General features: G+C 40.8%; 86 protein-coding genes, 1 tRNA gene, 1 pseudogene and 2 riboswitches. Of the genes and pseudogenes, 30 read left to right on the forward strand and 58 right to left on the reverse strand.

Features of this window, described 5'->3' with window-relative positions:
- Window positions 1-164 precede the first annotated feature (164 nt).
- Together DOT_RS25155 and DOT_RS25160 are read left to right on the forward strand one after the other, a co-directional pair.
- Window positions 165-1,094, forward strand: coding sequence for an FAD:protein FMN transferase (locus DOT_RS25155; RefSeq protein WP_009624416.1), 930 nt, complete (start codon window positions 165-167; stop codon window positions 1,092-1,094).
- Window positions 1,091-1,951: an RnfABCDGE type electron transport complex subunit D gene (locus tag DOT_RS25160; RefSeq protein WP_009624417.1), complete on the forward strand. Its 861-nt coding sequence runs from the start codon at window positions 1,091-1,093 to the stop codon at window positions 1,949-1,951. Before DOT_RS25155 ends, DOT_RS25160 begins: the two co-directional genes overlap by 4 nt.
- On the opposite strand, the gene DOT_RS25165 is transcribed toward DOT_RS25160, so the two are convergent.
- The 5 genes from DOT_RS25165 to DOT_RS25180 form a co-directional block, all read right to left on the reverse strand.
- Window positions 1,908-3,173: a HAMP domain-containing sensor histidine kinase gene (locus tag DOT_RS25165; RefSeq protein WP_040413492.1), complete on the reverse strand. Its 1,266-nt coding sequence runs from the start codon at window positions 3,171-3,173 to the stop codon at window positions 1,908-1,910. The genes DOT_RS25160 and DOT_RS25165 overlap by 44 nt on opposite strands.
- An 11-nt stretch (window positions 3,174-3,184) precedes the next feature.
- Window positions 3,185-3,850 (reverse strand): response regulator transcription factor, encoded by a 666-nt coding sequence (locus tag DOT_RS25170; protein ID WP_009624419.1) that lies wholly within the window; start codon window positions 3,848-3,850, stop codon window positions 3,185-3,187.
- A gap of 403 nt (window positions 3,851-4,253) precedes the next feature.
- Window positions 4,254-4,379, reverse strand: coding sequence for a hypothetical protein (locus DOT_RS32580; RefSeq protein WP_009624421.1), 126 nt, complete (start codon window positions 4,377-4,379; stop codon window positions 4,254-4,256).
- Window positions 4,380-4,424: 45 nt separating this feature from the next.
- Complete coding sequence (locus DOT_RS25175) at window positions 4,425-4,616, reverse strand: hypothetical protein (protein ID WP_083824296.1); 192 nt, start codon at window positions 4,614-4,616, stop codon at window positions 4,425-4,427.
- Between the two features lie 764 nt (window positions 4,617-5,380).
- Window positions 5,381-5,938, reverse strand: coding sequence for a hypothetical protein (locus tag DOT_RS25180; protein WP_009624423.1), 558 nt, complete (start codon window positions 5,936-5,938; stop codon window positions 5,381-5,383).
- A 1,262-nt stretch (window positions 5,939-7,200) separates the two neighbouring features.
- Here DOT_RS25180 and DOT_RS25190 point away from each other — a divergent pair.
- The 3 genes from DOT_RS25190 to DOT_RS25200 are packed head-to-tail and all read left to right on the forward strand — an operon-like array spanning window position 7,201 to window position 9,906.
- Window positions 7,201-7,746 carry a UBA/TS-N domain protein gene (locus tag DOT_RS25190; protein WP_009624426.1) on the forward strand — a complete coding sequence of 182 codons (546 nt, stop codon included), beginning with the start codon at window positions 7,201-7,203 and terminating at the stop codon, window positions 7,744-7,746.
- A gap of 29 nt (window positions 7,747-7,775) precedes the next feature.
- Entirely contained in the window at window positions 7,776-8,453 is a 678-nt protein-coding gene (locus tag DOT_RS25195; protein ID WP_009624427.1) for a response regulator transcription factor, read from the forward strand.
- Window positions 8,443-9,906, forward strand: coding sequence for a HAMP domain-containing sensor histidine kinase (locus DOT_RS25200; RefSeq protein WP_040413484.1), 1,464 nt, complete (start codon window positions 8,443-8,445; stop codon window positions 9,904-9,906). The genes DOT_RS25195 and DOT_RS25200 overlap by 11 nt, the downstream gene beginning before the upstream one ends.
- A 280-nt stretch (window positions 9,907-10,186) precedes the next feature.
- On the opposite strand, the gene DOT_RS25205 is transcribed toward DOT_RS25200, so the two are convergent.
- The 10 genes from DOT_RS25205 to DOT_RS25245 all read right to left on the reverse strand — a co-directional run bounded on the left by DOT_RS25205 (window position 10,187) and on the right by DOT_RS25245 (window position 21,299).
- Window positions 10,187-12,103 (reverse strand): cell wall-binding repeat-containing protein, encoded by a 1,917-nt coding sequence (locus tag DOT_RS25205; RefSeq protein WP_009624429.1) that lies wholly within the window; start codon window positions 12,101-12,103, stop codon window positions 10,187-10,189.
- A 265-nt stretch (window positions 12,104-12,368) separates the two neighbouring features.
- A complete protein-coding gene (gene truA, locus DOT_RS25210) occupies window positions 12,369-13,106 on the reverse strand; it encodes a tRNA pseudouridine(38-40) synthase TruA (RefSeq protein ID WP_009624430.1) in 738 nt (245 codons plus the stop codon).
- A 146-nt stretch (window positions 13,107-13,252) separates the two neighbouring features.
- Window positions 13,253-14,650: a peptidase S24 gene (locus DOT_RS25215; RefSeq protein WP_040413485.1), complete on the reverse strand. Its 1,398-nt coding sequence runs from the start codon at window positions 14,648-14,650 to the stop codon at window positions 13,253-13,255.
- Entirely contained in the window at window positions 14,640-15,605 is a 966-nt protein-coding gene (locus DOT_RS25220) for a hypothetical protein (RefSeq protein ID WP_139024306.1), read from the reverse strand. Before DOT_RS25220 ends, DOT_RS25215 begins: the two co-directional genes overlap by 11 nt.
- A gap of 25 nt (window positions 15,606-15,630) precedes the next feature.
- A complete protein-coding gene (locus DOT_RS25225; protein WP_009624433.1) occupies window positions 15,631-16,170 on the reverse strand; it encodes a signal peptidase I in 540 nt (179 codons plus the stop codon).
- 172 nt (window positions 16,171-16,342) lie between these two features.
- Entirely contained in the window at window positions 16,343-16,873 is a 531-nt protein-coding gene (locus DOT_RS25230) for a hypothetical protein (RefSeq protein WP_040413495.1), read from the reverse strand.
- Window positions 16,874-16,943: 70 nt separating this feature from the next.
- Window positions 16,944-17,087: a hypothetical protein gene (locus DOT_RS31175; RefSeq protein WP_009624435.1), complete on the reverse strand. Its 144-nt coding sequence runs from the start codon at window positions 17,085-17,087 to the stop codon at window positions 16,944-16,946.
- A 58-nt stretch (window positions 17,088-17,145) separates the two neighbouring features.
- On the reverse strand, window positions 17,146-18,108 hold the full coding sequence (locus DOT_RS25235; RefSeq protein WP_009624436.1) for a cellulose binding domain-containing protein: 963 nt from the start codon (window positions 18,106-18,108) through the stop codon (window positions 17,146-17,148).
- A gap of 540 nt (window positions 18,109-18,648) precedes the next feature.
- Window positions 18,649-19,833: an MFS transporter gene (locus tag DOT_RS25240; RefSeq protein ID WP_040413486.1), complete on the reverse strand. Its 1,185-nt coding sequence runs from the start codon at window positions 19,831-19,833 to the stop codon at window positions 18,649-18,651.
- Between the two features lie 89 nt (window positions 19,834-19,922).
- Window positions 19,923-21,299 (reverse strand): NAD(P)-dependent oxidoreductase, encoded by a 1,377-nt coding sequence (locus DOT_RS25245; RefSeq protein WP_009624439.1) that lies wholly within the window; start codon window positions 21,297-21,299, stop codon window positions 19,923-19,925.
- A gap of 349 nt (window positions 21,300-21,648) precedes the next feature.
- On the opposite strand from DOT_RS25245, the gene DOT_RS25250 reads away from it, so the two are divergent.
- On the forward strand, window positions 21,649-21,840 hold the full coding sequence (locus tag DOT_RS25250) for a hypothetical protein (RefSeq protein ID WP_009624440.1): 192 nt from the start codon (window positions 21,649-21,651) through the stop codon (window positions 21,838-21,840).
- A gap of 182 nt (window positions 21,841-22,022) precedes the next feature.
- On the opposite strand, the gene DOT_RS25255 is transcribed toward DOT_RS25250, so the two are convergent.
- From DOT_RS25255 to DOT_RS25280, 6 genes are all read right to left on the reverse strand, one after another.
- Window positions 22,023-22,493: a spore coat protein gene (locus DOT_RS25255; RefSeq protein WP_009624441.1), complete on the reverse strand. Its 471-nt coding sequence runs from the start codon at window positions 22,491-22,493 to the stop codon at window positions 22,023-22,025.
- A 230-nt stretch (window positions 22,494-22,723) separates the two neighbouring features.
- Window positions 22,724-24,955, reverse strand: coding sequence for an ATP-dependent helicase (locus tag DOT_RS25260; protein ID WP_242833912.1), 2,232 nt, complete (start codon window positions 24,953-24,955; stop codon window positions 22,724-22,726).
- Between the two features lie 10 nt (window positions 24,956-24,965).
- Window positions 24,966-25,715: an ABC transporter ATP-binding protein gene (locus DOT_RS25265; RefSeq protein ID WP_009624443.1), complete on the reverse strand. Its 750-nt coding sequence runs from the start codon at window positions 25,713-25,715 to the stop codon at window positions 24,966-24,968.
- A 3-nt stretch (window positions 25,716-25,718) separates the two neighbouring features.
- Window positions 25,719-26,747, reverse strand: coding sequence for an ABC transporter substrate-binding protein (locus DOT_RS25270; RefSeq protein WP_040413497.1), 1,029 nt, complete (start codon window positions 26,745-26,747; stop codon window positions 25,719-25,721).
- 76 nt (window positions 26,748-26,823) lie between these two features.
- Window positions 26,824-27,606 carry an ABC transporter permease gene (locus tag DOT_RS25275; protein ID WP_009624445.1) on the reverse strand — a complete coding sequence of 261 codons (783 nt, stop codon included), beginning with the start codon at window positions 27,604-27,606 and terminating at the stop codon, window positions 26,824-26,826.
- Window positions 27,607-27,610: 4 nt separating this feature from the next.
- Window positions 27,611-27,904, reverse strand: coding sequence for a thiamine-binding protein (locus DOT_RS25280; protein ID WP_009624446.1), 294 nt, complete (start codon window positions 27,902-27,904; stop codon window positions 27,611-27,613).
- Between the two features lie 138 nt (window positions 27,905-28,042).
- A riboswitch (TPP riboswitch) is annotated at window positions 28,043-28,149 on the reverse strand.
- A gap of 158 nt (window positions 28,150-28,307) precedes the next feature.
- Here DOT_RS25280 and DOT_RS25285 point away from each other — a divergent pair.
- The gene (locus DOT_RS25285; protein WP_009624447.1) at window positions 28,308-28,634 is read left to right on the forward strand and encodes a DUF1992 domain-containing protein; all 327 of its coding nucleotides are present in this window, start codon (window positions 28,308-28,310) and stop codon (window positions 28,632-28,634) included.
- 186 nt (window positions 28,635-28,820) lie between these two features.
- Complete coding sequence (locus DOT_RS25290; protein ID WP_009624448.1) at window positions 28,821-29,240, forward strand: hypothetical protein; 420 nt, start codon at window positions 28,821-28,823, stop codon at window positions 29,238-29,240.
- Window positions 29,241-29,308: 68 nt separating this feature from the next.
- Here DOT_RS25290 and DOT_RS25295 read toward each other — a convergent pair.
- Window positions 29,309-29,382: transfer RNA gene (locus DOT_RS25295), tRNA-Gly, on the reverse strand.
- Window positions 29,383-29,623: 241 nt separating this feature from the next.
- Here DOT_RS25295 and DOT_RS25300 point away from each other — a divergent pair.
- Complete coding sequence (locus DOT_RS25300) at window positions 29,624-30,442, forward strand: ParA family protein (RefSeq protein ID WP_009624449.1); 819 nt, start codon at window positions 29,624-29,626, stop codon at window positions 30,440-30,442.
- A gap of 169 nt (window positions 30,443-30,611) precedes the next feature.
- Here the strand turns inward: DOT_RS25300 and DOT_RS25305 are convergent, their stop codons facing one another.
- From DOT_RS25305 to DOT_RS25330, 6 genes are all read right to left on the reverse strand, one after another.
- Entirely contained in the window at window positions 30,612-31,079 is a 468-nt protein-coding gene (locus DOT_RS25305; RefSeq protein WP_009624450.1) for a hypothetical protein, read from the reverse strand.
- Between the two features lie 280 nt (window positions 31,080-31,359).
- A complete protein-coding gene (locus DOT_RS25310) occupies window positions 31,360-31,965 on the reverse strand; it encodes a DUF1003 domain-containing protein (RefSeq protein WP_009624451.1) in 606 nt (201 codons plus the stop codon).
- 46 nt (window positions 31,966-32,011) lie between these two features.
- A complete protein-coding gene (gene trmB, locus DOT_RS25315; RefSeq protein WP_009624452.1) occupies window positions 32,012-32,728 on the reverse strand; it encodes a tRNA (guanosine(46)-N7)-methyltransferase TrmB in 717 nt (238 codons plus the stop codon).
- A 99-nt stretch (window positions 32,729-32,827) separates the two neighbouring features.
- Window positions 32,828-34,417, reverse strand: coding sequence for a substrate-binding domain-containing protein (locus DOT_RS25320; RefSeq protein ID WP_009624453.1), 1,590 nt, complete (start codon window positions 34,415-34,417; stop codon window positions 32,828-32,830).
- 117 nt (window positions 34,418-34,534) lie between these two features.
- The gene (locus DOT_RS25325) at window positions 34,535-35,104 is read right to left on the reverse strand and encodes a hypothetical protein (RefSeq protein ID WP_139024307.1); all 570 of its coding nucleotides are present in this window, start codon (window positions 35,102-35,104) and stop codon (window positions 34,535-34,537) included.
- A 321-nt stretch (window positions 35,105-35,425) separates the two neighbouring features.
- On the reverse strand, window positions 35,426-36,313 hold the full coding sequence (locus tag DOT_RS25330; RefSeq protein ID WP_040413487.1) for a LysR family transcriptional regulator: 888 nt from the start codon (window positions 36,311-36,313) through the stop codon (window positions 35,426-35,428).
- A gap of 147 nt (window positions 36,314-36,460) precedes the next feature.
- Here DOT_RS25330 and DOT_RS25335 point away from each other — a divergent pair, with 147 nt between their 5' ends.
- Window positions 36,461-37,690 (forward strand): MFS transporter, encoded by a 1,230-nt coding sequence (locus tag DOT_RS25335; RefSeq protein WP_009624456.1) that lies wholly within the window; start codon window positions 36,461-36,463, stop codon window positions 37,688-37,690.
- Window positions 37,691-37,884: 194 nt separating this feature from the next.
- Here the strand turns inward: DOT_RS25335 and DOT_RS25340 are convergent, their stop codons facing one another.
- Window positions 37,885-38,379: a ferritin family protein gene (locus DOT_RS25340; protein ID WP_009624457.1), complete on the reverse strand. Its 495-nt coding sequence runs from the start codon at window positions 38,377-38,379 to the stop codon at window positions 37,885-37,887.
- 573 nt (window positions 38,380-38,952) lie between these two features.
- On the opposite strand from DOT_RS25340, the gene DOT_RS29185 reads away from it, so the two are divergent.
- A complete protein-coding gene (locus DOT_RS29185; RefSeq protein WP_009624458.1) occupies window positions 38,953-41,514 on the forward strand; it encodes an HD domain-containing phosphohydrolase in 2,562 nt (853 codons plus the stop codon).
- 134 nt (window positions 41,515-41,648) lie between these two features.
- Here the strand turns inward: DOT_RS29185 and hgcB are convergent, their stop codons facing one another.
- From hgcB to DOT_RS25370, 5 genes are all read right to left on the reverse strand, one after another.
- Window positions 41,649-41,951 carry a mercury methylation ferredoxin HgcB gene (gene hgcB / locus DOT_RS25350; protein ID WP_009624459.1) on the reverse strand — a complete coding sequence of 101 codons (303 nt, stop codon included), beginning with the start codon at window positions 41,949-41,951 and terminating at the stop codon, window positions 41,649-41,651.
- 19 nt (window positions 41,952-41,970) lie between these two features.
- Complete coding sequence (gene hgcA / locus DOT_RS25355) at window positions 41,971-42,978, reverse strand: mercury methylation corrinoid protein HgcA (RefSeq protein WP_009624460.1); 1,008 nt, start codon at window positions 42,976-42,978, stop codon at window positions 41,971-41,973.
- A 22-nt stretch (window positions 42,979-43,000) separates the two neighbouring features.
- Window positions 43,001-43,414: an arsenate reductase ArsC gene (locus DOT_RS25360; RefSeq protein WP_009624461.1), complete on the reverse strand. Its 414-nt coding sequence runs from the start codon at window positions 43,412-43,414 to the stop codon at window positions 43,001-43,003.
- Between the two features lie 15 nt (window positions 43,415-43,429).
- Window positions 43,430-43,750: a metalloregulator ArsR/SmtB family transcription factor gene (locus DOT_RS25365; protein WP_009624462.1), complete on the reverse strand. Its 321-nt coding sequence runs from the start codon at window positions 43,748-43,750 to the stop codon at window positions 43,430-43,432.
- Window positions 43,751-43,990: 240 nt separating this feature from the next.
- Window positions 43,991-44,926: a trypsin-like peptidase domain-containing protein gene (locus DOT_RS25370; protein ID WP_009624463.1), complete on the reverse strand. Its 936-nt coding sequence runs from the start codon at window positions 44,924-44,926 to the stop codon at window positions 43,991-43,993.
- Between the two features lie 264 nt (window positions 44,927-45,190).
- Here DOT_RS25370 and DOT_RS25375 point away from each other — a divergent pair, with 264 nt between their 5' ends.
- From DOT_RS25375 to DOT_RS25385, 3 genes are all read left to right on the forward strand, one after another.
- Complete coding sequence (locus DOT_RS25375) at window positions 45,191-45,817, forward strand: nitroreductase family protein (RefSeq protein ID WP_009624464.1); 627 nt, start codon at window positions 45,191-45,193, stop codon at window positions 45,815-45,817.
- Between the two features lie 291 nt (window positions 45,818-46,108).
- Window positions 46,109-46,420 carry a pyridoxamine 5'-phosphate oxidase family protein gene (locus tag DOT_RS25380; protein WP_009624465.1) on the forward strand — a complete coding sequence of 104 codons (312 nt, stop codon included), beginning with the start codon at window positions 46,109-46,111 and terminating at the stop codon, window positions 46,418-46,420.
- A 178-nt stretch (window positions 46,421-46,598) separates the two neighbouring features.
- Window positions 46,599-47,285, forward strand: a complete 687-nt coding sequence (locus tag DOT_RS25385; protein WP_009624466.1) for a Crp/Fnr family transcriptional regulator — start codon at window positions 46,599-46,601, stop codon at window positions 47,283-47,285.
- A gap of 51 nt (window positions 47,286-47,336) precedes the next feature.
- Here DOT_RS25385 and DOT_RS25390 read toward each other — a convergent pair whose 3' ends face one another.
- From DOT_RS25390 to DOT_RS25410, 5 genes are all read right to left on the reverse strand, one after another.
- Window positions 47,337-48,038, reverse strand: coding sequence for a response regulator transcription factor (locus DOT_RS25390; RefSeq protein WP_009624467.1), 702 nt, complete (start codon window positions 48,036-48,038; stop codon window positions 47,337-47,339).
- Window positions 48,039-48,053: 15 nt separating this feature from the next.
- Complete coding sequence (locus tag DOT_RS25395; protein ID WP_009624468.1) at window positions 48,054-49,484, reverse strand: HAMP domain-containing sensor histidine kinase; 1,431 nt, start codon at window positions 49,482-49,484, stop codon at window positions 48,054-48,056.
- Between the two features lie 9 nt (window positions 49,485-49,493).
- Window positions 49,494-50,246, reverse strand: a complete 753-nt coding sequence (locus DOT_RS25400) for an ABC transporter permease (protein ID WP_009624469.1) — start codon at window positions 50,244-50,246, stop codon at window positions 49,494-49,496.
- Window positions 50,218-50,958 (reverse strand): ATP-binding cassette domain-containing protein, encoded by a 741-nt coding sequence (locus tag DOT_RS25405; RefSeq protein ID WP_009624470.1) that lies wholly within the window; start codon window positions 50,956-50,958, stop codon window positions 50,218-50,220. The genes DOT_RS25400 and DOT_RS25405 overlap by 29 nt, the downstream gene beginning before the upstream one ends.
- A gap of 87 nt (window positions 50,959-51,045) precedes the next feature.
- The gene (locus DOT_RS25410) at window positions 51,046-52,278 is read right to left on the reverse strand and encodes a hypothetical protein (RefSeq protein WP_009624471.1); all 1,233 of its coding nucleotides are present in this window, start codon (window positions 52,276-52,278) and stop codon (window positions 51,046-51,048) included.
- A gap of 353 nt (window positions 52,279-52,631) precedes the next feature.
- Here DOT_RS25410 and DOT_RS25415 point away from each other — a divergent pair, with 353 nt between their 5' ends.
- From DOT_RS25415 to DOT_RS25425, 3 genes are all read left to right on the forward strand, one after another.
- A complete protein-coding gene (locus DOT_RS25415; protein ID WP_009624473.1) occupies window positions 52,632-52,982 on the forward strand; it encodes a DUF1806 family protein in 351 nt (116 codons plus the stop codon).
- Window positions 52,983-53,054: 72 nt separating this feature from the next.
- The gene (gene bshB2 / locus DOT_RS25420) at window positions 53,055-53,723 is read left to right on the forward strand and encodes a bacillithiol biosynthesis deacetylase BshB2 (RefSeq protein ID WP_009624474.1); all 669 of its coding nucleotides are present in this window, start codon (window positions 53,055-53,057) and stop codon (window positions 53,721-53,723) included.
- Window positions 53,724-53,986: 263 nt separating this feature from the next.
- Window positions 53,987-55,147, forward strand: coding sequence for a C4-dicarboxylate ABC transporter (locus tag DOT_RS25425; RefSeq protein WP_202798726.1), 1,161 nt, complete (start codon window positions 53,987-53,989; stop codon window positions 55,145-55,147).
- 118 nt (window positions 55,148-55,265) lie between these two features.
- Here the strand turns inward: DOT_RS25425 and DOT_RS25430 are convergent, their stop codons facing one another.
- Window positions 55,266-56,156, reverse strand: a complete 891-nt coding sequence (locus tag DOT_RS25430; protein ID WP_009624476.1) for a LysR family transcriptional regulator — start codon at window positions 56,154-56,156, stop codon at window positions 55,266-55,268.
- Between the two features lie 541 nt (window positions 56,157-56,697).
- Here DOT_RS25430 and DOT_RS25435 point away from each other — a divergent pair.
- A complete protein-coding gene (locus DOT_RS25435; RefSeq protein WP_009624477.1) occupies window positions 56,698-58,938 on the forward strand; it encodes a bifunctional alpha,alpha-trehalose-phosphate synthase (UDP-forming)/trehalose-phosphatase in 2,241 nt (746 codons plus the stop codon).
- A 96-nt stretch (window positions 58,939-59,034) separates the two neighbouring features.
- Here the strand turns inward: DOT_RS25435 and DOT_RS25440 are convergent, their stop codons facing one another.
- Together DOT_RS25440 and DOT_RS25445 are read right to left on the reverse strand one after the other, a co-directional pair.
- On the reverse strand, window positions 59,035-59,364 hold the full coding sequence (locus DOT_RS25440) for a DUF2680 domain-containing protein (protein WP_009624478.1): 330 nt from the start codon (window positions 59,362-59,364) through the stop codon (window positions 59,035-59,037).
- Between the two features lie 75 nt (window positions 59,365-59,439).
- Complete coding sequence (locus DOT_RS25445) at window positions 59,440-59,817, reverse strand: helix-turn-helix domain-containing protein (RefSeq protein ID WP_009624479.1); 378 nt, start codon at window positions 59,815-59,817, stop codon at window positions 59,440-59,442.
- Window positions 59,818-59,990: 173 nt separating this feature from the next.
- Here DOT_RS25445 and DOT_RS25450 point away from each other — a divergent pair, with 173 nt between their 5' ends.
- Both DOT_RS25450 and DOT_RS25455 read left to right on the forward strand, forming a co-directional pair.
- A complete protein-coding gene (locus DOT_RS25450; protein ID WP_009624480.1) occupies window positions 59,991-60,569 on the forward strand; it encodes a flavodoxin family protein in 579 nt (192 codons plus the stop codon).
- 211 nt (window positions 60,570-60,780) lie between these two features.
- The gene (locus DOT_RS25455) at window positions 60,781-62,517 is read left to right on the forward strand and encodes an ABC transporter ATP-binding protein (RefSeq protein ID WP_009624481.1); all 1,737 of its coding nucleotides are present in this window, start codon (window positions 60,781-60,783) and stop codon (window positions 62,515-62,517) included.
- A gap of 29 nt (window positions 62,518-62,546) precedes the next feature.
- On the opposite strand, the gene DOT_RS25460 is transcribed toward DOT_RS25455, so the two are convergent.
- From DOT_RS25460 to DOT_RS25475, 4 genes are all read right to left on the reverse strand, one after another.
- On the reverse strand, window positions 62,547-63,749 hold the full coding sequence (locus DOT_RS25460) for an FAD-dependent oxidoreductase (RefSeq protein WP_009624482.1): 1,203 nt from the start codon (window positions 63,747-63,749) through the stop codon (window positions 62,547-62,549).
- A 55-nt stretch (window positions 63,750-63,804) separates the two neighbouring features.
- Window positions 63,805-64,260, reverse strand: a complete 456-nt coding sequence (locus tag DOT_RS25465; protein WP_009624483.1) for a hypothetical protein — start codon at window positions 64,258-64,260, stop codon at window positions 63,805-63,807.
- Between the two features lie 680 nt (window positions 64,261-64,940).
- Window positions 64,941-65,117, reverse strand: a complete 177-nt coding sequence (locus tag DOT_RS31180; protein ID WP_009624486.1) for a hypothetical protein — start codon at window positions 65,115-65,117, stop codon at window positions 64,941-64,943.
- Between the two features lie 276 nt (window positions 65,118-65,393).
- Entirely contained in the window at window positions 65,394-66,167 is a 774-nt protein-coding gene (locus DOT_RS25475; RefSeq protein WP_009624487.1) for an HD domain-containing protein, read from the reverse strand.
- A 320-nt stretch (window positions 66,168-66,487) separates the two neighbouring features.
- Between DOT_RS25475 and DOT_RS25480 the strand changes: the two genes are divergently transcribed.
- Both DOT_RS25480 and DOT_RS30870 read left to right on the forward strand, forming a co-directional pair.
- Window positions 66,488-66,961 (forward strand): ribonuclease H-like YkuK family protein, encoded by a 474-nt coding sequence (locus tag DOT_RS25480; RefSeq protein WP_009624488.1) that lies wholly within the window; start codon window positions 66,488-66,490, stop codon window positions 66,959-66,961.
- Window positions 66,962-67,102: 141 nt separating this feature from the next.
- Window positions 67,103-67,267 carry a hypothetical protein gene (locus tag DOT_RS30870; RefSeq protein ID WP_009624489.1) on the forward strand — a complete coding sequence of 55 codons (165 nt, stop codon included), beginning with the start codon at window positions 67,103-67,105 and terminating at the stop codon, window positions 67,265-67,267.
- 139 nt (window positions 67,268-67,406) lie between these two features.
- On the opposite strand, the gene DOT_RS25485 is transcribed toward DOT_RS30870, so the two are convergent.
- Window positions 67,407-67,814 carry a molybdenum cofactor biosynthesis protein MoaE gene (locus DOT_RS25485; protein WP_009624490.1) on the reverse strand — a complete coding sequence of 136 codons (408 nt, stop codon included), beginning with the start codon at window positions 67,812-67,814 and terminating at the stop codon, window positions 67,407-67,409.
- Between the two features lie 588 nt (window positions 67,815-68,402).
- Between DOT_RS25485 and DOT_RS25490 the strand changes: the two genes are divergently transcribed.
- The 3 genes from DOT_RS25490 to DOT_RS25500 all read left to right on the forward strand — a co-directional run bounded on the left by DOT_RS25490 (window position 68,403) and on the right by DOT_RS25500 (window position 70,458).
- Window positions 68,403-69,311: a M23 family metallopeptidase gene (locus DOT_RS25490; protein WP_009624492.1), complete on the forward strand. Its 909-nt coding sequence runs from the start codon at window positions 68,403-68,405 to the stop codon at window positions 69,309-69,311.
- Window positions 69,312-69,316: 5 nt separating this feature from the next.
- On the forward strand, window positions 69,317-69,748 hold the full coding sequence (locus tag DOT_RS25495; protein ID WP_009624493.1) for a polymer-forming cytoskeletal protein: 432 nt from the start codon (window positions 69,317-69,319) through the stop codon (window positions 69,746-69,748).
- Window positions 69,749-69,999: 251 nt separating this feature from the next.
- A complete protein-coding gene (locus tag DOT_RS25500; protein ID WP_009624494.1) occupies window positions 70,000-70,458 on the forward strand; it encodes a MarR family winged helix-turn-helix transcriptional regulator in 459 nt (152 codons plus the stop codon).
- Window positions 70,459-70,492: 34 nt separating this feature from the next.
- Here DOT_RS25500 and DOT_RS25505 read toward each other — a convergent pair whose 3' ends face one another.
- A complete protein-coding gene (locus DOT_RS25505; RefSeq protein WP_009624495.1) occupies window positions 70,493-71,335 on the reverse strand; it encodes an MBL fold metallo-hydrolase in 843 nt (280 codons plus the stop codon).
- Between the two features lie 122 nt (window positions 71,336-71,457).
- Here DOT_RS25505 and DOT_RS25510 point away from each other — a divergent pair, with 122 nt between their 5' ends.
- Window positions 71,458-72,234 carry a hypothetical protein gene (locus tag DOT_RS25510; RefSeq protein ID WP_009624496.1) on the forward strand — a complete coding sequence of 259 codons (777 nt, stop codon included), beginning with the start codon at window positions 71,458-71,460 and terminating at the stop codon, window positions 72,232-72,234.
- Here DOT_RS25510 and DOT_RS25515 read toward each other — a convergent pair.
- The 3 genes from DOT_RS25515 to DOT_RS25525 form a co-directional block, all read right to left on the reverse strand.
- Window positions 72,231-74,675 (reverse strand): hypothetical protein, encoded by a 2,445-nt coding sequence (locus DOT_RS25515; RefSeq protein WP_009624497.1) that lies wholly within the window; start codon window positions 74,673-74,675, stop codon window positions 72,231-72,233. The genes DOT_RS25510 and DOT_RS25515 overlap by 4 nt on opposite strands.
- On the reverse strand, window positions 74,665-75,822 hold the full coding sequence (locus DOT_RS25520; RefSeq protein WP_009624498.1) for a hypothetical protein: 1,158 nt from the start codon (window positions 75,820-75,822) through the stop codon (window positions 74,665-74,667). Before DOT_RS25520 ends, DOT_RS25515 begins: the two co-directional genes overlap by 11 nt.
- 71 nt (window positions 75,823-75,893) lie before the next feature.
- A complete protein-coding gene (locus DOT_RS25525) occupies window positions 75,894-77,912 on the reverse strand; it encodes a molybdopterin-dependent oxidoreductase (RefSeq protein WP_009624499.1) in 2,019 nt (672 codons plus the stop codon).
- A gap of 265 nt (window positions 77,913-78,177) precedes the next feature.
- Here DOT_RS25525 and DOT_RS31185 point away from each other — a divergent pair, with 265 nt between their 5' ends.
- A complete protein-coding gene (locus DOT_RS31185; protein WP_009624500.1) occupies window positions 78,178-78,351 on the forward strand; it encodes a hypothetical protein in 174 nt (57 codons plus the stop codon).
- A 763-nt stretch (window positions 78,352-79,114) separates the two neighbouring features.
- Here DOT_RS31185 and DOT_RS25530 read toward each other — a convergent pair.
- The 3 genes from DOT_RS25530 to DOT_RS25540 all read right to left on the reverse strand — a co-directional run bounded on the left by DOT_RS25530 (window position 79,115) and on the right by DOT_RS25540 (window position 82,674).
- Complete coding sequence (locus tag DOT_RS25530) at window positions 79,115-80,515, reverse strand: FAD-binding oxidoreductase (RefSeq protein WP_009624501.1); 1,401 nt, start codon at window positions 80,513-80,515, stop codon at window positions 79,115-79,117.
- A gap of 143 nt (window positions 80,516-80,658) precedes the next feature.
- Window positions 80,659-81,867, reverse strand: a complete 1,209-nt coding sequence (locus tag DOT_RS25535) for an electron transfer flavoprotein subunit alpha/FixB family protein (protein WP_009624502.1) — start codon at window positions 81,865-81,867, stop codon at window positions 80,659-80,661.
- An 18-nt stretch (window positions 81,868-81,885) separates the two neighbouring features.
- Window positions 81,886-82,674: an electron transfer flavoprotein subunit beta/FixA family protein gene (locus DOT_RS25540; RefSeq protein ID WP_009624503.1), complete on the reverse strand. Its 789-nt coding sequence runs from the start codon at window positions 82,672-82,674 to the stop codon at window positions 81,886-81,888.
- 386 nt (window positions 82,675-83,060) lie between these two features.
- Between DOT_RS25540 and DOT_RS25545 the strand changes: the two genes are divergently transcribed.
- Window positions 83,061-83,573, forward strand: coding sequence for a GNAT family N-acetyltransferase (locus tag DOT_RS25545; protein ID WP_009624504.1), 513 nt, complete (start codon window positions 83,061-83,063; stop codon window positions 83,571-83,573).
- A gap of 87 nt (window positions 83,574-83,660) precedes the next feature.
- Here DOT_RS25545 and DOT_RS25550 read toward each other — a convergent pair whose 3' ends face one another.
- The 4 genes from DOT_RS25550 to DOT_RS25560 all read right to left on the reverse strand — a co-directional run bounded on the left by DOT_RS25550 (window position 83,661) and on the right by DOT_RS25560 (window position 86,763).
- Complete coding sequence (locus DOT_RS25550) at window positions 83,661-85,442, reverse strand: ATP-binding protein (RefSeq protein WP_009624505.1); 1,782 nt, start codon at window positions 85,440-85,442, stop codon at window positions 83,661-83,663.
- 141 nt (window positions 85,443-85,583) lie between these two features.
- Window positions 85,584-85,706: a cyclic lactone autoinducer peptide gene (locus DOT_RS29190; protein WP_083824295.1), complete on the reverse strand. Its 123-nt coding sequence runs from the start codon at window positions 85,704-85,706 to the stop codon at window positions 85,584-85,586.
- 15 nt (window positions 85,707-85,721) lie between these two features.
- On the reverse strand, window positions 85,722-86,300 hold the full coding sequence (locus tag DOT_RS25555; protein ID WP_009624506.1) for an accessory gene regulator B family protein: 579 nt from the start codon (window positions 86,298-86,300) through the stop codon (window positions 85,722-85,724).
- Window positions 86,281-86,763, reverse strand: coding sequence for a hypothetical protein (locus DOT_RS25560; protein ID WP_009624507.1), 483 nt, complete (start codon window positions 86,761-86,763; stop codon window positions 86,281-86,283). The genes DOT_RS25555 and DOT_RS25560 overlap by 20 nt, the downstream gene beginning before the upstream one ends.
- 993 nt (window positions 86,764-87,756) lie before the next feature.
- Window positions 87,757-87,857: riboswitch (TPP riboswitch) on the forward strand.
- A gap of 132 nt (window positions 87,858-87,989) precedes the next feature.
- Between DOT_RS25560 and thiS the strand changes: the two genes are divergently transcribed.
- Window positions 87,990-88,190, forward strand: coding sequence for a sulfur carrier protein ThiS (gene thiS / locus DOT_RS25570; protein WP_009624509.1), 201 nt, complete (start codon window positions 87,990-87,992; stop codon window positions 88,188-88,190).
- A 13-nt stretch (window positions 88,191-88,203) separates the two neighbouring features.
- A pseudogene (locus tag DOT_RS29195) lies at window positions 88,204-88,371 on the forward strand (thiazole synthase); the annotation flags it as partial.

Raw genomic sequence — 88,371 nt, forward strand, 5'->3', positions numbered from 1 at the left:
CGGCCGTCCAAGAAGCTTTGGACCAAGCGCGAATATAATTACTCACGAAACGTCAAATGAAGCACTAATTAAGCTTCATTTGACGTTTGATTAGATTAATAATCCAGTACAATCGGTATTTGCCACCGACTTCTGACATCTAAGTAAAGGGAGTATTATTGCTCATGAGAACGTGTAACGCTAAAGAAAGCTTTGTAAAATCCCAACTATTTATGGATACAATGGTTAGCATTAAAATCGTAACTTCCCGAGGAAAATCGAAAATCGAAGAAAGTATGGAACGGGCCTTCGCAGCCTTTCACCACGTAGAATGTGTGTGTAGTCGGTTCAATAGCCAAAGTGAAATCAGCCACCTTTCTACACAAGTCGGTATTGCGGTCCCAGTCAGCCCTCTCCTTTTTGAAGCAGTTCGCTTTGCATGGGAAGTCGCCGATTTTACCGAGGGAGCCTTTGATCCAACAATAGGTAATACCTTAGCGATGTACGGTTTTAATTGTAATTACCTGACAGGATACAAAACAATTCCAACAACCAACGCAGATACCTCTATCAGCTATCTTGATATTGAATTGAATAATGAAGAGCAAAAGATCCTTCTGAAAAAACCATTGATCCTTGATTTAGGAGCTGTAGCTAAAGGTTTGGCTGTCGATTTGGCAGTCAAAGATTTAGCTCAATTTGAGGGATTTTTAATCGACGCGGGCGGCGATATTTTTACCGGTGGGATGAATGACTATGATGAACCTTGGCGGATTGGCATTCGTCATCCGAGCAAAAACGATGAAATCATCCGCTCCCTTCAACTCACCAATATGGCAGTTTGTACTTCTGGCAGCTACGAACGCGTTAGTCCTATCAGGAAAGATACCCACCATCTTATTAATCCCCACTCCAAGATTCCCATGTCCGATATATTAAGTTGTACTGTGATTGCTCCTTTCACCATGCTTGCCGATGCCTTTTCAACAGCGGCTTTTATTTTAGGAAGAGAGAAAGGGTTGCAACAACTTGAACTCGCCGGACTTGGCGGCCTTTTAATAACCCCTACCTTAGAAATGTTTTTGACGAAAGAAATGAGGCGGTACCTGTTATGACTTTCAATACCACCGTAATCAACAATAAAGTTAATCCTGTCGATACTTCTTCCGGCCGTATTTTTCTTACCCCAAAGACCTACGTTCTGATCGTCCTGCTCATTATCTCTGCGATTGCTGGGACGAACTCAGCCGACCTCAAGGGAATTTTAAATGTTGGAGTAGCCGCGATAACGGCAATCCTTTTCGATGGGATAATCTTTAGGTTCCAAAGCAGAAAAAAGTTATTCTCTGATGGAGGTGTTATTACCGGGCTGATCATTGCGCTTGTTTTAGATTCAACGACTCCCTGGCACATTGTCGCAGTAACCACAGTCATCGCACTTAGTTCCAAACATTTGTTTAATGTCAATAAGAAGCCTATCTTTAACCCCGCGGCATTCGGACTATTAGTTGCCATTTTCTTATTCTCAAGTGAACAAAGCTGGTGGGGAGCCTTTCCTGAACTCTCGGTTTGGACAGTTGCTTTCTTGCTCATTGGAGGCTTCCTCGTAACAGAGCGGGTTAACAAGTTCCCTCAAGTCTTAGTCTTTTTAGGTGGCTATTTTGCCTTGTTACTGATCATGGGTTTTTTCGGCATTAGTCAAGCAGGCGATGCTCTTCGCATTCCTTTTATAAATTGTGCTTTATTTCTAGCCTTTTTCATGGTAACGGACCCTCCAACTTCTCCTGGAAAGTACAAAGACCAAATTTGGTTTGGTATCATTACAGCCCTTGCGTCCATCATTATTTACATTATTTTTGGTGGACTGTCCTATCTACTGATCGGGCTACTACTTGCTAATGTATGGAATGTCCTGCGAGTATACATGGCTAAAGTGTTTTTTGCTTCAAGGGGACTTGAAAATAAAGTTTAGTTCCTTGCCCTGGTTTGCTTTCAGCCCGTATAATACCCGAGTGTCCTTCAATAATCCACTTTGCAATGGACAAGCCCAAACCACTTCCACTCTCGGAACGAGTTCGTGACTTATCCGCCCTGAAAAAGCGGTCAAATATATACGGTAAATCTTCTTCAGTGATTCCTATCCCCGTATCTTCTATAATGATTTCCACGCGTTGCCTTTGCTGTCGACATAAAACGTTAATCTTGCCGTCAACTGGAGTATATTTCACGGCATTATCTAATAAGATAACGAGCAGCTGGCGCAGTCGATCCGGATCACCCATAACGTTGATTTTCTCATCCGCACTAACGCTTAACTCAATATTTTTCGATTGCGCTAACCAGCGAAATTGCTCGACCACCTCATTGAGCATTATGTCAAAAGTAAAGTATTTAAAGGAAAATTCGGGTTCAACGGAACCGGAACGAGCTAAGGTTAAAAGCTCCGCCACTAATTTAGTCATTCTTTTGGCTTCGTTAAGTGCGAAACTGATCTTTTCACTTTCTTCCTCAATGGTCTTTTCAGGATGACGGTACAACAATTCAAGATTAGCTTGTACAACCGTCAAGGGTGTTCGCAATTCATGAGAGGCGTTCGCTACAAATGTCTGTTGTTTATGCCAAGAATTCTTGATGGGAACAAGCGCTTTCTGCGCCAAGAAACAACCCATTAGCAAGGAAACCCCCACTCCAACCAGACCACCCATAAGAAGAACAAGGAATAAGCTATTCAGCATATTCCTTTCTGGTTCTATGTTTTGGATGACCTGCAAAACGCTCGCCGATTTTAGAGATTCAGGAAGCCCAGCTTTTTTCACAGAGACGGTTAGAACACGATAAAAGTGATCCTGTATTGCTAGAGTTTTAACACCCTCACTACTTAAAGAGGCCTTAAACTGTTCTATTCCCATCATGTTGAAAGCTTCTTCAGGTGCTTTTGCCAACAACTGTTGGTTGGGGTCCCATAAAAGTAGAATATTGCGACGCACTTCTTCTCTTTCGCCCGTTGATTTATTCGAAAAATCCTCAAATTGATCGCTCTGTTGATTCTCTGCTGTTTGGATCAAAGTGTTATCAAGTTCTACATACAACCGATATTCAGTATAAAAATAGATCGTCAACCCTAAGCTAATAAGCACGAATAACATGATTATAGAATTCAAGGTAACCAGACGAATCCGAGTTTTTTGAAACATGCCCACAGGATCTACTCCCTTCTGAAGACGTAGCCTACTCCCCGAATCGTGCGGACATATTCTGCACATTGCGACAACTTCTTGCGCAAGAAGTGCACGTAAACATCGACCATTGATATTGCAGCTTCGGAATCCAATCCCCAAACTCGGTCAAAAATTTGTTCACGAGTCAATATTTGTTCACGATTATATAAAAGGTATTCTAACAGTTCATATTCCTTGATCGTAAGTTTTAGCGGTTTTCCATCAACAAATCCCTCATGCTCACTGGAGCGAAGCGAGATGGGTCCATATCTAAGTTCGTCTTCATCTACTGGTCTATTACGCCGTAAAAGTGCCCTAACTCTGGCCAACAATTCTTCGACTGCAAACGGCTTCACTAGATAGTCGTCTGCTCCCACATCTAACCCATTAACTCGGTCCTGCACACTATCTTTGGCCGTTAAAAGAAGAATCGGGGTATGAATTTCTTTGCTTCGCAATTCTTTTACGATCAACAGCCCACTTTTATGCGGTAGCATTATATCAAAAATAAGTAAATCATAAATATTTCGTTCAGCGAGGAATAATCCATTATCGCCATCGATGGCAAACTCCACCTCATAAAATTCTTCTTTCAGGATCGAGATGAGTGTTTTCAATAAAGGCTGATCGTCTTCAACCACTAATATTTTCATAACTTGTTCCTTTCAAGCTGCTGGTACTTCTATTTTTCTTAGACGAAGACAAATATTTAATCTATCTGCATTCAAAAAGGACATCGCACTATCCATTATTCTACATCAATTACTAATAACCTGTCCGTTAGTTAGTAGTTTCACGGAATCCATAAGCAAATATTCGACCTCACACCCTTTTACATACAATTCCTTACCTGAAGACTGTTCAACTCGACAAACATGCAGTATTCTATTTGTATTGCCCAAATTCCAGCCATGGTATCTGAGGGGGTAAGGTTAAGTGGTATGGACAAACCAAAACCCTGTAGTGCCATTTTTAAACACTGCAGGGTTTCCTTTCAATGTGAGAGTATTCTCTTCTTATCTCGGAAGTAAGTAACAACACATAAAATATGTTTTGCTAAGGTAAGAAAGTGCGAACGTGAAAATCACACTGAGAGTCTTCGGTTTCAGTCGTGAATACTTGAATACCCGTTACCTTTGCCTCACGGCTAAGTTCAGCAATCGCAGCAAGATCAGGACGCAAATGCCATATTGCCTCCAATGTATTTAACGAAATAAATCGAGCGATTTAATTTCTGGAGTTTATTTCATTCTCTAGTTCTAAAATCATATTATGGACGGATTTGTTAACCTCATCGTTAAATTGGCTGCTCACACCATCATGTTTAAAAATGCCATTCCTCATGCTTTCTGCTACACGTTTAAATTTGTTGCGATGCACCTTGAGTGTTTTAGAGTTCATGTTAGTATAGATACTCATTGCTTTTTTCTCCTTACTTGTGTTAAATAAATTTTGCTCCATTATTATACAGCTAATTATAATCATTATCAACTTCTTAATATAATGTTTAAATATTTAGAATAACCAACCTCCTTATCGCTTATGTCAATAGTATTATCTATCTACCCCCTTGATCGCTTCTTACTCGTAACCTTAAGTACTCCTAACAAAAAGATAATCATCCAGAGCCACCAAGGAGTATATGAGACAATCAACCTTGCCCCAAGCAACACCCCTTTAATTATAGAATTCACTATTACATTGGTGTCGAGCACTTTTCTCATCCTCCTTTCCCTCTCGCTTACCCATAATTCATTTTAGATCCGGAGCCTTTCTTAAAAGAAAAAAAGGGCCTTATTAAGCTGAGCCCATTGTTATACTTATGCTACATCTTCCCAAAAAACCACTGCGGGTACTTACTCGGTCTTAAATGTCAAATGGCCTCACTTCCTAGCTTATCTAATAGAAGTGTCTAGCGTACAAAAGCTTTTGGGGTAAGAATTACAATCGGATGTGGCGACCGTTTCATACAAACTTAACAATTGACTTAGTAATAAACTTCCAGTTACCCTGCAAACTTTGTCCAAGATTTGGGATACCCAACTAACTAACCATATTAATTCACAACATAAAGGCTAAATGAAATTACCTTTATTTTACTCCTTGTGTCTCATAGTGAATGCGGAAAGAAGGCTGCTCCACAGGAGCAACCTTCTTCTAGCTAGGATAATCAAATCTATAAATTACAGATTGCCATTCTCATATGCCTGTCGGGTCAAATTTCCTGGTTTTGCACTGAAATTTTTCGGAAGATATTCTTTATCAATTATGTCTTCATAGTTAATGTCACTGAAATAGTTACAAAAAGTAATTTCAACATATATCAATCTTCTGTTCTCCTTGTCAGCTAAAGCATAAACATAACCACTATCTCTGTTAGCCAAAACTGAACATACTGGATAATCAAATCCTGTTGCATCATATATTAGATAATCCACTGAGGAATTCAAATTTTCCAATCTCTCGGTTTCCTTTTTATAATCTTCCGCATTACATGAATATATAAGATATACAACATAGTTTGGGTCCCATGGATTATAGTAATAATAACAAAAGTCTTCTATATTCGCCGAACTCGGGATGCTTTGAGGGAATATTTCATTGCGATGCTTCCCTTCATTTCCAAGATATTCACTGTAATCCGAAATATCCATAGTCTTATCCTTTTCGGTGAACAAACCACAACTGCCGCAAATTAACATTGCTATTATTATGGAGAAAATTAGTAGTATCTTTCTCAAATCTCTACTCCCTCAAACGGCCACTATACCCTTTCTTGGCCTAATTATTACATACACCTTAAGTAAAACTTGTCATAAACAGTCGATATGAACAAAAATGCTCCCGCCGGACGTGAGCACAATTAATCTAAGGATTCACGCTACGTTATCTCTGACAGCCATCTTGATTTCTCCAGCTATCCAAAAGTCCTCTTTTATCGATTCAAAAGGTCTCCGCTTCCCCTTGGTAGAATAACCATATAAACAAACACCTTTGAGAGAGGAGAGAATTATATGGAGAAAACGGTTGTGATCGTTTACTTAGGTATTGCCATTATTATGGTTATTTCCGCTATTATCTTAGGACGTAGACCCAGCTAATACGTAAACGAAGATACTCAATGCTTCAGACTTTGTTATATTCAGTTTTCTGATAATACCCTTCAAGACTTGGAGCGACATTTTTCATAACCCATCTTGATCTTGCTTCCTCCCTTTTCAGTAACACTTGTCCTCTTCCACTCATAGACTGCCCTAAGGTGGTGAAGCGACAGTGTTATTGCGTTGCCCCAATTGCAAGTGCATGGACCACTTAAGTAAGTGGATCAAATGTACAGCGGATACCTTAAAAATGGACCTTATTTCAGCAGCTAAATGTCCTGCTTATGTCTGTCCAAAATGCAAAAGTCCATCACCCACCGCAAGTATTCCACGTATTAACCACTAGCGGCTTCATAGCCTACCTGTTGAGATTCAGATCAAAATGTCATCATCCAGATTTACTTTATGCCCCAGTGGATGTTTTCTGTTACCCACTGGGGTATCGTTACCTTTAGTACTTAAAAAATGAACATCACTGCTTCTTACAAGGAAGCAAAATCACTTCATACAATGATATCTGTAGACTTAAAAAGGACCACTCGCAAGTGGTCCTTGACAATTGTGAAAACGGGATGGAGTCATTAAGTAATATCCAGCTTTTATTTAGGCAACTCTATAGATATGCCTGCGAGAATGATATAGTAGAAAAAGGTTATTTTGTGGAAATTGATAGAGAGAAACCTGAAAGTTTAGAAGTATTTTTACCGAAAAAGAAAGAAATCGGCTATAGGATAATGCAATTTCTAATTTTAATTTTTTAATCGAATTTTAATTTTAGTCAAATCGTCCTTGAAGTTTTTCAGGATACAATTTACTCATACTCAATTGCGGACAAAAAAACACAAAAACTGTGATTAGTTTTTTACGCAAGCGAAATCCTAAAAAACAAGGGGGACATTATTATGACAATCGTAGAACAAGTGGAAAAACTCTGTGCAATGGCCAATATAAGTTTCGAAGAAGCCAAGGCTGCCCTTGATGCGGCAAATGGTGATTTGCTTGAAGCCATTATTTATCTGGAGAAGCAAGGTAAGATACACGCACCGACCGGAAGCGGCTATTATAGCAGCGAAAAAATTATTGACACCAGTGCCGTGGCCTACAAAGAAAATGGTAGGGAGCAGCATCATAACTGTCACAAAGGAAAAACTATTATTACTATTATAAAAGACATCGGTAAATTTTGTTTAAAAATGCTCCGCAAGGGTAATATTAATACCTTTGAAGTGCTCAAAGGCGAGGAAATCAAGGCCTCTTTTCCAGTCACTGTCCTTGGCTTGCTGCTTATATTCGCGTTTTGGGTTACGATTCCACTGATCATTATCGGACTGTTCTTTGGCTTCCGTTATCGCTTTAATGGACCCGATTTCAGCAACAATACGGTCAATGATGCTATGAATAGCGCAGCCGATGCCGCTGAAAACCTTAAGAAATCCATAAATATCTAAGAGAAATATTGGGAATGGTGGGACTTGCCATGAGTTCGAAAATATTGATTATTGAAGACGAAGAAAAAATTGCCCGATTTGTTGAGCTTGAGCTGGGCTATGAAGGTTATACCACAACAAAGGCCTTTGATGGCCGGACAGGACTTGAACTCGCCGAAACCGGCGAGTTCGACCTCGTTTTGCTGGATATTATGCTGCCTCAGTTAAGCGGCATGGAAGTACTTCGCAGAATCCGCCGCACGTCCTCAGTTCCCATCATCATGTTAACCGCGCGAGACAGCGTGATCGATAAGGTCTCCGGACTTGACAGCGGGGCAAGCGATTATATCACCAAGCCTTTTGCCATTGAGGAGCTTCTCGCCCGAATCCGCTCTGCCCTCAGAAAAACTATGCCGGAAGACTCGGGGGTGCTATCAGCCTCAGGTCTGATTCTGGACACGGGTCGGCGTATGGTTACTATGATGGGCAAACCCATTGATCTGACAAAACGCGAATTTGACCTTCTTCACTTTTTGCTAAGAAATAAAGGAATCGTCATTTCCAGGGAAGCACTGCTTGAGAATGTCTGGGGTTTTGATTTTACCGGAGAGACTAACGCAGTCGATGTCTATGTTCGTTTTCTGCGTGGAAAAATTGACGAAGTGTTTGATATTAAACTAATTCACACAGTAAGAGGAGTGGGATATGTGATTAAGGATGAACGATGAGCCGTTAAACAGCCCGCAGAGCCGAATCGGAGATAGAATACGCTTTTCTATTGTATGGAAGCTCAATCTAAAACTATTTTTTCGTATGCTAGGGCTTTTTTTAGTCCTTGACGTACTTCTAGGCCTAGGGGCCGCGACTGGACTTGTTGTACGCTTGGAGCAGAATGTAGCGGCAGCAGCCGAAATTCTACATAAAACAGGACTGCCTACCCCGGATACAGAAAGATGGCTTGCACTTTCTGATTGCAGCATTTCGTTGCCAACGGAAGACCCGATAGGATTTCAGATACCCACACCCTTCCAGAAAGACCTGTCCCCACTAACGGCGTCCGGTATCAGGAGCATCAACCTACCTGAGGCAGAAGGCTTGACCGCTTGGGAACAAATTAAGGATGTCACTTACAATGTAACGATCGAAGACAACAATCGATCTTATCGTATTTCCCTCCGCCCTGGGAAGACTCTTTTGGTATTCGTAGTGATGGTTGCCCTGGTATTGATTCTAGAGCTTTTAATGTTATTGCGCAGTATTTCCACAGGCGTACGAATGATCCGCAATACTCTCCGCCCTATTCAAGACTTAGCTGAAGCGGCGCAAAATTTGAATTCCAGCGGCGTCTTTACTCCGCAACAACTGGAAGTTCTGGCAGACAAGTTGGACGACATCAACGCCACAAGGCTGGATACAAGAATTTCCCTAGGTGATACGCAAAGCGAATTGAAAACCCTGGCTTCTGCGATAAACGGAATGCTGGACCGAATCAACGAATCCTACCGTTCTCAGGTGCGCTTTGTGTCGGACGCGTCTCATGAGCTAAGGACACCGATTTCGGTTATTCAAGGGTATGCAAATCTGTTGGATCGCTGGGGTAAGAACGATGAAAAGACACTGCAAGAGTCGATCGATGCCATCAAAGATGAAACAGAGAATATGAAGGGGCTGGTGGAACAGCTTTTGTTCCTGGCACGGGGGGATAATAACACCATGCCTCTGCAAATAGAGCGTTTTGAATTGTCCGCTCTTGCCCTAGAAGTGCTGCGAGAAACTCAGATGATTGACGGTGGACACGAATACGATTCGCAGGTTGCAACCGTTTTCATTAAAGCAGATAAAGGCCTCATCAAACAAGCGACACGGATCCTGATTGATAATGCCCTGAAATACACTCCCTTGGGTAAACAGATCACCATTTCTGTTTCTAGGGCAGACGGCAATGCCCGGCTGACCGTACAGGATGAAGGTATTGGAATCGCTCCCGAGGCAGTTCCTCAGATTTTTGACCGATTCTTCCGCGCCGACGAATCTCGCGCCAGAGCTACAGGTGGGACCGGGCTGGGCTTATCCATAGCAAAATGGATCACAGAGCGACATGGCGGGCACATAGAGGTCTTAAGCCGGCAGGACATCGGCACTAGAATTTCTCTTTTGCTCCCCACCGCACCTGAAGCATAGTGCTTGCATTCATACTCCCGCGACATCTGATGATAAGCTCAAATAATTGAGGGGCTTTTGGTTTGTGCATTTGCCGATGCAAATTTTATTTTGCAATAGCCGCTCAGTGTTAAGCAGATGAATACCTCATCATCCTGCGGGTCAGATTAAGATTATTACCGCTTGTCAGGAGTTCGAAAACGATCCTTCGTTTAATGTCAAAATGACACCCGAAAAGGGCTCCGAAGATAACCATCTTCAGAGCCCTTCCTTTTGTTTCAGAGAGTGATTTCCCTGATTTCTAAGATTGCTTAGCTAACGCACTCTGATAGCCCGTTCTAGCTTGATCCGTGATCGCGGGATCCAAGCTCGGCCCTTGTAGAACGGTCCAGTAGTATTTTGCGGCAGTAGCGTACGAAGTAGCATTATCCTCCAGGACTAAAGCATCTGCTTCATCTAAGAGTTTGCCATAGGAACTTAGGATTTTCTGCGAGACAATCGTCTTATCTTCAGCCGTGATCGCTGAACTTTTATAATCCGTAATATAAAATCCTAAGCCTTGCACATAATAATCGCCTCTAGGTTCTAGATCAATGTGAAAGCCGTACCAGTAATCTCCGTTAGTAATCAACGATTCGGGATCGAACGCCAGATCCCCTGTATGCACAGGGGTCGGAGTGCTCCAGCAACTGGAGAGGTTGGGAGGATTTTCAGCAGGCAGAAGAGACTTCAAAAGTTTTGTGGCCCCCGGGGCAAACGTAATTGCGCTGTTGTACTTCTGTCCCATCAGACCAAATACCTTATCTTGATAGGCATCTTCACCCGTAAAATAATTTGGGTTATTCTGCTCAGTCCAAGCATTATAGCCCCATACGGCAAAATACCAGTTTTCCAAGACATTGCGATTTCCGTCTCCAATCTTGGGGTAAGCTCGCCACTTATTGTTAAGGATTTGGCAACCCGCTTCAAGGTTATAATCCAGATCGCTTTTCAGTTTCTCCACATCATATTCCGGATAATTCACTGGAGAGATTTGCATAATTCCAATACCACCATCGCTTGATACAAACGGTTGATCTGGTAAAGGCAGCCCAGTCGCAGGATCCAGTTTGTATTGCTTCCAACCGCTCTCCATCCAGGCCAGAGCTTTGAGGAGCACAGGCGGAATATCATATTTATTGGCCATATCCTCTATTTTCTGACCAATCATTGCAGTTTGAACGCTTGTATCAACTTCGACACCAAGATTGCGCTGGCTCTCTGTAACTACCGCTTCACCACCTAGTGCTGTAACAACACTGGTGGCGGACATTTTGCTTTTCACGAAGGCACCTGCTTTAGGAGACGCAACACCATCGGTGAGAACAATTGCCGACTTAGTTTGAGCGGCAAGTGGTGCACCAGAGAGTGCATCAATGCCCGTTACACCATTAGCCAAGTATACCTGTTCAAATTCGAGGGAGGTGGTGAAGTCTTTAATAACTTGATCATTCGTATCATACGCTGTGACTCCGTAGTGGCGCGTTGGTGTTGGGAGTTGAGCTAATACAGAATCACGAATGACGCCTGTTCCCCCTATAACATCCGAGGCTGCTATACCTGAGTTGGCTTCCAAAAATGCTTGTGCACCAGCAGAAAGTCCAGTGGGGTTCGTTAAAAGAATTGGTTCACTCGCCTGGGAAGCAATAGACGCTATCGAGAGCGCATCTTGGATCAGCCAACCATAAGCAACAGCAACTTTAGTCACTGGGGTGCCGAGGGTAACCATTTGTTTAGCAATGTTCACGGATGTTTCAATACGATCAACTCCACCGAGGGGTAGAACCGTAATTTTCATAGCGTTTAATTCATCGAGGACACCTTGACTAATTACAGCAGTTCCGCTGGTCACATATACTTTCGTAACCGCAAGTTTAACAAGTTCTTCTTTGGTAGCAGGGTCAAGGGCTTTTCCAGGTCCGGTCAGAAGGATAGGCGCTTTAAGGTAGGCAGCAAGCGGGCCGGATGTCAGGGCATCAACCATACCATAGGAAGCTGAGGAAGCAAGAATCGCGGTTCCTGTCCAGCCTGTTTGATCGGCAATTTTTATAGCGGTTTGTTCCGCCGTTGTACCAGCTAAGCGAGTCGGAACTGTCTCTGCAGCAAATGCCTTTAAAGGAAGCACCGTCAGAGTCATACCTGCTATAGCTAAAGATGCTAAGATTTTTTTCGTTTTCATCTAGTGAATTTTTCTCCTCTCGTCTTGGCTCTCTTCTCGATCACTAATATTTCAAGTGATTTAGCATAGGTTAATCGCTAAACATACTGCGACTTTGTTTGCGCAAATGTCATTATCGTCCTATGTTGTCCTACATTAGGTTATTCGTTAGCGAAATACATTTTCCTTTTTACAAAATTTTAATTAAATTATAAGTGCCAGGATGAGTAAAATCTCCTCTTGTATAATTGAAACAAGAGGAGATTTCGATAATGAGGAGTATAATTTAATATTGAACATCTTTTAAGTATAGGCCTTTTGCTTGAGCTAACGGCCCCGCTTCCCAGCGTTTCTTTTTATCTAATATCTTTTCAACATCCACTGGCTTAAGATTACCTTTACCGACTTCAATAAGTGTCCCAACAATGATTCTTACCATATTCCACAAAAATCCATTTCCATTGACCTCTATTGCTAGATGTCCTTCCTTTTCAATAATATTGATATAATTGATCGTTCTAATCGTCGATTTGTCACTATTTCTTGAGTTCGTATAACTTTGAAAATCATGAGTGCCAATTAAAACCTCTGAAGCCTTTCTCATTTCGACGAGATTAAGTTTCTCCGCCAAGTGATATGCATATTTTCTGTTAAAAACATCTCTGAATTTATTGGTATTCATTCTGTAGACATAGGTTTTCGATATCACATTATATCGGGCATGGAATCTCTCAGCGACATCTTCAATCGATTTAACCCCTATATCCTCGGGCAAATACTCGTATAAATAATCCAACATCCTGTTAGTACTAAAAGTCGATTTCGTATGGAAATTGGCGATGTAATTTTCAGCATGTACCCCTGAGTCCGTACGTCCACAACCCACTATCTGAATATCTTCGCCTGTCATTTTGGATAATACGGCTTCTATTTTGCCTTGAATTGTTAAATCATTTTCTTTTTGTCTTTGCCATCCTTTATATTTAGAACCGTCAAATGCTATAGTCATTTTTAAATTTCTCATTACGTTCCACCTTATAATTCATTCTTTGCTTAGCATCCATCGAACATTAGCGTACAGCCTTGTAACACTATCGGATTCAAACAAGCATACGTTAGTATACTACATAATTATAAAGAGATGTATCTAAACATTGAAGTAAGACAGTTTTATTGATTGTCTTTTTTAAAGAACTTATAAATTTTCCCCTGATAAAACAGCAGCACTGCAGGAACTAGCAAAAAGAGCAGCCTACCCACAATCGTATTGGCAAAAAGAATCAGCGCTCCCAGCCAGCGGTTTCTCCCACGGTATATGCCGTGTACTTCCGGTCGCGTTACAGTTTTCTTCATAGCTCCGATCTGGGACATGGGGGGATAATTGTCAATATCTACGGTTAATTGGTTTCCGGTCTTGATAACTCGTTCTACATAGAGCACGTTATTCTGTTCAAAAAGTATGATTTGCCCTTTCTCGATCGGATACTGGACATCAACCTTCTGAAAATAGGCCAGATCATTGATCATAATCTCTGGCTCCATAGTACTGGTGCTAAACACGAAAGGGATTACTCCACGTATGGTGACCTCTTGTCCGGGTGTGGACGCATTGATCAAAATAACAAATAGATTGAAAGCCAAAGCGGCACAGATAAAAACAATCAGAAATAGGGTGGTCACAGTATCGACGATTCTGCTGCGCCATCCCTCCTTGATCTTACTGCCGAGCAATTTGTGCTTGCCCGTTTTTGAGTCAATTTCTACAAGTATCATATTGGCCGGCGTGATGGCTGCGTCGGAAGGAAGGTTATAGTACTTGGCGAGATTTTTGCTTTGAACTAAGCATATTAGGCAGCAGACTATCATAATCCCCACCCCAAATAACCAATACAACGAAAGCTTCAGATTAAACAGAGTAAAGAAGTTCTGCATTAACACACGGTTGGAAATAACTGCATACTCTCCCAACGTTATTTTTAGCACGAAAATTAGGACGGCGGAAAAAAAAGTCCAATACCGGCCGTTAATGACAGTTTTGGCGTAGAGAGAAAATGTCATGGAAATAATCGTGATCAGGAGCAGGTCTCCCAGCCCAACAAGGTAGAGAGTTGGCAGATAGGACACAATAAAGGTGTATTTCAGAAAGAAGGTGAGGATTATCGTAACCACGAAACCAACACTATAAATTAGCAACACAGAATACATAAGGGCAAAAAACTTAGAAAAGAACATGATCACCGGTTGATAACCCATTTGAATCAAGAGATACCAAGAGTTTTTTCTGATTTCCGAGAAAAAAAGATAGTCATAATAGACAATGAAATAGATAATGTTAAAAACAACCGCTATGTGAATATACAGGTAAACTGTGGAAAAGTAACTGGCCTGCATAATTTCGGGAACAACATCGGAAAGCACGCTTTTCTGTAGAGTCTGAAACACAAAATAAAGGGCAAACGAAACCAGACCCAGAAAAAGAGCCGAACCTATTTTCCGATTAGTACTGATTTTATTTCCCATATAGGCTTGGCGAAGTTCTTTTTTGAAATAGCTATTTTTATAAATCATCCTGCCGCATAAGCTCCTCATAGGCATTTTGCACTGTTTTAGGATTAATCTCCATCGAATCCGGCGTAAAACCAGACTCTACGATTTTTTTATATATTGCACCATGGTCGCTTGCTTCTGAATCTTTGCTACTAATCAACAGACTTTCGTCTTTGGAGTCTAACTTATAGTCGGGCAGTAGCAGGGCGAGTTTCTCCGTCATGGCGTGAGCGGCCTTATCCTGGATAATCACTTCCACCCTATCAAACTTCAAGCGGAAATTCTCCACAGTACCGCTGTAGATTAATCGCCCATCCTTCATGATTGCCGCATGGGAACAAGCCTTTTCAATTAATAGGCAGTTTTGAGTGGCTAGCATTAGGGTTTTTCCGCGCTCTCTGATAAAGCTGGTAATTTTAGCGATAGCATTAATGAGTACTTCATCCCATACGTATTCAGGAAAATTAAATACAATCATCAGACTGTCTGAGTAGGCGGCTGCAATTAAGGTAATCACAGCTTTTTCTTCTTTGGTCAACATCTGGTTGGGCATTAAGGAAAGGTGGCCTAATCCGATCGATATAATTAATTCAAAGATCTGTTCCTGCAGCACCACTCTATTGATCTTAAACCTGGCAGTAGCAAACATCAGAAATTCCAGGACATTCATATTGTTATAAAGCATATTTGGGCTTCCTATATAAAACACATGCTTAAGGATCACCCGTTTAAGCCTCATCATGCCCCGTTCGATCAAAACACATTTACCTCTGTCATAGGGTCTGATGTTGGCCATGATTTCCAGCAACAGCTTGATTTCAAATAGTGACGTTCCATTGATACCCCAGGCTTCCGCTCTTTTGATCAACAAAGTGATGTCGTCCAGCACTCGCCGAGGTCTCTCTTCGCCGACCAAAAAATGTTCGACTGATGAAAGGCCTTCCATCACTACAACTCGTTCAGGAACATGTTCCATATCTATTTCTCCCATTGAATCCGCTTTAGGTTAACGGTATTTTGGCAAAAAATACGCCAACCACCCTGTTTGGCGTGAGCAGATCCTGATCTGGCGAATTTATCGGGTTGTCCCCTTTTGTACGGTAAGCGCTACTGCCGTTATCATTAAGAACCTCGATAATCCGATGCGTGACAAGAGCATTGGATAAAGTCCTGAACGTAACAATGTCATTTACTTTAAGTTTTTCCGGGTCTTTAGGCTTCCGACTAACAATCACTGCACCGACTTGCAACGTAGGTTCCATACTCCCAGACTCTACGGCAAAAAGCTGAAAACCTAGGACGTTGGGAATTTCTCCCTTGCTCTTTGAAATCTGAATGGAAATAATCGACGACACCAGCAGTAAACATAGAGATGAAAATATTAGCCCACTGACTATTTTCTTAACCTGTCTTCTGAGCGGCAACTGTCCTCTAGATGAGCCTTTTCCTGAGGATATTCCCGCTATTTTTTCTTTTTCCCGCAGGATCTCTTGGCGCATTGCCTCAATTTGTTCCGGTGTCGTATATTTTGTTTGGGTCATGCTTCAACCTTCTTTTTAGGGAATCGGTTATACCACATACGATTGACTTCGTATTATTATGTCCTGTGGATATGTAAAAAATCAGAGTATTACGCATTAACACAATAAACAGGGCGTGAGTCCCTAACGGTACTCGCGCCCTGTTTAAAAACGTTATATATTTCATTTACCTTTATTTCTGAGTACCGGTAACAGACACCTTAACGTCTGTTCCATAATTTGCTCCTGCATAGTTGATATCCGAGTTATCATCACTAGGCCAGTTCACAGATACAGTATAGGTTTTTTCTTGTCCGACCGGGCTCAGCGCAAATTCATCGTTAAATTCTATTTTACCGCTTGAGGTTACTGTACCAACGACGTCGCCAGCGGAATTTTTGACGGTCACTTCCAGCGGCGCAATAACACTTTTGCCGTTCTCTGCTACAACATCAACCGCTAAATTTAAATCCATCGCCGTCTCACTTATGACGTCACCGTCAAAGTTTTTCACGCTGAACTGCCAATCCACATTTTCTGACGGGGCTAATTTTACACCGGTTCTGAAGGTATCTGTGCCGCCTTTTACAAGGGTAAATTCTTTGGCAACAACATTACCTTCAGCAACGTTGTCAATAGTCGTTGTATACATTGCCAAGGTTCCGGCGATCACGGACGTTGAAAAAATTAATACAAGAGCAATAATCGTAAGAACTCTTTTCATCATTTTATTTTTCCTCCAATTTTTAAATAAATTTTTAGTTAAATTCGATATATTGTTTAAGAAATCCGGTTTATCGGTTCTTTAGCTTGTGAACATCAGGGTAAATGCTTGTGCCAAAACTGGTGACACTCGTATAGTTAGAAAGAGTGCCCACGGTTAAAGTAGTAACTAGTACGGCGCTTAAGGCAAGAAGCAAGAGAATCTTTTTCCTCATTTTTCCCCCCTCCTCATCTTATCTAGTTATTATCTATTTAATCCAGCTCAGGACCCTTTTAGTTTAGGGATGCCTTGCCAAATTGACAGCTTAAATCTACGTTGCTGATATCACTGGTATTGCTTCCGCCAACAGTGATTGTTTGAATTGCCTCGGTACCCATACCCAATGCTGGACCACCAAATGATACGCTTTGTCCCGGCAATATATTATCTGTGGCTTGGTTGTTATACGCAGGATTGAGGAATTTGTAATAGCCTGAGGGCGAAGTTGAAACCAGCAGAGCATTACTCCAGACACCAGTCAGCTTGTCTGTGGGCAGGAAGAAGCCAATGTTCCAATTGTTGATAGGTTCTGAGGAATTATTGGTGATGGTGACTCTATAGTTATACTGATAAATACCGCTTTGTCCGTTTTGCCACGGAGTTGTTGTCTCGTAACGAACGCTGAGCTGTTTCCCCTGGGAAGGGTCTTCTGGATTGACAGCAAAAGGCGTCTGGGAAGCAACAGCATCTACATTGATCATTGTTCCGTAATTGCCGCCAGCATACTTAATGTCGGAGGTCCCGTCATCTGGCCAATTTATCTCGACAAAATAATCCTGTTCCTGGCCATTAACTGCCAGAGGAAATGATCCCAATAGATCAAAGGTTCCCACGCCGGTCACACTGTTGAGGGCATTACCGTTTGAGTCCTTGAGCGTGACTTTTAAAGGTTCTATTGCTTGTTTACCTGTCAAAGCTTGGACATGAAAGGTAAGTTTGTAGTACATATCGGTTTCAGACACGATATTGTTTTCATAGTTTTTGACCTTAAACTGCCACTGAGTCGTCTCAGACGGCGCTATTTTTAATCCCTGCTGAAACGTATCCGTGCCTTCTCCAACAAAGATGAACTCTTTAGCTACGACACTGCCTTCAGCCAAGTTGTCAATGGAGACAGTATACATAGCCAATGTTCCTGCCACAATCGAACTCAACATAATTAAAACTAATGCTGAGAGGAAAAGAATTTTTTTCATATTTCACCTCAATAATTTAATAATAATCAAGGCAATTTAAATGTTATTTATAATTTTATCGCTAATTCCTGTTGCTCTGCTATAATAACACGAGAAAAACACTGCAGTCAATTTGTATATTAAACCAATTGTAGCAATCTACATTTAATTATGGTTATTATTCAACGTAACATCATTAGGTAAAACAAGTATTAAATACTTTTAATAACAGGAAACATTATTTTATCTGTTTGACTTCTAAACGAAACAATCTTCTTTCGCTCTTATAGTAAATATTTATATTACTTAAGCTCATCTGTTTAATAGAACATGTTTTTTTGAAGGGTTTTATTAATACACGTTAGATCAATTAGCTATTCGCTAATACAGCGAAAAACACTCTATTTTATGTTTGTCAATAAATTACATTCCATTTCTCTTTCACTTCTATCTTAAAATCATAGATTTGAAGAAATTTATCTTTCGACAAAAAAGAAGCGTTTCCGCTTCTTTACGTATTCCAAGGCTTATCCAGTTAAGTCGAATTAAACACCACTTGTTTTAGACAAGCGCTTGTAACCTACGGTGTTGATGCCAAAAATATACCAATCCAAGAATAGGGATTATAGTTATACCCCAAAATACATAAACGAAACCAAAATAATGAGAGAGACCACCTAAAACAGATCCCGCGGTTACACCTAAATCAAAGGCCGTAGTATAAATTCCTAGAGCCGTACCCCGCTCTTCCTTATCTACACTTAGCACAACAATAGACGTCAAGGTTGGGTAATAAGCTCCATAACCTATCCCATAAACAATTCCGACCAAAGCTAATTGCCACATTTGCGTCACTCCAGCAATAAGCCATATAGAAACAATCATGAGCACTCCGGTCAAAACCGTCAACCTTGGCAATCCCTTTATAGTAATCTTAGCGGTGAACAATCGGGAAATGATCATAAAAGCTGTGTTTATAAAGAAGAACAAGCTAACATTGACAATACCTCGATTTGTGGCAAAGGTGGAAAGCCAATTAGATATGATACCAAATGTGACCATGCCACAAAAGAGAGTAATCATGGGCATTTGAACACGAAAGTCAAATAGCATTTTACTAAAATGAACATTTGGGTTTGAAGACCTAAACCTAGGTCCCTTGACTGGTATTAATAACAATAAGGATAGCAAACCCGCAAACCAAGAAAATAACAAAGCCCCGTGAAAGCCGTACTTGATGAACAGTAAATTACCAATGGCTGGCGCAAAGCCTTTAGCAGCAACAAAGGCTAATGAAAAAATCCCCACATATTGTGTAATTTTTTCGTCAGGAGTTAAATCCGTCGCCATGGTGGTACTAGCTACTGTAAATGCGCCAACGGAAAAGCCATAGAATATTTGGGTAAGACTAGCCAACAATAATGAAGGTGTCAGGATGTAAAAAAGAGGTGTACATAAAAAAACAATAATAGAAGCATATAGTAAAGTTTTTCGTCCCATACGATCCGTGAAACTGCCACTAATGGGGCGTAATATCAGAGAACTAATCGAAAATATTCCCATAACGAAGCCAATTTGCATATAATTACCACCCAGACTCTCTAAGTACAGTGGCAAAACAGGAAGTAAAATGTAATACGTACTGGTAAAAAAGATTGTAGCAACCAGCAAAAGTAAAAAGTTCGAGAAACTCTTTAACTCATGCGAACTCGATATTTCTTGTAACTCATATTGTTTATCAATCAATTCTCATCATCCTTACCATGCTGTACAGTTTGCCACTAACGAAAATATTCCGCAGGAATTATTATAATGTTTACTGTTAGAACTGTCACTTATGAATCTGCACATTCTTCCATAAGCTTCTTGGCCTCGATATATTGAGCAATCCCTTCCGCAACCTTTTTAGCTTCCTTCATAGCCAATACCACTGTGGCTGGTTCATGAACGACATCCCCACCCGCGAATATACCACGACGGGTCGTCATCCCATAAGGTCTTACTTTTGTGATAACGTACCCTTGTTCATTAACCTCGATTCCAGATGTTGTAGAGATTATACGGGCAGCGGGACGCTGGCCAATTGCAATGATCACTTTATTGGCAGGTAATTGTTCTATCTGGCCAGTCCCTCGCACAGAGCCTTCCTGAGTATTTTCCATGTATTCGCATTCCAGCCCCTCTAGTCGACAGGTGCCAATATAGCGTATCGGACTTCTATGCCATTTAAATTGAACCCCTTCTTGCTTTGCCTCCTCAAACTCAGATTTTAAAGCAGTCATGCGCTGTTCCGTTCCTCGATAAACTACCGTGACCTCAGCCGCTCCTACTCTTAGCGCTGTACGAGCTGCATCCATCGCCACATTACCCGCCCCAACAACGATGACCTTATCACCATCATGAATCGGCACTTCCAAGGGGTCTACTTCTCCACTATTGGCAAGCATGGCCATTCTAAGGAAATACATAGCCTGAATGACTCCGGACAAGCCATTTCCAGGAATTTCAAGCCGCTTGGGTAGTGCCGTCCCCGTTCCGATAAATACAGCATCATAACCCTCTTGAAACATCTCATCAACGGTTATATCCAGCCCTACGAGGAGATTAGTACGGAAAACAACACCGAGGCGTTCAATCCTTCGAATTTCGCGCCGCACCACCTCTTTATTCAAGCGAAACTCTGGAATACCATACATCAGAACTCCACCGGGCTCACTTTGGTCGTCAAAAACAGTTACCTCAAAGCTCAGCTTAGCCAGATCACCCGCTACCGTCAAACCTGCTGGCCCAGATCCGATGATTGCTACTCGGCCTTTGGTTCCACTTTCTTTTATCAGAGGGCTTATGTCCATTTCAGCGTCAAAATCGGCAATGAAACGTTCGAGCTTTCCAATCTTAATTCCCTGCCCTTTTTTATTCAATACACACGAAGCTTCACATTGCTTTTCACGAGGGCATACCCGACCGCAAATAGCAGGCAGGTTACTACGTCGGGCAATAACAGAACTTGCTCCACCAAAATTTCCTTTGGCCAGCTCTTGAATGAAGTTGGGTATTTCATTTTCAATGGGACAGCCTGTTCGGCAAAGGGGTTTAGGGCAATTAAGGCAGCGTTTTGCCTCTACAATAGCTTCCTTAATGGAAAATCCTTCATCAATTTCATCAAATGTTAAGACTTTGTCATCATAATTATTTTTCTCGTCAGTCGGCAAAATCCCTCACTCCTATTCCTGGATAAATGATAACTCTAGATTTAATGAATTAAGTCTAATTTCTTCACTCTTTAGTCTTTAGTCTTTCCATCAATTACGCTGATAATGTTTCACTGCTTAAACCAAAACTAACTTCATACTGCCTATTTATGAATGATCTTTTTCAAGAAAATCACCATCAGCCTAAAATCACCCGTATATTGTACAGCACAAATGAGAAAAATACGCTCAGAAATTCTTAATCCTTAAGCTAGGATGTATAGATGCCCTCTAAATACTACCGTTATACAAATTTAAACCGACCGATCGAGCTGGTAACTAAGATTACGGAGAAGGTGACTATAATTAGATGACTAATAATGAGAATGGAGTGCTTAGATTCAAGAACGCCGAAAAAATAGAAGCCTATAAATGTGCAAGATGCGACACTGAAATGTTAGCAAAGCATTCCAATGACTGGCTGGATCCCGATCATCCTGATGGAGAAAAGATTAAGATGTGTAACAGTTGCTATGGTCTAGTAGCTGTAATCGATGAATAGAAAAGATACATCATCCCTAGTGTTCTTGGAAAACCTCATTAAGTGCTGTTTTGGCCTTCTAGAGATATTGTTCTAATTTATGATCTGGTTATAAAGATAAAACAGCTAAGCCGTTTTTAATTCAACGGCTTAGCTGTTTTATGAGAGAGAATAAGCATAAGTAATCTTAGAATATAAGATGTTTACTGTATAGGATAAGCACCTCTACTATTAAGATAATTAAAAAGGTCCTCACCGTGCTGCTGTTCTTCTTTTTGAATATGGTTGAGAGCTTGCCGAATATTGTGGTCCTGACATTCAAAGATGACCGTATCATACGTACCGGAAATGTACTTTTCAGTCACAAGCATATCTTTTGCCAAAGCAACATCGTTCGGGTTTACGGTCAGTCCCGTTGTATTGGGTTGGTTTTGGGGTGTTTGATTCTGGGCCGTCGTTGCCTGTTGACCTTGTCCGCTCATGACCGGCGTTTGCCCATTCAAAATTTCGTTTAATGTATTGAAATGCTGTTTTTCATGAGCAGCGTGCGTGGTGAACAATTGTTTAAGCTCTGCATCCTGAGCTTCATTGGCATATTTTGTGTATTTCTGAACACACATGTCTTCATGTTCTTTCTGATCTTGAAATAACAAACGTTCTTTTTGACTGATCATGGAGAACCACCTTTCTCGATATAGTAGTAGGCTCATTTCATGATCGTATCATTCCCCATCCTAATTAAAGCTATGCATGATCTACATTAACTCGCCGCTACCACTGCTAATCTAAACGTAAAATATCCATAAATTATCATAATGTAACATATCATTCCGAAAGAACAAATCGCTATGCTATGGTGGTTGAAGCTTCCTGGATGCTTTGGCTGGTTCAGCGCTCGCTGGGGTTAAACCGCCCAGATCAGGTTTTGTTTTTCACAGATATCTTTTAGGAAGGTACGCTGAGACCCATCCTTAAAACGAACCATAATTACATTCCCATCCTCTTTAGCAATTACTCCCTCTCCAAAGGCTTTGTGTTGGATCACTAAACCTGCTACTAAATCGCTCTGCGGGGTCGATGCTTCTTTTCTGATAACCTCTCCCGGCTTTTTCCCTTCCATAACCAGGGTTACTTCGCGAACAAAACGGGAAGCTTTGACGCGTTTATTATGATAATAATCCACTGAACATAAGGTTAAACGCCGTTTGGCCCTCGTCATCCCTACATAGAAAAGGCGCCTTTCCTCTTCTAATGCTTCTTTCTGCCCGCTTTGGTCGGTCTTAATAGCCTCCCTCTCAGGAATAACCCCTTCGACCAGGTCAACTAAATAGACCTGGTCCCATTCTAAACCCTTAGCCGAATGGATCGTTGAAAGGGTCACTGCATTACTGTGCTTATTTTTATAAGAAGACATCATCTGTTCTTCAAGGTAAGTTAAACGATTAGCAAAGTCCACTATTGTCGATTCATTTTGAGCAATTGAAATTAGAAGGTCCAATAAACTTCCGATGTACTCTTCAGAAAAACCTAACGAGTCACAAATTTGCTCAACCGCTTTATCATACGCCAACTGGTTGCGAATAAAACCGATTGCCTTTGCGGGAGGCAGAGTATTGAGTTCCTTAAATTGTTTCTTAAGTTCCAAATACTCATTTTTGCGCTTTGAGGTAACCTCCGGTTGTTCAGCTAAGATTTCAAAGATTGAACAATCAATGGTTCTTTGCTTAAGATATTCAAGTTGTTGCTTTCGAATATGACAACTAAGCTTAGACCAAATTTTCTCCAAGGTAGGCAAGCTTTTATCGCTAAACGAAAAGCGCAGGAAGTTTAGAACATCATGAATGACCCAATGCGAAAAAAATCTCTGTTTACCAGCTTCTCTCATATAAAAAGGAATATTAGCCCTACTTAACTCTTCTGCCAAATAGATCGCCGATAGATTATTGCGGTAAAGCACTCCTACTCCAGATAAATCTTTTTCGCACCTCAGTTTCTGAATCAAAAATTGCTGTTGTTCTCTTAGTCCTTTAAAATGCCCTATTTGCAAGCTGTCTCCCTTGGCGTTCCTTGTGAACATTTCTTTATCAAAACGCAGCTTATTGGAACGGATAAACCGACAGGACACATCCACAATTTGCGGAGTAGACCGGAAGTTTTGTTCCATACGCAGAATCTGCGCTTTAGGGTAGGTTTGTTCGAACTTTAATAAATAGTCTGGCTCGGCCGCTCGAAACCCAAAGATACTCTGGTCATCATCTCCAACTACAAAAAGATTCCCTTTGGGTTGAACGATGAGTTCGATGATTTTGTGCTGGAGAAGAGAGGTGTCTTGACTCTCATCTGTTAGAATATAGTCAAAGCGCTGGCGATAACCCTCAAGGAGTTTAGGGTTTTCTTTTAACTCTTGAAACGCGATGGAAAGCATATCATCATAATCGATCAGCCTGGGCTGGTTATTTTTCTTATACGCTTCATAGTCGTTATAAATTAATGAGAAGTTTTTAATGTCCTGTTCATTAAACTCTTCGGGCTGTCTTAAAGTATTTTTTACATAACAAATGGTGTTCTGCAAGCCCTCTAGTTGTTCGTCCGTGATGATTGAAGCATTATGCTTATCATAGATTCGACGTAGAACTCCGTTCTTACTGTCAGGGCCTGTTTGTTCCTCCATAATCTCAAACCGAGTACCTTTTTGACGAAAGGCTGACCGAACTACTTCATAGGCAAAACTGTGAATCGTTGAAAATCGGATTTCTCCTCGGCCTTCGGTTTGACCGCCTACCATTGCCCCAAAGTTGTTAACAAACCGTTCGTTCATTTCCTTGGCAGCTGCCCGCCCGAAAGTGAGACAAAGAATCGTTCGAGGATCTACGTTTTCCACAAGAATCAAGTAGGCTAAGCGAACGGTCAGGACAGTCGTCTTCCCTGCACCAGGAACAGCTAATAGCAAAAGAGGGCCTCGGTTATGAATCACGGCCCGTTTTTGCTGTTCCGTTAAATTAATGCCTCTGGCTTTGATCTTTTCAAAGAAACCCTGCTCGTGAATCAACTTAAGTCCCCCACTATGTTTGTCCTTATACATTATAACAGGAACTCTGTTCATGGTCACCTGAACAAAATGATTGATCCCCTTCAACTTTTGACCTCTAACGCAGCAAGTCCAGCAAGCGCTTTTTTACCACAAGTACCTCGCTGGAAAACAGGATATCTGGCTTACGAGGCCTGGAGAAAGGAATCGTGATCCTCTCCAGAATGTGAGCGGGTCGCCGGCTTAAGACAACAATTTCGTCTGACAACAGGATAGCTTCTTCAATATCATGGGTAATGAAGACAACCGTTGGGCTGCTTTGGCTCCACACATTAAGAAGCCATTCCTGCATTTCTCGTCGAGTCAAAGCATCCAGTGCTCCAAACGGTTCATCTAGAATCAATGTGTTCTGTCCAAAGAGGAACGTGCGCAGAAGTGCTCCTCGTTGCCGCATACCACCAGAAAGCTGGTGGGGGTAATGCTCCGTAAACTTGCCCAAACCAAAACGATTGAGCCAGCGTCGTGCATTTTCCCTAGACTCGCGTTTGTCTTCTCGGCGGATATCGTTACCCAAAGCTACATTGTCCAGCAACGTGCGCCAAGGTAAAAGCAAATCCTTTTGCGGCATATAGCCCACTTGACCTGGCAGACCGAGAATTGATCGACCATCGAGCAAGATCTGCCCCTGAGCTGATTTTTCCACGCCTGCAATCAAGTTGCAGATTGAACTTTTGCCACACCCGGAAGGACCGATTAGGGAAACAAACGTTCCAGTTCCGATCTTTAAATTAATATCCACCAATACGTCCAGTGCAGAGTCCCCAGCCCCTGGATACGACAACGATAATTTTCTTAGTTCTAAGGCCATCGTCTAAGCCTTGGGCAAGAAGTCGTTAGTGAACGCCTTGTCGGTGTCGATCATTTTGTCTATCAACTTTTGGTCGAACATCCATTGGGTATAATCATGCCACACTGAGGCTTTCTGTACTCCCCATTGCAAGGCGTCCGCCTGATATTGAGGGCTAAGCCACGCCTGGCTTTTCTTAATCAATTGCGGGTCCGCTTCCGGAGCATTCTTGATCAGAATGTTGGCTGCATCATCCGGGTTGTTAATCGCATATTGGTATCCTTCACTGACTGCTTTCGTGAAGCGTCGGATTACATCTGGTTTTTCTTGAATCATTTTTTCGTTCGTGACGAAGACAGGGGTATAATCATCTAAAGCAGAGTTAATATCCTTAAGCCAGATCATATTGAGTGGTGTTCCGGACAGCTCAGCTTGAATCCCTTCCCAGCCGTAAAAAATCCAGGTCAAATCTATATCTCCCTTAGCCATACTTACGACCGGATCAGCGTCCCCAATATTTATCATTTTGACTTTACTGAAATCCGCCTTTTCCTTGTCCATTAAAGCTTTGATTGTCGCAGTCTCTGATGGGAGCCCCCACCCACCATACGTCTTGCCTGCAAAGTCCTTGGCCGTGTGAATACTCTTATCTGCCAACGAAGCGAATCCAGAGGTGTTATGTTGCAAAATCGTCGCAATAGAGACTAAAGGCAAACCTTGTCCACGGGCATCCGTGACCTGTTCTTGGGCGCTAATTCCAAAATCCGCTTTACCTGTAGCTACAAGTTGCTCCACTGTACCTTGGCTTGACGGCGGAACAATTTGAACATCCAAGCCGTTCTTGCTAAAGTATCCTTTATCTTTGGCCACATAAAGACCGGTATGATTTGTGTTAGGGGTCCAGTCCAACATGATCGTCACTTTATCTGGGGACGGAGTTGGTGTTTGGGATGATTCTGCCGACTCCTGAGAGTTTGTACCACAGCCGGTAACCAAGAGAAGAGCACACAGGCTGATCATTAACGTTAAGCTCAATATTTTTTTAGCTCTCATTATCTGCATAAATCAAACTTCCTTTCAATAATCCAATCTTTAATATTTTCTAAAATCATCTACTATAATTGGCAACTCACTCTTGCTTAGTATTTAACCAAGGCAACGCCAGACGCCTAATTCCCGTAATTAGTACAAAGTAAAAAAGGCTGAGCAAGGTGATTGCCACAATAGCAGCAAATACCTGATCGGTCCTAAATGAGTGGGACGATCGTGTTAAGTAAACCCCTAAACCTGAACTAGCGCCAAGCCACTCTCCAATCACAGCTCCCATGACACTGTAAGTCGCGGCTATCTTTAGTCCGGCAAAGAAGGATGGCAATGCGTTGGGCCAACGAATCATATATAGCATTTGCCAGCGCGATGCCCCCATACTCTTGAGGAGATTGAGCAAGTCATTATCGCTCACCTCCAAACCTTCAATCAGGCTAACCGTTATTGGGAAAAAGCACACTATGACAACCGTAAGAATCTTCGGCAGCAAGCCGTATCCCAGCCATAGGATCAGAAGAGGGGCCACAGCAATCAAGGGTACCGTCTGAGATACGATAAGCATCGGGTAAAATAAGCGCTTCGCCATGGGTGAAAGCACCATAGCCAACCCCGCCACTAAGCTTAGAGCTATCGAAAGAACAAACCCGGTGGTTGTTTCCCAAATGGTTGTCAAGGTATGCGACCAGAGTAGTTCTCGGGTGCGCCAAAAGGCCTTTATAACGGCTGCTGGCGATGGCATGAGCCAGAGAGGCAACTTAAAAAAGTCCACACTGATCTGCCAAACGGCAAGACATAGAAATAGAAATATGAGAGTTGGAATACCATCCCGCCATTTTTTCTGAAGCCGCCTCGATCGTACTGACATGCCCTTACTTCTCCCGGTATTTTTGGATCTTTTCATCTATTGTTGTTCGACCAGGGTTATAATCCATTTTGATATAAGTCATAACACGAGAAGCCCCAGCTTTAACACATGCCTCCTGTGCTTCACGGATGATGGCCCATAATTGATCGGGTTCACCTTCCATCGTTGTTTCCATCGGCCCTACTTCATACTTTACACCGCTGGCTGCTACGACAGCAATTGCTTCGTCCACCACTTCGAACAACCGAGCATCTTCAACTTTGGGCAGCACCTGAAAAGCCATGATAATTTTGGCCATTGTATTAACCACTCCTTCTAATTACTTATGTAGTCCTTCCAGCACTCTAACTGAATTAGCTTGATATCTACTGCACTAACGTCTGGTCAATTCAGACGAAGAAATATAAAAACCGCACATGGTATGCGCGGTTTTCCTTAATGTCTACACTTGCATCCCTCCGCTGGCATTATCCAGATCAGGTTCGGTCGGTGGTAACTCAACCACCCTCTCAGCCTATTTTATAAGCTCCCGTCATATTCAGTTTGTGCTGCTCTTAAACATAGCATATGAGAGTAAATTGTGCAAGCTCCCACTTCTCCCTCATTCTTAGCAGGAAATTGAAAAACCATGTGGAAGACTACCCTTGTCGTAATAATGAAATTACTTATTCAGGTATACCCAAATAAGGAGCTGAAGCTTGATGTTAAACATTTTCGATAAAATTGTTGAAGATAGAATTCAAGAAGCTATGAGAAACGGCGAGTTTGATAACCTTCCATCACAAGGCAAACCAATCAATCTTGATTACTGGGCAAGCCTTCCAGAAGGAATTCGAGCAGGATATATGTTGTTAAAGAATAATGGGTTCTTACCTAATGAGGTGCAACTGTTAAAGGACATCGAGAATCTACGTGAGCGATTAGCCGTTTGCACTAGTCAAGATGAGAAAGCAACTCTTCGTAAAGAGCTTGATGAGGCCAAAATTAATTACAACTTAATAATGGAACAACGGAAACTTAAAAAATAGCTGCCTTTTCGTCATTTCAATTAATTCTTACTGGGATAGACATGTTTCTAATTTTCAAATATCTGATCAATGAGTGAGTCGACTTCCATCTATAAGAAATTCTCAAGATAAACAAGCACTGGGTGTCCACAATCTTGAAACAAGCATATCCTATATAGTACGAAAGTTTGTTTAGGAGATGGTAAAGTGGTAGTTCAAGACGACCGATTAACTACCTTAAACTTATTAAATCTTGAGATTTTTGGGTCTTTCATTGGAGTTATCAGTTTATCGCTCTTCATCTTTATCTCGTATACTTCTAAGAATATCATATTGACTTCATATTTAAGTGGTAGAAATTTACGTCCAACTTTTTCTCTCGACGATGCCGCTTTAGTTGGACGCATTCTCTTAGTCTTGGCAGGTTTTATTGCTGCTAACACGACAACGATGCGTCTTATGCTACTAATACAAAAGGTCCTACGAAACGAACCTCTGGAGGGACCACTAATTCCGAATATTTGGCTTACAATTGGCATTTGGACCTCCTTTGTTGGCGGATTAATTGCATTAGTAGGCGACTATGAAAGAGCACAACTGGCATCACCTAGGTTGCCTGTCGAGTAAAGACGAACCCTCTAACTAAAGGAACAAATGTGAAAAACCGCACCCGAAAGTGCGGTTTGTAAACATAATGGAGCGGGTGATGAGAATCGAACTCACGTAGCTAGCTTGGAAGGCTAGTGCTCTACCATTGAGCTACACCCGCATGTTGTAAGTCGACAGCTGTTCTAACGTTTTGTGTTTTTTAACGCTTTGATAGTTTACCACTCTTCGGCTTGTACTGTCAAGAATTATTTTTACCAAGTCTAGCCTCATTTCCCAAAATCCCAACACAATACTCTTCCATCCGACTATCAAATACAATGCTTAATCAACTTGAGTATTTACCCATTTGGTATAATATGGTAAAATAAACCAATACATATTTAAGAAGGGGTTGTTGTCGTATGGCTAGACATTCTAAAACTACTAATAATGCTAATGATGCTAATAATTCCAAAACTGCACGAATTATTTCTGTTGCCTCGCAGAAGGGCGGGGTTGGCAAGACGGCAACTGTCACAAACATGGCAGTAGGGTTAGTTAGTCTCGGATACAAGACCGCTGTCATTGACATGGATGCTCAAGGCCACATTGCATTTTCGTTCGGAATCAAGAAGGCTGACTTAAGGAAAACAATTTATGATGTATTGATTGGCGAAGCAAAAATGAGAGATATCAAGCAGACTGCATTTGGAGTGGATCTGTACTTATCAAACAATTCTCTTTCTAATCTTAGCCCAAAAGTAATGACCAATCTTAATTCTAAGCTATTCCCCGCCCCTAAATACCTTTTGAAAAACGCATTAGGGCAAATAAAAACTCAGTACGATTACATTCTAATTGATACATCTCCGAGCAATGACATACCAACGATGAATTCCCTGTTAGCCTCTACAGATATCATCATCCCTGCCCTTCCTGAGGGACTATCCGTTGATGGCATCTTCGATACAATTTATCTGATTAAAAGTATTCAAGAACAAGGTGCTAAAATAAATATTTTAGGCATATTGCCTACAATGGTCCAAGATCATACTAACCTTCACAATGTGATGCTCCAAGATCTACGGAGACGTTTTGCTGAGACCCCAGACATAAAGGTATTTGACACGGTCATCAAACGGGCCATACGGCATGGATTAGCACAGACTCACGGTGAACCTGACATAAACAAAGCACCAGAGTATCTTTCTTTTGTTAAGGAGGTATTTGCCATAGCTTGAGTGAAGTTATGGTTTACTAAGGTTAAACAGAGGAAGAAGCTAACTTGACTAGCTTCTTCCTCATCATTTTCAGATGTGATTTAACTCATTTCTCATATTATCAATTCACTAAGTTTCTAATAGACCGAACGACAATGAATGGCTGCTTAAAATCTTATTCTACCAAGTATTATTCTAAAGCCTTTTCAAGCATTGCGATATGTTTAGCCTTATTATCAATAATATCCGATAAAATTCTATAGGTTTTAGTATAAATGTCGTTTGTATTCTTTACAAATCTACCTTGTATATCCATTAATAAGGAATAAACTGATTGCTCCAGACCTAGTGAAAAGTTGAGATACTCTCTGACATTAGTTATTTCTACCACAGCTATTCTCTTATTGAAATTATTAATTAGAAATGACATCTTATCATATATTGAGAAATCAATCTCTTCAAATTCTTTCTCATTGATCTCTTTTAACAGTGCCTCATAATATTCAATAGTTCTATCCATTTCTTTTATTAAAACATTGGACATTATTTTAATAGATAGGATATCACACTTTTCCTGCCCAATATTCTCATGTATTTTTCTTCTTCGAATCGAAATATCAATGGCTTTATCAATGATATCTGCAACATTGTATCCCATAACTCAACCCCTTAATTAATTGCTGCGCATTATTCCCTTAACTCTTCAAAACAGCCCCAGTGTTTTCTCTCATTTATTCACATCATATACTAGAACTACTAAAAAGATACCTCGCTTGATTTTATCATATCCTACCTTCGACGATCGAAGCTGACCACATTGAACTTAGCAATACCAACGCAAAATTGTCCGAAGCAACAATTGTATGAGTGTATATGCACATATTTTTTATGAAAATATTCTATTATCTTTTATGTGAATGGCAAGCACAACAATGAATCTATCTTTGATCCCTATTTGTTTGATTCTCTAGCCTGGATTCGATTGATTCAAGGAGTCGTGCAATCTGTAAAAACTCAGATTTAATTTGCTGTAAGTTTTTCTTTCCATTCTCTTCAATACGATGCAAGTGACTTTGAATATCATCGATTTCTAGTTCTGCTTTGTAATTAATGGCAAAATCGATAACGGACTCGTGTTTATCACGCACTGTTTGCCGGTTTTGGCTCATCATTATGACTGGCGCTTGGAAGGCAGCAAGAAATGACAAACATAAGTTCAAAAGAATAAACGGTGGCTCATCAAAGTGAAGAGACTTGGTCAATACCAGGACATTCCACACTATCCAAATAACTAAAAAACCGCTAAAACAAAGAATGAATTTCCAGCTGCCACCGAATTGCGCAATACGATCCGCCAGACGATCAGGAAATGTTGTTTTACTAGTATATTCCTCCTCTAAACGGTTTAAAATACTCTTCTCGTAATCATCAACTAAGCGATCAATTCGTTGAACATCTTTTTTATGGATTTGAATATCAAAGCCTTCAAATATCGAAATATCGTCATATTCACTTTGAGAGGTTACTGTTTCATTTTCGTTCACTTTCTTACTCCTAAAATATAATCCCGTATAATTATATCCTTTTGAGTTATATTAAATTCCGCTTTAGACCTTCCTCGCAGCCACCTCTCAGTAATACTATTTCTTCGGCATCGCCTAAAATGTTATAAGTATTAATTTTAAACCTACCGAACTTTATTTTGATGCCTTGCTTACAAAACCTCTCTTCGTATTCCGTCACAATATTCCCGTGAAAATCGCTTTGATATAAGTCATACGTCCTATATAGTTCATTAAAACCTGCACCTTCGAAATACCCCAGACTATCTGTAAAAAGTAGTTGATCGTCAGTCTTGAACCAGATTTCTGATCCTTGCTTTGCAAAAGTTTGATATAGTCTAAGGAAATTTGGATGAGTTAACCTTCTTTTATGATGTCTTTTGTTGGGCCATGGATTGCAAAAGTTAATATATATCTTCTCTATTTCATCTTGAGCAAAGATTCCTCCAATGTTCTCAATATTAATTGGAATAATTTTTATATTTGTCAAGTGGGCTTCGTTAGCTTTTCTTAAGACATGAACCAAAAGTTCATTGTGGGCATCAAGCGCAATGTAGTTGATATTTGTATTCATGGTCGCTAGTTGGTTGATAAAACGACCTCGACCACATCCCAATTCCAGATGGATTGGGTGATCATTGCCAAAGAATTCCTTCCATTTCCCTTTGTACTCTGTAGGAGTAAAAAGGACCTTGTGATCTTTTTCCAATTCAGGCTTAGCCCACCACTTTTTCCTGAGTCGCATTTGAACTTTCTCCTCTTCTAACCGTAGATGTCAACGATGCCATTCATCTCTGATTGACGCTAATCAAGTTGCTATTTTTCGATTATACCACTAAACATCCTAGACTCCATTATTTACGTAGCCTGTTTCTTCAATGAGACTCTGGCCTTCCTCAGATAAGACCCATTTAAGGAGGCGGCTGACATTATCCTTCTTATTCGATTTTAACGTAACAGCATAAACAGGAACTGTAAAGGGATAAGTTTTATTGCGCACGGTTTCAGGGGTTGGTTTAATACCATCAATCGCCAGATACTTAATCTGATTGTTTCGAATCATCTCGGTTGAGTAATACATAAAAGTATATCCCAGCGCGTTCTTAGCATTTTTATAACTTGCGACCTCACTAATGATCTCACCCATACCTCCTGCATACGTTTCTTCTGTTTGTTCTATCATCGAGATACCTTTCATCACTTTATTTTGCATTACCGTTTGACTCCCTGAGTTTTCAGGGCGTTGATAAGGCCGAATCTTATTCCATTGCCCACCAACTTCGTTCCAACGGGTGATTTTTCCGGAGTAGATAGCTTGGATCTGTTTTATGGTTAGATTCTCCACTGGATTTTTAGAGTTTGTAAAAAAGACAAAGGCTTCACTCCCGATTGGAGTTAAGACGAACTCATCCCCCCGGGCTTTAATCGCCTCAACTTGAGCTTTTGAAGGCTCAGCAACAAAAATAAGATCAGTCTCCCCCGCTATTAACCGCTCGTAGGCCACGTTGGTTCTAGAACACTTCACTAAATCGAGCGGGAAATGCTCACTTGCTACAAAAGCAGTCGATACATCTTTCACATTGTTCTTTTTGTTGGCTAGATAGTATTCGCCCAATCCCTTATAGACAGCTTCAACAAACGACGCATAAACCGGATAGGCAGCTGTCGCACCGTCAAGACGTGGCATAGAATCGAGCTCTGTAAATTGTAAACTAGCAGGTTTCCCCAGCTTAGCGAGGCCGTTGTTATCCTTAAACGGAGCTTTATCCATCAGATCAAATTCCGTTAACTCACTCCCGACCGTCGACTTTCCATAAAGTAGTTCCGTCATACCATTGTCAATCACAGTTCTCGTCGCTATACCAGAAAAGGTAATGACTGAAATACATAGTAGGACCAAGGCCGCTTTGAAGTTTCTCGCTAGAGAACTACCTGATGCTAGCTTTGTGCTCCCATCATATAAAATAATCCCCCCCAGAAACCCCAAATACCCCATGAGCTCAGCCACGGGGATGATGAAATGTAGTCCTGAAAAAGAAAGGCCTATGTCAAAAATAAAAAACATTGGGTTCTTAAATAGATACACTCCCCACCACCCGGAATTAAAATTTCCATCGGAGAGCACTAAAGCAAGAATTGCAAAGAACAGCGCATAAAGAATAGGTACCAAGGCCGGAAGATACCTATCCTTTGCCAAATCAGGCTTATTCTTAGATAGTCTCGCAAAACTATATCCGACTATACCACCCACAGTAAGTGAACCTAATAGGGCGATTAATAAAAGAATCAAATTTTCGGCATCCCTGCCGTGCTCATATAACCTTAGCCCATCAGTGATCGACGAAACAACGAAAAGCCCTATGGTCAGCAAGAAAGGAATCAGAATCATCTGGGCTGCTAGAGAGTTTCCCAGATACTTTTTATGTAGTAACATCTCTCAACCTCCTACTTTCTATCACCTATAGAATTCACACAATGCTCGATTTGTGTGGAGAATGCATGTCTCCTCGACTACTCAGCTTGTGAAAATTTCAATATATTCCTTGTGCCCTTAATCGTCTAAGTATGAATTAATCACTTTCCATGAGATACTTCCGTTATTTATATCGTACCTTAATAGCATGCATCCTGAAATATGTCCATCTTCAAAACATGCGAATACCCACCTATTCGTTAGAACATATATGTTGTTGTCATCATAAAACCCCATTGCACCACCCAAAATGCCCTTATAGGGGATCAACTCGCTATGCATCTTGAGGTCTGCAACGATGTCTTTTAGCTGACCAGTGAATCCTTTACGCTGCAATTCCAGCATTGTTACTTGGTCATTATTGGCTAGTTTTAATTTCTCAATCTCGCTCTTCAATTCCGCTGCCTGAATAGCATCATCTCTATGTTGTTGCAGTAGTTGAGTATTGTCGTTACATAAACTAGTTATCTTTTGCTCAGTGTTGCTTAACTTAGTTTGATATTGAAGAACAGTGAATAAGAAGAAGGATAAAATTATCACTAATGACCCGATCCATATGACTCGGTCTTTATTCTTCACAACGTCATCCCTTCCTGGTGTACGATGAAGCAGATTATGACGAAATCCTCCTGTACCATCGTATCGCAACACTAACCTGTATCAATTGAAATGGCACATATTCTTTTCTATATTCATGAATTCTGCATATTTTTGTTAAGTCCTTCCCATATCCCGCCAATAATTGTTCTATCTGCAATATTTATAATCGTTCTGTCATTTGACCCTTCGGAGCTCTAATCGATAAATAGATTAGAAAACAGCTCGTTATTTCATCATCCGCTCCCCTGCTCAAGGCAACTGAAAATTGGCTATAGCACAGCACAAAAGCAGCTAACTCGAAATGAGATAGCTACTTTTCTCGATGTTAATTATTCTTTTTCATCTTTTTTCTTAGAAGATAAACCAATTTTATCTATTGGCATTTTCAAAATGCTCCAACACAAATTCCTTAAAATGTTTCGCTGCTGGGGATACATAGCGCCCCTCCACCCAAGCCATTCCAATAATCCGTTGACATTGAGGTTCTGAAACATGGACTTGAGATATTCCCATCATCTCAAAGGTTCTGATTTTCGGAATGAGGGCTATTCCGAGCTTGGCAGCAACCAGTCCCGCCACGGTTCCGACCTCTTCTCCCTCAAAGGTTACTTTTGGCGAAAACCCTGCCTCCTTAAAAATTCGATAAATAGTCTCTCCTAGAGACAGTTCAGTTTTAAAAGTTATAAACGGTTCTTCCGACAGTTCTTGGAGATTAACAGTGCTTCGTTTGGCGTGTGGATGTTCCTTAGGTACAATAAGTATAATTTCTTCGGTCAACAATTGGATCCAATGGATATTTTCCCGAGAAAAAGGTTGAGAGCAAAAACAAAAATCGATTTCTCCTGCCTCAAGTTGATCCAAGATCTGATTCGTCACGTTTTGAGAGAGCATAAATCGTATGTCCGGGAAGTTTTTACGAAATAAACCAAGTAAATCCGGCACAAGATTAGAGCCTTGGGAATGGATAAACCCCAAAGAAACACTTCCCTTTAGAGGATCTACTAAATCTTGAATTTCTTGTTGCCCGATCGTAATTTCCTGTATTGCGCGATTGACACGATTGAGAAAAATTTGGCCGTAAGTGTTGAGTGAAACTGTGCGTCCTTGCCTTTCAAATAGAGGAACCCCTAATTCCTCTTCTAGCCTGGCAACCGAGCGACTAAGAGCCGGTTGGGAAATTGAAAGTGCTTCTGCCGCATTCGTAAAGTGCTGCATCTGGGCTACTGTCTGGAAATATTGAAGCTGAGTCCATTCCATGAAAAATAACCTCTCCAGTTTCAGATTAAATTTTATATCCGTCATTCATATTACCTACATGCATTAGATTGATGCAAATTATAAATTAGACGTTATAAGCTGTCAAGGTGTACGATATAAGAAAATCTAGTTTGGATGTGAAAGAGAATGGCCTATATCAAGAAAGGCACTAAAGCTTTTCGTAAAACGACCTTAGCTATGTTTTTTGGTGGCTTCAACACGTTTGCTATTATGTACAGTACACAACCTCTGTTGCCAGAGTTTTCGCGCGAGTTTCACATCTCCCCGGCTGTTGCGAGCTTATCCCTTTCCCTAACGACGATAGCACTTGCGATCAGTATGCTTTTCGTAGGTTCCTTGTCAGAAGTAAAGGGACGTAAGCCTCTGATGAACTTTTCTCTAATCTCAGCCTCTATACTAGCCATTCTCACCTCCTCTGTCCCTAATTATCATGTTCTTCTCCTATTCCGCATCCTTCAGGGAATCGTTTTAGCGGGTTTACCTGCAGTGGCCATGGCTTATCTCAGTGAAGAAATTGAACCAGCAGACTTAGGAGTCGCGATGGGTCTCTACGTCAGTGGGATCTCAGTTGGGGGTATGAGTGGTCGTATTATTATTGGGATGCTTACTGATTTCTTTAATTGGCGAGTAGCGCTCGGCACAGTTGGGGTTTTGAGTGTTTTGGCGAGCTTGCTCTTTTGGTACCTATTACCTCCATCAGAACATTTTCAACCCCGTCCGTTTGATATTGGAAAATTAACGAAATCAATGGTTAACCAACTGAAAGACCCTAGCTTGCTTTGCTTATATGGTATTGCTTTCTTTGTTTTGGGAAGTTTTGTTACCCTTTATAACTATATCGGCTATCAATTAATAGCTCCTCCTTATTCGCTTAGTCAAACGTTAGTTGGTTTTATTTTCGTAATATATATTGTAGGCACGTTTAGTTCCACTTGGATGGGCCGCAGAGCTGATATGCACGGTCGAAACAAAATGCTCAAAATTGGCTTACTAATTATGGCCTTTGGTGCCTGTCTTACTTTAACCACTCTTATAGTAATTAAAATCCTTGGTATTGCCCTTTTTACCTTTGGCTTTTTTGGCAGTCATTCCATAGCGAGCAGTTGGGTTGGACGCCAGGCTATTCGCGATAAGGCGCAGGCGTCATCTCTTTATCTTTTTTTCTACTATGCAGGTTCGAGCTCGGGAGGAACAATTGGCGGAACCTTCTGGGAAACCCTTGGTTGGGGTGGCGTCATCAGCATGATCTTAAGCTTCCTGCTCTGCGCTCTACTCTTATCCATCCGTCTGAACTTCATATCTCCCTTTAACCAGCATACTAAGACGACCCTCACCCTGCAGAAAGCAAACTGTTAAGGTCTGATTGCTATAAGGTCATAGGCAAAACTTGCCAATGACCTTATAGATAGGTCTCCTATTGTAAAGTTCTTTAATAAAGAAATCCCCACCTAGTCAAACAGGTGGGGATTTTGGGTTACATATTTCGTGGATTAACAACTCAAGGGGCTTTTCACGTTACTGAAGTTATCGAAGTTACTGAAGCAAAGATCTTAATACTTGATGAATTTCGTTCCCGAGGTACCGCAAATAAAACATTTTTCGGGTACTACTTTCTCAATGTTTCCACAAACAGGACAAAGATAGTAGAATACTTCTTCCTCTTGTTCTAGATTTTCTAGTGCTTCTTTGTAAAGTCTAGCATGCACCTCTTCAGCCTTTAAGGCATATGTAAAGGTTCTTATGGCAGCTTTATTTCCCGCTTCTTCAGCTACTTTCAAAAATTCCGGATACATACTTTGATATTCATGGTTTTCTCCATTGACTGCATCGTTTAAGTTTTCAACTGTTGACATAATCTTACCTGCAACCTCGAAATGCTTAAGGGCATGAATAGTTTCAGCATCTGAAGCCGCTTTGAAAAGCTTCGCAGCATTCTTTTTACCATCTGCCTCCGCTTTTTTTGAGTAAGCAATATATTTTCGATTAGCCTGTGATTCTCCAGCAAAAGCTTCCATTAGATTCTCTAATGTTTTTTGGTTTTCCATACAGTTCCCTCCCATAATAATTTCTTGATCTAATCATTGTGCGACTCTAGTCCTCATCTGGTCGCAATTAGACTAGTTTTTCATTACGCATAATGATTAATTGGCGTTGACAAATATAATATACCATAAAGAAACGTGATAGACTAATTAGTATTTAACTGTTGGTTGAATATACGATCAATATCGTCACTTCCTGTCAGAAACCGTTTTATACGGCCAGCGCATTATGCCAACAAGTGTTTTCAATAGAGAGTTCGAAGTTCATAGCACATTACACGTAAGATGACGGATTAATTCCGTCTCTTATTTTTGCCGGGACACTGGTTGCAACAATAACTATCGGTTCGAGAAGTATTTTAAAAAATGATTGCAGGATTTACCTAAATTGCAAAGAATAATAATGAAAAGAATGGTTCACGTCGTTTTTTGGAGTTTAGGCATAATAATTGGACTCAAGAGTCCAAGCAGAGCAACCGACCGACGGAGTCTTTTCAGCGATCAATATTTCGTTTGAATCGGCTCAAGCTGACGAAATGAAGTGGAGTTGCTGTGGTAGCTAGGGAGGCTATGTTCATGAAAAATGCAAGTTGGAAATATTTATTGTTCTGCATTCTAGGTTTGGCATTCTTGCTATCTACAACCCGAGTCTATGCAGCCCCTCCTGAAATAAAAACGATCAGCGTAGTTATGGATGACAACTATCCTCCTTACTCTTTTCGCGATAGTCAGGGCAATTTACAAGGAATCACGATTGATCAATGGAAACTTTTTGAGCAAAAGACTGGGATAATAGTGAATATCACCGGGATGACTTGGAATAAAGCCTATGAGAGTATGTTACATGGCGAGTTTGATGTCATTGATACGATCTCCTATAATTCAAACAGAGCCCAGATCTATGATTTTTCAAAGCCCTATGCAACGATTGATGTTCCCATATTCTTTCAGAAAAATATTTCTGGGATTACTGATGTCGATTCTTTAAAGGGGTTTACAATAGCGGCTAAAAAAGGGGATAACTGTATCAATGTTCTTAAGGAACATGGCATTACCAATATCGAAGAATATGATTCAAGCGAAGCTGTGGTCCAGGCAGCTAAGGACCACAAGGCCGTGATATTTACGATGGGAAAACCCCCGGCCTTATACTATCTGTATAAAATGGGAATTCAAGATAATTTCAAGTATTCAAGTTCACCACTATACACTGGCCAATTTTATAGGGCCGTCAAAAAAGGTTATTCGGGGTATCTACCCACAATTAACAACGGCTTTGCGAAGATTTCAGAGAATGAATATCAGGCCATAGATAAAAAGTGGTTTGGACTGACCAATATCCCCTTCTATGATGCTCCTCTATTCAGATTGATTATCATCTTTGGGGTCGCAGTTTTTCTGGTGGTATTGTTGCTGTTCCTCTGGAATAGAACACTTCAGCGAATGGTCAAACAAAAAACCAGCGAGCTTTTAAATGCTCTCAGCGCCAGGCAAAAAGTTGAAGCAGAAATTAGAGAGTTAAATGCTCAGCTGGAAAGCAGAGTCATCGAGAGAACAATGCAGCTGGAAGATCTCAATAGTGAGCTTGAAGAAAGCAATGCGATGCTTGAGGAAGAGATTGTCAAACGTGAGAAAGTTGAAGAAGACATTAGAAAATTGAATGAGGAGCTTGAAGATAAGATACAATTGCGTACGAGTGAGTTAGATACGCTCAATGCCGTATTAGAGCAACAAAATACTTTGTTAAGTGAATCACAAAAAGTAGCCCGTTTGGGTAGTTATGTAATGAATCTCTTAACGAAAGAATGGAAGTGTTCACCGGAACTGCATGAGATCTTTGGGATTGATGCAGCTTATCCTCACACGGTGGAAGGTTGGCTGGGAATTATTCATCCGGATTGGCGGGCCCAATTTTCTAGTTACCTTATGCAGGTGGAAGGTGCCCAGCAACGCTTCGATTATGAATATAAAATCGTCCGAATTCATGATGGAGAAGAACGCTGGGTACATGGGTTTGGAAAAATCGAGTTGGATCACTCAGTCAATGCGGTTCGTTTAATTGGTATGATCCAAGATGTGACCGATCGCAAGCTTACTGAAGAAAAAATTATTTATTTAAGCTTCCATGATCGACTGACCGGTCTCTACAACCGACGCTATTTTGAAGAAGAGTTAAAAAGACTTGATGTCGAGAGGAATTATCCTTTGACCCTTGTCATGGCCGATGTCAACGGGCTTAAGCTAATTAATGATTCCTTTGGCCATGCCGTCGGTGATGAACTCCTAAAAAACGTTGCCAAAGTGCTGCGTAATGGCTGCCGGCGAGATGACATCATCGCCCGTCTTGGAGGAGATGAATTCGTCATTCTGTTGCCCCATACGGATGCTGCAGAAACGGAGCAAATTCTCAAACGAATCAAGGCTTTAGCTACACAGGAAAAAGTGGGGTCAATTGAAATATCGATTTCCTTCGGCTATGAAATAAAGCGTTATGAAACAGAAAATATTCTTGATCTATTTAAAAAAGCTGAAGATTATATGTACAAGAGGAAACTTTTTGAAGGACCGAGTATGCGTGGCAAGACTATAAAAACGATTATCCGAACCCTTCACGAAAAGAACAAACGAGAAGAGCAGCACTCTCATCGAGTTTCCACGCTCTGTCAAAGTATGGGGGAGGCCCTTGGTTTACCTGAAGGAGAAATTCAGGAACTAAAAAGCGTCGGCTTACTTCATGATATAGGCAAAATAGCAATCGACGAAAAAATACTCAATAAACCCGGCAAACTGACAAATGAAGAGTGGGAAGAAATCAAACGTCATCCTGAAATCGGATATCGTATTCTGAGCACAGTCAATGGTATGGCAGAAATGGCCGAATACGTGTTAGCCCATCATGAACGATGGGATGGTTCAGGCTATCCAAAGGGGTTAAAGGGTGAGGAACTGCCTCTTCAACCCAGGATTATTGCCATTGCCGATGCCTACGATGCGATGACGAGTGTAAGAAGTTATCGGGGTGCTCTGCCTGATGAAGTAGCAATTGCAGAACTTCAGAAAAATGCCGGGATTCAGTTCGACCCAGAGTTGGTAAAACTATTCATTAACAAGGTTGTTCAAAAACATCATGTTCAGTGAACTAATAAATAAACTGTTGAACTAACTGTTTAATTCAGAAACTCTTCGAATTGTGGATACAAATAAACAGCACTTTTGTTTTCATAAGATTAATTCCCTCCTTTGAATTTCTGAGCTGGCCAGTTTCTTCATACTTAACAACAGCCGCCGCCTCCGCTGCCACCTGAACAATCGCAGCTTGGTTCTGTTCCTGTCAGCCAGCCCATAATAATCGCGAAGGCACAACCCACCCCCGGCTTAACTTCTAGAGCATTAAACGGACAGTTTTTGACGCAGGCACCGCATTCCATACAGCGATCTTTATCAGCAATGACGGATTTTCTATCTTCTATTAAGAATACATTATGCGGACAAACCTCGAGGCACCTGCCACAACCCGTACATTGATCTGACTTTAGTTTCAACGTAGCAACATCTTTCAAATATCGATTCGTCATCTTTAACAACTCCTTAGTGTTAAATAAAGCTATTTACCAATAGCAGAATGATCCCCAAGACGAGTGAGATAATTATCGCTGGAACTGCTTTTCTCATCTCTTTCAAGACCCCTGAAAATGAAGTGAACGTTGAAGCGCCTGTAAAGTTCATCGCTAAAAAGGCCGCTACAGAAGGAAGAATAAGTATATAGCCTAAAGCTTTCAAAATACTATACTGAGGAACAGCCGTCCATTCATTCCAACCATTAAGCACGTTAACAATGATCGCCCAAATAAATCCCAACATCCATCCTTTCCAAGCGAAAGCTCTGCCCGGAATCAAGGGCAGCAAAACCGGGGTTAAAACACAGCCTACCAGGACTGAGCCCATATAGCCGTAAAAATCAACGAGACCGAAAGGCCCTAAACCGAGAAGATTTAACAAAAAGAGTACGCCGAAAATCATTAAAGAAACTTTGAAAGTACCGACAAGTTCTACTGGAGTCAAAACAAGGCGATCATAGGTTGTGAACTTGACCGTCCGCATTTCTCGCGTAGCCTTCATTCCTAATTGGATAAATTCTTTGAGGTCTCTGGCTCTCACTGGCCCATAAACGACTTTAAAACCAGAAAACTTGGCAACCACGTGAGCACTTATACCCGGTGCACCCAATTGTGGAACAATAACCGTGCTGTGGGAGACAACCTTCTCCAGTTGTACTACAGCAATACGGTTTAAAAGCTCTTGGGTCCCAAAGGTTCCTTTTCCTGCAGCACACCATACATTGATGCCTTTAGTATCGAGCACTAGAATCCAAGCTTCTACCCCATCCAATTCTTTTCTTAAGCTATCAAAGCTCATTTTATAATTAGCTGAAACCAGGACAGGCGAATTGCGATTGGGTTTTCCCACACTATAAAGACCAGGTTCCACGGTATAGTTCATTCGGTTGATTCCCCAGCGGGCTTTCCAAGTACCTACAACGTCATTAAACGTCAATTTAGATGAAGTTGGCATAATTTTTAGTTCTCTCGTGGAAATTTCCATTCTTGACACCTCTTCTAACGAATTAGCTACCAAACTGGTTAGTCATTATCTTTTCCTTAAGCTCTAGAATTTTACGTTCTATTATTCTTGCCGTTTTTTTAAACTCATCATCACTTTTTCCTGTTGGATCTTCAAGACCCCAATCCTCTCTATGCTGGCACGGCAAATATGGACAATTTACATTACATCCCATAGTAATAACTATATCCGGCTGCGGTATGTCGGAAATAAGCTTTGAAAACTGTGTTTTTTCCATATCAATATCATAAAGTTGCTTCATAATTCGAACAGCATCCTTATTGATATTAGGTTTTGTTTCCGTACCTGCTGATGATGACTCAAAGATATTCTCAGCTAATTTTTTCCCTAAAGCTTCTGCCATCTGTGAGCGGCAAGAATTGTGTACACAGACGAAGGCGACCTTTAATTTGTTCATGACCATTCACCTCTCCTAACAATTACATTGATCGTTAATGTTACTGAACCATTTGTCTTTATTAGATTTAATCTCAGTTAAAAACTCAGAGATAGTTTCTATGACGTCGCCATTGATACTATAATACATCCATGCCCCTTCACGCCTTCCATTAACAAGCCCGCTCTCACACAGTATCCTCATATGATAGGACAGGGTTGGTTGTGTAATCTTAAAGTTATCTAAAAGTTGACAGCCACACATTTCACCACAAGAAAGCAAGTCGACTATGTTCAGACGTGTTGGATCAGCAATTGCCTTAAATAACAAAACATATTCTGCGTAACTATACTTCATAATAGTCCCCTTTCCTTTCGCTGTGCTCAAGGCACAAAATCACCCTCCTATTTTTAAACGAATAACATAGACAATCATCTATGTCCTCATTATACTTTCCTCATAGATAATTGTCTATATGAGGATGCCATCACGTTAGCGCAACCTAAACAAAAGAAAAGCAGCCGACTTAAGCCAGCTGCCCGTTAACTTCCACTTAAAAATTCCATTCTTCGCCCTCATCCCATTACTTCATTACATTCAATCCGACATATGGCTGGCGCAACCAGTCTGAATTAGTTGCTGGATTATTGGTAGAGCATCAGTTATTGGAATAGCAAATCCCATTCCTTCAATATCTGATTGTTGAAACTTAGCAGAATTGATACCGATTACCTGTCCACGATAGTTGATTAAAGGTCCGCCACTATTACCAGGATTAATTGCTGCATCTGTTTGAATTAAGTTGAAACAGGACTCGCATTGTAAAAGCCGGTTAGTAGCAGACACGACTCCTGCAGTTACGGAACCTGCAAACTCTTCTCCACCTGGATTACCAATAACTACTACTGGTTCTCCTACTTGTAGTTTGGAGGAATCCCCAACGATTACTTCGGTTAAGTTGCTAGTACTGTTCACTTGGATTACTGCTAAATCCGAACGTTCATCAGCACCTATGACTTTAGCATAAACATTTTTTCCATTGGCAAAGCTAATCAACAGTCTTTGGGCCCCTTTGATTACGTGATTATTAGTTACAATATAACCATTATTAGCATCAATGATAAATCCTGAACCACTGCCTATTTCTATCAAGTTATTGCTTATTTCATTACTGAATTCATTGTTTCCCATTGCAGACTCACGGCTATTGACCGACTGGAAATTAGAAACAGTCACTACTGCTGGTCTAACATTTTTAGCTATATCCACGACCGGATAACAAGAAGTATCATAGGTGACATCAATTGACTTAGGTAACTGTTGCCCCAAGACAACCCCAGTGGTCGGTTTGGTTTGAGCCTTGTTAGTGTACACCGAAATAACGACTCCAGCTGATAAAAACCCGCCTATAAGTGAGCCAGTTAAACCCGTGGTAAATAAGGTTATCATACGAGCATGACGCCGCCCTAGAATGGCTTTGGGATAACCTCTGGAAATTCTATATTTATATCTATTATTGTTATCATTACTCATCTTTCCACCCCCTTCCTTGCATTTCCTGTTGACATGTATTTCCACACCATTCTTCAAATTCCTTCTAAGATCGTGGAAATAATCCCAAAAATACAAAAAGCCGGGCAATCACCGTTTTCTCCTGCCTCTTGACAGAAACATAGTATATAATAGAGAAAAAGCATTAAATTAATGCTATCAGGCTAATCGTTAAGAACAATGAGTACTTCAAACTCAAGAAGGAAATCAATTGAGGTAACCTCCAAAGGCCTAAACAACTTTGCAATGAAAGAAGATGTTTTAATGGAATTACTCGAGGCTATGGAAGCCAGACGAAGCATTCGAAAATTTAAATCTGAACACATCCCAGAAGCCTTCATTACCCAACTTATTGAAGCTGCCCGACTAGCTCCATCTGGTAGTAATCTACAACCGACGCGCTTTGTAGTGATTACGAGTGATGCCGTTCGTGCCCAATTGAGCCAAGCTACTCCTTTACCGTTTGTCAGTCAGGCACCAGTTGTTATCGTCTGCTGCGTGGACACTGAATCGCTTGGAGGCCTGAGTACCCGGGCACGAGAACTCAAAGAAGCTGGGGCCTTCGCCGATACCCCCCTCGATAAGATGGACCCAGATAGTTACGCTAAGCGCAGACCGATGGATCAAGCTACCGCCGAAGCCTATCTTCGCTTAAACGCTGCCATTGCTATTGATCACCTTACATTACGAGCTGTTGACCTGGGCCTAGGTACTTGTTGGATTATGATGTTCGACCAGGAGAAAGTAAAACAAATCCTTGATTTAGGCGAGAATTATAATGTTGTGGCCTTAATCCCCATCGGTTATCCTGACCAAAACCCCAAAGCTCGCCCTAGAATTGAGCTAAGTCAGATCTTACTTAAAGAGGTTTAAGCTAGTCGAAGTGGACAACTCGGGGAAAGAAGAAAGAGCAAGGAGCTACGCTAACGCTTCTTGCTCTTTTTGTTTCCTAAGTGTCCTAAAGATTTTTGAAAACAAAGGCCTTTATGTTAATTATTTAACTTTTTTCTTTTAAGCCCCATGCTAAAATTAGGTAAGACGAGTTAAATTATTACGTCCAATTACTTGAGACATAACTTAGCTCAGAGAGGAGAATAGAAGTACTTACAACGCTTTAGTAAAAAAGAACATACTCTACGAATAATTTTAAGGAGTGATTTTGACATGATTATAACTCAAGAAATTAAGGATACGATAGCAAAGGCTCCGTTCGTTCCCCTCACTACGGTTTCCGCCCAAGGTGAACCACATATGATCGTGGTGGGAAAAGTAGCGGAAATCAGAGATGAGGACATCCTGGGATTTGGTATTTATAAGATGGAGATTACCCAGCAGAACATCAAAGCCAACGGAATGATGCAGGTTGTCATTGCAACCATGGACGGTGGGCCCAAAGGCTTTAGGCTTTCAGGCAAAGCCTGCATAGAAGAAAAACTGGTTTTGTTTAAGGCTGAAAAAGTTGAGGTGCTCCTGTAGAAAATTGACAAAACAATAATAATCCCGCCAATATAGGCGGGATTATTATTGTTTTGGTTTTTTATAGTAGAGTTGGCCATTGTTTGATAGAATCTATTTATGGAACCATTGATCTCTTGTCCTTAAAGTAAAAAGTATGTAAAAAGCATGTAAAAATAATGGAGAAGGAGGAGAAAATATGAAACATTGTATCATCTGTCTCCAGGAATTAGATCTTTTTAAAGGGCTAGCCCAAAATCAAATCATGGACTTGTGTCATTGTACACAAAAAAAGAAGTTCTCTAAGGGACATTACCTGTTCCGTCAAGGAGAGAATACAAGCACCATCTGCCTCATTAAATCGGGAAAACTGAAACTTACCCAAACATCCGTGGATGGCCATGAAACAATTCTTGATATCTGTGGTCCCGGTGAAGTCCTAGGTGAGTTGTCCCTATATCAAGATCAACCCGAGCATTCAAGTGCTATCGCCATGGAAGAGGTTTGTATCTGCAGTTTCAGTAAACTACAATTTGAGGCGTTGATCAAACAAGACCCTACGTTTGCCATGAGGATTATTGGCTACCTGGGGCAAAAACGTTATGAAACTATGTTGAATTCAGGAAAAGAAACTGGACTGACGGTTAAAGAGCGATTATTACGACTTTTTTACCGGTTCGCCGAACAGTACGGACGAAAAACGTCAACCTCAACGCTGATCGATTTAAAAATTACCCAGCAAGAATTAGCTGATTTAATTGGTTGTTCACGTGTAATGGCCATCCAGGCACTTAAAGAGTTAAAAGCAGCAAACATAATTGATCGAGAAGAGAGATACTATGTCTTAAAAAATGACCCTTGCATCAGTACTCATACGTTTGATTAATAACTGCTTCCTAACATTTTTAGTGGCCTACATACTAAACCAATGCGGTTTCTAGACCCTAAATCGATAGCCCGCACCCCAAACTGTTTCTACATATTGAGGGTTAGATGGATCACTTTCAATTTTCTCACGCACTCTCGCGATGTGTACTGTAACTGTTGCGGAGTCTCCTAAGGCGTCTAACCCCCAGATACGTTCGAATAGTTCTTCTCGCCCGAACACTCTGTTAGGATTTTGCGCTAAGTACAAGAGTAAGCTAAATTCTTTCTGAGCCAGGCTTACTTCTTGACCAAGAACAAAGACTCTATGGGAGTCTTTTTCTATTTTTAGCCCCCGAATCGTCAATGCATTCCCCTTCTTAACACCCTGGCTAAAGCGATGCTTCATTCTTTCATAATTTTCTAAGTGGGCTTTAACTCGAGCGACCAGTTCGCCTGGACTAAATGGTTTCGTGATGTAATCGTCGGCCCCCAGACTTAACCCTTTAATTTTATCGATTTCTTCCTTTTTGGCCGATACTAAGAGAACCGGAATATCTTTATCCTCCTTCATACTCCGCAAAATTTCTAAACCATCGATCCCAGGGAGCATGATGTCCAAAATCAGTAGATCAACTTCATGTTCTTGAAGCTCTCTTAAGCCTTCCAATCCATTGGCGCATACTCTGACGTCGAAGTCAGCAACTTCGAGATAGTCTTTTTGTAATTCAGCAATACTGGAATCATCTTCAATAATTAGGATCTTTTTCTTCATTACTATCCTCCAGTATCAAGATTTACTTAACGAAATCATGATACTGGCACCCTCCTCCCCGTGACTAACCGCCCATACTCTTCCATTGTGACCTTCGATGATATGTTTTGCGATAGCCAGGCCTAAACCGCTTCCTTTGCTTCGAGCAGCGTCTGATCGGTAGAAGCGATCAAAAATGTAGGGCAAATCCTCTTCACTGATCCCTGAACCGTTGTCTCGCAGTTCAATGATCAGGCTGGCAGCAGTGTCTCTCAGCAAAATCTTTATTTCGCCTCGATCTTTACTCATGTATTTGCGAGAATTATCCAGGATATTCATAATCACTCGTTTCATTCTCTCTCGGTCTAACAAGACGTGTTGTTGTTTCTCACGCAACTCGCTATGAAATGAAATCTGAATTTGACTGTTTTCTAATTCTGGTTCACTCTCGAGTACACAGAGTTTAAGATATTCCTCGATGTCCGTTCTTTCGAAATCAAAGGGAATTTGGTTGAGATCGAGCTTAGCATAAAGCAGCAAATCGTCAATCATTTGGTCAACTTGGTGAGCCTTAAAAGATATCGTCTTTAAATAGCGCTCCCTTTTGTCAGGAGTATTGGCTATACCATCCAAGATACCTTCCACATACCCTTGAATTGAGGTCACAGGCGTCTTTAAATCATGAGAGATACTGGAAATAAGCATTTTGCGGTTGTCCTCATACTTTAATTGAGTATACACTGAGTCCTTTAACTTAATTCGCATGAGTTCAAGATCGCGACACAACGCTTGAATCTCTTGATCCCCTACCTCCACAATCGGGTGATCCAGATTTCCTCGACTAATTTCCGCCGCCGCACGTTGCAGATCCTGAAGCGGCGTGATAATACTTCGAGAAAATTGATACGAAACCACAATATTGCTGAGCATAAATGTTAGAACAAATGTAACACCTATCAATACGAGGAAACTTGTCAGATTCGCAACGGATCGATCCACAGGGGCAAGTAATAACACGCTCCCTTGGGAACTATCCTTAAACTTAAGATTGATCAGTTCCACAGTATAAGAAACATCGCCGATAACGACAAGTTCTCTTCCCCCCTGCAAGTTTCCTGCTTCTAAGCACTTAGCCACATCAATTTTACTGAAATTCCGGGAAGAGAAAATGACCTTGTCTTGCTTAAGCATCATGAGCTCTCCATTAATTTCTGCCAGCCGTTCCTGGAGATGCTTTTGAAAGCTTTCTTGCTCTACCACCTCAGGTGTGCGCTGCAAAATACTGGCTTCACTATTTATGAGCTCAAACTTAATTTTTGATAACTTCTGGTAGTTTTCGAACGATACATCATGAGTCGATAATTTACCGACAACAAAAAGAACAGCCAAAGCAATAAAAACAGTAACAATCATAGGAATGATTACTGTTGCAGCATTGGCTAAAATCAAGCGTTTTTTGAGGTTCATAATGTCACCTTAAAATTCCTTTTTATCGAATAGGTAAAAACCTGCTGTAAATAGCATTATACCCGATCCGAGCATGATCATAAATTGGCGCATAATTTTTCCTAGTGGAAAAGAGTTTACCAGAAATAGATTATACCAGTCAAGTTGCGTTGTCATGAATAGACTTGAATACTGAGAAAAGAGCACTCCCAGAACTTTAAAGACGATAAAGGCCAAAATGGATATGAAAAAGACGGATATTCCACTCTTAAAGAGATTGGCTAACAGGACAATTCCTAAAGCCAAAACAGCCATAGGCAGCAAACTAACAAGATAGGAAAACACTGTCCGGCCCAAAGAGTCCCAGGTTGCGGAATTTGTATTAAACATAAATCCAACCACCATCGAAAAGATGAGTAGTAATAGTAGCATAGCCAAGATAAATAGCACGATAGCCGTAATTTTGGCGGTAAAGATCTTAAATCGGCTTACTGGTCGAGTCAAGGTGATGCGCATACTGTTCTGAGAATACTCTCCTGAAAAACTATCTATCGTAACTAAGGCCGTAAAGAGCGGCAGGACGGTGTTGACCACCACCGATAATACGAGCATCGGAAATTCGACACTTCCCGCTCCTCGGAGTCCGAAGCCACTTCTCACTCCGACAATAGCCAGTTGCCCTATGACAATCACAGCCAGAGAAAGCAAAACCGCCACCAGGGCCTTTTTCTTTTTATAGAGCTTCTCGATTTCATTAACGAGCGCAGCTTGAAACACGGCCATTTCTCTCTACCTCACTTACAAAATAATTCTCCAAAGTCGCATAGTTGTTCAAGATAGTCTGAGTACTCTCAACATTGAGCATTTTTCCATTGTAGATCACCCCGATACGATTGCAGGTCAGCTCTACATCATGGATCAGATGACTAGAGATGAAAAAAGTGGTTTGTTCCTGCTCCGCCAAATGGTGGATCATCCTGCGAATATCGATCATTCCCTCGACATCGAGACCGTTCAGCGGTTCATCAAGAATGACGACCTGAGGTCGGGATAATATTGCTGCCGACAAACCTAGGCGCTGCTTCATCCCGAGAGAAAATTTTTTGGGCTTTTCATGCTTATACTTGCTCATACCTGTCAGCTCTAACACTTCTTCAATCCGTTGATGATCGACCTCAGGATAGTACCGAGCCAGCTGCTTCAGATTATCAAAGGCGCTAAGATAAGCGTAAGATTCTGCGATTTCGATAAGACAACCTACCTTTTCCATCGCTAACTCATACTCTTCCGTCACACTGTGTCCGAAGATTTTCACATCCCCACGATCTGGCCGGATGAGTCCTGTCATTATTTTCATGGCTGTGGTTTTTCCAGCTCCATTTGGACCCAGAAAACCAAAGATGTCTCCTCTAACTATATCAAGATTAATATCCTGAATACCTCGTCCATTTCCATAGGACTTGGTTAAATTTTCAATCTCAATAATTTTTTCCACGGCTTTTCCTCCCTAGTGAACACCTAATACAGCTGCCAGGAATTCTCCCGGCAGCTATCGCTCTCCCTTTTATATAAACTACTTAAACTACTCTAAATCTGGTCTAAAGGATGAATCTAGAATCAGATTCCCCCTGGACATACTGACCCCATTTAAATACACCTGTCCTGAATGACCATCAACGTAAATGCTTCGCTTACTGCCAGATTCTGTAGTGTATTCAAATTCCGAGGAATTTTTCTGATCTGACTTTTTAGCGTTAAATTTGAAATTGCGCTCGCTATTCGCATATTCTTCAAATCCTGGCTTATATACTTCATAATATTGTCCTGTAAGGGTCTGATTATCAAAATGTGAGATCTCCATAATCTGTTCTCCCACTTTAACAAACTTATCGTCCTTTTCGAGCAAAATGTCATTTTTAAATTTGCCAACAAACTTTTCAGGATTAGTAATTTCAGATCCGTACTCTCTTGCAGTGTCCTTAACAACTTTCTTCCCTGTAAGATCAGGTTTCCTAACCTTTGTGGCGTTAATGTCTGAAATTTTGAATAAAGCTTCAACCGATATCTCATGAACCGTTCCTTGCTCATCCTTACCAGACAGCACTGCAGATCCTAAGATGCTTTCCAGCACACCGTCTTTGTTAACTTTGGCGGTACCCTTAACTTCTTTAACAAAAACATCTTTGGTGAGATGGGGTAGATCATCTTGACGACCGTTGAATTCTTGCTTCATTTGAAATGAAGCCACTGCATTAACCAAGGATGGAATCTGCACCTCAGTTAGAGAGCCTACGAGCCCTTTACTGCCGTCTGAGTTCTCCGTGACGACTACATGATCTTTCAGACTGCCAACGACAGCGTCCGCTATTTTTTCTATGTCATCTGCCCCATCTTCCTTGAAGGGATTAGAAAAGGCTTCTTCCTTTCTTTCCTGGGGATACTCCGTCACATAGTAAGTAGGATCACTCTCGGAAACTCGGATATAGGTCGTCTTATCTGAGTAGGTTTGGGAACTGTCATTATCTCCGTTAATACGTTCTCGAGATGAAATGTTTTCTGACGCACTCTTACTTCTGTCGTACTTATGAATTTCGTTTATAGTCCCCAGCGTTGTCCCATTGTCCTTCATCGCAATAGAAAAATCCATTGTGAAACTGTCAAATTTGTCGCTGCTCTGCTCAGCAGTCACTTTAAGAGCATCCTTTAACTGGTCATACCCGCTTTTTGTGACAATGTCTGCTAGGGCAGTTGTCGCTAATAACAGAGTCCCCAGTGTAAAACTAACGAGCATTGCCGTTTTCTTTTTAACCTTCATTCATTCAACCCCTCAACTATATTTGTGGAAGCTTCCTAAGGATATTCTAACCTAATGGTCTTGATTTTCCCTAAACAGTTTATTAACAAAGTATAAACTGTTTTTCTTCTACTTAACACAAATATTTTGACTCATCCGTTCTGCAATCGCTTCCCCCAACCAGATTTCCGGTAGGAATCCTGCCTGCGCAACCACGCTGGTGTAAATAACAAGAAAAATGGTATATAATGAGGACAAAGCATAGGTTTAATCCTTCATTAGTCTGAATCTGCCATGGGTAGTTGAAGCGAAGATTTACACTTAATGCCACGAAGAAATTCAAATTAAATCATTGGTGGAGGGATTGATAGTTCATGAACCCAATAGATAAGTCGATTGTACAACCTGCGCTGGACAGTTTTCTAAACCGAGATGTATACCTCCACCTAGAGACGACCAATGGAGCCTATGCAGCCCATAACCGAGAGAGCAATATGACTGTAGGGGCGTATATTCGCAATGGTCGCATTTCTTATGGACGAGGGATCATCACAGGTGACGGTCCATATCGCGTCGGGCTCAAGATGGAACTCGGCTGGGTTTACGCCGAAGGACTAACTGATTTTGAGATGGAGCAAGAAGGCCAACTCTTACTCGCCGGTCATGATCAAGAGGGGCGACTGGCTGTAGCTCTGGAACTCAGTTTGCACCCATTTGAACTGTAAAGCCGTCGCCTGAACACCGCAACGGGGTTCAGACGTTGCCGTAAATTTTGATTAACGTGGGAGGAATAATTCTTGGAACGACACGTTCTTGTAGTTTTTCCCCATCCAGACGACGAAACGTTTGGCTGTGGTGGAACTATAGCACAATTTGCCAAATCGGGGGTTCCGGTCACTTATATCTGCGGTACTTTAGGCCAAATGGGGCGCAATATGGGAAAACCGTTTTTTGCCACCCGTGAGTCATTACCTAAAATTCGAGAAACAGAATTGGAGAAAGCTTGCCAGGCTATCGGCATCCAAAAGGTGATTAAACTTGGGTTACGCGATAAAACGATTGAGTTTGAAGATCCTGAACTATTGGCCGATAGAATTGAACAAATCCTGCGCGAGCTCAAGCCCTCCCTGGTCCTTACCCACTATCCCGGTTATGCAGTACATCCAGATCACAATGCTCTTGGCGATGTAACCATTCGTGCTATTTCTCGTCTTTCTGATCAGGAACGCCCGATAGTGCATGCTCACGCTTTTGCCCGTGACTGTCAGGATGTGCTCGGCCCACCAGATATCGTCAACGACATTTCTGACATGGCTGAAGTGAAGCTGGCTGCGATCCGGGCGCACAGGACTCAATCACAACTAGTTCTTGGGCGCCTTGCCAATGGACAGTTAAAAAAACCATCGTCGAAGGACTCTTATAGCCACATGCTCAGGCGTGAATCTTTTTGGACCTACCATTTCTAGTACGGCCACGCTAAGATTATCATAAAAGCCAGTAACCTCCCTTACATTTCTTAAAGGAGCGTTACTGGCTTATGTTATTCTCTTTGACATTCTATTAACATTTTTGCTAATCCCCAGGTTTTAAACCTTCATTTTTTTAATACTTTGTATTCGAAATCAGAATTGCTCTACCTTACCAGAGACAGTATAGTGAGGTTGTAGACGAACCTGGCATTCTTATCTTAGTCGTCAACACGATATAACCTAGGATTGGAGAAATGACTGTGCTAGCATCCCAAGTTGCCTTATTTCGTCCCCTAATTGATAAACCTGAAAAACGCCCTTCCGTTGCCCGCCAATTTGGCACTAATTGGTTCACCGTAGTTATGGGAATTGGCATTGTCGCTGCTCTGACTTATACATCGCCCATTCCTCTCCCTGGACAACACTTGATCGGCATGGCCTTCTTTCTTGTCGACAATGTTGTTTTGACCATTGCTCTTGGCTTGTGGTTGTGGCGATGGATACGCCACACTGACGAGGCACTAAAGGATTTTTCCGACCCGAGCAAGATCCTTTTTTACGGTGCCTTAGCGATGGGCATCAATGTGATTGGAAATGACTATCTTGTCATCGGTACGCACATGCTTACTCCGCCAACTGCTATCTTGATCAGTAAAGTCATCTGGCTTTGCGGAGTTGTAGTTGCTCTGTTTACTGTCGTTATTGTACCTTATTTACTCTTTGTCACCCACCAAGTTTCCGTTGAGGAAACCCATGCCAGTTGGCTAATTCCAGTTGTTCCCCCCATTGTAGCCGCAGCTACAGGTGCTAATCTTATCCCCTTTTGGAGTTCTTCTACTTATCAGTTTTCTTTTGCTATGCTCATTTTGGCAATGTTTGGCATGACTTTTTTCCTATTTATCATGATCAGCAGTTTATATTATTCTCGGCTTGTTTATCAAGGTAAGATTGCTGGGAGCTTAGCCCCGAGCGTTTGGATCGAAATCGGTCCTCTAGGGATGTCTATGACAATTTTTTGCACTCTTCCCCTTGTCACTCAACCCATTTTTGGTGCTTGGAACGCCGGATTTTATGCTCTAGGTATCCTCTTTGCTGTTTCGATGTGGGGAGTGGGCATCTGGTGGATCATGATCGCCAGTCTCTACTCTCTTGTGCATCTTCTGGACATAAAAAGTAAAATCCCCTACAACTTGGGCTGGTGGAGTTACGTCTTCCCGCTTGGCAGCTTTACAACTGGAACCTACGCCTTGAACCATCTATTAGGGCATTCGTTCTTTGCAATAGCTGGATTGATACAATTGATCGCTTTGTTAGGATTCTTTAGTCTTGTCTTAATCAAAACCCTCGTTGGCGTTTATAACGGATCTTTGCTGCGTTGGCGATCCCCTCATCTTCATCTTTTGATCCAACAAAAAGCCTGAAGATCTTCAATACCAAAGGGCTTTGAGAGCACATAATCTACTTAAAGAGAGCCGACTACTCCCAAAGAGTAATCGGCTCTTTAGTTATCCATTTTCCGGAGGTAAATTGTCCATTTAATTAGGTAAGTAGGTCATGTGAGAAGAGCTGTTCCGTGAAAACCTCCATTGCTTTGGACATTTCGTGATTCTTCGATCTTATTAAAGAAAATGAACGAGCAAGTCGCTTGCCTTTAATCGAAACCCTTGTCAATTCCTTCGCATTTAATTCTTTTCGAACAATCCAACATGAGACAAGTGCCATACCTAGACCGGCCACTACTGCCTGCTTTACAGCTTGACTACTTCCAAAGATGTAGGTCTTTTTAACGTTAATTCCCCAATCTGAAATAAGCTTATCACAGAATGACCGCGTTCCAGAACCGCTTTCTCTAAGAATCCACACTTGATCCTGGAGATGATCTGCAGTAACTATTGGAAGCCTAGCCAAGGGATGTTGGTTGGGAACCACTAAAATAATCTCATCCTCCATTAAAGGACGGATGTCAAGATCTAAATGGGTTACTTCCCCTTCCACAAGAGCAATGTCCAAGTGGTTGGCTCGAACTGCTTGAGTAATTTCCTCCGTATTATCGATTGACGCTTCTATGTTCACAGTCGGAAATTGAGCCGCAAATTCGGCCAATACAAAGGGTAAAATGTATTCTCCAAGTGTATAACTTGCGCCAACTTTCAGTGAGCCTGTAACCACATTTGTTAACTGGTCGATATCTTCTTTTGCTTTGTCATATAGAAGTAACATCTGCTTGGCATAGTCATAGAAGATTTCGCCCGATTGAGTAAGCTCCAAGTGTTTTGAAGAGCGATTCATGAGCTTCGAACCGAGTTCATTTTCTAAATTGCGAATTTGCAAGCTGACACTGGGTTGGGACAAATAGAGTTCTTCAGCGGCACGGGAGAAATTCTTATATTCAACGACAGTTACAAATATTTTCAAGGGATCGTTGATCATCTTTGATACCTCTATTCCAACGAATTGCTACCAGTTCAATTCACTTATCTGCTAATTCCACTATAATTGCTTCAGCGTCGCGGTGGCGTGAAACTATACTATACCATAACACACGACTAATCTTAAACCCGTACCTGGTTCTTATGTTTAGCTTATAATCTCTCACGGCATAACTAACACTAGCCGCCATTTCTATCACCATAATTTACCTCTATGGGTATAGTATCAAGAAATTGAACTCTATCCGTGAAAATTATATAGAGATTTTATGAAGCTTTTATTCATCAGTCTTTCATTTTAAAATAAATTAAGTAGACATGAAGCAACTCAAATGATATTATTAAGTTGTTAGGTAAAATAAGTAATTTTTACAAGGTTTCCTCTGACGTTAAAGACATACTTGAATTCATTTGCGACTAAACTCAACCATGGATTGAGGACCTTGCGGAACCGCCTAACGCGGTTCTTTTGTTTATTTTTAATAAGAACAATCAAATTTATAGTAAGGGGGAGCTCTATCAAGTAGAAAGGAGAAATGTTCATGAGATTAATCATTGTTTCTAACAGACTGCCGTTGAACGGGGTTCAGAAGGAATGTAAACTCAAATTTGAGCAAAGCGTAGGGGGGCTGGTCTCTGGCTTAAGTGCTTATTTAGATTTGATGAAAAGCACCTCGACCCAGGACGTCGAATATGTCTGGATCGGTTGGCCGGGAATCACAGTGCCGGATAAGATGCAAACGGATGTGAAGCGCGTCTTAAAGGATCTCAACGCTTCTCCTGTATTCTTATCGGCTGAGGCTATGGACAAATTTTATCTAGGTTTTTGCAATAAAATCATTTGGCCCTTGTTCCATTATTTCCCCTCCAATACTGACTATGACAAGGATTACTGGCTCCAATACCGAGAGGTCAACAAGATCTTCAGGGACGCTGTGTTAGAGGTTATCCAACCGGGTGATGTCATCTGGGTACACGATTACCACCTTATGCTCCTGCCGGGCCTGCTCCGGGAGGAACTCCCCCATACTCCTATTGGCTTTTTCCTGCATATTCCCTTTCCATCCTATGAACTCTATCGCCTACTGCCGTCTGAGTGGGGCCAAGAAATCCTGCACGGGCTCCTAGGTGCAAATCTTATTGGCTTCCACACGCATGAATATGCCCAATATTTCTTAAGGTCGGTGCTGCGGATTTTAGGATATGAACATAAACTGGGGCAAATCCTAGCTCAGGATCATGCGGTTAAAGTTGACACCTTTCCCATGGGCATTGATTACCAAAGATATCATTCAAACCCTGCAAGCTCAGGGTTCGGGCAAAACATGAAGGAACTAGAACAACTACTTGACGGATTTAAGGCCGTTCTTTCGGTAGACCGCTTAGACTACAGTAAAGGAATCAGCAACCGTCTACAGGGATACAAGCTGTTTCTGGAGAACAACCCCCAGTGGTGCGAGCAAGTGGTACTGCTCATGATCGTTGTTCCTTCTCGCGTTGGAGTTAAGCATTATCAGCAAATGAAACGACAGATCGATGAACTTGTGGGTGAGATAAATGGTCGTTTCGGCACGCTTAACTGGACACCGATTATTTACCAATATAAGTTCTTGCCGCTTAACTCTCTGCTGGCCATGTACAGACAAAGTGATGTAGCATTAATTACCCCCCTGCGGGATGGCATGAACTTAATTGCTAAAGAATATGTGGCTGCTCGCCCTGATCAAACAGGTGTGCTTATTCTGAGCGAAATGGCTGGAGCTGCCAAAGAATTGGGAGAGGCTCTAATCATCAACCCAAATAACCTTGAAGCTATTGCAGGAGCTTTGCAACAAGCTTTGACAATGCCTGAAGCAGAGCAGAAAAAGCGCAATAAAGTAATGCAACAGCAACTCAAACGTTATGATGTGGTACGCTGGTCAGGCGATTTCATCCAAGAACTGTTGCAGGTGCAGAAAAGCCAATCCCAGACCCTTCCTCTTGACAAACACCAACAGACCTTGTCCACCGTTTTCCATCAGGCCGATAAACGGCTGTTGCTTCTTGACTATGACGGAACGCTGGTTCCGTTTACCGACAGCCCTGACCATGCTAAACCTGATAAGGAACTTCTGGATCTTCTACAGAGTTTGACCGAAACTAATACAGAAGTGGTTATCATTAGTGGCAGGGACAGAGCGATCCTGGAAACTTGGCTCGGCTTCTTAAATATCACCCTCGTGGCTGAGCATGGGGCTTGGCTCAAGAGGCCGGGAGAACCGTGGAGTTTGAGAAAACCTCTGATCAACACCTGGAAACGCAATCTTATGCCAATCCTCGAAATGTATGCTGACAGACTCCCTGGCTCATTTATCGAAGAGAAAGAATTTTCACTGGCTTGGCATTTCCGTCAAGCAAATCCTGAGCTTAGTGCCGCTTGTGCTCGTGAACTAATGGACGAGTTGGTCGCTTTCACTTCTAATATTGATATTCATATTCTCCAAGGCAATAAAGTCATTGAAATTCGCAACTCTGAAGTGACAAAAGGATCAACCGGCCTCTATCTAGCGCTCAAAGACGACTATGATACTATTCTGGCCATTGGAGATGATACTACCGATGAGGACTTGTTTGCCGTCCTCGCCCTCGAACATTCCTGGCCAGGCGTTTTGCCGCCAAAAACGTTTACTATTCGTGTTGGTACAGATAAATCTCAAGCCAGCTATTTCCTGCCTGATTATATGGAAGTAAGGAAAATGCTCCAAGGACTCACCTCGAAAACTGCACAATTGAAGACAATTTAAGAATCAACCTCTGATGATAGGAAGAGAAGCGAACCCTAAATTCCCTTAGGGTTCGCTTCTTAACGTTATCCGACAATGAAAGATCAGTGAATGAGTTTACTCTGTTTTTTGAGGAATGGGGGAATCATTAGAGGGTTTACGGCCGCAGCTTTTTTTGTGCTTAAAACCATGAAATTCGCCTTTGTCAATATCCTGTTGGATTTTTTGTTGACGTTCTTGCATGGCGTTCTTGATTTTTTCGGCTTTAGTTTGATCCAGTACTCCGGCTTCTACTTCCTTATCAACAATCTGCGCTTTAATGGTATACATTTGTTGGGTGAGAGCTTTGATCTCCTTCAATTTAGCTTGATCAACAGCCCCGAAGGCAGGCACGGCGCTTAAAACCAACAAAGCCAAAGCTAAAATACTTACAGCCAGTTTTCTCATTTGCCAGTCCTCCTCATTCATTTATTTGTCGGAAACAATCTTAGAATGCCCAATTAATGTGTTCCTATAACAGGGTTAAACACTTTCAGTATCTTCTTTAGTCGGTTTCTTTTCTTGCTCTATTTGTTCATATTCATTAGCGTAGTTCATTCCCCACTTACACAGGGTATCTAGAATTGGCAGGAGGCTCTTACCGGCTTGAGTTAGAGAATACTCAACTTTGGGCGGTATTTGTGTATAAATAAATCTCTTGACCAATCCACTGTCTTCCAGCTCTCTAAGCTGTTGGGTCAACATTTTAGGCGTCACATTTGGCAAGACTTTCCGCAATTCACTGTACCTTAAGGTCTTATCAGCTAAATGCCAGAGTATTAATGCTTTCCACTTTCCACCTATAAGGGCTAAAGTCAATTCCATTGAACATTGATATTCGTTATTTTTGAATTTGATCATTCGTTTCACTCCTCACTTGATGATAAATATTAACTTAGACGTATAATCTTTTTCATCCTAAGTATGTAATTGCATACTATAGTACGATATAGTACGTACTTGTTAAGTTATATTATATCGATTATTATTATATTACACAATTTCTTGAGCTAAAATATAAGGAGTGAATGAATATGAAGGTTATAGCATTTAATGGAAGTCCGCGGATTAATGGCAATACTGCTCAGAGCCTGAAGATCGTCTTAGCTGAGTTAGAAAAAGAAGGCATTGAAACAGAGATCATCCAATTGGGTGGACGTAAAGTCTTTGGCTGTTTGGCCTGCGGCAAATGTCGAGAAACAAAAGATAATCGGTGTGCACGTAAGGACGACGAAATGAATACTTTCATTCAGAAAATGGAAGAAGCCGATGGAATCATTATCGGTTCACCCACCTATTTCAGCAATGTGAGCACGGAGGTAAAGGCTCTTATCGATCGTTGCGGTTATGTGTCGAAGTCTAATGGAGGTACAATGTTGAAAGGAAAAGTTGGCGCTTCGGTGGTTTCCGTCCGGAGAGCCGGATCAACCTTTACTTACTCTGCCATTAACTTCTTTTTTGGGATTGCGGAAATGATTATTTGCAGTTCGAATTATTGGAATATGACCCTATCCCGTGATCCTGGCGATGTCCAAAATGACGCTGAAGGTATCCAGACTTTCCAAGTCCTTGGAAAAAATATGGCAGAGCTCTTAAAGAAAGTCAACGGTTAATTCTATCAAAAAGCTTCCTTAACAATACCTACCTTTTGCAATAAAACTTGATATCTGGTCAATATCTAATGCATGATCAAAAATTTGACTTCTGAACTTTTCAGGGCTGGAACACATTCAATGTGTCCAGCCTTGTTCTTGACCAGTAGGCAAACTCCACTTCTCTTGTTACAATGAGATAAAACTTCTGAGAGGGGAACCTATCACATCGATGAATATTTTTAAAAAATTTATCAAGTACTATAAACCCCATAGTCTCCTTTTTTATACGGATATGTTTTGCGCAGTGATCGTTTCCATCATTGATCTGGCCTTTCCTCAAATCCTTAGTTATCTGACCAAAAATCTATTTACTCAAGATAAGCCTACAATTCTACATGCTTTAGTATTTGTAGGCATAGCCTTGTTGGTCATGTACATCATAAAGTATTTCTGTCGATACTTTATTATTTCTTGGGGACACATTATGGGCGCTCGAATGGAAAACGAGATGAGGAAAGATCTATTTAATCATTTTCAAAGGTTATCCTTTTCCTATTATGATAAAAACAATACTGGAGAAATGATGTCCAAACTAGTCGCTGACTTGTTTGATATAACTGAGCTTGCTCATCACGGTCCAGAAAATGTCTTTATCTCTGCTCTAAAAATCGTGGGTTCCTTTATTATTTTAATGATGATCAATTTTAAAATGACTTTAATCTTATTGTTCGTCACAATTGTCATGGTGCTCTTTACTATCTATAAAAATATTCGAATGGCACCCATATTTACCGATAACAGGATAAAAATTGCCGCGGTGAATTCCAGCGTGCAGGATAGTCTCTCTGGAATTAGAGTGGTCAAGTCCTTTGCGAATGAAACCGTGGAATGTGAAAAATTCAACAAAAGCAATCAGGCGTTTTTATCTTCTAAAATGGAGACCTACAAAACCATGGGGAATTTTCACGCCTGGAATTCGTTTTTTGAGGGATTGCTTTATGTTGTGGTTATCGTTTCGGGAGGTTTATTTATTGCCGAAGGCTCGTTGAAAATTACCGATCTAGCTGTATATGTCCTCTACATTAACATCTTTATCAATCCGATTGATGTGCTGATTGACTTTACTGAGCAGTTTCAAAAGGGGTACGCTGGATTTAAACGATTTAATGAGGTTTTAGAAACTCAGCCCGATATCATAGATAAAGCGGGGGCTGAACCTCTTTCCAATGTTTTAGGGGAGATTGAATATAAAAATGTATCCTTTCGCTATAACGATGATTACAACGTTTTGGATAATGTAAGTCTAACGATTAAAGCAGGTAAAACGATTGCCTTGGTCGGACCTTCCGGTGGGGGGAAAACTACCCTATGTTCTCTCTTACCGAGATTTTATGACATAACCGCAGGATCGTTGACCATTGATGGTAAGGATATTCGGGATTTTACACTAGAGTCTCTTCGAAACGCAATCGGCATTGTGCAGCAGGATGTCTATCTGTTTGACGGCTCAATTAAAAAAAATATTGCCTACGGTAAGGCCGATGCTACGGACGACGAAATCATACAGGCTGCTCAAAATGCCAATATTCATGAGTTTATTATGTCTCTTGACAAGGGTTATGATACGTTCGTAGGGGAACGAGGAGTCAGGCTCTCCGGTGGTCAAAAGCAACGACTGTCAATCGCCAGGGTGTTTCTAAAAAATCCTCCGATCTTAATCTTGGACGAGGCTACCTCAGCGCTTGATAACGAAAGTGAACAATACATCCAAAAATCACTGGAAACCCTCTCTAAAGACAGAACCACCATCGTGATTGCGCATAGGCTGAGTACAATAAAAAATTCGGACGAAATTATCGTGGTTACTGATGTTGGCATCCAAGAAAGAGGCAGCCACAAACAGCTGATTGAAAACGACGGAATATATGCTCATTACTATAATATGCAATTTGAAGGCTTGGAATAGCTGGCAACAAGGCAAGTACTCTTCAAGGCTTAAGGCAATCGACTGTAACCATGTTTTACTTTCCAAAGATAATACTTCTCAAACATTATTTTGCTAATGTCGCAAACTGGATTCGGTAACACTAGAGAAAATCTACGTGGTTTTAGCAAGCTATCTGCTATACTCAACATTTCCTTATCACCGGCATCCATGATACATAGCTCTGGTATCTTCTCCATGGGCTTTTCTTCGAGCTTATTATTTCCACTTAACAATCTGACAATGTTTTCCGCAGCAGTCTTGGCAGATTCATCGGCAAGATATCCCGTCCTGGGAATGCCAATGGGAACTGGTGTTTTAAACTTTCTGGGCAAATCGGCGGCAATACCAACTCCGAAAATACTCGGGTACTTTTTATGCTGGTAAGCATTGTTAACGGATATGAAAGCATCTTCAGTTCCTAATCCGGTTGAATCCTCGACAACCTGGGCACCTTTAAACATCGGCATAAGCATCGAAAACTTGTAGGGGATGCTTTGCCCTTGTTTAAGTACGATGTTTTCGTTAGAAACTTCTTCAATTTCTGCATTGGTTATGTAGTTTATCCTAAACATGGATAAAAGTTTTTTTAGTAAGAAGTTACTTCCAGTAATTCCTCCTAAACCCAAGTGCCCTAGGAAAGGCTCTGGGGTAATAAAGGTGATTTTAACTTTCTTACGTATACCGAGATCTCGACATCGCTTCTCTAAGTTAAACAGGAATTCGTAAGCAGGCCCAGTACACTGAGATCCTTGCGTTGCACCAATTACGACAGGACCGGGGTCTTTAATAAATTTTAACCAGCGTTTCCTAGTTTCTCGCGCTGTTTCGGGATTAACGATAAAGGACACGTTACTGTCCAAACTTAAACCTGGTATTTGGTCAAAGATCCATTCCGGGCCAGTTGCAATGATCAAATAATCATACTTAAAGTCTTTTTCTCTGCATCGGACAAGCTTCTCTTCCGCTAATACTTCAATGATTTCTGCACAGATAAATTGAACTCTTGCTTTGGCCGTTACGGGTTTTAACGGTACTGTTATATCCTTGAGTTTCCTCTTCCCTAAGGGAATCCAGATTAGCGACGGTACAAACAAAAAATTAGGGGATTTTGAGATCATGATGACCTCGTGTTGATGACCTAATTTCCGCCTTAGTTCTAAAGCACTTGTGAGACCCCCAAAGTTTCCTCCCAACACGATAATTCGAGCCATGGTTTTTCCTCCTTACTTATAAAACCATAAAGCCTTCTCTACGTAATTTCAGCTATTATCTGGGAAACAAACTATCGTCACCCAAGGTTGTGACCAACTTGGCCGTTGTTGCCCCAAACACAACATGATCTACATAACTCAACATTGCTGCTAAAGGTTTTTTACTTTTTCGCACATGTGCTTGAGTACTAATTCCATAAATTCCTTGCCAGGCGATGGATGTTATGCCGATCCCTTTAAGGAGAGAATAGTCACGTCCTGTAGCCGATAATGTGTAGGTCGTGGCAACACCAACTGCGTTTGCCAGTAAGCTATTGGCTATCTTTCCCACTACTTTGCCTTTGGATTTATGGGCATCTTTTTTGGTTACAAACAAGCTTGCAGCCATCTGCTCATATCGAGAATCGGTTAAGCCGAATTCAAACTCTATTTTATTGAGGATTCTGCCTGGGATAGACCCTAGCATACCTGCCACGATTCCTAGAAAAATTCGATCTTTGATTTTGTGCATTAACAATTTCCTCCTCTAGTTAATGGTCTTAGTATGCGAGTTATAAAGTAGATAATTCAATTCCGTTACAATTACCAACAAGATTCTTATAATAGAATAAATACCCAAAAACAAATTTCATCTATTCCTAGATTTATGAATATCAGTGAAGGTTTCAAATATCTTTCCTTTCACCCCGACACAAAAAGGCGCCGATATGCAAAATCGGCACCTTTTATTGGTTAATATTTCCTATCTCTCTTGAGCTTTTACTTTTCGATTAATATGAGTATGCACTATGCACTGCCACAGGAATAGACGACCCGCGTATTGCGAGGATGTTATCTGATAGTTTAACCACATCTTGCCCAATCTCCCGTGATACACTCGGTACATCCCCCGGCATGAATGAGTCTGTTGCGGCACACAGGACATTTATCATGCTCTATTAACCATTGTTCACATGGCTCAACGCAAAATGTCTTTCGGTTGCAATCAGCACATATGTCTTTCACTCTCTCACCTCTCCGTACATATATTTGATTACAAAGGAACTCTTGTTCTGATTATAACCTTACGTAAGACAGATATCAATAATATTTGTTATTCATTCTAGCTACCCAGAAATTTTCCCTGCTCTTAGAAATCGAGAAAAACAAAAGAGCCTTTGCCAAGTTTGATACTGGGCTAGGCTCCACAAGTCACATCTTAGACATCGCAGTCTGAAGTATAGGTAATCCGAAATGGATAAACGCTGCAATAACCGCAATGGTAATGGCCACTTTAAATAGCTTTTTAAGAATAGATACTACAATAAAAATTCCAAAAATTAAAACCACTATTCCCTTTAACCCCAGCCCAGCAAAAAAAGTCAGCATACACTTCTCCCTTCAATTTTTGGTAGAATAAAAAATCATTACTGGAATAATTATGCCAAATACCACGAGCTTTTCACAAAAGCATCTAATGCACTCATTATGACTTTCCACATTTTCCGCCATTTTCCTTCTCAAAGTAAATAATTTATAGGTAAACTACGAAAATCTCTATCGCTATCCCCTAATGACACAGCCCCAGGAATCAGCACATTCCTAGGGCTGTGATTTTATTAGTTAGGATTCATTTTGATATGCCCATCGCTGTATAAAATCCGCTTAGTTGTTCATCTGATCTTCTATGTACTGGAAAACCTTAAGAGTATCAACTGTCACAGGAATAAACGCCCTAAGTCTTTCTAGATACTGTTTTCTTTTGGCTATTGCCAACGCAATCGGAAAGGTCAGATCGAGCAACCAAGACAAGCGGATCAACTTAATATCCACAGAGGTTTTGACAGAGGTATAAGAAATTTGTTTTCCACTTAGAATGCCTTGAACAATTTCCGAGGAATAATTTTCCCCTTCATGATTACGCTCTACAGCAAAATGCGGCGTCCGCAAGGGGTCCTCATAAAAACTAATGACCTGCTCAAAAATGTCTAGTTTATCGGCATCCCGGATGAGCCTGCAAAACATCAAAGTGTCTCCGCTCACGTTTTCATTGATGACGCGTTGATTGTGATTCTTGATGGCTGTAAGAATAATCTCTTTTTCCAAATCACTCACACGGCCCGAAAAGATCTTAGCCCTTTCCAAAACCGAGAGGCCTAATTTCGCATGATCTTCACTCTGGTGATCTTTGAAGGTATGGTACTTTGCATACTGTTCAAAACGTCCAACATCATGAAGAAGCCCAATAACTTCCGCCAGAAACATGTGGTTCGTATCTAGTTGAAGATCCTGTCCAATTGTTAGCACATAATCTCGAACTCTAAGGGAATGTTCTCTTTTATATCTTAGGTTGGCCGCGACTTCTGCATCTTCTGCAGGATAGCTCTTTGAGTAATCTTCAAACCATGCTCTAAAAAAGCAGACATCATCTTGAATCATTTATAAGAACTCCTTAAATCTTCATTATTGGGAACTTAGATTACTAATATTATCCGGTACTACATTAATACAATGCTCCAAATAAATCCATTATTATAAGTTTAGTATCTTGCAGTGTTTTCGTTAATAAAATAGTTAATAGACTCTTCATTTGGCCGATAAGCATCTATTTCCACGAACAACTCATTTATCTTTTTTTAACGAAGACTTAATATTGTTTTTACACACAAGTCATATAATAATATATGGTAGTTGAAAATGGCAAAGAAATTCGTATCTCAGCTCACTTGATAGTTGTACAACTTGAAAGGAGACCTTTAATGCATAGTCTGACATACGGAGAAGTTTCCTTTACAGAAATGGTTTCGATCATAAAAGCTTACACTGCTCAAGACCCAACTATGGAATATGTAATTGCCGTGGGGACCGACAGCCAAAATTTCAGCTATACAAAGGTACCTGTTACTGTAGGTATCCACAAAATAAAAAATAAAGTCGGACAAGGTGGCATTTATTTTTTTGAAATCAAGAAAATAAAAAAGATTAATAACATTCGACAAAAGATATTTTACGAAACAAATTTAAGCATTGAATTAGCTCTTAAACTGAGTACAATTTTTGAAGAAAGTAATATTCTACACGAAATTGAAGTCCATGCAGACGTAGGATATAATGGTCCGACTTCACAATACGTTGCCGAAATTAAAGGTTGGGTAAGAGCTTGCGGATTTCAATGTGTCATTAAGCCAGACTCTTATATGGCATCAAGCGTCGCAAACAGGTTATCGAAATAAGACAAGTTTTCTTTACCGCCCTAGCGAGCTCTACAGAAATCAATAAATTATCTCAAATGTATTTTATTAACAGCTACTGAAATAGAATACTCATGTGAATAATCGCCAGAATTTTACTTTTATACTCTATGGAGGTAATATATGAATCCCAAGGTTGATGACTCTTTGAATAAAGCCAAAAAATGGCTGGAAGAATTCGAGAGATTGAGATTGATCATTCTTGACTGTCATCTGACCGAAGAATCCAAAACTCGAGAGTCGAGGGTTGAAAAATATATGCAGCAAATTCTCAATGGAAGGGATTAAATGATTTTTGTCCTGCCAATTTTACACCTCAAGGATATCTTCGGCGATATGGTACCGTGCTATACGTTTACATAACTTTGGAAACTCCGAATGATTTTATTGCCCAAATCAAACTTATTTCGTTAGTTGTCCAAATTACTCATTTTTGTTCGATTTCCATAACACATTCGCCTTTAATCTTTTCAACCAGGAACTGCAGGGCATCAATAACATGTGGTCTGATGTCGCCGCCTATCAGCACATACATTATGTCATCACCAAGTTCGAGCTGGCCTTCATTAAGCCAAACCCTGACATGGAAGATACCGTCCATTTTATAGGTTTCAGCAATCGCCACATCAACCTTTGCTGCATCATAAGCAAATTCTATTCCCTTCACCATCGAACCGTCATCAATTCCTTGGCGAACCTTGGCTTTGGGCGTTTGACGCACAACGCCATTATGAACTAAAAACATCCCTTCCTGTAAAGCCGCCGGATCAGTTTTTGCTTCTTTGAGCCATTCGTCGATTGATGGCGATGGTTTTTTCATTTTTCCATTAATCATAAACTATAACACTCCTTATCTATTTAGGTAAATACAATGCACGATCATTTCCCATTCATAGTCCTATAGGTATAGCTTTGCCTATAGGACATTGCTTTTTTCCATCTTTTTCTCCATCTTTTTCTCCCTCCATTATTATAGTGCTTCCACGCGCTTTCTCAATGCCAATTTCTTCTGCAAAGATAAAAAATTAAAAGTAATACCTATCATTGCCAAGAAACCAATATAGCCGCATATAGGAAACAAAACTGCCTGTCCTGACCCAAATCCGGCGCCCAAAAGACCCCAATAAATTCCATTGCAATTTGCGGGATTATATATCTTCCATATACAATTTTATTCCTTTCTGAACGTTATTCATGCGTGGGATGGCACATCTTCGCTGTTTGAATGCTGTGGCAGCAACTCCAAAGTGGAACCCCTTACTTCAATAAGTAAGGGGTTCTTGAAGTTCAGGGATTTCGTGGAATTCTTGACAACCACTTAGCTGTTGTTTATTCTTAACATAGAAATCAAAATTTGTCATAAAAAGACATAGGAAGACACGAAACATTTTTATTTGACTGTATATTGCTCAGGAGGCATTTGATGAAAAATAAATATACAATTATACTCATTCCGCCCGATCAATCCTCCACCCACCAGTTTCAGCTTTCCAAACGCGGAAGAAAGTATCTTGGTGCTGGATTGCTCCTATTTGGATTGATAATCATCGGCATATTTGCTCAAAACCTCTATCTGAGTCATTACATAAAGGAACTCCAACCTACTATCGTCCACATTGATCAGCTCCAATCCAAAATTGAAGAACGGGATCAAGAAATCTCGAACTTAACTGAGAAATCTAATCAAGTAACTAAAGATCTAACAGAAATCACAAACTTAGAAGCTAAGCTCTCTACTATTCTAAAAATACATCCGAGCACATTCGCTACACCTCTTAGCCGCAGCACTAACCTTGCCACCCAAAGCTATACTCCATCTACTCCCCAAACTCAAACTTCTGCCTCAAATAGTTCAACTCTAGCTGCTCATATAAGTCTCTTACAAAAGTACTATGAAGCCGCCGTCCAACAAAAAGAGCAGCTCGATCACACTCCAAGTATTCTACCTGTCCAAGGACAAATTAGCTCTTCGTTCGGATATCGTCGAAATCCCTTCGGAGGTTGGTCATCAGAGTTTCATAATGGAATTGACATCGCTTGTAATTACGGGACACCTGTATTAGCTACCGCTGATGGGATCGTCACTTTCGCTGGTTGGAATTCTGTATACGGTCGAAAAATAGAAATTGATCATGGTAATGGAATTATAACATTTTACGGTCACAATTCCCGTCTTCTGGTAAAAAACGGTGATCATATAAAGAAATTTGCTGTCATTGCGTACAGTGGAAATTCGGGACGAAGTACAGGTTCTCACCTTCATTACGGAGCCATTGTTAATGGAAAAAATACCGATTCCTTAACTTTCACAAATCCAACAAAGGAGGAGTAATCCAAATGTTCAAAAAACCTACTACTCATTCCCGAGGTGGGGACAATACATTTATTGCAGCAGAGTGCCAAATAAGTGGTTCCATTACGATTAATGGAAATGCCCGAATTGACGGAAAAATCGAAGGCAGTGTCCTAGCTACAGGTGATTTGGTAATAGGCGCAAGTGCTATTTTAAAGGCGAACATTGAAGCAAATACTGTGAGTATTGCCGGAGAGGTCCACGGAAATATTAAGACGACAGATCTGTTAGAGCTAAATGCTACAGCACGCTTATTTGGCGATATTTGCACTCGACAATTTAAAGTCGATCAAGGTGCCCGTTTTATTGGAACGAGCCAAATTCTTGAAGAAACTAATTCCTCAAACATTCACGAAATTACCACAAAGGATTCGAACTCAACGAATGAGACCAAACTCGTAGCGACGCGCGCCTAAGTCCTTCCCCTCAATTTATTCATCTCACATTAAATAAATATCAAATCCCGCATTGTTGACAACCAGCCTCTCGGATATTAGCTGAGGGGCTGGTTGTTATCTTTCCTCGTCACTATTTTTGTTCAAAATTAAGCCCTGATGCAAAATGAGTTGTTTAGCGTAAATTGACATCTTTTCCTCGCCCTACTATAATAGTTCATATTCGAACTGTTATAGTCTTGAACTAATTCAATGGTTGGAGGTCAATAAACATGGATTATAATGATAATAAAGTTAAGCAAGCTGCAGAAGTAGTCCAATCTTTTGTGGCAATCAGTAAAGCTCTAACTAAATTTACTAAACAAAACGCTGCAAGCCTTGGTCTAACTTTACAACAAATGGGAATCTTAAATACGATCTATTCTTCACCTGAAACAACTCTCAAGGAAATAACAGAAAAGTTACAGCTCTCTAAAAGTACAGTAAGTATTAATGTGGACGATCTTGTCAACTTAGCTCTCGTTGAGCGGAATACCTTTAAAGAAGACCGCAGGGAAATTCACTTGAACTTAACCTCTACAGGTCAAGCACTAGCAAAAAAATCTTGCCAAAACGCACTCTCATATCAGGCCATGATCTTAGCATTAGAAAAACTATCCGAAGAAGATATTCAACTTCTACTTCAAATACATCATGAACTCTTGATCGACTTGCAAAACTGCACGCTTTAATATAAAACCATCTTTGTGTTCCTCTTATATTTTGCTACTTGAACTCCAACGTATTGCCTGCCGCAGCCCAGACAAACACGCCGGGAAATTCAGCCGCTAACTTACTCAACATAGCTAATCCAGTACAGTGATTCGCAGCCAAACAAGCCAAATCAAGTCCTTTGAGATAGTCAATCGTTTGTTGTTGCTGATCCTGAGTTGCAGGGCCTAGATGGGTACCACCAATAATCGCTCTTATTTTGTTCTCGCCCGTCAACCGTTTAGCATGTTCTACGATATTTACTAACCCTGAATGCGCACAGCCTAAAAGGATAACTAATCCCTGGTCTGTCTTATAGAATAAGCTAAAATCATCTGGAAGAGTGTCTTGGATGATTTGCCCGCCCTTCATCTCAACGAGTCTATTATCCAAATGTTCAAATGCTGTTTCACGAGGGATTTCACCACTTAGCCAAAGTCCAGGATTTAGTTCTACGGGTTCTCTATGCCAGTGAAACTCAGCTCCGGCGCTCTCCAGTTGCTCCTTACGAAACGGTACACCAATATATTTGTTCTCATGTTCCTTAAATCCCAGGGCATAGTGCTCTGAAAACAAGTCCGGATGAGCGTAAACCGGAACTCTTCCTCTATACTCCAGAAACTTTAGCAGTCCTCCCGTGTGATCATAGTGCCCGTGACTTAAGATCACTCGGTCAATTCGCCGAAGATCACGACCCAAAATCTGAGCGTTACTAAGAAGGTTTCCCTGTTCCCCTGTATCAAATAATATACACTCATCACCAAAATCCAGGAGCATAGACAACCCCCACTCTGACAAGAGCCCTAACGGAGCCCCTACTGTATTCTCTATCAAGATCGTTACCTTTAACCTTTTCATCGCCATACCTCCTTTACGAACGTTCTCCAGTTGGGCGTTATGTTAATTATTGTAAAAAATTTAGGTTAATTAATAGGCCATTTCACACTTTTTCACGGAATTTTATCTTCGACATACAATAATTGTGTGCCGAAGGAGGTGTTCTAAACATTTCAACCTCAGACCTTAATCTACGTGTTGATACAAGGACGAAAATCGTCGCTGGCCCATTCTTTACAGAGACAACCTTACAGCTAGCAATAGACTGTTTCATCGCTACAAATGTTACCGGCTTGGTGCAGCTGTTAGTGCCAACTTTCAACAAATCCCCCGAATCGTATGAGTGCAAAGAATTCGAGCCACAGAATTCAGACATTGACATCTTAGATACACCACTCCTTAGCAAGAGATCGTCCCCGTCAATTAAAACATATAATACCGTAAATGCTTTAAGGCTGGAACCTCTAGCAGGAATCGGCTCTCCACCTGGAACAGTGAATCTGGTGACTGGGATTACATATATTAACGCAAGTGGGATTGTCATCTCTTATGGGCAAGAATTCATGCTTAGCGTGTGTGAGTCGGGTGCACCTGAATTCGCTTGGAGAGTAGAAAGTTCTGGAGAAACTGGTCTCCCTGTCTATATTGATGGAGCCGGTAACATGATACCCTTTGATACGCCTGGCGGAATCTTTCTTTTCGATGATGGAAGCATGCTTATAGTGACTCGACTTAACCATATACTTAATTTCTCGATACGCTATATTTTAGCGACAAACCTCAATATTCTAGGGTCGGGCTTAACTCAGCAATCGATTCAGGGGTTTGACCCGACTCAGATATCCGTGTTTCTCAATCAAGCAAATCACCTGAAAGTGCAAGATGGGACACTAGCTGATATATTTCCTCAGCGGACCTAGACCACCATACTTTTCCATTTGCTTGCCGTTAGCTTTTGCCACAGTTCAGCATCCGAGGTTCCAAGAACTACTTGTCTGGAATGAGATAGTTGAAGAAGATACTTCAAAACCTCTTCCCAAAAACTTTGTCCGCTACTCAGTTTTCCTACTGAAAAAAGCAACGGTACTTCATTGTTGTCCCGAAGGACTAACTGAGCGATAGCCATACGATAAGCAAAATAATCTCTTTTCCCTTCGATCACAGCTCTCTCTATTGCTCCTTTAGCTGGTGAAGAGGACATTTGACTGAAAATCCACTTTTTTTCTTCTTTAAGTTGCTTACCGTACACGGTTTTCCATTCCTGCCAAGAATCTTCTAATAAGGCCTGCGCGTCATCCAAGGCATCATGCAAGCCTTCATAGGCCATCCACTGCCGTTTAACCGTCTCTATCTTTTTCTCCAGAACAGTCAACGACGGAAATTTGAGGATGCTTTGGAGACTTTGTTCTGCGGTCTCCAGTTGCCGGCGAATTTCCACCTGTTCTTTTTGCCATACTGCTATTTCAACCATCTTTTCTTCATTGAAACGATGGTTTTCACGTTCTAAATCCGCCAAAGGTTCCAAAATCTTAGCGAGATACTCCATATTGCGGTCGCCGAGCAAATTATAGAACTTCTCTGTAAACTGGGTAACTTCCCTCTCCGCCTCATCTTTCGCTCGCAGTTGCCTGGCAACCTTGAGAACGGCAGCTAAGACTTCATCACTGTCTGTTGCCTGGGTCCCCCAATTTCCCAACTTCTCCTGGAGTTGTTTCGCAGATGTTGCCATCTTACTTTCTTCCATCTTCTGCTGTTCTAGTTCAAGCTCTAACTCACCATGCCATAGCTCCAACTGGTGTTTCTTGCGCTGGTGGTCTTCCCACCCGTTCAACCAAGCCGCAAGGTCAGCTACGTTCGCTTTGCTAAAAGCCTGGTCCAGGATCATAGTACGGGAACTTATTATCCTGCGTAGTTTCTCTTCCCAACGAACTTTATCATTCAATCGTTCTAATTCCAGTTGTAATTGTTCTACCCGCTCCCGTTGGTTACGAAATTCCTTAAGTTGACTTGTGAATTCCCGGTAATTTGAAGCATGATAGTTTTGGTAGCGTTTTGCTAAGCGCAGAGAAAACTTTTCGCCAATACTTTTCACACCTAACTGTTCCTGCAGCACCCTATCAAGAAAGTTACCAATTTTTGAGCTTTGCCACTGTGCCAAATACCTTTCGTTTTGCGCCATTTTAATTTCCAAGGCATTTGTTACTCCGGCCATAACTGAAAATCCTTGAAGCCTGGTAATCTCTGCCATGCAGACTTTTTGTAATTCCTCAAATCTGCTTTTCACGACCGTAAAGTTGTCCTGTTCCCGTTCCAGTTCCTGCTGGGCTTTGTGCTTCTCTTCTTCAGCCCGTCGCAACCGCTGAACTTCATTGTCCGACAGTCCCTGATATCCAGACGTTTGTAGAAAATCTTGCGTTTCGTGAATTATTTGTGTCCGCATTTGGACTTCGACAGCTATCCGGCTTACCTGTTCTTGAAGATATGCCCACTCCATGCACTCTTCGCGCAAGCCCTCAATCACGGCCCAGTCTACTTGGGTCTCATGGGTAAGTTCAGTCAACTTTGATTCTGATTCCCTGTAGCGTTCTTCCAGCCTAGCGAGCTCACCTTGGAGTTGACGTAACTCACGGTAGTCCAAGTTTTGACGAAGCACAGTCAAGCGCTCTTGAGTTTTTGCTGCATAAGAAATCCTTTCAGCGAGAATTTTCTCTTTTTCCTGGAAATTTTTTATCTCAATAAGCAACAGCCGTTCCTTTTCTTGTTGGCGGTGTGCTTCTTCCCATTCACGCCGCAGGGAATCATACTCAGCCTTGACCTGCACCATGCTCTCCGTTTGCTCTTTTACCCTCTTTTGTGCCCCTGCAATAGAAGCCCGCACTTTACTCAGCGAGAGGCCAGCGTCTCCTCCTTGCCGCATGTTGCGGACACACCGAGATAAGATAGCAGTTTCATCATTTTCTGGCCATTCCACGACTCCTCCCTGACGGAATGCTCGTAGCTTTACCCCAAATAAATATTCTCCCAGCGTCATCTGTTCTGGCAAGGAAAGTTGCTGTCCAGTTTCATCCTCAATCGCCAGTACTGAGAATCGCTCTTGGCCATCGTCCTGCAGAACCGATTGTCGACAAATATGTAAGCGTTTGTTTTCCCCAGCCATCCACACTTCAACTAAGCCCTTAAACGCTTGAACTTCTGCAACCCAAGGGGTCTTTAAATCATAGTATAGTTCTAGGAGTAAACGACCGAGCATCCTTTGACGATTTCTGTCCTCGGAAAAAAGTAAAACTGGGCCAACAGGAAATGTCAGGTCGAGGTCCCCTAGGCCTCTTAGATTATGGGTTATGATTCGTTCAATCCTCATCGTCTTCCCGTCCCTGCCCCAGCGCTGCTAGCCCTATTTTCTGTACAAGTTCCCAATGCTCGTAATCCTCAGAGCTCTCTGATACATCAAGGCGCTCTTTGATTTTATCGGCAAATAGTTGGGCTAGTATGGGAAAACCATCTCCGTTTGCAGTCTTTCGTCCCACCTTATTAACGGTATCTTGCTCTGATTGAGATGGTCGCCCTTCGGAGGGTAAGACCTCAATGTAACGGAACTTACCCGCCAATAGTTTCTGCAAGGCGGGAAGGGCTGCTTCTACGTCTTCTAAAAATCCAACCAAGTTGAGCCTAAATATATTTTTTTGCCGTTCTTGTGTGCTCGTTTCTGCCAATAGTTTCTCGACAAGAGCTGCCATATCGGGTTCGATAGCCAGTGTCTTTTCAATATAACGACGCTGACCTAATTCCCGAAATTCCAGCCGAACGGACCCTTTTTCAATCTCCCCCAACAGGACACCATGGGGCCCGCTTTCACGAAAACTCCTAGCTTCAGACGAGCCACAATCGGCCCAATACGTTTCTCCCTCTTGCCGGACCTCACTCCAAACATCCCGATGCCCTAAGGCTAAATAATCCAAACCACTCCCGGCAATCTGCTCAGGTAGGATAGAAATTAAGCTTTTATTCTTTACTGAACCTACTTCAGTAGGAAGTAGCATAATCTGAAGCGTTCCATCCCTCGAAGTTTGAAAACCATCAAGAAATGGCTCACCTTGGCAATAAGAGGTGCATCCCGCTCCATAAACCGTGACGTTCAGGAAAGTTTTTACGCTGCTGAGGCCACCTGAGAAGATATGCACATTACTCGGCCATACTGTCAAGCGATAGGCAGATGTCGTAACGAGCGGATCACGTTCTCCAGGAACGATAAAAATTTTTGTTTCCTCTAACTTGGCAAATGATTTAGCCACTCGCTCAACCGTCTCTTTGCGCACATACTCTTGTTCGAACAAATTTCCAGCCAGTAAAAGAAAATCAATTTTTTCCGAACGGCAAAGTGAGAGGACACCTTCAAATGTCTGCCACAGGTCTTGATTTCGTTGGGCAACCCACTCCTCCGGCCCCTCCCATGAAGGGCTGTCCAAGCGAAATCCTGCACAATGTAAAACACGTATACCTGAAGCCATATATATCACCTCCTCATCATTAACTGAAGAGAATATAACTCTACTTTTACCTAGGCATTTCGACTAGACCCTTAGTTGCCGATAATCGCCGGCCGGACATCGATTTTGACATCATAAAGCGTACTACCGGCGGCTCTATCAGTTAGTCGTTGAGAAGTAAGGGCATTTACAACACGATTCTCAAGCGCATTTTCGTTCCAAAACAGCCCTTCGGTAACTACTACGCCTGGGGGAACGGTTGTCGTTAATTTCAGGATAAAATGCACTTCGCCCCGCTCGTTAAAAGCAATCACTTTCTGGCCGTCCTGCAGATTCTTGGTCTCAGCATCTTTGAAATTCATTTGTAAATAAGCTGGTTCCTTTTTACGAAGTAAATCGGGGCGCTCATTGAAGGAAGAATTAAGCGAATACAAACTAGGTGCGCTCATCAGATAGAATGGGGCATCATCACCGTAAGGCTCAAAATAGCGCGGCAAAGGCTCAGCTTCATGAGGATTGTATAGTTCTATTTTACCTGATGGAGTAAGGAAGGTCGTTTTGTAATTCTCTGGCAAGGAGAGTTCGACGGGGTGGCCTGCTTGAAGTTGCGCCAAATCAACGCTTTCGAGCCATGCAGTGGGAGGATCAATTAATTGATTAATAACATCGTCAGTCTTTTGACTAAAGAAAGACTCCTCAAAACCCATAGCTTGGGCAAGTAACTGGAAAACTTCCCAGTTTGATTTTGCTTCGCCTACCGGAGGAATAACCGCAGCCGCTCTCTGAATACCGTAATGACCATAGGAACGGTACATATCCGGGTGCTCTAATGAGCTTGTAGCCGGCAAGATAATGTCAGCATAGCGGGCTGTATCCGTCATAAATCGCTCATGAACGACCGTAAATAGGTCATCTCTCATAAGTCCTCTGATAATCATATTTTGATCAGGAGCTACGACGACTGGGTTAGAGTGGTACACATACAAACTCATAATCGGCGGTTGCGCTAATTCCGTCAGTGCATAGCCCAGTTGATTCATATTTACAATACGAGTTGGCTTTGGCATGAAATCTTCGCGCGTTACCCTAGCTGTGTTAAAGGCCTTACCGGTAGAAATACTGCTCAACAACCCACCTCCCGGCTTGCCCCAGGCTCCAACAAGTGCAGGAAGACAAGTAATGGTGCGAACGGTCATCGCCCCGTTGCCATAGCGGCACAGACCTGATCCCAAAGAAATAAAAGGCGCGCGGGCCTTGCCGTAACCAGCCGCCATTTCTTCAAGCAAGCTGATGCTAACCCCAGTAATCTGACTGACTTTATCCGGCGGGTAATCGGCCAAAATCTCCGTTCGCAACTGCTCAAACCCCTGTACATGCCGATTTATAAACGATAGATCAATCCAGCCCTCACGCACTAAGATGTGCATTATGCCGAGAGCCAAAGCGCCATCACTTCCGGGACGTACTAACACGACCTTATCAGCCATTTGGGCCGTAGGGTTTTCATAAGTGTCAACAAGCCAGACAGTAGCACCTTGTCTTTTAGCTTCTTGGACATAATTCAGCAGATGAATGTTCGTTGCTAAAGCATTCGTACCCCACAAGATAATCAAATCGCTATGCTTAACCTCATCAGGGTGTAGCGCTAGGGTCCCTCCCATCACCGACGCCCAACCGTAACTCTTGGCAGAAGAGCAAATAGTGCGAGCCAATCTTGAAGCACCTAAACGGTGGAAAAAGCCTTCCCCACAGTTGCGCTGAACAATACCCAGGGTTCCCGCGTAGGAATAGGGCAGGATAGCTTCAGCATCATAGTCAGAAACAATCCCCTTCCACCTATCGGCAATGCCTTGGATCGCCTCATCCCAAGTAATGGGTTTAAACTGACCTGATCCTTTTTCCCCGACGCGCAGTAGAGGTTGCGTCAGCCTTTGTGGGGAGTGAACTGTTCGCTCATAATGGACCATTTTGGGGCATAAAGTCCCTCTAGTATAGGGATGTTCCGGATCACCAGTAACCTTGACAGCATGACCATCGACAACTTTAACTAAAAGCCCGCACGTATCTGGACAGTCATACGGGCAAACAGATCGTTTCCATTCTGAATTCATGAGACAACCTCCTACTATATATGCAATTACAACTTCAAGAACTTCGATAGCAACAGTTTCCTTCATTATACACTGCTTTGCCTAGACGCTAAACATCAAAAAACACTTTGCTTAATGTTTCATGAAAAACCATAAGGAATAGCACTATTGATAGAGAGCCATTGGCTAAAAGCTGACTGATGAAAGATAGGATTTCTTTGAGACATGTTTCCTGCTATAATGTTAGGCAGACTAAGAGGCCAATAAATCATGGAGGATTGATCAAATGAAAGTTTTAGCTCAACTTAAGGGAGAAGACACTTGGCAGGAAATTACATTAGAAGAGTGTTTATTGAAGACAGAAGAAGCAGGATTCTATACACCAGGAACAGTTGAACAATTATTAGAAAATGGTTCAGCAGTAGATACACCTTGGTCAATTTTCAAGAAAGCAATTTAACAAGTCTGAGACTCGATGTTAAATAACAAACATCGGGCCTCTTTGGCTCCGAGAGACGCAGGATGTCACAAGAAGCATTGAATATTTTGTAAACGTGCGAAAAACCGTCCCACAGCAAGGACGGTTTTTCATCTTTTTCATGTAGTTTTTCTTTATCTAAATGAATCTCTGCTATAAGAATACAATAGAGTTATTAATATTTTACGTTGAGTATGTTAAGAATTCTTCAAGAAATTAGTTTTGACAAGTTTTGGAGTACTCATGTACCCCAAAACTTATACTTTCCGATATATTAAGAAAGAGACCTCCATCGGAGATCTCATATTTTCCTGATATTAATAAAGTTAATAAAAAAGTACTAGTTCTAGATTTTCAAAAAAAGTACCCTCCGATTATGCTGTCCCGGAGGGACAAAGAGGAGCATTACATGAAAAAGACTAGGACTATAAGTCCTTCAATTCATTATACAATATTAATTACTACTTTTGTTACGATTGATTCTAGTAAGTATTGGTAATACACAACGGTTTGAACCCCTCATGACTCAAACAGGACGTTTGAGGTTAGAGCGCTGCCCGAAGACACTGTCTTCGCACGTATTAGCCTTCTTGCAGGATGGCAAAGCGCCATGGATGGCGGGAAGGGACCTTCCAGAAAGTATGGAACGATAAGTTATGCTTTCAGACAATACAGAAAAAGAGCGCTCCTTTTATTAATAAAATAAAAGTGAGCACTCACACTAAAATTGCACCTTTAAATCATATTACTCGCAAACTTTTCCTGGATTTAGTATATTTTTAGGATCAAATGCCAATTTTATATTTTTCATTAGCCCTACGTATTCAGGTCCGTATTGCTCTAACATATACTCTTTTTTTGCAAACCCAATACCGTGTTCTCCGGACACTAATCCCCGTAGTTCCACAGATTTACTATACATTGCTTCAAAAACTTCAGCCAGCTTCTTTTTCCAGGCCTCTTCGGAAAGATCATCCTTTAATACATAGACGTGTAGATTACCATCACCTGCATGCCCAAAGCTTCTTATTCGTACATCAAACTGCTTTTGCAGAACATCGGTATATTTAATAAATTCGGCCACTTTATTTCTTGGAACAACAACATCACATTCATCCATCTCAGTTGTTGTAGCTTTCACTGCTTCGAGGAAAGCACCTCTTGCTGACCAAACAGCTTCTTTTCGTTCATCGGTATCAATGATAAAGACGTCGAGTGCACCTTCTTCAAGGCAGATATTAGCCACATTCTCGTAATCTTTTTCTATATCTTCTGTGCTGTTGCCATCAAACGTTAACAACAGATAGGCATCTGAAGAATTGTCAGGGAATTTTTTGCCCAGAAATTCTTCAGCAGCAAGAATAACTTCTCTTTGCATAAATTCTATAGCAGTTGGTGTGGCCTTAGATTTAATAATCTTGGGCACGGTACTTATCGCCATATCAAGATTTGGAAAAGGTATTAATAATGATATCGCTTTCTTGGGCAGTGGTATAAGCTTCAATATTGCTTTCGTTATAATACCCAACGTTCCTTCTGATCCGCAGATTAAATCTTTTATGCTGTATCCGGAAGAGTTTTTAACCACTTTCCCTCCAACATTAATGACTTCTCCGTTAGGAAGAACGACTTCGAGCCCTCTAATATAGTCTCTTGTAACTCCATACTTAACAGCTCTCATACCGCCCGCGTTAGTATTGATGTTGCCCGCGATTGTCGCCGATTTTTCACCTGGATCGGGTGGATAAAATAAATCGTATTCTTCAACATATTTACCGATTTCCATTAAAAGCACACCCGGCTCAAGGGTTAACGTTAAGTTTTCTTCATCAATTTCGAGTATTTTGTTCATCCCGCACATGTTCATCATAATTCCACCGAAAATCGGAACAGATGCCCCCACAAGACCTGTTCCCGACCCTCTTGCCACAACTGGAATTGTATTCTCATAGGCATATTTCATTATTTTGGACACTTCATCTGTTGAAAGAACTTCAACTAAGACATCAGGCATTCTACTGATTCCACCCAATTCATCATGGCTGAAATCTTCACTAATGGACTCTCCCGTAAAAACTCTATCTTCCCCTAGAACCGACACTAAGAACTCAATATCATTAGCATCAAGCGTTTTATAATCGTTCATGAAATTACCTCCACGTTTTCTTAATTTATCCGCTGACTAATCGCCATGAAGTCCCAACCTCGAACTACAAGTGGCGCTCTTCGAAAATATAGCCCCCTGGATAAGTTCAGTTAAACTTCCGATGGAGTTTCAAACTCCACTAGTTATCGAGCACAAGCCTCAGCTCTTGAGTTTTTAATATCTTCAATTAATTGAGGAACGATATCGTAGATATCTCCAACAATTCCATAATGAGCTACATTAAAAATCGAAGCATTGGGGTCTTTATTAATCGCAAATATGCGCTCTGAGCTGTTCATTCCAGCAGAAAACTGAACTGCACCTGAAATGCCGAGAGTAATGATTAGCTTTGGCTTAACCGTTCTACCGGATAGACCGATTTGCTTCTTAGCATTAATCCAACCCGACTCAACAAGGGGCCTTGTTCCAGCTATTTGAGCGTCTAGAAGATTGGCTAATTCTTCAACCATGGCCATATCCTTTTCAGACTTTAGGGCCCTTCCCACAGCAACTATGACTTCTGCGTCAGAGATATTTTCTTCAATTTCTTTTTTTGTAACTTTTAAAACTTCAATATTAGACGTCAATCTTGCTTTGTCCAGTTCACATACAGTAATCTGTCCACTTGGCTCGCATTGTTTTTCCGGAGCATTCATAACCTTATATCTTACCGTTGCCATTTGAGGTCTTGTGTTAGGACAAACAATTTGAGCCATGATATTACCCCCGAAGGCAGGTCTTATCTGAACAAGGTCTGAATCTTCTTTCATTTCCAACACTGTACAGTCTGCTGTTAAACCCGTTCTAAACCTTGCAGCTACTCTTGGGGCCAGTGATCGGCCAATGGTTGTCGCTCCAACCAGTAAGGAAGATGGTTTTATCTTATTAACGAAGTCTTCAAAAGCTGCTGTATAAGGCTCTATTCTGAAGTGGTTTAATTCTTCATAATCGTAAACAAAAACTTCGTCCACTCCATAATAAAGTAATTCTTTGGCCTTATCCGTAATATTGTGTCCAATAAATACGCAGTAAACAGGAAAATTAACCACTGCAGCAAGTTCTTTTGCTTTTCCAATGAGTTCCATGGTCACGGGATGGATTTCCCCTTCAACATGGTCAACATAGACCCCGATGCCACTCCACGCACTCTTATCTACCTTAGCAACCTCTTCTTCAACAAATTCCATGACACCTTTTGGTCCCTTTTTAACGCATATCTTGCACATTTTACAACCAGCGTTAATTTCAATAATCCCGTTATTATTTTCAATAGCATCGAATGGACAGACATCAATTAATTCTTGAATATTCGACTCATTAACTTTATCTTGGTGACAAATTAGCTTGCTCATCTATAAACCTCCGTTTCTTTATACAAACTTTAGTTGTTTTAGTTTCTCAGCTATTTTAAAACTGAGCTGTGCCCCAGTACCTGTCCATGTCTCTCTATCGTTATTAGCAGAGGGTGGAAAGATCCTCTCTACTTGTGTTGGTGAACCTGTAAGTCCATATCTCTTTTCATCTTTATCTTCAAAATCATTTAATGATATAATTTTAATATCTCGATCTTTAGTACTTATTTTTTTTCTATAGGATGGAAGTCTCGGTTGAAATATATCTTTTTCTACGGTTAATAGACATGGGAATTGAATTTCAGCTATTTCAAGTGTGTTTGGCATGTCCATTTCTACAACAACAGATTTTTCTTTTATTTCAATTATTTTTAAAACATTCGCTATATGTGGTATTTCGAGATATTCAGCCATCTCCGGGCCGACTTGCGCGGTATCACCGTCAGTCGTCTGTTTGCCACAAAGGATCAGATCAAAATCACCCATCTTACGAACCCCTTGAGAAATGGTATAAGATGTAGCAAGAACGTCTGCTCCTGCAAATTTTCGATCGGATACCAAAGCGCCTTCGTCAGCACCCATCATAAATGCTTCTTTGATAACATCTTTTGCTTGAGGTGGTCCCATGCTTATAACTTTGATCGTTCCACCTTCTTGTTCTTTAATTCTCAAAGCTGTTTCAATAGCAAACAGATCATAAGGATTCATTTTTGAATCGACACCGTCTCTTTTTAAAACACCTGTTATTGGATCAACTTCAATTTTCGTAGTTCCAGGAACTTGCTTAATACAAACTAATATTTCCATGACTTAACCTCCTAGTTATATAGTAGTTTTATTAAAAAAGATCACGCAAACTTTTAATTGGTTTTAAAAAATTAGCGAATAGTTCAAGGTGTTGGTCTGACCACCTGACCATTTCCATAATAACATAAGATTCATACTTATACAAAAGAAATATATTGTCAATCTTTACTCAACAATCCATTGCTTTTCCTAAGAATCAATCAAATTCACAAACACTCATAAATACAATAAAAGAAGAGCCCTTTTAGGCTCTTTAGTAGAAATATTTAAATCAGGTAGCCATGTCAACTCAATGGTTGCTCTCTGATTAAGGAGACAGTACAAGACGCAAATATAGTACCTTACATGCCTAAATTATGTTATACTAATCTAAGGAGGTACCGAAAATGATTAGACAAGCAGTAGCAAATGATTTATGCGAAATTCTAGAAATTTATAACGATGCTATCTTAAATACTACAGCAATATACACCTATAACGTTCAGACGCTTGAGGAGAGAACGTTATGGTTTAATAAAAAGAATGAGGATGGAATCCCCGTTCTTGTTTTTGAAGACAATAATAAGGTTATTGGGTTTGCAACGTATGGCCCTTTTAGAGCCTGGCCAGCTTATAAATATACAATAGAACATTCAGTTTATGTACATCATGGATATAAGCGCCGTGGAATTGGTACTGCACTCGTAAAAGAAATAATGAGAATTGCTGATGAAAGAAAGTTTGCCACATTAGTTGCGGGCATTGATGCATTTAATCAAACTAGCCTTAAAATGCATGAAAAATTAGGCTTTGAATACTCCGGCACCATAAAAAATGCGGGCTTCAAGTTTGGTAAATGGCTTGATTTAGCATTTTATCAGTTAAATCTCTCAGGCCCTGAAAATCCGATTGATGGCTAGTTAAATTCAATAAATTTTTTTTGTCATTTTATGAAAAACAAAAATCCCGCCTAAACGGGTAAGTACGAGAATAAGTGTTAAGTACAGTTATGCTAAGACTGGAAATATTGTATAAAAGACAGTCCCGTAATTTCCTGTTTTGAATTCAAAAATAGCGTTATGCCTTTGGGCGATACCCATTGAAATCGCTAGTCCAAGGCCCGTTCCGGTTTCTTTAGTTGTGAAAAATGGCGTACCAATTTTCTCTTGTACGTCCTGAGGTATTCCTGTGCCGTGGTCAGCAATAGCTAATACTACTTTATCCTCTTTTAAATAGGTGCTGATGATAACACTGTCTTGCTCCGGCGTGACCTCCAAAGCATTACGTACAAGGTTTAAAATCAGTTGTTTTATTTCATTTTCGTTGATCATGATATCTGGTAGGCTATTGAGATCAAAAACAACCTCTTTATTGTTATTAAAAGCATCCGCTTGGAGCATGGGAAAAACTTTATTGATAACCTCATTGAGGTTTTTAGGTCTAATATTATCTAGGTTTGCTTTTGCTAGAGATAGGAAATCCGTAATTATTTCATTGGCACGGTCAATCTCTGAGACCATCAAATCCATATACTCTTTGTCTTGTTCGTATTTAGCTTTTGAGCCAAACATTTGCAGAAATCCCTTGACAGTCGTGAGCGGATTTCTTATCTCATGACTAATGCCCGCTGCTAACTGACCTATAAGATTAAGTTTTTCTAAACGAGCAAATTCTAGCTGTTGTCGTTTTAGTACTGTTATATCTCTAAAGAAAACTGTTAATCCTTCATCAAACGGGTAAGCGTGATATTCGTAGAATTGATCAGAATTAATAAACCCTTCTGTTTCCCAATGAATGGATTTTCCTTGAGACATCGCTTCTTGCAGTTTAGCATAAGTCAACGAACCTACTATTTTAGGGAATATTTCCAATATTGATTTTCCTATTAGTTCTGTTTTATCACCCAAAACAAGTTTTTGTGTTTCGTTGTTAACGAACGTAAACTGCCATTCGCGATCTATTGCATAAAAACCATCTGAAATTCCCTCCATAATATTTTTTATCTGATGTTTTGATGATTCTAATTCTAAATTGACCCGCTTTAAACCATCTGTGAAACAGCTGATTTTATGTAAGATAGGTCTTAATTCAGGCAATTTAATTAGTATCTGCTCTTTTTGTTCGTCATTATTATTAATTATCATCTTACAAAATTCATCTAAGTACAGTTCAATCTGTTTAATATGCTTTCTAATAAAGAGCAATATTAAGACTGATAGACTTAAAACCAATATTATCATTACACTCCATTCGTAGTAAGATAATATCATATACTCTTCATTTTTCGAATAGGCCCAAACATAACCTACTACTTTCCCCTTATTATAAATTGGCATATTGACCCGAGTAATCTTATTATTGCTATCAAATTTGTTTATAGATCCATCGGTAGATTGAATCTCATCATATGAGATATATGTATTATTTTGATTTTTAACGATGAAATCCAAATCAACATCATAATAGCCAACAAAACTGTCGTTATTGTTACTCTGATTAATTATTGGCTGTACAATACTTTCTATTTCTAATTTCTTTTGACCATTTGTTAGATTCTTATCTTCTTTCAATTTTTCAATTGATAAAAGATGCGATTGGATTATAGATTGTGCATTTGAGACATTTAGTAATAAATTAAGGTTAAATTTTAAGGATTGCTTTTCCCAAAAGCTTTGCCCGTAGAGAAAAACAAAAATAATAAGAAAAATAAAAATGCTTAATATGACTTTAAATAAAGTCAGTTGAATTATAGATTGTTTATTCAGGATATTTCTTATATTAGGAACCATCTACTATCCTCCAACTTTCCAATATGGAAATATCGCCTGACTCAACTCAATTAGGCATCTCAAAAACATCTTTGAAATATAAAAGCTGGGCCATCCCCAGCTTTATATTTGGCCAGATATGTTACCCGACTGGTAACTTAGTTATTTTAACAGAGTTTTTGGGGTTTTAGGTTGATATAACCAACCTCCACATGCAAATACCGATGTTGCACTAGCTAGGAGCATTAGTATTGACGCGATTGTAGCATAACAATATTTTTTCAATGTCTAAACACCTCCTTATCTATTAAAAATAGGCAGTAATGTTAGACTTTGGTAAGCTAGTCCCAAAACTGCACTGACATTTAATAATTTATTATCTGTCAAAGAAACCAAGACGAACAATACCGTTACTAAAACGATTGACGAAGTCTTAAGTTTGGCTTTTAAGCTACTAGAGTGAATTGGCTTTGCTTCACTATCCACAGGGGCTAAGAAAGAAACAATAAATAAAGAAACCAGTAATATGAAGATCAGAACATATTTATGAGTGAAGTTATAACTAACAAGTTGTTTAGACAAAATTCCAATTAAACTGTAACTAATAGAACCAAAGATTAAACATTTTAGTGGGTTATTAAAATGCGCTCCACCTGATACTCTTCGTAATAAACCGCCGGAAATTGCTGCAAAAACAGTCGGCAATAGGGCATTAAAAGCATATCCCGATAGTATTATTAAAAATGAACCTACCACGAAAAGAAGTAACGTTTCAATAACATAAGCGATAATTTCCTTTTTATCCTCATTATAATCTAATTCATTTGTTAATATATTAGTCAATCTATTACTAAAACTTTCAGAGAGGTTTATGTTCATTATTATTTAACTTCTTTCTTTGCAATTTATTTAATAAAAAGGCAGAGAAGAACAAAATAAGTACATGAGGTTCTCCTATCATAATCCTGACAACTGAGTCATTTGATAGAGTTTCGGGCGTTACACCAATAATAGACATTAACAACGCTAGACAGACAAACTCAAATGTTACTAAAACTAAGAAACTCAATAAACATGCAATTAGTGATAAACCTAAATCACCCTTGCCTAACCAAGTTAGAGATATAAATAATACGACGGTTAACAAAATAGTATGAAACCCAAAAGGGATGGGAAATAATCTCACTATATATGCACTAACGGCTAACACAGTCCCAATTAATAAAATCTTTTTCCATTTCAACGGGATTCCGGCAATTACAAATGCCAAAGATACAACGGCAGTTTGTTCAGGTATCCCTTGTAAAAGCAAAGCAAGCAATGGAATTTTTATTAATCTCACAACCTCTCTAATTTCAAAAGCATAACCATAACTAACTACATGATATTACGCCCTACAATTCTTTCTCTATTTTTAATTAATTATTGCACACTCCATGAGCGAATTTACGCGAATCTTGTCTTACTAGAAAATAATTTCCAGATTTGGAGAGGGATTTTAGAATAAAGATTTGGCCCTATCGCACTATGTTCAATAATTAACAAGTCATATCTTCTTGACCATATCTAAAGGTGAATTCCTGAGGTTATGTATAATTTATTTACTAGAAACGCAGAGATAAATAGTAGGAGCATATTCAATTCACCCACTAAAATCCTAAGAACTAAGTCATTGAATAAGGTTTCTGGTGTAAATCCGAATATTTGCATAACCAATGACATACAAGTTAATTCGAAAATTCCTAATACCAAAAAAGTTATTGAACTTGCCATGAAGGATAGGGCGACATCCCCCTTGGTAAACTTAGTCAAAATTATAAATAACATTATGAGTAGTAAAATAGTATGAATTCCAAAAGGAATAGGAAATAATCTCACCACATACGCACAGAAAGCTTGGCCAATCCCTATCATTAGAATTCTATCCCACTTTAGGTGTATTCCAGCTATTACAAATGCTAACGTAGTCACTGCGACCTGTTCAGGTATCCCTTGTAAGATTAAAGCAATTAATGGGATTTTAATTAATCTCACCACCCCTCCAACTAGAATTAAGAAATGTTCTACATGATAAATCCTTCCGAAAATAACCCAATCTGACAAACCTCTGCAAGGATTCCTCATGCCTCGCTATAAACGTTTAAACACCAGATGCCCCATTCTTCTTTTGCATTCTATTATTACACACGCATGTGACGAATTCACACGAATGTTGTCCTACACGAAAAATCTCTCTAAATCTTTTCATATTTACACTTACACCCTTTGGTAATATAATGGGCTCAGGCTTAATACAACTAAGAGAGTATAACACTAAGCCAGTCAACTGAATACGTATGTTTGCTAGGGGTGCCCTTTGGGGCTGAGATGAGGAAACTCGATCCCTTTGAACCTGATCTGGTTAATACCAGCGGAGGAAAGCAATAGTTTTACTTATACATAGGAATATAAGTGAGAGCTGCTTACCGCAGTTCTCACTTTTTTATGTTAAACCTCCCTGGTGCCATAGCAGTAAGACAAGTAATGACTAGCAAACACGTGAAATCAAGCGAAAGGAGGACGTTTTCGATGCAGATTGTTGTAAACGGTGAAGCACAGGAGATTCTCTCAGAATGTACCGTATTGCAGTTTCTCGAAAACAAAGCTGTGACCCTTAAAGCGGCGGTCGTGGAGCTCAATGGTAAAATCCTAATGCAAGAACAATGGCCGAGTACTTTTTTACACGCAGACGACCGTTTAGAAATCTTAATTTTTATGGGAGGGGGCTAATAACTTGAACGATATTAAACAGAGTCTTAATTCAACGGATGACAGTCTACTCATCGGAGGAGTAAATTTGCATAGCCGACTGTTCGTAGGAACCGGCAAATTTTCTTCGCATGAAATAGTGCCTCAGGTGTTGGAAGCAAGCGGCAGCCAAGTGGTAACGATGGCTTTACGCCGAGTCGAC

The organism is Desulfosporosinus sp. OT, assembly GCF_000224515.1.
Classification (GTDB): domain Bacteria; phylum Bacillota; class Desulfitobacteriia; order Desulfitobacteriales; family Desulfitobacteriaceae; genus Desulfosporosinus.

Bases quoted from the DNA above. Each gene is read 5' to 3' on its own strand.
- DOT_RS25475 (WP_009624487.1), bottom strand. From the start codon at position 66,167: ATGATTCAAGATGATGTCTGCTTTTTTAGAGCATGGTTTGAAGATTAC.
- DOT_RS25380 (WP_009624465.1), top strand. From the start codon at position 46,109: ATGATTATAACTCAAGAAATTAAGGATACGATAGCAAAGGCTCCGTTC.
- DOT_RS25335 (WP_009624456.1), top strand. From the start codon at position 36,461: ATGGCCTATATCAAGAAAGGCACTAAAGCTTTTCGTAAAACGACCTTA.
- DOT_RS25415 (WP_009624473.1), top strand. From the start codon at position 52,632: ATGAACCCAATAGATAAGTCGATTGTACAACCTGCGCTGGACAGTTTT.
- DOT_RS25515 (WP_009624497.1), bottom strand. From the start codon at position 74,675: ATGAGGATTGAACGAATCATAACCCATAATCTAAGAGGCCTAGGGGAC.
- thiS (WP_009624509.1), top strand. From the start codon at position 87,990: ATGCAGATTGTTGTAAACGGTGAAGCACAGGAGATTCTCTCAGAATGT.
- DOT_RS25445 (WP_009624479.1), bottom strand. From the start codon at position 59,817: ATGATCAAATTCAAAAATAACGAATATCAATGTTCAATGGAATTGACT.
- DOT_RS25460 (WP_009624482.1), bottom strand. From the start codon at position 63,749: ATGGCTCGAATTATCGTGTTGGGAGGAAACTTTGGGGGTCTCACAAGT.
- DOT_RS25285 (WP_009624447.1), top strand. From the start codon at position 28,308: ATGTTAAACATTTTCGATAAAATTGTTGAAGATAGAATTCAAGAAGCT.
- DOT_RS25410 (WP_009624471.1), bottom strand. From the start codon at position 52,278: ATGAAGGTTAAAAAGAAAACGGCAATGCTCGTTAGTTTTACACTGGGG.
- DOT_RS25200 (WP_040413484.1), top strand. From the start codon at position 8,443: ATGAACGATGAGCCGTTAAACAGCCCGCAGAGCCGAATCGGAGATAGA.
- DOT_RS25280 (WP_009624446.1), bottom strand. From the start codon at position 27,904: ATGGCCAAAATTATCATGGCTTTTCAGGTGCTGCCCAAAGTTGAAGAT.
- DOT_RS25215 (WP_040413485.1), bottom strand. From the start codon at position 14,650: ATGATTTATAAAAATAGCTATTTCAAAAAAGAACTTCGCCAAGCCTAT.
- DOT_RS31180 (WP_009624486.1), bottom strand. From the start codon at position 65,117: ATGCTGACTTTTTTTGCTGGGCTGGGGTTAAAGGGAATAGTGGTTTTA.
- DOT_RS25235 (WP_009624436.1), bottom strand. From the start codon at position 18,108: ATGAAAAAAATTCTTTTCCTCTCAGCATTAGTTTTAATTATGTTGAGT.
- DOT_RS25465 (WP_009624483.1), bottom strand. From the start codon at position 64,260: ATGCACAAAATCAAAGATCGAATTTTTCTAGGAATCGTGGCAGGTATG.
- DOT_RS31175 (WP_009624435.1), bottom strand. From the start codon at position 17,087: ATGAGGAAAAAGATTCTCTTGCTTCTTGCCTTAAGCGCCGTACTAGTT.
- DOT_RS25500 (WP_009624494.1), top strand. From the start codon at position 70,000: ATGGATTATAATGATAATAAAGTTAAGCAAGCTGCAGAAGTAGTCCAA.
- DOT_RS25365 (WP_009624462.1), bottom strand. From the start codon at position 43,750: ATGAAGTATAGTTACGCAGAATATGTTTTGTTATTTAAGGCAATTGCT.
- DOT_RS25230 (WP_040413495.1), bottom strand. From the start codon at position 16,873: ATGAAAAGAGTTCTTACGATTATTGCTCTTGTATTAATTTTTTCAACG.
- hgcA (WP_009624460.1), bottom strand. From the start codon at position 42,978: ATGGAAATTTCCACGAGAGAACTAAAAATTATGCCAACTTCATCTAAA.
- DOT_RS25340 (WP_009624457.1), bottom strand. From the start codon at position 38,379: ATGGAAAACCAAAAAACATTAGAGAATCTAATGGAAGCTTTTGCTGGA.
- DOT_RS25505 (WP_009624495.1), bottom strand. From the start codon at position 71,335: ATGAAAAGGTTAAAGGTAACGATCTTGATAGAGAATACAGTAGGGGCT.
- DOT_RS25175 (WP_083824296.1), bottom strand. From the start codon at position 4,616: ATGAGTATCTATACTAACATGAACTCTAAAACACTCAAGGTGCATCGC.
- DOT_RS25250 (WP_009624440.1), top strand. From the start codon at position 21,649: ATGACTAATAATGAGAATGGAGTGCTTAGATTCAAGAACGCCGAAAAA.
- DOT_RS25170 (WP_009624419.1), bottom strand. From the start codon at position 3,850: ATGAAAATATTAGTGGTTGAAGACGATCAGCCTTTATTGAAAACACTC.
- DOT_RS25520 (WP_009624498.1), bottom strand. From the start codon at position 75,822: ATGGCTTCAGGTATACGTGTTTTACATTGTGCAGGATTTCGCTTGGAC.
- DOT_RS25275 (WP_009624445.1), bottom strand. From the start codon at position 27,606: ATGTCAGTACGATCGAGGCGGCTTCAGAAAAAATGGCGGGATGGTATT.
- DOT_RS25530 (WP_009624501.1), bottom strand. From the start codon at position 80,515: ATGAACGATTATAAAACGCTTGATGCTAATGATATTGAGTTCTTAGTG.
- DOT_RS25485 (WP_009624490.1), bottom strand. From the start codon at position 67,814: ATGATTAATGGAAAAATGAAAAAACCATCGCCATCAATCGACGAATGG.
- DOT_RS25440 (WP_009624478.1), bottom strand. From the start codon at position 59,364: ATGAGAAAACTGGCTGTAAGTATTTTAGCTTTGGCTTTGTTGGTTTTA.
- hgcB (WP_009624459.1), bottom strand. From the start codon at position 41,951: ATGACGAATCGATATTTGAAAGATGTTGCTACGTTGAAACTAAAGTCA.
- truA (WP_009624430.1), bottom strand. From the start codon at position 13,106: ATGAGAAATTTAAAAATGACTATAGCATTTGACGGTTCTAAATATAAA.
- DOT_RS25320 (WP_009624453.1), bottom strand. From the start codon at position 34,417: ATGTTACTACATAAAAAGTATCTGGGAAACTCTCTAGCAGCCCAGATG.
- DOT_RS25305 (WP_009624450.1), bottom strand. From the start codon at position 31,079: ATGGGATACAATGTTGCAGATATCATTGATAAAGCCATTGATATTTCG.
- trmB (WP_009624452.1), bottom strand. From the start codon at position 32,728: ATGCGACTCAGGAAAAAGTGGTGGGCTAAGCCTGAATTGGAAAAAGAT.
- DOT_RS25370 (WP_009624463.1), bottom strand. From the start codon at position 44,926: ATGAGTAATGATAACAATAATAGATATAAATATAGAATTTCCAGAGGT.
- DOT_RS25480 (WP_009624488.1), top strand. From the start codon at position 66,488: ATGCATAGTCTGACATACGGAGAAGTTTCCTTTACAGAAATGGTTTCG.
- DOT_RS25190 (WP_009624426.1), top strand. From the start codon at position 7,201: ATGACAATCGTAGAACAAGTGGAAAAACTCTGTGCAATGGCCAATATA.
- DOT_RS25430 (WP_009624476.1), bottom strand. From the start codon at position 56,156: ATGATCAACGATCCCTTGAAAATATTTGTAACTGTCGTTGAATATAAG.
- DOT_RS25360 (WP_009624461.1), bottom strand. From the start codon at position 43,414: ATGAACAAATTAAAGGTCGCCTTCGTCTGTGTACACAATTCTTGCCGC.
- DOT_RS25205 (WP_009624429.1), bottom strand. From the start codon at position 12,103: ATGAAAACGAAAAAAATCTTAGCATCTTTAGCTATAGCAGGTATGACT.
- DOT_RS29185 (WP_009624458.1), top strand. From the start codon at position 38,953: ATGAAAAATGCAAGTTGGAAATATTTATTGTTCTGCATTCTAGGTTTG.
- DOT_RS25435 (WP_009624477.1), top strand. From the start codon at position 56,698: ATGAGATTAATCATTGTTTCTAACAGACTGCCGTTGAACGGGGTTCAG.
- DOT_RS30870 (WP_009624489.1), top strand. From the start codon at position 67,103: ATGAATCCCAAGGTTGATGACTCTTTGAATAAAGCCAAAAAATGGCTG.
- DOT_RS25540 (WP_009624503.1), bottom strand. From the start codon at position 82,674: ATGGAAATATTAGTTTGTATTAAGCAAGTTCCTGGAACTACGAAAATT.
- DOT_RS25160 (WP_009624417.1), top strand. From the start codon at position 1,091: ATGACTTTCAATACCACCGTAATCAACAATAAAGTTAATCCTGTCGAT.
- DOT_RS25225 (WP_009624433.1), bottom strand. From the start codon at position 16,170: ATGACCCAAACAAAATATACGACACCGGAACAAATTGAGGCAATGCGC.
- DOT_RS25400 (WP_009624469.1), bottom strand. From the start codon at position 50,246: ATGGCCGTGTTTCAAGCTGCGCTCGTTAATGAAATCGAGAAGCTCTAT.
- DOT_RS25525 (WP_009624499.1), bottom strand. From the start codon at position 77,912: ATGAATTCAGAATGGAAACGATCTGTTTGCCCGTATGACTGTCCAGAT.
- DOT_RS25165 (WP_040413492.1), bottom strand. From the start codon at position 3,173: ATGTTTCAAAAAACTCGGATTCGTCTGGTTACCTTGAATTCTATAATC.
- DOT_RS25330 (WP_040413487.1), bottom strand. From the start codon at position 36,313: ATGGAATGGACTCAGCTTCAATATTTCCAGACAGTAGCCCAGATGCAG.
- DOT_RS25195 (WP_009624427.1), top strand. From the start codon at position 7,776: ATGAGTTCGAAAATATTGATTATTGAAGACGAAGAAAAAATTGCCCGA.
- DOT_RS25535 (WP_009624502.1), bottom strand. From the start codon at position 81,867: ATGAGCAAGCTAATTTGTCACCAAGATAAAGTTAATGAGTCGAATATT.
- DOT_RS31185 (WP_009624500.1), top strand. From the start codon at position 78,178: ATGAAAGTTTTAGCTCAACTTAAGGGAGAAGACACTTGGCAGGAAATT.
- DOT_RS25450 (WP_009624480.1), top strand. From the start codon at position 59,991: ATGAAGGTTATAGCATTTAATGGAAGTCCGCGGATTAATGGCAATACT.
- DOT_RS25545 (WP_009624504.1), top strand. From the start codon at position 83,061: ATGATTAGACAAGCAGTAGCAAATGATTTATGCGAAATTCTAGAAATT.
- DOT_RS25395 (WP_009624468.1), bottom strand. From the start codon at position 49,484: ATGAACCTCAAAAAACGCTTGATTTTAGCCAATGCTGCAACAGTAATC.
- DOT_RS25495 (WP_009624493.1), top strand. From the start codon at position 69,317: ATGTTCAAAAAACCTACTACTCATTCCCGAGGTGGGGACAATACATTT.
- DOT_RS25490 (WP_009624492.1), top strand. From the start codon at position 68,403: ATGAAAAATAAATATACAATTATACTCATTCCGCCCGATCAATCCTCC.
- DOT_RS25550 (WP_009624505.1), bottom strand. From the start codon at position 85,442: ATGGTTCCTAATATAAGAAATATCCTGAATAAACAATCTATAATTCAA.
- DOT_RS25555 (WP_009624506.1), bottom strand. From the start codon at position 86,300: ATGAACATAAACCTCTCTGAAAGTTTTAGTAATAGATTGACTAATATA.
- DOT_RS25375 (WP_009624464.1), top strand. From the start codon at position 45,191: ATGAAAGAAGATGTTTTAATGGAATTACTCGAGGCTATGGAAGCCAGA.
- DOT_RS25155 (WP_009624416.1), top strand. From the start codon at position 165: ATGAGAACGTGTAACGCTAAAGAAAGCTTTGTAAAATCCCAACTATTT.
- DOT_RS25220 (WP_139024306.1), bottom strand. From the start codon at position 15,605: ATGGAACATGTTCCTGAACGAGTTGTAGTGATGGAAGGCCTTTCATCA.
- DOT_RS25270 (WP_040413497.1), bottom strand. From the start codon at position 26,747: ATGAGAGCTAAAAAAATATTGAGCTTAACGTTAATGATCAGCCTGTGT.
- DOT_RS25265 (WP_009624443.1), bottom strand. From the start codon at position 25,715: ATGGCCTTAGAACTAAGAAAATTATCGTTGTCGTATCCAGGGGCTGGG.
- DOT_RS25255 (WP_009624441.1), bottom strand. From the start codon at position 22,493: ATGATCAGTCAAAAAGAACGTTTGTTATTTCAAGATCAGAAAGAACAT.
- DOT_RS25455 (WP_009624481.1), top strand. From the start codon at position 60,781: ATGAATATTTTTAAAAAATTTATCAAGTACTATAAACCCCATAGTCTC.
- DOT_RS25385 (WP_009624466.1), top strand. From the start codon at position 46,599: ATGAAACATTGTATCATCTGTCTCCAGGAATTAGATCTTTTTAAAGGG.
- DOT_RS25300 (WP_009624449.1), top strand. From the start codon at position 29,624: ATGGCTAGACATTCTAAAACTACTAATAATGCTAATGATGCTAATAAT.
- DOT_RS25390 (WP_009624467.1), bottom strand. From the start codon at position 48,038: ATGAAGAAAAAGATCCTAATTATTGAAGATGATTCCAGTATTGCTGAA.